The 96499-nt window shown below is 60.3% G+C and carries 90 protein-coding genes and 4 pseudogenes (1 of these 94 cut by a window edge); 55 read left to right on the top strand and 39 right to left on the bottom strand.

Going from position 1 to position 96499, the window contains the following annotated elements; genetic code table 11:
* Nucleotides 1–141: 141 nt before the first annotated feature.
* The 3 genes from cysN to NKH50_RS24075 all read right to left on the bottom strand — a co-directional run bounded on the left by cysN (nucleotide 142) and on the right by NKH50_RS24075 (nucleotide 3344).
* Nucleotides 142–2043: a sulfate adenylyltransferase subunit CysN gene (cysN, locus tag NKH50_RS24085; protein ID WP_352881388.1), complete on the bottom strand. Its 1902-nt coding sequence runs from the start codon at nucleotides 2041–2043 to the stop codon at nucleotides 142–144.
* Nucleotides 2043–2990, bottom strand: a complete 948-nt coding sequence (cysD, locus tag NKH50_RS24080; protein WP_352739470.1) for a sulfate adenylyltransferase subunit CysD — start codon at nucleotides 2988–2990, stop codon at nucleotides 2043–2045. Before cysD ends, cysN begins: the two co-directional genes overlap by 1 nt.
* Nucleotides 2991–3074: 84 nt before the next feature.
* Nucleotides 3075–3344, bottom strand: a complete 270-nt coding sequence (locus NKH50_RS24075; RefSeq protein ID WP_502900509.1) for an inositol monophosphatase family protein — start codon at nucleotides 3342–3344, stop codon at nucleotides 3075–3077.
* A 168-nt stretch (nucleotides 3345–3512) separates the two neighbouring features.
* On the opposite strand from NKH50_RS24075, the gene NKH50_RS24070 reads away from it, so the two are divergent.
* The 11 genes from NKH50_RS24070 to NKH50_RS24020 all read left to right on the top strand — a co-directional run bounded on the left by NKH50_RS24070 (nucleotide 3513) and on the right by NKH50_RS24020 (nucleotide 16080).
* Nucleotides 3513–4919: a polysaccharide biosynthesis/export family protein gene (locus tag NKH50_RS24070; protein WP_352706276.1), complete on the top strand. Its 1407-nt coding sequence runs from the start codon at nucleotides 3513–3515 to the stop codon at nucleotides 4917–4919.
* 420 nt (nucleotides 4920–5339) lie between these two features.
* Nucleotides 5340–6590: a glycosyltransferase family 2 protein gene (locus NKH50_RS24065; protein WP_502906910.1), complete on the top strand. Its 1251-nt coding sequence runs from the start codon at nucleotides 5340–5342 to the stop codon at nucleotides 6588–6590.
* Nucleotides 6587–7558 carry an NAD-dependent epimerase/dehydratase family protein gene (locus NKH50_RS24060; protein ID WP_352706280.1) on the top strand — a complete coding sequence of 324 codons (972 nt, stop codon included), beginning with the start codon at nucleotides 6587–6589 and terminating at the stop codon, nucleotides 7556–7558. The genes NKH50_RS24065 and NKH50_RS24060 overlap by 4 nt, the downstream gene beginning before the upstream one ends.
* Before the next feature lie 80 nt (nucleotides 7559–7638).
* On the top strand, nucleotides 7639–8550 hold the full coding sequence (locus NKH50_RS24055) for a glycosyltransferase (RefSeq protein ID WP_352881381.1): 912 nt from the start codon (nucleotides 7639–7641) through the stop codon (nucleotides 8548–8550).
* Complete coding sequence (locus NKH50_RS24050) at nucleotides 8547–9539, top strand: glycosyltransferase family 2 protein (RefSeq protein ID WP_352706284.1); 993 nt, start codon at nucleotides 8547–8549, stop codon at nucleotides 9537–9539. Before NKH50_RS24055 ends, NKH50_RS24050 begins: the two co-directional genes overlap by 4 nt.
* The gene (locus NKH50_RS24045; RefSeq protein ID WP_352739468.1) at nucleotides 9523–10623 is read left to right on the top strand and encodes a Gfo/Idh/MocA family protein; all 1101 of its coding nucleotides are present in this window, start codon (nucleotides 9523–9525) and stop codon (nucleotides 10621–10623) included. Before NKH50_RS24050 ends, NKH50_RS24045 begins: the two co-directional genes overlap by 17 nt.
* Complete coding sequence (locus tag NKH50_RS24040) at nucleotides 10620–11717, top strand: NAD-dependent epimerase/dehydratase family protein (protein ID WP_352706289.1); 1098 nt, start codon at nucleotides 10620–10622, stop codon at nucleotides 11715–11717. Before NKH50_RS24045 ends, NKH50_RS24040 begins: the two co-directional genes overlap by 4 nt.
* Nucleotides 11714–13276: a glycosyltransferase gene (locus NKH50_RS24035; protein ID WP_352881376.1), complete on the top strand. Its 1563-nt coding sequence runs from the start codon at nucleotides 11714–11716 to the stop codon at nucleotides 13274–13276. The genes NKH50_RS24040 and NKH50_RS24035 overlap by 4 nt, the downstream gene beginning before the upstream one ends.
* Nucleotides 13273–14274 (top strand): polysaccharide deacetylase family protein, encoded by a 1002-nt coding sequence (locus NKH50_RS24030; protein WP_352881373.1) that lies wholly within the window; start codon nucleotides 13273–13275, stop codon nucleotides 14272–14274. Before NKH50_RS24035 ends, NKH50_RS24030 begins: the two co-directional genes overlap by 4 nt.
* A complete protein-coding gene (locus NKH50_RS24025) occupies nucleotides 14267–15145 on the top strand; it encodes a glycosyltransferase family 2 protein (RefSeq protein ID WP_352507984.1) in 879 nt (292 codons plus the stop codon). Before NKH50_RS24030 ends, NKH50_RS24025 begins: the two co-directional genes overlap by 8 nt.
* Nucleotides 15142–16080: a glycosyltransferase gene (locus NKH50_RS24020; protein WP_352881370.1), complete on the top strand. Its 939-nt coding sequence runs from the start codon at nucleotides 15142–15144 to the stop codon at nucleotides 16078–16080. Before NKH50_RS24025 ends, NKH50_RS24020 begins: the two co-directional genes overlap by 4 nt.
* 9 nt (nucleotides 16081–16089) lie before the next feature.
* On the opposite strand, the gene NKH50_RS24015 is transcribed toward NKH50_RS24020, so the two are convergent.
* From NKH50_RS24015 to NKH50_RS24000, 4 genes and pseudogenes are all read right to left on the bottom strand, one after another.
* A complete protein-coding gene (locus tag NKH50_RS24015) occupies nucleotides 16090–17322 on the bottom strand; it encodes an ABC transporter ATP-binding protein (RefSeq protein WP_352881367.1) in 1233 nt (410 codons plus the stop codon).
* Between the two features lie 3 nt (nucleotides 17323–17325).
* Nucleotides 17326–18171, bottom strand: coding sequence for an ABC transporter permease (locus tag NKH50_RS24010; RefSeq protein ID WP_352778840.1), 846 nt, complete (start codon nucleotides 18169–18171; stop codon nucleotides 17326–17328).
* Between the two features lie 1794 nt (nucleotides 18172–19965).
* A pseudogene (locus NKH50_RS29020) lies at nucleotides 19966–20064 on the bottom strand (transposase); the annotation flags it as partial.
* Nucleotides 20065–20182: 118 nt separating this feature from the next.
* A complete protein-coding gene (locus NKH50_RS24000) occupies nucleotides 20183–20872 on the bottom strand; it encodes a phosphatase PAP2 family protein (protein WP_352881364.1) in 690 nt (229 codons plus the stop codon).
* On the opposite strand from NKH50_RS24000, the gene NKH50_RS23995 reads away from it, so the two are divergent.
* Nucleotides 20871–21155, top strand: coding sequence for a hypothetical protein (locus NKH50_RS23995; protein WP_352507989.1), 285 nt, complete (start codon nucleotides 20871–20873; stop codon nucleotides 21153–21155). The genes NKH50_RS24000 and NKH50_RS23995 overlap by 2 nt on opposite strands.
* Before the next feature lie 109 nt (nucleotides 21156–21264).
* Here the strand turns inward: NKH50_RS23995 and NKH50_RS23990 are convergent, their stop codons facing one another.
* From NKH50_RS23990 to NKH50_RS23950, 9 genes and pseudogenes are all read right to left on the bottom strand, one after another.
* Nucleotides 21265–21894 carry a methyltransferase family protein gene (locus NKH50_RS23990; RefSeq protein ID WP_352881361.1) on the bottom strand — a complete coding sequence of 210 codons (630 nt, stop codon included), beginning with the start codon at nucleotides 21892–21894 and terminating at the stop codon, nucleotides 21265–21267.
* Nucleotides 21895–21913: 19 nt separating this feature from the next.
* Nucleotides 21914–22711 carry a sterol desaturase family protein gene (locus NKH50_RS23985; RefSeq protein ID WP_352881358.1) on the bottom strand — a complete coding sequence of 266 codons (798 nt, stop codon included), beginning with the start codon at nucleotides 22709–22711 and terminating at the stop codon, nucleotides 21914–21916.
* Between the two features lie 121 nt (nucleotides 22712–22832).
* Nucleotides 22833–23656: pseudogene (locus tag NKH50_RS23980) on the bottom strand (IS630 family transposase); the annotation flags it as partial.
* Between the two features lie 23 nt (nucleotides 23657–23679).
* Nucleotides 23680–24507, bottom strand: coding sequence for an MBL fold metallo-hydrolase (locus NKH50_RS23975; RefSeq protein WP_352881355.1), 828 nt, complete (start codon nucleotides 24505–24507; stop codon nucleotides 23680–23682).
* Nucleotides 24508–24702: 195 nt separating this feature from the next.
* A complete protein-coding gene (locus tag NKH50_RS23970; protein WP_352507993.1) occupies nucleotides 24703–25209 on the bottom strand; it encodes a prepilin peptidase in 507 nt (168 codons plus the stop codon).
* Nucleotides 25210–25217: 8 nt separating this feature from the next.
* On the bottom strand, nucleotides 25218–25769 hold the full coding sequence (locus tag NKH50_RS23965) for a tetratricopeptide repeat protein (protein ID WP_502906909.1): 552 nt from the start codon (nucleotides 25767–25769) through the stop codon (nucleotides 25218–25220).
* A gap of 54 nt (nucleotides 25770–25823) precedes the next feature.
* Nucleotides 25824–26639 (bottom strand): type II secretion system F family protein, encoded by an 816-nt coding sequence (locus NKH50_RS23960; protein ID WP_352881350.1) that lies wholly within the window; start codon nucleotides 26637–26639, stop codon nucleotides 25824–25826.
* Nucleotides 26640–26786: 147 nt separating this feature from the next.
* Nucleotides 26787–27758, bottom strand: coding sequence for a type II secretion system F family protein (locus NKH50_RS23955; protein WP_352881348.1), 972 nt, complete (start codon nucleotides 27756–27758; stop codon nucleotides 26787–26789).
* The gene (locus NKH50_RS23950) at nucleotides 27758–29140 is read right to left on the bottom strand and encodes a TadA family conjugal transfer-associated ATPase (RefSeq protein ID WP_352881346.1); all 1383 of its coding nucleotides are present in this window, start codon (nucleotides 29138–29140) and stop codon (nucleotides 27758–27760) included. The genes NKH50_RS23955 and NKH50_RS23950 overlap by 1 nt, the downstream gene beginning before the upstream one ends.
* Nucleotides 29141–29680: 540 nt before the next feature.
* On the opposite strand from NKH50_RS23950, the gene NKH50_RS23945 reads away from it, so the two are divergent.
* The 11 genes from NKH50_RS23945 (at nucleotide 29681) to NKH50_RS23895 (ending at nucleotide 38650) form a co-directional block, all read left to right on the top strand.
* Entirely contained in the window at nucleotides 29681–29854 is a 174-nt protein-coding gene (locus tag NKH50_RS23945) for a Flp family type IVb pilin (RefSeq protein ID WP_352507998.1), read from the top strand.
* A gap of 84 nt (nucleotides 29855–29938) precedes the next feature.
* Complete coding sequence (gene cpaB / locus NKH50_RS23940) at nucleotides 29939–30976, top strand: Flp pilus assembly protein CpaB (protein WP_352881344.1); 1038 nt, start codon at nucleotides 29939–29941, stop codon at nucleotides 30974–30976.
* Between the two features lie 55 nt (nucleotides 30977–31031).
* Nucleotides 31032–32477 carry a type II and III secretion system protein family protein gene (locus NKH50_RS23935; protein WP_352881342.1) on the top strand — a complete coding sequence of 482 codons (1446 nt, stop codon included), beginning with the start codon at nucleotides 31032–31034 and terminating at the stop codon, nucleotides 32475–32477.
* Nucleotides 32478–32487: 10 nt separating this feature from the next.
* Nucleotides 32488–32754, top strand: coding sequence for a hypothetical protein (locus tag NKH50_RS23930; RefSeq protein WP_352508001.1), 267 nt, complete (start codon nucleotides 32488–32490; stop codon nucleotides 32752–32754).
* 64 nt (nucleotides 32755–32818) lie between these two features.
* On the top strand, nucleotides 32819–34303 hold the full coding sequence (locus NKH50_RS23925; RefSeq protein WP_352823769.1) for a TadE/TadG family type IV pilus assembly protein: 1485 nt from the start codon (nucleotides 32819–32821) through the stop codon (nucleotides 34301–34303).
* Nucleotides 34303–34836 carry a TadE/TadG family type IV pilus assembly protein gene (locus NKH50_RS23920; protein ID WP_352685437.1) on the top strand — a complete coding sequence of 178 codons (534 nt, stop codon included), beginning with the start codon at nucleotides 34303–34305 and terminating at the stop codon, nucleotides 34834–34836. Before NKH50_RS23925 ends, NKH50_RS23920 begins: the two co-directional genes overlap by 1 nt.
* Nucleotides 34837–34838: 2 nt before the next feature.
* Nucleotides 34839–35474 carry a TadE/TadG family type IV pilus assembly protein gene (locus NKH50_RS23915; RefSeq protein WP_352881340.1) on the top strand — a complete coding sequence of 212 codons (636 nt, stop codon included), beginning with the start codon at nucleotides 34839–34841 and terminating at the stop codon, nucleotides 35472–35474.
* On the top strand, nucleotides 35471–36634 hold the full coding sequence (locus NKH50_RS23910) for a CpaE/TadZ family protein (protein ID WP_352881338.1): 1164 nt from the start codon (nucleotides 35471–35473) through the stop codon (nucleotides 36632–36634). Before NKH50_RS23915 ends, NKH50_RS23910 begins: the two co-directional genes overlap by 4 nt.
* Complete coding sequence (locus tag NKH50_RS23905; RefSeq protein WP_352881336.1) at nucleotides 36618–37208, top strand: L,D-transpeptidase; 591 nt, start codon at nucleotides 36618–36620, stop codon at nucleotides 37206–37208. The genes NKH50_RS23910 and NKH50_RS23905 overlap by 17 nt, the downstream gene beginning before the upstream one ends.
* Nucleotides 37205–37798 carry a hypothetical protein gene (locus tag NKH50_RS23900; protein ID WP_352881334.1) on the top strand — a complete coding sequence of 198 codons (594 nt, stop codon included), beginning with the start codon at nucleotides 37205–37207 and terminating at the stop codon, nucleotides 37796–37798. The genes NKH50_RS23905 and NKH50_RS23900 overlap by 4 nt, the downstream gene beginning before the upstream one ends.
* A 216-nt stretch (nucleotides 37799–38014) precedes the next feature.
* Nucleotides 38015–38650, top strand: a complete 636-nt coding sequence (locus NKH50_RS23895) for a ribbon-helix-helix domain-containing protein (protein ID WP_352881332.1) — start codon at nucleotides 38015–38017, stop codon at nucleotides 38648–38650.
* An 811-nt stretch (nucleotides 38651–39461) separates the two neighbouring features.
* Here the strand turns inward: NKH50_RS23895 and NKH50_RS23890 are convergent.
* The 5 genes from NKH50_RS23890 to NKH50_RS23870 all read right to left on the bottom strand — a co-directional run bounded on the left by NKH50_RS23890 (nucleotide 39462) and on the right by NKH50_RS23870 (nucleotide 45270).
* A complete protein-coding gene (locus NKH50_RS23890) occupies nucleotides 39462–39608 on the bottom strand; it encodes a hypothetical protein (protein WP_352739441.1) in 147 nt (48 codons plus the stop codon).
* Between the two features lie 974 nt (nucleotides 39609–40582).
* Nucleotides 40583–41713, bottom strand: coding sequence for a LacI family DNA-binding transcriptional regulator (locus NKH50_RS23885; RefSeq protein WP_352706336.1), 1131 nt, complete (start codon nucleotides 41711–41713; stop codon nucleotides 40583–40585).
* Nucleotides 41714–41802: 89 nt separating this feature from the next.
* Nucleotides 41803–43332, bottom strand: a complete 1530-nt coding sequence (locus NKH50_RS23880; protein ID WP_352881330.1) for an amino acid ABC transporter permease/ATP-binding protein — start codon at nucleotides 43330–43332, stop codon at nucleotides 41803–41805.
* 76 nt (nucleotides 43333–43408) lie between these two features.
* The gene (locus NKH50_RS23875) at nucleotides 43409–44245 is read right to left on the bottom strand and encodes an ABC transporter substrate-binding protein (RefSeq protein WP_352509064.1); all 837 of its coding nucleotides are present in this window, start codon (nucleotides 44243–44245) and stop codon (nucleotides 43409–43411) included.
* A 134-nt stretch (nucleotides 44246–44379) separates the two neighbouring features.
* Nucleotides 44380–45270 (bottom strand): PfkB family carbohydrate kinase, encoded by an 891-nt coding sequence (locus NKH50_RS23870; protein ID WP_352509063.1) that lies wholly within the window; start codon nucleotides 45268–45270, stop codon nucleotides 44380–44382.
* Nucleotides 45271–45370: 100 nt separating this feature from the next.
* Between NKH50_RS23870 and NKH50_RS23865 the strand changes: the two genes are divergently transcribed.
* From NKH50_RS23865 to NKH50_RS23850, 4 genes are all read left to right on the top strand, one after another.
* Nucleotides 45371–46372, top strand: coding sequence for an SIS domain-containing protein (locus tag NKH50_RS23865; protein WP_352509062.1), 1002 nt, complete (start codon nucleotides 45371–45373; stop codon nucleotides 46370–46372).
* A 63-nt stretch (nucleotides 46373–46435) separates the two neighbouring features.
* A complete protein-coding gene (locus NKH50_RS23860; RefSeq protein ID WP_352706340.1) occupies nucleotides 46436–47563 on the top strand; it encodes an NAD(P)/FAD-dependent oxidoreductase in 1128 nt (375 codons plus the stop codon).
* A 431-nt stretch (nucleotides 47564–47994) separates the two neighbouring features.
* A complete protein-coding gene (locus NKH50_RS23855) occupies nucleotides 47995–48237 on the top strand; it encodes a type II toxin-antitoxin system Phd/YefM family antitoxin (RefSeq protein ID WP_292653697.1) in 243 nt (80 codons plus the stop codon).
* Nucleotides 48218–48673 (top strand): type II toxin-antitoxin system VapC family toxin, encoded by a 456-nt coding sequence (locus tag NKH50_RS23850; protein ID WP_352509059.1) that lies wholly within the window; start codon nucleotides 48218–48220, stop codon nucleotides 48671–48673. Before NKH50_RS23855 ends, NKH50_RS23850 begins: the two co-directional genes overlap by 20 nt.
* Before the next feature lie 712 nt (nucleotides 48674–49385).
* Here NKH50_RS23850 and NKH50_RS23845 read toward each other — a convergent pair.
* The 4 genes from NKH50_RS23845 to NKH50_RS23830 all read right to left on the bottom strand — a co-directional run bounded on the left by NKH50_RS23845 (nucleotide 49386) and on the right by NKH50_RS23830 (nucleotide 51797).
* A complete protein-coding gene (locus NKH50_RS23845; protein WP_352881326.1) occupies nucleotides 49386–49823 on the bottom strand; it encodes a TA system VapC family ribonuclease toxin in 438 nt (145 codons plus the stop codon).
* Entirely contained in the window at nucleotides 49820–50047 is a 228-nt protein-coding gene (locus NKH50_RS23840) for a CopG family transcriptional regulator (protein ID WP_352479447.1), read from the bottom strand. The genes NKH50_RS23845 and NKH50_RS23840 overlap by 4 nt, the downstream gene beginning before the upstream one ends.
* Before the next feature lie 301 nt (nucleotides 50048–50348).
* A complete protein-coding gene (locus NKH50_RS23835; RefSeq protein WP_352706345.1) occupies nucleotides 50349–50942 on the bottom strand; it encodes a DJ-1/PfpI family protein in 594 nt (197 codons plus the stop codon).
* Nucleotides 50943–51095: 153 nt separating this feature from the next.
* Entirely contained in the window at nucleotides 51096–51797 is a 702-nt protein-coding gene (locus tag NKH50_RS23830; protein WP_352706347.1) for a GntR family transcriptional regulator, read from the bottom strand.
* A 188-nt stretch (nucleotides 51798–51985) separates the two neighbouring features.
* Between NKH50_RS23830 and NKH50_RS23825 the strand changes: the two genes are divergently transcribed.
* Genes NKH50_RS23825 through NKH50_RS23815 form a run of 3 tightly spaced genes read left to right on the top strand, consistent with a single transcriptional unit; the run spans nucleotide 51986 to nucleotide 55548 of the window.
* Entirely contained in the window at nucleotides 51986–53212 is a 1227-nt protein-coding gene (locus NKH50_RS23825) for an iron-containing alcohol dehydrogenase (protein WP_352881323.1), read from the top strand.
* Nucleotides 53213–53230: 18 nt separating this feature from the next.
* Nucleotides 53231–54718 carry an NAD-dependent succinate-semialdehyde dehydrogenase gene (locus tag NKH50_RS23820; protein ID WP_352706350.1) on the top strand — a complete coding sequence of 496 codons (1488 nt, stop codon included), beginning with the start codon at nucleotides 53231–53233 and terminating at the stop codon, nucleotides 54716–54718.
* An 8-nt stretch (nucleotides 54719–54726) separates the two neighbouring features.
* On the top strand, nucleotides 54727–55548 hold the full coding sequence (locus NKH50_RS23815; protein ID WP_352706352.1) for an alpha/beta hydrolase: 822 nt from the start codon (nucleotides 54727–54729) through the stop codon (nucleotides 55546–55548).
* Here the strand turns inward: NKH50_RS23815 and NKH50_RS23810 are convergent, their stop codons facing one another.
* The 6 genes from NKH50_RS23810 to NKH50_RS23785 all read right to left on the bottom strand — a co-directional run bounded on the left by NKH50_RS23810 (nucleotide 55549) and on the right by NKH50_RS23785 (nucleotide 62016).
* Nucleotides 55549–56298: a ribonuclease activity regulator RraA gene (locus NKH50_RS23810; protein ID WP_352509053.1), complete on the bottom strand. Its 750-nt coding sequence runs from the start codon at nucleotides 56296–56298 to the stop codon at nucleotides 55549–55551.
* Between the two features lie 22 nt (nucleotides 56299–56320).
* Nucleotides 56321–57484 carry a mandelate racemase/muconate lactonizing enzyme family protein gene (locus NKH50_RS23805; protein ID WP_352509052.1) on the bottom strand — a complete coding sequence of 388 codons (1164 nt, stop codon included), beginning with the start codon at nucleotides 57482–57484 and terminating at the stop codon, nucleotides 56321–56323.
* 33 nt (nucleotides 57485–57517) lie between these two features.
* A complete protein-coding gene (locus NKH50_RS23800) occupies nucleotides 57518–58615 on the bottom strand; it encodes an ABC transporter ATP-binding protein (protein ID WP_352509051.1) in 1098 nt (365 codons plus the stop codon).
* A gap of 10 nt (nucleotides 58616–58625) precedes the next feature.
* Nucleotides 58626–59516, bottom strand: a complete 891-nt coding sequence (locus NKH50_RS23795; RefSeq protein ID WP_352509050.1) for a carbohydrate ABC transporter permease — start codon at nucleotides 59514–59516, stop codon at nucleotides 58626–58628.
* On the bottom strand, nucleotides 59513–60472 hold the full coding sequence (locus tag NKH50_RS23790; protein WP_352480360.1) for a carbohydrate ABC transporter permease: 960 nt from the start codon (nucleotides 60470–60472) through the stop codon (nucleotides 59513–59515). Before NKH50_RS23790 ends, NKH50_RS23795 begins: the two co-directional genes overlap by 4 nt.
* Nucleotides 60473–60537: 65 nt before the next feature.
* Nucleotides 60538–62016: an ABC transporter substrate-binding protein gene (locus NKH50_RS23785; protein ID WP_352881319.1), complete on the bottom strand. Its 1479-nt coding sequence runs from the start codon at nucleotides 62014–62016 to the stop codon at nucleotides 60538–60540.
* A 208-nt stretch (nucleotides 62017–62224) separates the two neighbouring features.
* Between NKH50_RS23785 and NKH50_RS23780 the strand changes: the two genes are divergently transcribed.
* The 14 genes from NKH50_RS23780 (at nucleotide 62225) to NKH50_RS23715 (ending at nucleotide 80120) form a co-directional block, all read left to right on the top strand.
* Nucleotides 62225–62935 (top strand): GntR family transcriptional regulator, encoded by a 711-nt coding sequence (locus tag NKH50_RS23780; protein ID WP_352739431.1) that lies wholly within the window; start codon nucleotides 62225–62227, stop codon nucleotides 62933–62935.
* Nucleotides 62936–62990: 55 nt separating this feature from the next.
* Nucleotides 62991–64157, top strand: coding sequence for a mandelate racemase/muconate lactonizing enzyme family protein (locus NKH50_RS23775; protein ID WP_352706358.1), 1167 nt, complete (start codon nucleotides 62991–62993; stop codon nucleotides 64155–64157).
* Between the two features lie 55 nt (nucleotides 64158–64212).
* Nucleotides 64213–65574, top strand: a complete 1362-nt coding sequence (locus tag NKH50_RS23770) for a mandelate racemase/muconate lactonizing enzyme family protein (protein WP_352778850.1) — start codon at nucleotides 64213–64215, stop codon at nucleotides 65572–65574.
* Nucleotides 65575–65591: 17 nt separating this feature from the next.
* Nucleotides 65592–66791 carry a mandelate racemase/muconate lactonizing enzyme family protein gene (locus NKH50_RS23765; RefSeq protein ID WP_352881316.1) on the top strand — a complete coding sequence of 400 codons (1200 nt, stop codon included), beginning with the start codon at nucleotides 65592–65594 and terminating at the stop codon, nucleotides 66789–66791.
* 476 nt (nucleotides 66792–67267) lie between these two features.
* Nucleotides 67268–68371, top strand: a complete 1104-nt coding sequence (locus tag NKH50_RS23760; protein WP_352881407.1) for an efflux RND transporter periplasmic adaptor subunit — start codon at nucleotides 67268–67270, stop codon at nucleotides 68369–68371.
* On the top strand, nucleotides 68368–71571 hold the full coding sequence (locus NKH50_RS23755; protein WP_352778854.1) for an efflux RND transporter permease subunit: 3204 nt from the start codon (nucleotides 68368–68370) through the stop codon (nucleotides 71569–71571). Before NKH50_RS23760 ends, NKH50_RS23755 begins: the two co-directional genes overlap by 4 nt.
* Before the next feature lie 1379 nt (nucleotides 71572–72950).
* Nucleotides 72951–73562 (top strand): cupin domain-containing protein, encoded by a 612-nt coding sequence (locus tag NKH50_RS23750; protein WP_352480706.1) that lies wholly within the window; start codon nucleotides 72951–72953, stop codon nucleotides 73560–73562.
* A 116-nt stretch (nucleotides 73563–73678) separates the two neighbouring features.
* Nucleotides 73679–74617 (top strand): ABC transporter substrate-binding protein, encoded by a 939-nt coding sequence (locus NKH50_RS23745; protein WP_254819828.1) that lies wholly within the window; start codon nucleotides 73679–73681, stop codon nucleotides 74615–74617.
* A 74-nt stretch (nucleotides 74618–74691) separates the two neighbouring features.
* Nucleotides 74692–75489: an ATP-binding cassette domain-containing protein gene (locus tag NKH50_RS23740; protein ID WP_352881313.1), complete on the top strand. Its 798-nt coding sequence runs from the start codon at nucleotides 74692–74694 to the stop codon at nucleotides 75487–75489.
* Nucleotides 75486–76490, top strand: coding sequence for an ABC transporter permease (locus NKH50_RS23735; protein ID WP_254819827.1), 1005 nt, complete (start codon nucleotides 75486–75488; stop codon nucleotides 76488–76490). Before NKH50_RS23740 ends, NKH50_RS23735 begins: the two co-directional genes overlap by 4 nt.
* A 4-nt stretch (nucleotides 76491–76494) precedes the next feature.
* On the top strand, nucleotides 76495–77583 hold the full coding sequence (locus NKH50_RS23730; protein WP_352881311.1) for a phosphotriesterase family protein: 1089 nt from the start codon (nucleotides 76495–76497) through the stop codon (nucleotides 77581–77583).
* A 27-nt stretch (nucleotides 77584–77610) separates the two neighbouring features.
* Entirely contained in the window at nucleotides 77611–78381 is a 771-nt protein-coding gene (locus tag NKH50_RS23725; RefSeq protein WP_352480709.1) for a glutamine amidotransferase, read from the top strand.
* Between the two features lie 3 nt (nucleotides 78382–78384).
* Nucleotides 78385–79293, top strand: coding sequence for a ribokinase (locus tag NKH50_RS23720; RefSeq protein WP_352881309.1), 909 nt, complete (start codon nucleotides 78385–78387; stop codon nucleotides 79291–79293).
* Nucleotides 79290–80120, top strand: coding sequence for a BtpA/SgcQ family protein (locus NKH50_RS23715; RefSeq protein ID WP_352706378.1), 831 nt, complete (start codon nucleotides 79290–79292; stop codon nucleotides 80118–80120). Before NKH50_RS23720 ends, NKH50_RS23715 begins: the two co-directional genes overlap by 4 nt.
* 14 nt (nucleotides 80121–80134) lie before the next feature.
* Here NKH50_RS23715 and NKH50_RS23710 read toward each other — a convergent pair whose 3' ends face one another.
* Complete coding sequence (locus NKH50_RS23710; RefSeq protein WP_502906905.1) at nucleotides 80135–80425, bottom strand: type II toxin-antitoxin system VapC family toxin; 291 nt, start codon at nucleotides 80423–80425, stop codon at nucleotides 80135–80137.
* 117 nt (nucleotides 80426–80542) lie between these two features.
* Between NKH50_RS23710 and NKH50_RS23705 the strand changes: the two are divergent.
* A pseudogene (locus tag NKH50_RS23705) lies at nucleotides 80543–80629 on the top strand (transposase); the annotation flags it as partial.
* A 35-nt stretch (nucleotides 80630–80664) separates the two neighbouring features.
* Here NKH50_RS23705 and gfa read toward each other — a convergent pair.
* Nucleotides 80665–81234, bottom strand: a complete 570-nt coding sequence (gfa, locus tag NKH50_RS23700; protein WP_352508734.1) for an S-(hydroxymethyl)glutathione synthase — start codon at nucleotides 81232–81234, stop codon at nucleotides 80665–80667.
* Nucleotides 81235–81304: 70 nt separating this feature from the next.
* The gene (locus tag NKH50_RS23695) at nucleotides 81305–82432 is read right to left on the bottom strand and encodes an S-(hydroxymethyl)glutathione dehydrogenase/class III alcohol dehydrogenase (RefSeq protein ID WP_352881307.1); all 1128 of its coding nucleotides are present in this window, start codon (nucleotides 82430–82432) and stop codon (nucleotides 81305–81307) included.
* Nucleotides 82433–82776: 344 nt separating this feature from the next.
* Between NKH50_RS23695 and NKH50_RS23690 the strand changes: the two genes are divergently transcribed.
* From NKH50_RS23690 to NKH50_RS23670, 5 genes are all read left to right on the top strand, one after another.
* Nucleotides 82777–83937, top strand: coding sequence for an ABC transporter substrate-binding protein (locus NKH50_RS23690; RefSeq protein ID WP_502899791.1), 1161 nt, complete (start codon nucleotides 82777–82779; stop codon nucleotides 83935–83937).
* Between the two features lie 21 nt (nucleotides 83938–83958).
* Nucleotides 83959–84930: a YVTN family beta-propeller repeat protein gene (locus tag NKH50_RS23685; RefSeq protein WP_352690147.1), complete on the top strand. Its 972-nt coding sequence runs from the start codon at nucleotides 83959–83961 to the stop codon at nucleotides 84928–84930.
* 98 nt (nucleotides 84931–85028) lie between these two features.
* On the top strand, nucleotides 85029–85817 hold the full coding sequence (locus tag NKH50_RS23680) for a lanthanide ABC transporter ATP-binding protein PedB/LutE (RefSeq protein WP_352690145.1): 789 nt from the start codon (nucleotides 85029–85031) through the stop codon (nucleotides 85815–85817).
* An 11-nt stretch (nucleotides 85818–85828) separates the two neighbouring features.
* Entirely contained in the window at nucleotides 85829–86689 is an 861-nt protein-coding gene (locus NKH50_RS23675; protein WP_352690156.1) for a lanthanide ABC transporter permease protein PedC, read from the top strand.
* Nucleotides 86689–87318: a hypothetical protein gene (locus NKH50_RS23670; protein ID WP_352690143.1), complete on the top strand. Its 630-nt coding sequence runs from the start codon at nucleotides 86689–86691 to the stop codon at nucleotides 87316–87318. Before NKH50_RS23675 ends, NKH50_RS23670 begins: the two co-directional genes overlap by 1 nt.
* Before the next feature lie 27 nt (nucleotides 87319–87345).
* Here NKH50_RS23670 and NKH50_RS23665 read toward each other — a convergent pair whose 3' ends face one another.
* The 4 genes and pseudogenes from NKH50_RS23665 to NKH50_RS23650 all read right to left on the bottom strand — a co-directional run bounded on the left by NKH50_RS23665 (nucleotide 87346) and on the right by NKH50_RS23650 (nucleotide 90626).
* A complete protein-coding gene (locus NKH50_RS23665) occupies nucleotides 87346–87546 on the bottom strand; it encodes a hypothetical protein (RefSeq protein WP_352507759.1) in 201 nt (66 codons plus the stop codon).
* 268 nt (nucleotides 87547–87814) lie between these two features.
* On the bottom strand, nucleotides 87815–88630 hold the full coding sequence (locus tag NKH50_RS23660; RefSeq protein ID WP_352702048.1) for an oxidoreductase: 816 nt from the start codon (nucleotides 88628–88630) through the stop codon (nucleotides 87815–87817).
* A 67-nt stretch (nucleotides 88631–88697) separates the two neighbouring features.
* Nucleotides 88698–90001, bottom strand: a pseudogene (gene fabF / locus NKH50_RS23655) (beta-ketoacyl-ACP synthase II).
* A 46-nt stretch (nucleotides 90002–90047) separates the two neighbouring features.
* Nucleotides 90048–90626, bottom strand: coding sequence for a TetR/AcrR family transcriptional regulator (locus NKH50_RS23650; protein WP_352701438.1), 579 nt, complete (start codon nucleotides 90624–90626; stop codon nucleotides 90048–90050).
* Between the two features lie 80 nt (nucleotides 90627–90706).
* Here NKH50_RS23650 and NKH50_RS23645 point away from each other — a divergent pair, with 80 nt between their 5' ends.
* Nucleotides 90707–91069, top strand: coding sequence for a hypothetical protein (locus NKH50_RS23645; RefSeq protein ID WP_352701439.1), 363 nt, complete (start codon nucleotides 90707–90709; stop codon nucleotides 91067–91069).
* Between the two features lie 128 nt (nucleotides 91070–91197).
* On the opposite strand, the gene NKH50_RS23640 is transcribed toward NKH50_RS23645, so the two are convergent.
* Nucleotides 91198–92157 (bottom strand): LysR family transcriptional regulator, encoded by a 960-nt coding sequence (locus tag NKH50_RS23640; RefSeq protein WP_352881303.1) that lies wholly within the window; start codon nucleotides 92155–92157, stop codon nucleotides 91198–91200.
* Nucleotides 92158–92280: 123 nt separating this feature from the next.
* Between NKH50_RS23640 and NKH50_RS23635 the strand changes: the two genes are divergently transcribed.
* The 4 genes in view from NKH50_RS23635 to fba are tightly spaced (at most 11 nt apart) and all read left to right on the top strand, a layout consistent with a single transcriptional unit that may run on beyond the window.
* Nucleotides 92281–93327, top strand: coding sequence for a class 1 fructose-bisphosphatase (locus NKH50_RS23635; protein WP_352701440.1), 1047 nt, complete (start codon nucleotides 92281–92283; stop codon nucleotides 93325–93327).
* Between the two features lie 5 nt (nucleotides 93328–93332).
* Complete coding sequence (locus tag NKH50_RS23630) at nucleotides 93333–94205, top strand: phosphoribulokinase (RefSeq protein WP_254819812.1); 873 nt, start codon at nucleotides 93333–93335, stop codon at nucleotides 94203–94205.
* 10 nt (nucleotides 94206–94215) lie between these two features.
* Nucleotides 94216–96222, top strand: a complete 2007-nt coding sequence (gene tkt / locus NKH50_RS23625) for a transketolase (protein WP_352881300.1) — start codon at nucleotides 94216–94218, stop codon at nucleotides 96220–96222.
* 11 nt (nucleotides 96223–96233) lie between these two features.
* On the top strand, nucleotides 96234–96499 hold the beginning of the coding sequence (gene fba, locus NKH50_RS23620; RefSeq protein WP_352881298.1) for a class II fructose-bisphosphate aldolase. 814 nt of this gene lie beyond the right edge of the window; 266 of the gene's 1080 nt are visible here — the first part of the coding sequence; the start codon lies at nucleotides 96234–96236; its stop codon lies off the right edge, out of view.

Here is a 96499-nt window from a genome sequence, read left to right as displayed (position 1 = left end):
ATCGCCACCCCGCCTTGGCGGGTGCTGTGGTCATGTCGTCCTGATCTAAATGCTACTGGGCCGGCTTGTAGATCTGGTCGAATATGCCTTCCTACCGAAGTGATGGCGCCGGACGTGTGGCACATGGCTGAAAAGCGCGGTTCATCGGTCGATGTAGCCGTGATGCGCGAGATAGTTGATAACCTGTTCGGCCAGCTCCTCCGACGCGCTCACCCCTGCCGCCAGCACAATTTCCGGCGACTCTGGCTCTTCATAGGGGCTGTCGATGCCAGTGAAATTTTTAAGTCGACCTAGACGCGCGCTCTTGTACAGTCCCTTTGGGTCCCGTTTCTCGGCCACGTGGAGAGGTGTACTCACGAAAATTTCGACATACTCTCCCGCAGCAAATAGCTCTCGGGCCATTTTGCGCTCGGCCCGGAACGGCGATATGAACGACGCCAAGACAATCAAGCCGGCGTCGACCATCAATTTCCCCACCTCACTGGCGCGCCGCAGGTTCTCGACACGGTCAGCATCCGTGAAACCAAGGTCACGGTTGAGGTCGTGGCGAACATTGTCACCGTCGAGAAGATATGTGTGCCGCCCCATTGAGACGAGGCGCTTTTCTACCAGGTTAGCAATCGTTGACTTGCCCGCCCCCGAAAGACCGGTAAACCACAAGATGACCGGTTTCTGACCTTTCAGGCGCGATCGTATGGCTTTGTTTATCTCCACTGCCTGGCAATGAATATTGGATGCCCGACGCAAGGCGAAAACAATCATTCCGGCACCGACCGTCTGGTTTGACAGCCGATCAATCATGATGAAGCCGCCCATAACGCGGTTGGACGAATACGGCTCGAACGCGATCGGCTCCTGCGTCGACAGGTTAAGTGCGCCGATCTCGTTTAGGTGGAGCGTCTTGGCCGCCAATTTTTGAAACGTATTCACGTCGACCTTGTACTTTATCTCCATCACGCTTGCACCCACAGTGCGCGAGCCAATCTTGAGATAATAGGTCCGCCCTGGGATGAGCTCGTCGTCGCTCATCCAGATCACGTGGGCCGAAAACTGATCAGAAACCTCGGGGTGGCTGGCAGCTGCACAAATGATGTCACCACGCGAAACATCAATTTCGTGTTCCAGAACCAAGGTAATCGCTTCGCCAGCCGCCGCCCATTCGTGCTGGCCGTCGTAGGTGATGATCGACTTGACCCTGGACGTACAACCGGACTGTGCGACAACGACTGGATCCCCAACGTTGACCACGCCACATGCGATTGTTCCCGAATAGCCACGGAAGTTCAAATTCGGTCTATTGACCCATTGCACCGGCAACCGGAATGGGCCGGCTGTTTCATCGCGGACCACATCGACGGTTTCGAGGTGCTCGATGAGCGTCGGCCCTTCATACCACGCCAACTTGGCGCTCCGCTCCGCCAGGTTGTCGCCAAAGCGTGCCGACATCGGAATGGAGAGTATCGTTTTGAAGCCAAGGTCCGCGATGAAAGTCTGATAGTCAGCGCCAATCCGATCAAAGGCCTTCTGGGAGTAATCCACCAGGTCGATCTTGTTGATTGCGGCAACGAGGTGCTTGATCCCAAGCAGCGACGCGATGAAAGTATGGCGGCGTGTCTGCGTGAGAACCCCCTTCCGCGCGTCGATGAGAATGACGGCAAGGTCGGCATTCGACGCGCCGGTCGCCATGTTGCGCGTGTATTGCTCATGGCCAGGCGTGTCAGCGACAATGAACTTGCGGCGATGGGTCGAAAAGAATCGATAGGCGACATCGATGGTGATGCCTTGTTCACGCTCCGCTTCCAAACCGTCCACCAGACGCGCGAAATCGATGTCATCTCCAGTTGTTCCGTGCTTACGAGAATCGCGTCTCAGACCCGCGAGCTGATCCTCAAAAAGCAGTTTGGCATCGTAAAGCAGGCGTCCGATCAGTGTCGATTTTCCGTCATCGACACTTCCACACGTCAGGAAGCGAAGCAGGTCCTTGCTTTCATGGCGCTCCAGGTACTGGCTGATCGCTGCGGGGTCTATCGGTATCGCGTTCATCAGAAGTATCCCTCCCGCCTCTTTTTTTCCATCGCCCCTGACTCGTCGTGATCGATTAGACGCCCAGAGCGCTCGGACGTTCGAGCAAACAGCATCTCGTAGACGATCTCCGCAACCGTCGACGCATCCGATTCAATTGCGGCGGTCAGCGGGTAGCAACCCAAAGTGCGAAAGCGCACCATTCTCATTTCCGGTATTTCGCCGGGCTCAAGCGGCAGCCGGTCATCATCGACCATTATCAGCACGTCCTGGCGCCACACGACCGGACGCTTGGCCGCGAAATAGAGCGAAACGACGGGAATGTTTTCCTTCAGGATGTACTGCCAAATGTCGAGCTCGGTCCAATTGGAAAGAGGGAAGACACGGATGGACTCCCCATGACGAATCCGCCCGTTGAAAACATTCCAGAGTTCCGGGCGCTGGGTCTTCGGATCCCAGTTGTGATTTTCCGTTCGAAAGGAAAAGATGCGCTCCTTGGCTCGGCTTTTCTCCTCATCGCGTCGAGCCCCGCCAAACGCTGCGTCGAATTTATACTTGGTCAACGCCTGCTTGAGTGCGTCGGTTTTCATAACGCTTGTGTAAGTGGAAGAGCCGTAAGTGAACGGGTTGATCCCTTCCTTCAAGCCCTGCATGTTGGTATGGACGATCAGATCCATGCCCGCGCACTCGGCAGCATCATCACGGAACTGAATCATCTGCTTGAATTTCCAAGTCGTATCGACGTGAAGTAGCGGAAAGGGCGGGCGCGACGGAAAGTACGCCTTGAGCGCCAAATGCAACATTACCGACGAGTCTTTGCCGATCGAATAGAGCATTACCGGGTTTTGAAATTCCGCCGCAACCTCGCGGAAAATGTGGATTGACTCTGCCTCAAGTCGCTTAAGGTGGGTCAATCTTCCGCTGGAGACGAAGGGGGTTCCATTCGTGGCCACCATATCGTGCAGCATCTCACGCTTTCCCTCTTCACGATCCTCCATCGACAGAGCGAGGCGTGCTTTTCATCCGCGGTGTGCTCGTGGAGCAATCGGGGACTACACCGAGCCTCTGAGCCCAATTTTTCCGACGTAGAATTCTGCTTCGCCGTAAGCGACAAGATTTGCAAAATCGACATCTGATCGTTGGCGCCCCCTTGTTGTAGGTCCCTCGAGATTAAGGACGATGCCACCAGCAACTCGCAGGATTGCGTCGCCAGCCGCCGTGTCCCACTCCATGGTTCTGCCTGGCCGGGGATAGGTGTCCGTCTCACCTGCCGCTACACGCCAGAGCTTCAGCAATGGCCCTGAGGGAACGGCGCTAACCATACGGTCCATTATGTCGATCCCGTCCAACTCTTCCGCCTGTGCGACTTTTGTACCGAGCTTTACGTGGGATACCGGGATACCTGGGATAAATGAGGCATATCGGCGACACTCGCTGTGACCGCGGACACAGTGAACTCGATATTTTCATGACAGGTTGGAGCAGCTGATATGCTGCTCGATCCGCAACTGCTCGATCCATTAAATGCGTTGCGACAAGGGGCTGAATTGGTTGGTTATGTGTATGACTGTCAGCCGTTCGAACACACGAGAGCGCGAATGTTGAATAGATCGGTGCGCTGGCGAGCAGGCAGCTGCGCCGCGCTCACATGCTTGTTACTCTTGTTCGTCTACGCGAACCTGTCGAATGGCCCTGCCCTAGCACAGGAGTACAACGTCGACGAGTACCGTCTGCAGACTGGCGACGTGATCGGCTTCGCGGTCATAGGCTATCCCGAGATGCAAAAGCGAGCTGTGATCGACCAGAGCGGTACAATTGTGTTGCCGGTCTTGGGCCCCCTAAAGGTTCGCCAGAAGACAATAGAGGATGTTCGCAAGGAGGTAATCGAGGTCCTAAAACCGAAGTCCCTTCCGCAACGATCCGCTGACGGCACTGAGAATTGGACCGGGTTCTATCCAGATCAGATTATAGTTGATATTGAGGAATACCGACCGGTCTATATCGACGGGGACATTGCCTCTCCTGGGACTCAGGCCTTCCGACCAGGAATGGCTGTCCGACAAGCTGTGGCTGCGGGCGGCGGCTATAAGCTCGGTCGCGGCGAGGTTGAAAACCCTGAAATGACAGTAGCGGACCTTGGCGGCCGCCTCTACGTTCTGCGCATCAAGTATCAGGAAAGCCAAATCAAGGCTGCTCGAATAGAGGCGCAGCTGAGCGGCGCCAGGGCGATCGAGGTTCCGGAGGCAGAACGTGACCCGAGCCTCGAACCCCGTCGCGACGAAGCTTTGCAGCAGGAACAGAAGCATCTTGAAGCTCTCTATGTGGATCAGGAGAAAGAGCGCGCTTCAATCAAGTTGGCCACGACCAAGGCGGCGGAACGGATGGGCTACCTGAAGGAGCAGCAGAAGGCGGATCAAGCTGGCGCGGCAGCGGATGCGGCTGAACTTGATCGCCTCAAGAAGCTCTTCGAAAAAGGTCTGATCCAGATCACCATGATCAACGATGCTCAACGCGCAGTGCTCTTGTCAGCGACCCGCGCTTTGCAAACCAACGCTGAGATCTCTCGACTTGAACGCGACCAAGGGGAATTGCAGCGCAGCCTTGAGAAGCTTACCGACCAGGGTCGAATTAACCTGTTGGCTGACTTGCAGACTGAAAGCGCGGCGATGATGGAAATGCGCGCTGAGATGGATTCTTTGGCCAAACAAATCGCCTATGTGAGGCAGCTGCGCAGCGACCTTTTGGCCGAAGGGGGCCGCCGGGTTATGATGGGTGTAACCCGTTCCAATGACGGAAAGACAGCGACGATCGAGGCGACCGAAGATACTCTGCTCGCTCCGGGTGACACCATCACAATTACGCTACAGGCCCCACCAGGAGCGGCGATCGCGAACTAACTGATTAAATATTGTTACGGCGTTCATCGTCACACCTCCCCTGCCAAACGGAGGACGAAACCCGCAAGCTGCTGCCGGGCACCTGAAGTGGACGACGGCCCGGGACTTGGTTCCGCCTTTTTACGCGGAGATAGAGCCCACCGCCGTCGCTATGTCGGTTTCAGCTCCTTGGCGCGAATAGTAGTTTCGGCTAATATATGCGTGAACGACCGATCCCAGCAACTCTGTGCCTAGGTTGCGGCGGATAGCAGCAAACGAAGAATGCTGAAAAGCAAAGAGATTCAGTGGTGGACGCCTGCACACACCAAGGAGAAGGGTTTGGATGACACTCCGTCCGTCAATCTCTCGTCAGGTCTTTGCGAACTTCACGCTGCCTGATTGTCTAATTGATATCTCGTCCAAAAATGATTTCTGGCCAATATGGGGGCGATTGCAATTCTCTTCCTTCGGGCGCGACTAGGGATGGCGGATTTGCCGGGCAATTCACAGCACTCTGCCCACACGCTCGTGGCGGTTATCATCCCTGCCTACAACGCAGAGCCATTCATCGAGCGTACCTTGGCGTCCGTGCTCGCCCAAACGCATAAAAATACGGAAATAATAGTCGTTGACGATGGTTCGACCGACGCAACAGCATCGATCGTTCGACGACTGGCTGATGGCGACGGGCGCATCAAATTGCTCCAACAGAAGAATGGTGGCGTCGCGTCGGCGCGGAATGCGGGGGTGCGGGCAAGCAAGGGCATCTTTATAGCGCCTGTAGACGCCGATGATCTCTGGCACCCGACCAAGCTCGAAAAGCAGCTGCGTGTTTTCGCGGCGGCTGGCAATGATCTAGGGCTTGTCTACACACTTTACCGGACGATTGACGCCGATGATATGGTGATCATCACGCCGAAGCAGAGGCACCCAAATGGATGGGTGTTCATGCAGCATCTCGGACAAAATTTCATCGGCAACGGCAGTTCGGTGATGCTTCGGCGCGATGTTCTCTTCGAAATGGGTGGCTACTCCTCGCGACTGCGCGAGAGCGGTGCAGAGGGTTGCGAGGACTTCTTCATCCAACAGAGCATTGCCTCCAAATACCGTTTCGGCGTCGTTGAGGAGCATCTTGTCGGATACCGCCGAACGCCAGGGAATATGTCGGCAGATTTCGTGCGAATGCTCATCTCGCGTCGGATGGTGCTCGAGAGCGTACTTGCCCGCTGCACAGAGGCGGTGAAGCCGGTCCTGCTGGATGCGATCTTCCGCACCGATGTCGAGATTGCCAAGCTTGGGCTGATGACACACCGATTTGCTGCTGTCGCCAGGAACTGCACTAAAATGCTCTGGCGATCACCTGTGCAGTTCGCGAAACTCGTTGCCGCATTTACGGCCATTTTCCTGCGCAAGGCGAAGCGAGCACTTCCCCAACCGGAAAGCGAGGACCGCAGCTCAGGGGAAAACGGCTCGGAGAGCGGAGGAAATTTTTGGAACTACTCTATTCATGAGTTTGCGGATTCCGCCGAGAAAGCCGACTACCGCGTGGTGCTCAGCAATCTTGCTGTAATGGACGAGAAGCTTGGACCAAGCGGAGCCTATTTGACGCGGCTTCCCGAAGGAGGGACGCTTGCAATGCCCAACGAGGACACGAATTCGGACAGCCTATGTCCCCTTCGTGACATGAGATGAAGAAGCTGTTGCTGGCTGGAGGAGCAGGATTCATCGGGTCGCACCTGGTCGACCGGCTTCTCAAAAGAAACGATTTGGACATGCTGGTTGTGGTCGACAGCCTATGGACCGGCAGAGCAGAAAACGTTGGTCATATCCGAGATCAACGCCTAGTGCTGGTCCGCTCCGAGGTGGAGCATTTCAAATCCGATTTCCAATTCGACGAGATCTTTCATCTTGCCTCGCCCGCGTCGCCGCCGGTCTATATGCGGGAGCCCGAGCGTACCGTCTCAGCAAATCTAATTGGCGCTATGCGGCTCTTGAAGCTGCTCAAAAAGGATGGGCGAATCTGCTTTGCGTCGTCCTCGGAGGTTTATGGAAATCCGTTGGTCAACCCGCTGCCCGAGACGTATCGGGGGTCAGTGGACTGTACGGGCCCGCGCTCTTCCTACGACGAAGGCAAGCGCTGCACCGAGGCGCTCCTCTTCGAAAGCAACCGTGTCCGCGGCGTCGATGTGCGGGTTGCCAGGCTCTTTAACGTCTACGGCCCGCGCACCCGAGCCGATGATGGGCGTGCTGTTTCCAACTTTATCGCCAATGCGTTGGCCGGCAAGCCGATCGTCGTCCATGGTGATGGTCTCCAAACCCGCAGCTGGGGTTATGTCGACGATATTGTCGATGGGCTCGAACGGCTGTTCTGGCTGGAGAACTTCAATCATGTGGGAGCAGTCAACGTAGGAAACGACCGGGAAATTTCGGTGCTTGAGATCGCGCAGTATGTTGCAGGCCTCATTCCCGGAACGACCATTGTTCATGGTGAGCCGGCGCCGCAGGATCCGACCAACCGGCGTCCTGACCTGACCCTATGCCGAAGAATCTTGCCGGGGTGGTCGTGCAAAGTGCCCTATGAAGAGGGTCTCGTGCGCACATTGCGCTGGTTTGAGGCCAATGGTGGAATTGCGGAAATGAGGGCAACTCACGCGATCTAGAGCCAGCAATGATCGGCATGATCTGAGATAGGCGGGCGGCATGGACTGCGGAGCGGAAGGTGAATGAGTCAACGGTTCGCGTGACCGTCCTTATTGTCACTTACAATCACGCACGCTACGTGGCGGCTGCGATCGACAGCGCTCTCATGCAAGAGGCCGATTTCGGTGTCGAGATATTGATCAGTGAAGACTTTTCGACCGACGGAACCCGGAAGATTGTCGAGCGATATGTTTCCAACCATCCTGAAAGGCTGTCGGCGATCTATTCCGGCAGTAATGTGAGATCGAACGAAGTCGTCACGAGAGGACTCCGGATGGCGCGTGGGCGCTACGTCTCGATCCTCAATGGCGACGACCTGTGGACATCCACGACCAAGCTCAAAGATCAGGCGGCCCATCTCAACGCGCACCCGGAACTCTCCGCAATATTCCACAATGCAGTCGTGGCGGATGGCGATGAGTTCACATCGACGCGGTGGACGCGGGCGGACCAGAAACCCATCGTGACGCAAAGGGATATCTGGGAAGGCAATCCTTTCGCAACTTGCGCCGGCATGATGCGAACCGCGTGCGTTCGAAATGTGCCGTGGTGGTATGCTGATTTCTTTCCGATAACTGACTGGCCGCTGTATGTGCTTTGCGCAAGGACAGCAGATCTCGCTTTTGTCGACGAGGTAGCAGGTGTCTACCGTCTGTATCCGGGCGGACTCATATCGGCACTGCCAAACCGACCCAAGCTGGATGCAATAGAAGGATTCTACCGGCGCATGGCGCAGGTCATGGACACGCAGGTGGCAAATTCTGCCCGCGGCGGCTGCTCCCGCTACTTTTATGAATGGTCAATGCGGTATCTGGTAGAAGGCGATTTGCCATCGGCCAGATCGTGCTTCCTGCGGAGCCTTCGCAGCGGTGGCATCGGACGTGACGTGGACAAACGCGACATTGTCAGGTTGGGGCTGCACCTGCTGAAGTCCTCGGTGCTCCAGCGATGACGGCGGTCCGTGACTTCGAGTATCGCGATCCGATCTCGCCGTTGCCACGGGAGGCTGCACGCCCGAAATGGTCAGTGATGATCCCCGCCTGTAATTGCGCCTGCTTTCTTGCCGCAACGCTGGAAAGTGTGCTGGCGCAGGACCCCGGCCCGGCTCAAATGCAAATCGAGGTGGTTGACGACTGTTCTTCCGATGATCCGCAAAGAGTCTTGAATGAAATCGGTGGGAACCGCGTTGGCTTTTTCCACCAGCCGCAAAATCTAGGGCATATCGGCAACTTCCATACCTGCCTGGATCGTGCCCAGGGCGAACTCGTACATCTCCTGCACGGCGACGACGCCGTCCGCCCCGGCTTCTACGAATTGCTCGGACGAGGCTTCGATGCGGACCCGAGTACAGGCGCGGCATTCTGCCGGGCGATCTTCATGGATGCCCACGGACAGGAGCTGTCGATCCCGCCTGTAATGCAGTCAAGCCCCGGACGGCTCGAGAATGCGGCGGCTCGACTGGCGTTGGAACAGCACGTCATGACGCCATCAATCGTGGTGCGCCGCGCGGTCTACGAAGAACTCGGCGCCTTCGACCGGCGGCTCAAATGCAGTGAAGACTGGGAGATGTGGGTCCGCATCGCTTCTCAATTTCCTGTCTGGTACGAACCGCAGGCCCTTGCACTTTATCGGATGCACCCCCAATCGAACACAGGGCGCCATATCCGAAGTGCCGAGGACATGGCCTACACGCGAATGGCGATCGATATTTTCAAGAGCTATCTTCCAACCGAGCTTGCGGACGATGTCGCCGCGTCGGCCCGGCGGACCTATGCGCTAAGCGCTCTCGAGACTGCGCGGCGACTGTTCGGCGCCGGCGATTGGGCTGGATGCTTGGCGCAGATGAGCGAAGCGTTCCGCTTCGATCCCTCACTCAAGACAATTGGTCGTATGCTGCGGCTCGTTGCAAGACAGGGAGGCAGGATTGTCCATCCTAGTTGAAACCGCGCAGCGGCCTGCAGGACTCCGGGAAGATGAACCGGTCCGGCTCGTTTTGGCCGGATGTGGAGCTGTCACAAGGCTCTACTATGCGGAAGCGCTTTCACGCCTTCAAAGCAGAGGCCAAGTTGCAGTCGCGGGGATATTCGATCCAGATGCGAAGCAGGCCGCACTCGTTCAGGCGCGACTGCCCTCAGCCAAGGTTGCGGCCAGTTTCGACGGCCTTTTGGCTATGGACGCCGATATTGCGATCATTGCTTCGCCACCTGGATATCACGCTGATCAGTCGACACAAGCGTTGGAAGCCGGGATGCATGTTCTGTGCGAAAAGCCGATGGCCACGAGCAGCTCCGAGGCGGCTCGTATCCTTGCGGCAGCGGCAGCCAACAATCTTCATGTGGCAACAGGGCTCGTCAGAAGGCAGTTCCCTGCGACGCGGTCGATAAAGGCCATGCTGGAGGGCGGAATGATCGGACGGTTACGAAGCGTCAGTTGTTTTGAGGGCGGCTCCTTCCAGTGGCCGGTGGCTTCGATGAGCTATTTCAGCTTCGCGGAGTCCGGTGGTGGTGTGCTTCAGGATATCGGCACGCATTGCCTTGACCTCCTGACCTGGTGGTTTGGAGAGCCCGACGAAATCCACTACGCCGATGACGCAATGGGCGGCGTCGAGGCGAACTGCCTTGTCCGGCTGCGTTTTGGCGGCTTCGACGCGACGGTCAGGTTGAGCCGGGATTGGGCTCGCCCGAATCTGTACCGCCTTGAGGGCGAACGTGGCTCGATTTCCTGGACGGTCAATGAGACCGAGACTGTGGAGGTCGCCTTGAATGGAAGTCGCACGACAGGCTGCGTTTCCTTCACCAATGCCGACGGCCGGTCGCGCGATTTTGTCGATGCATTTTGCGATCAGGTTTCGGGCTTGGTGGATGCGGTCCGAAATGGGGCCCCCCTTTCCGTGCCGGCCAGTGTTGGGCGCAATGTGGTCGATCTGATCGAAGGATGCTATGCTAGACGGAAACTGATGGACATGCCGTGGCTCGGTCCGGAAGAATTGCTCCATGTCGCTGCTTCCGCCGGGACCAGACAATGACCGGCACTGTTGCAGTGCTTGGCGCCAACGGTTTCATAGGTTGCCGCACCGTGGAGTTGCTGCAACTTTCCGGCTGGGCCAATGTGAGGCCGATCGTTCGCAGGCCGGATGCTTTCGCCAGTCTGTCTCGCTTTGCGATTGACGCAATGGTGGCGGATGCGCGTGATATTCAGGCTCTTACCGCTGCCTTTACGGGCTGTCAGTACGTCGTACATGCAGTTGCCGGTGACGCCCGCACGATCGTCGATGCTATCGAGCCCGTCTATCGTGCAGCCACCGCTGCCGGCGTGCTTCGTCTGATCTATCTCAGCAGCGCTTCCGTTCATGGCCAATCGCCCCCGCCCGGGACGGACGAAACGAGCGCGCTGCATGACGATCAGACGATCGAGTACAACAATGCGAAGATTCATGCCGAACGCCGTCTCGGGCAACTGTCACGCGACGGCACGGTGCAGGTAGTGGTGCTGCGGCCCGGAATTGTCTTTGGCCCACGCTCCAGTTGGACCGGTGGTTTTGCCGACGAGCTCATTGACGGTTCCGCCTACCTGGTGGATGGCGGTCGTGGTATCTGCAACAGCGCCTATGTCGACAATGTCATTCACGCGATCAAGCTCGCCATCGAAGTGCCCGAGGCCTCTGGGCGAACCTATCTGATCGGAGACCGGGAAGAGATCAGTTGGGCAGATCTTTGCCGACCGATCGCCGAGGCACTGGGGTTCGACCTGGCCGCGATTTCGGCTTCAGCGCCATTGTCATTTGCTCCGAGATGGAAACAAGGACTGAAGGAAAGCCAAGGATATCGGCGGCTTGTCCGAAGCCTGCCAAGGCCTGTTCGCAGCGGACTGAAGGCAGGCTATGCCGAGTGGCGGAAGGCAGGACGCAATGCGACCGGTGCGACTACGGCCCCAACGGTCATGGTATCGGAGGAGCGTGCACTTTTGCACCAGTGCCAGACGAAACTTCCATGGCGCAAGGCCGAGCGTGAGCTCGGATACCAGCCGGCTGTCAGCTTCGAGGAAGCATGTCGGCGATCTGTCGGCTGGTTGACCTTTGCCGGCTACCCGACCTGCCGAAACGGAGCGGGTGAGAGATGACCACCCGCCCCGCTGCATCCAGCGTTTCAGTTGTCATCACGACCTACAATCATGCGCGGTTCCTTGCCGAAGCGATCGACAGCGTCCGCAACCAGACCGTGAAGCCGGATGAGATCATCATTGTGGACGATGGGTCGTCGGACAATCCCGAAAGTGTTGTTCGTCGATATGACGACGTCCACTACATCCGCCAAAAAAACCAGGGTTTGGCCGCTGCCCGTAACACCGGGATGACGGCAGCGCGCGGCGAATTCATTGCCTTCCTGGATGCCGACGACAGGCTGCGCCCGGTAGCGCTGGCCACCAATCTTGCCTTGTTTCACGACAATCCCGATTGCGCGTTGGTCTACGGTGCTTTCCGCTCCATCGACGAGGCCGGTGCAGTCAGGAATACTGTACCACTGAGGTCGGTGGGCGAGGACCCGTATGCATGCTTCCTGACCGACAACCTGATTGGAATGCATGCGACGGTGCTCTATCGCCGCAGGACATTGGAAGCCGCCGGCGGATTTGACCGGTCACTGCGGGCTTGCGAGGACTACGACGTCTACCTTCGCCTATCTCGGGCGAACAAGGTGGCCTGCATTCCGGAATACCTCGCAGATTACCGTCGGCACGCAACGAATATGTCGAACAGCAATCCGATGATGTTGCGCGCGGCGCTGAAGGTCCTTCGCCGGCAGCGGGACGTCGCGCAGACCAATCCGGATTGGGCGGCCGCCTACCGTCAGGGTGTCGAAAAATGGAAGTGCTATTATACGGACAAGCAACTGGGACAGCTTGGTACAGCGCTTCGGTTCCGCTCTTCACTCGCCGGTCAACTCAGCAGCACTATCGCCGTTTCGCTTGCAGCGCCGTTACAGACCGCTGTGATGCTCCGGCATCGTCTCAGGCGCCGGTCAAGTCGGCACCGCTCGAGCGCCCGGTTCGGTGACCTCGAGCGTACCGTACCCTTCAGCACGGAGTTCGGTTTTGATCGCGGCAAGCCATTGGACCGCCGCTATGTCGAGACTTTCCTCGCGTCCTGTTCGTTGAACATATCCGGAAGGGTCCTGGAGATCGGTGATAACGCCTATACGATGCGTTTCGGAGGCAGTCGGGTTACCGCAAGCGATGTTCTGAACCGTTATAACGGCCACCCGTTGACAACCTTCGTGGGTGATCTGGCGAATAACGACGATCTGCCGTCCGAGACCTTCGATTGTATCGTACTCACCCAGACCCTGCACCTTCTTTTCGATCTACCTGCTGCAGTCGCAACCCTGTGGCGGATCCTGAAGCCGGGAGGCGTTCTCCTGATTACAGTGCCTTGGGTCAGCCCGATTGACAGGGGAGAATGGGGCGAGAGCTGGTTCTGGTCGATAACTCCGGCTGCCCTAAGGCGACTTCTGTCGGACAGGTTCGGGGCGAAGAACGTCGAAGTCAGTCACTATGGAAACGCGTATTCTGCTACGGCCTTCCTCTACGGCCTGGCGGAACATGAGCTGAATTCGGCATTACTTGATGTGCACGACCCCTATTGTCCGGTAATAGTCGCGGCGCGGGCTTTCAGGCGATGAGCGGCGCCGTGACAGCGCGTCAAACTGTCAGCAAATTCCTGCGACGGGGGCGCCTGCTTGCCGGTTTCGGTCGACCTATCGTGCTGATGTATCACCGCATCGCAGAACCGCTCGTCGATCCTTGGGAACTCGCGGTTTCGCCGCAAAATTTCGCACGCCAGATCGAACTTCTTACGAAAGCGCGGGACATTGTTCCCCTGCAATGGCTGGCGCAACGGCTTGGGGAGAGACGGTCACCGAGAAATGCGGTGGCAATCACCTTTGACGACGGCTACGCGGATGTCCTCCAAAACGCGGTGCCGATCATGCGGCGTATGAACTGTCCTGCGACTGTCTTCGTCACCACCCATGCGATCACCGATCCCTCAGTGTTCTGGTGGGACATTCTATCCCGCATCATTTTGGAGATGCCTGCTCTCCCGAACACTCTGGAGATCGAGATCGCTGGCCGAAACTATGACTGGCGCGTTTGGGAGGACGCAATGCCGGCGGACTCCAATAACGCGATCAACCGCACGACGCTCCATTTCAACTTGCACGCACTGCTGAAGCCGTTGAGTGCACACGAACGCGAGAAGGCCCTTGAGCGGCTGGCAAGATGGGCAGGAACCGACGCCAGTCCCCGAGGGCGCGATCGCGCCATGACGCATTCGGAGCTGCGGCAGCTCGCCGACACCGATGGCGTTTCGATCGGCGCCCACACCTGTACGCACCCATCCTTGCCGCTACTGAAACGGGACGAGCTTGAACGCGAGATTTCAGGCAGCCGCCAACAATGCGAGGAGATTACAGGACGGCGGGTGGTGGGATTCGCATACCCGTTTGGAGATTTCGATGGCAGCACCGCCAACGCCGTAAGGTCTGCCGGCATAGACTATGCAGTAACTACCCTGCCGCGTGAAGCTGGGCCTCGCGTCGACCCTTACCGATTGCCGCGCGTTACGGTCGCCGATTGGGGTGAAGTTGACTTTCGGCGCATGGTGCTGTGCCATGGCTGACAATTCAGGCGGACAGCCGCGTGTTACGGCAATTATAGTCGTGTTCAATGGTGAGAGTTATCTCCGGGAAGCTGTTGACAGCATTGTAGGTCAAAGCTTCACCGACTGGGAACTCCTCGTTGTCGACGATGGCTCGACTGACCAGTCGTCCGCCATCATACGCGGTTATGAGCAGCGGCTGCCGGGCAAGGTGCGACTATTGTCTCACCATGACAATGGCAATCACGGTATCAGCGCCTCGCGCAACCGTGGACTGACGGAAGCGCGCGGCGCCTACGTCGCATTTCTCGACGCAGACGATGCATGGCTGCCCGAAAAGCTTTCCGAACAGGTCTCTATTATGGAAAGCGATCCGGCGCTCGGCATGATCTATGGCCGGACTCTGATCTGGCATAGCTGGCAAGAGGCTGCTGACCGCGCGGACTTCTACTACCCGCTCGGCGTCGAACCAGACACCCGATACGAGCCTCCCGTGCTGTTTGAGCTGCTACTTCAGAACGAGGTCCAGACGCCGACAACATGCAATGCCCTGATGCGTTCAAGCTTATTCGCAACGCTTGGGGGGTTCGAGAACAGCTTTCGCCTGATGTTCGAGGACCAGACGTTCTTTGCCAAGGCGCTCGCATTCGCGCCCGCCTACGTGTCCGGCCGGACCTGGGCAAAATACCGCCAGCATTCTGAAAGTTGCTCTGTTGCCTGCTCTGAGGCAGGCACTGACGAGGCCGCGCGTATCACGTTTCTCACATGGCTAAATCGCACAATGGCGGATAAGGGCGCCTCTTTCCGCATTCGTTCAGCAATCTGGAAAGCGCTTGCGCGCGAGCGCCGCAAGGTGATCAAGCGAAGTATCAAAGGATGGCTTCGGCGATGACTTCCCTGCCGCGAGTGACGATCATAACCCCCTTCCTCAATGCGGAGGCAACTCTGGGCGAAGCGATCGCCAGCGTCCAAGCTCAGACAGTTGCGGACTGGGAGCTTTTGCTGGTCGACGATGGCTCGACGGATGACAGTGTCAGGATCGCCAATGATGTTGCAGCAACCGATCCTCGGATCAAGGTGCTGAACAGGCCTCCCGGATCCAAGCGTGGCGCGGCGGCAGCGAGAAACGCCGGAATAGAGGCCGGCAGCGGCGATTTGCTTGCCTTCCTGGATGCAGACGATCTGTACGAACCGCATATGCTCCGGACGGTTCTGGCGGCAGCCGATGCCAACCCGGAAGCCGCAATGATCTTCGGGCCGACGAGATGGTGGTATCCAGACGGTGAGCGCCCCGACTGGATCGAGCCGACGGACGGGCTTGCTGGCCGTTTGCATCAGCCCCCGCGGCTTCTAAGGCGACTTCTGCTGATCCAGAACGGTCACGTTCCGTGTACCTGTTCGGTGCTCTTGCGAAGGAGCGCGATCAGCACGGTCGGCGGCTTTGAGGAGCGCTTCGATCTCTATGAAGACCAAGCTCTGTGGGCGAAGCTATTCCTGCGTCTTCCCGTCTTTGTCACGCCTGTAACTCTGGCACGCTACCGGCAGTATTCCGGTTCGACGTCGGCGGCGGCGGCTGAGCGAGGGGTCTACGACGGCATGGGGAAACACCCTGCCCGCGCTGCATTCCTCGACTGGGTCGCGCAACATTTGCAGGAGAGTGGACTGCGAGGCTTCCACGTCCGATGGACGCTGCGGCTGGCGCGTGCGCCCTACGTCGCGCCGCCGACGATTGGAAGCAGGGCCGACCGGCTTATCCTGAAGATCATGATGTGGACAGCAAAGCAACAGCGCCGGATTCGGCGTAAACTCGTGCGTGCTTCAGTTTGAAAGCAAGCGTCAACGCCTAGTCACCCATCGGTGCGGAAAGCTGACACTGCCGAAGCCGGGTTGGGCGGTAACCGGTCGGTTGTCGAGCAAGCCGGGCATGACATCGAACACGGCGGCGGTCTCGACCTGGTCTTCGACCACTCTGTCGTCCGCCACTAGCGCCACATCAATCCTGTAGCGCCCTGGTCTCAGCATAAGTCTCTCTACATGCACCGTGTAGACTTCGCCCTGACGATCATGCTCGGAGTGCTCCATCGTGTCGAATGACGTCACAGGATCGCCGAGGTCGTCAATAATGGTAATAAGGCATTGTGCAAGTTCGCGCGGCCCATCGACCTGAAGCCGAAAAACCGCCGGCTGCCCCGACGCGACGGGACCCGTTTTGTTGAAAACCTCGATGCCGACGACACGCAGGCGGCCTCGCCCGGTGCGCGTCGTTCGTGTACTCAGATCGGTGCTCGCTCGCGCTTCCAGTGTCTGCAGATAATTCCGGACCAGGTCGCCCGTCGGGCCGTCGGCCAGGATCGTCCCGCCGTCGATAAAAATTGCGCGGTTGCAAAGCCGCTGCAGAACCGACATCTGGTGGCTAGCGATCAGCACTGTGCGGCCCGTTTCGGCGACGCTTTCGGCCTTGGCAATGCATTTCTTCTGGAATGCGGCATCGCCGACGGCCAGTATCTCATCGATCACCAGAATATCGGGATCGACATGCGCGGCAACCGCGAAGGCCAAGCGTAAGTACATGCCGCTTGAGTAACGCTTAACAGGCGTGTCGAGAAACGGCTCGATGCCGGAGAAATCGACGATTTCATCGAGCTTGGATCTGATCTCGGCGCGGCGCATGCCGAGTATCGCTCCGTTGAGATAGATGTTCTCGCGGCCGGTCAGCTCCGCGTGGAACCCCGTGCCGACCTCCAGCAAAGCTCCCAGCCGTCCGCGTATCGTCGCGCGACCGGAAGTCGGCTCCACAATCTGCGCCAATATCTTGAGAATGGTGCTCTTTCCCGCGCCGTTGGGTCCGATCACGGCAAGGACTTCGCCCGCGCGCACCTGGAAGGAGACGTTCCTCAGGGCCCAGAATTGATCGTCTCCACCGTTGCGTCGACCCAAAGCGGACTTCCTGTGAAGGATTCGCCTTGCGCCGCTGGCCAGCGCGTCCCGCAAGGTAGGGAAGCTATTGTTCGCCACCCCCAGTCTGTAGGCCTTGGAGAGATTGGTGGCTTCAATCACTGTGTCGGTCATTGCTCAGATCAGGTCCGGAAAGGCGCGTTCGGACTTTGAGAAAATAGCCAGTCCGGCAACGAGAAGGGCCAGCGAGGAGAGAGTCGATATCGAGATCATGACCCAATCGGCGGGCGTGCCCAATACGCTCCAGCGCATGGCTTCGACTATCCCCACCATAGGGTTCAGGCTGTAGAGCGGCCGCCAAAAGTGCGGCACGAGATTGCCCGGATAGACAACCGGAGTCATGAACAGAACTATCTGAAGGCTGAACGGCACGAGATATCCCACATCGCGAAAGCGGACATTGATCGCAGATAGTGCCACTCCCAGCCCCGTCGCCGACGCAGCCATGACGAGCACGAACAGTGGCAGGAAGATCACCTGCGGTGCCGGCCAGATTCCGAATGCCAGCAGCGCCGCGAACAAAAGAGTGAGGCCGACGATCATATCGGTCAGGCACGTGGCCATAGCGGATATGGGAATGATCAGACGCGGAAAATAGACGCGCTTCACAAGTTCCTGGTTGCCGACAAGGCTGCCCGTCATGCTGCCAACCGCTCGCGAAAAAAAATTCCACGGCACGAGCCCACACAGGACAAACAGCGGGTATGGCGCTCCGTTTGATGAGATGCCCACGAGTCGGCCAAACAAGACGCTGAAGACCGACATGGCAACGAGCGGCTGCAGCATTGCCCAGAGCACACCCAGATAAGTCTGGCGGTATTTGACCTTGAAGTCGCGCCAGGCCAGGAAGAACACAACTTCCCGATATCGCCAAAGTTCGGAAAGGTCGATCAGCCGCCGCTTGCGGGACGGATCGATTACTGTCTCAACAGCTAAAGGTTGCGGGTCTGTCCGTACCGACACTATGATGGCGTCCGCCCTCCCTTGACGGCCCCATTGAGGCCTACATTTCCGCGCAGTGCAATCAGGACTTTCTCCGAAGTCTATTCTCGGGGAACGCTCGAATGCCTGGACTATTTTTCAGCCTCCGCCAGCCGGCTCTGCGAGAATAGCCACCGCGGTGATTCCGGATCAGAAACAGGAGCCCTAAGACCCCTGCGCCGAAACTGCCGAGGCAAAACGCCCAGCGCCACGCGTCGAGCCCAAATGGCTGGAGCGGCGCAAGCCAGCGGGCGATGAAGATGTAGCAGTGGGGGCCAAGGGCGGCGGTGGTGCCGACGAGAAGGATCAGCATGCCACGGCGTCTGGGCGGCAGGATTTCCGTCAGGTAGGAAATGACCAGAGGTGGAAGGCCCCAAGAGCGATGCCCGAATGCCACGCAGCACTGTAAAGGATTGGATGTCTCGGCTAAACGCGGCAAGGAGCGAGACCACAGTGAGGAACAGCAACACGCCAGAGAGCACCAACTTTCGCCCGTAACGATCGGCGACCCATCCCGTGGGCCCCAATGAACATCGAGGACAGTAGCCAGGAGAGTTGCGCCGGATCAACCGGATTGGGTGGCTCGGAGAATACTGCGGAAGGGGCGCTGTCGATGCGATTTCCGCGACATCGAAGCAGAAGGCGTCGGCACAAACGATAAGCACCAGGAGGTGTAATCTCGTCAAGTCAGGCCGAGGTCTGGTGCAGCCCGCCCTGGTCGAACGCACACAAGATCGCTTTGTCATCTCACAACCGGCGCTGTGCGCCGCCACCTCATAGCTCGTCTCGCCCGCTTCAAGGCGTGCCATCGCCCGCTGCCGCAGATCTACCGAATAGGCTTCGCCATCAGTCAAGACCTCCACGGCCGGGACATCGAATTTGATTTGCTCAATCTTGGGAATCTGGATTCAGCCAAAACGCGAACCGCTCTAGCCTAGAAGTCTAGGCTACGTGCGCCTCCGATAGCAGATGACCTCTTCGATAGTGGGTCTCGCGATGTAGCGCTCTCCGCTAGCACCTAATCAATCAAGATCAAGCAGTTGCGTGAGCAACCGCTACCACCAGCCACACTCTGGGTAGACGTCGACGCGCGTCGGAGAGTTTTCGTTAGTCGGCGGTGGCACGCGCCGGCGGGATTGTCTTGATGCGACGCGGGATCTATTTCGCGAGCCAGCCACCGTCAAAGCGTCAAAGGGCAGGATCGCTCCATCACGTACGACGCTGCGCCCGCGCCCAGGTAGGACAAAGTCTATATATTTTAGTTACCGAGCAATCTTCAGCGCGGCCGATGGATAGCCGGAAAGTATCTGTGCGCGCCAAGCATCTTCTTCATTCGGAGCTGCTGTCAGCCTCTTATGAGTGACTCGACGAAACCGGCCCAGCACAATCAGGACAAGACCTCCCAGCAGCCCTGCTATTCCGGCTCCGATTAACATGGTCGGCGTCAGGCCGTCGGCGTGGTGGCGGATGAGGCGCCCAACCCCCGGAATGCGCGCGGAGGGCCACACAAAGAGCAAGCCGCCGATGCCGCCAACAAGCAGTCGGCTGTCCTGCCAAGACAAAAACTTGGCACCCAGCGACCCAGGCCATTCCGACCGCGGCGCCGCAGACAAATTCTACAAACAGCAGTATGCTTGGGACCCCAGGCATGGCTAAGGGAGCTCCACCATAGAATCCTACGTCGCTGGGTCTGCGGACGCTCCGAGTGAGCGCATCGCGCAGAGCCTGTTCCCACAACGCGCCGAGTTGTTGCACGCAAGCATTTCGATATATCCGGAGATCGTAGTGCATGAAGGAGACGAGCCAAATGCCGTCGGCGACTTCGGTGATTCCGAGCCTCTGGCCGGCGAGCACGGTGGAGATGTTGATCTTCTTCTCTTCTTCCTGTGCATGCAGCCGCGCAGATGCCGCCGCAGGGCGGCGCTCCTCCTCACTGTGTCTCGCCGCCGCCACGTCATTGCCAGGCAGCCGAAGGCAAAGGCCCGTGGCCAATTCAGTGGTCCGCGTCCGATGCCACGGCTGATCTCGCAACGCGGTCGGCCTTTCCGCGAGCATAGCTAGGCATCTTGACGGCAATGATGGAGAGAATACCGATGATTGTGCCGGCGATCACATCTATCAAATGATGACCGCCTTCCGGCAGCGTGGCCACAATCATGGCGGCATTCACCAGGGCCAACACGACAAAAAGTGGCCGGATGGTCCGCGCGGCATAGACCACTGCCAATCCAAGTGCCGTGTGGAACGACGGGAACGTGACGAGCCCTGTGCCTTTAGTCACAATTAGATCAAACGGCTCGCCTGATCGCAGCGCCATAAGCACATGATGGTGCCACATTCCGGCATCAGTGGTGAAGTTCGAAAATAGCCCGCGCGCCGGCTTGAAATAGGCATAAGCGCCTTCAGCTGGCGCCAACGCCATCAGTGCGCCCGTGAAGACCGAGGCAACCGCTAGAAGAGCCACAAACTCCAGTGCTCGTTCTCGTTGGTTTCTCACCGCGTGGACTAACAAAACGAGCGGCATTTGAAACGCCAGCACATGATAAGCAAAAACCAGGACGGATGCTGTAGTCGGCTGGTTGGTCGTGGCCAGAAACCACCGCCAGTCGAAACCGAGGCAGGAATCGATAGAAGCTAGAACCGGGTCTGCCAGCGGCCTTGAGGTGGCCGACGCCAGGTACATGAAGACGGTGGTTGAAATGGCGAGCGGTATGAATGCTACTGCGGAAACGACCAGGATTCTCAAGCAGCCACAAAGATGTTTGATTATGCTGGCGATTGGGCTTGTATCAGATCTCAATCTATGGAGGGCAATTGCCGATGCCATCCAAGATGCGCTGAGGACAAGGGCCACCTTGCCTATGTCAACCCAGTTCCTCGGTGAAAAATCGACTGTAGAAAATGGCAACCAAAAAATGTCAATCAGCCCGAAAAGAGCTGTGACCAAGGCAATAGTTACTAAGTGATTTCGAGTTTCAACGTCTCGGTCAGCCAATGAAGCATTCCTAACGCCGCCGTGTAAGATCACCAGGCATGCCCTTACATCTGTACACTGCAGGTCAGCATGGGGCACAGTCACTGCCATCGGCACAATGAGGATAAAGACGGAATGAGCCTTGGCGTGGTCTGCCCATAGGCTTCGTATTCGGGGAACACCGCTCGCAAGACCCTCTCCTCGTTCACGAGCCGCCGATATTGGAAAGCCAGGGCAATCGCGCAGATTGCGACGGTCGCCCATGTCGCGTTGCCGAGAAGAATGCCGAGCAGGACGATCGCTTCGCAGACGTAGAGCGGGTGACGCACGATCTGGTAAGGGCCTGCCGTGACGAGCCGCCTGGCCTGCGCGGTGATGCTGAAGGATCTGCCAAGCCAGAACAGGCACAAGATGCAAAGAGCGAAACCAACTATGGTGGTCAGGTCCGCAACAAACTCGATCTGCGGAGCTGCCTGGATGCGAGGGACCGCGATCAAAGTTGCGGTGGCAAAGCATCCGATGAGCGCAGAGATTCGGGGTTCAACTCCGTGCGCTGTTCCCAGGGGCGGAAGACGCGCCACTGTCATCACAACGACGAGCACGAGAAAGCCGAGAGCGGCGACATCTGCAGTGAGATCGATAATCCACGCCACTGTCCATTCTGCGCGGGCAAGAGCTACCATGAATGTTGCGGCCTTCAAGGTCGCACAGATCGTGAAGTAAAGCGTCATCGCTGCACGCCCGATGAAATCACGTATCTCTGGTGGAGGGAGCTTCATTCATTCTGCCCTTCGGGATCACTGGATAGGCGAGTTGCTCGACGTAAGTTGATGGAATCGGATCATCGACGCCATAGCGCTCCGGGACAGCGTTACCGGGCAGGTACATCGTTCCGAGGAGCGCATCGATCAATGAAAGTTGACCTGCGAAGTTCTTGTCGTATGCGGCGCGCTCGTGAGCGTGGTGCCAATGATGGAACTGGGGTGACGCGATCAACCAGCGAAGCGGGCCGATATTCAGCCTGACGTTGGCGTGCAGCAAAAGCCCGTGGACGTGAAAAATTAGTGCAAACAGGGCGATCGCCGAGCTGCTGAAACCCAACAGATATACAGGCACGAGCGACGCGCTCTTTGTCAGAGCCTGATCAACAGGGTGAACCCTGTGCGCTGCCAACCAGTCCAGTTCTTCAATGCTGTGATGAATCGAATGGAAGCGCCACAAAAAGGGAACGGCATGGAAGGTGCGGTGGGCCAGGTAAAAGCCAACGTCCGCAATGACAATGATCTCTGACACCTGGAGCCAAACAGGTTGCGATGATACTGCGCTGCCGACATAGGCCGGCACCAGCCGCCCCACCGTACTCGTTGCTACCGTGATAGCCGCAATCAGGCCAAGGCTTATCGGGATGCCATTAAACAGCGCATACACGAGATCATTGAAGAAGGCTTTCCTAAATATCTTCTGATGGGGGCGCAGAGCGAACAGGTATTCGATCGGAACGAAGATCAGAACCGCAATTAAGAGCGCTTTGATATTCAGAATGTCCATACGGCGTCCCGCCGGCAAGACGCAATCCAAGCACTTCGCCAATTTGAGCGCAAGCTAATGGTTCTCGGAGATTAGTTGAAAAGGTAATTTGCGCGCCAAACATGTCAGGCTGAGAGCCCGCCTAGTGGATGGAATCTAACGCTTGGTGCCCGCGTTTGACGGCGGCAATGATCTTGTCGGGGTCGGCGATCCAAGAGAAGGGTTTGGGTTGCTGGTTGTGCTCTACGAGGAAGCGGTTGATTGCCGCTTGGAGGTCGACAACGGATTGGAAGACGCCGCGCTTGAGGCGACGTTTCGACAACTTGGCGAAGAAACCCTCGACCGCGTTGAGCCACGAGCACGACGTCGGCGTGAAGTGGAAGGTGAAGCGCTGATGGCGGTCGAGCCAAGCGCGCACCTTGGGGTGCTTGTGGGCGGCGTAGTTGTCGACGACGACGTGGACGGCCTTGCTGGCCGGCATTTGCGCCTCGATGGCGTTGAGGAAGCGGATGAACTCCTGATGGCGATGCCGCTGCATGTTCTTGCCGATAACGGTGCCGTCGAGCACGTTGAGGGCGGCAAACAGGGTGGTCGTGCCATGCCGCTTATAGTCGTGGGTCATGGTGCCGAGCCTTCCCTTCTTCATGGGCAGGCCGGGCTGGTGCGGTCGAGCGCCTGGATCTGGCTCTTCTCGTCGACCGACAGCACGATTGCGTGAGCCGGCGGATCGGCGGATCGACATAGAGGCCGACGACGTCGCGCAGCTTATTGACGAACTGGGGATAGTTGGAGAGCTTGAACTGGCGCCAGCGGTTGGGCTGCAGCCCGTGCGCCTTCCAGATGCGACGCACAGCTTGCGCTGATGCCAGCCGCTTGCGCCATCATGTCGGCGGTCCAGTGCGTCGTCTCGCTCGGCAGATTGACAAGCGTCAGCGCCACCACGCGCTCGGCCACCTCGGGTCCGAGCGCGTGGTCGGCGTCCTCGGCGATTACGGCGGCTGATGATCCTCGAACCAGAATGATGACTGGCGTCGCGAGATAGTTCCCACCGACGGCAAGGGAAAATGCGATGTCATGACGATACGTCCATTGTCCGAGCAAGCCTCCAGGAATGCCCACCGCGTCCGACGTGCCTGGTCAGGGTCCGTGTCGTACCGAAAGCTCCAGTCGGGGTATATGCATTGCATCGGCCAATGCATGAGATCGCCGGAAAACACTGCCCCTACGCCTCGAGATCTCAGGCCGATGGCTACGTGCCCCGGGGTGTGGCCCGGCGTCGGCTCCAGCCACACTTCGCCATCGAGTTCATAATCCATATCGACAAGCACAGCCCGACCAGCCTCGACGATTGGCAGCACATTGTCCTCATAGGTCCGTTCGTCGGCATCGCCGGAGGCGGCCTGTGCGGCCTCGAACTCGCGCCGCGCCATGATGTAGCGGGCGTTCGGGAATGTCGGTATCCAACGCCCGTCCACCAATCGTGTGTTCCAGCCGCAATGGTCGATATGAAGATGGGTGCACAGCACATAGTCGATCTGCTCGGGAGCAACACCTGCATTCGCCAGGCGCGCCAAAAAGGTGCCGTCATTGCGGCGATGCCAATGCCGGAAGTATGCGCACGTCTTGTCGTTGCCGACGCAACTGTCGACCAGAATAGTGTGGTGGCCGGTACGAACCAGAAAACTCTGGATGGGAAGAATAAGCCGGCCGGTTGCCGGCGATATCAATCGGGGCGTGAGCCAATGAAGATGCGGTTCGAGTGCTTCGTCGGTGCAGTCGGGGAACCATTCCGATGGCGTCCGCAGAGGGTCGCACATCTCCAGAATTCTGGTTACCCAGATATTCCCGATTCTCCAATCGTCCATTGATGCGATCCTTCTTCGATCGAGGACGGATCGCTAGATATAACATTTGCGGCAAGATGGCGTCAGACCTTTCTTCCGATAGGAAGACGGAGGCGCTCGCGATGTGGCCGCGCTTACGATCGGGTACCAATCGTTAGATCTTAACCACTAGAACCGTGAGTTGCCATAGATCTGTAGCGCCAGCGTGCAGATAGCAGCGATCGAGATCGGCACGCCGAACGGGACGACGCCTTTGCGGTCCAGATGCTGAACGTAGACGCGGAAGGCCCCTTCGGGCAGCATCAAGGGATTCTTCACGACTAACGCGGTCGCAAGCGCGAAGACCAGCAACAGCACGGAAAACACCAGGAGCCCGCTGCCGCCGATCAGAAACGAAACCACCGCCATCAGTTTGACATCGCCAGCGCCGACCTTGCGCATGGCCCACAACAAGAAAAGCGCCACGAACAGCAGTAGGCCGGCAACCGCGCTCAGGCCCATGTCCCACCACGACCCGCTGAGGATCGACATAACCTGCAGCGAACCCAGCCCAAGACACAAAAGCAGCAGCACGTCACGGTTAGATATTTTTTGGGTCGTGAAGTCGAGCCATGCAATCCTTGCCAGCAAAGGAACCGCTAGCCCCTTCATCAGCAGCGCTCCGGCAAGCAACATGTAGCGCCTTACCGTTCGAGATTCTTCACGCTGGACGACAGGAGTCGCAAATTGTTGGCGACGGTCGGATCGTTGGGAGCCAGTTCGTATGCTTTGAGGAAATTACTGCGCGCGTCCTGCAGCTTGCCGCGCAGCAGATAGGAATAGCCGACATTGTTGTAATATTCGGGCGTTGGCCCAATGAGCCGGAAGGCCTGGCCATAGGCCCTGTCGGCGAGATCGAAGCGGTGGATGCGGTCGCTACAGGCGGCGAGGCCCAGCCATGCGGCACCGTCGTTGGGGGCGAGTTGCGTCGCCTTGTAGAACAGGGCGCCCGCATTGCCATAATTTTCCGAGCGGAACTGGTTCATGGCTTCGGCAACGGCTTGGTCGGAGGCATAGTATTCGACGTCGCTGACCGTCTTCAGTCCGTCGAAGGTATCGCCGAAGGCAGTAAGCTCCACTTTCGCCGGCTCGTTAGTGCGGACGACTCCCGTTGGATCCGTCGCATTCGACTGACATCCGGAAAGCACGACTACCAGCAAACTGGCAGCGGCAACGAGGCACATTGGCCTTTTCATTTTATCCCCCAGGGATCTTTCCGATCCCGTCCCCTGACCAAAGCACATCCCGGTCTAGAAGAAAATGCCCTTCATTCGAATGATCACTGGAAGCATCACAACCATCATCACAACAGGAAAGATGCATAGCCCCAGTGGTATCATCATCTTGACAGGCAAAGCGTTGGCGCGTTCCTCGGCGAAGAGAATTCTTTGTCCCCGCATTTCGTCGCTGTAGACGCGCAAGGCGTCCGTCAAACTGGTGCCGAGCTCTTCGGATTGACGGAACAGCACAGCCAGCGCGCGCGCCTCCTCCAGTCCAACGCGGTCGGATAGTTCGCGCAGGGCCTCGCGCAACGGCTTGCCCGCGCGCAACTGAAGATTCATGATCGCGAGTTGGATACCGAGCCATCTGTGGGTGCCAGCCAGTTCGCTGCCGACACGCTCGACAGCCGCCTCGAGGCTCATGCCGGCATCGGCACAGGTGATCATCATGTCCATGAAATCCGGAAAGCCGCGACGATAAATCTGCTTCTGTCCCTTTTCGAATCGATCGAGAGCAATGCTCGGAATGACGATGCATCCCAGCCCAAGCAGGGCAGAGCCTGCAAAGGTGACAAGACCGGGAAGTCCGGGTGGCAATATCCGCGACAGGAGCGCAAACGTCACGGAAAAGCCAAGACAGACCGCACCAAGGCGCGACAGAGTATAGATCATTGGCGCGCTTGACTGATAGAAGCCGGCGCGAAAGAGCTTTGCGTCCAGCGCGCTGGGCTGGTCGCGTTCTTTTTCGATCGATCTAAAATATGCGTCGACGGGCCGCTGTGCTGAAATCTTGGCCAGTTCTTCCTGGCCCAAAAGCGAGCGGCGGTTAGGAATGCCCTCTGCCATGAGGCTTTGCGCAACCAGCTTCCTCGTCTGCAGCGCCGGCAAGAAGACGAGCGCGCCAACCAGGAAAAACGCTACGGCCGCCAGGAAGACGGCAATGGACACCAGAAGGCTTATATCCTGGGTCACCAACTCTAAAGCTCCGCTCCCTCAAAAATCGAAATTGACCATACGGTACATAATGAAGTCGCCGAGCAGCGCCCAGAACCCGAAAACCAGGAACACTGGCATGATCAAGGGGCTGTCCCACACATCACCGTAGTAGCTGGGGGCCAGGCCCGTGAGGATGGCGAGCATCAAGAGAGGAAACAGGGAAATGATCCACGCGGACATTCGCCCCTCGGCCGAGAGCGCCCTAATCTTCAACCTGAGTTTCTGCCTTTCGCGCAGCACCACTGAGAGATTCGACAGAATTTCGGTAAGATTGCCGCCAGTCTTGGCCTGAATCGACAGCGACACTGACAGCAAATGCAGACCTTCGAAACCGACGCGTTGCGAGAGTTTTCGCACCGCGTTTTCAAGGCTAAGGCCAAAGGTGATCTCGTCGGAAACAATGCCGAATTCGGTGCCCAGCGGATCAGGCATCTCTCGTGCGACAAGGCTTACAGCCACGGAAGTCGGATGACCGGCACGCAGCGAACGCACGATCATCTCAAGGGCATCCGGCAATTGCTTCGCGAATTTCTGGATTCGCCTGGCGCGCGCGCGACGGAGGACCAGAAACGGCAGGACGAATCCGATGAGCAGAAAGATGATCAACGAAACCACGGCGGAGAAGTGCAGCAGGAACGCAAATACCAGGGCCAGAGCCAGTCCACCGAGAGTAAATGTCGCGAGGAACGACAGCGGATTCCCGGTAACGCCGGATTGGGTGTACAGCCTGTTCAGGCCAACAGCATTGAAAAGAAAATCGCCCGAGCTGGTAAGCCCACGTTCTCGCAGCAATCGCTGCAAGGTCTGTTCGGCCGGAGCGTCATCGGCGAGCCGCTTCAGCCGACGGTTGATCGTGCTGACGGTTGAGCGCCGCTTGGAGTAAGTTACATACAGAGCCTCGGCCGCGAGGATGAGGGACGCAGCCGCCAGTACATAGATAAAGTAGAGCAACGTCTGGCCGGTCGGCATTAGAGCGGGACCTGTGGGTTGAACGCGTCCTTGGCGAACTGATGGCCAAGCGTCGCCGCTTCCTGGGCAAAGCGCGGACGAATGCCGGTCGCACGAAATTCCCCAACGATCTGGCCCTCGGCAGTCACATCGCGGCGGACGAAATGGTAAAGTTCCTGAACCTGTACGACATTGCCTTCCATACCGGTGAGTTCTGATATGGAAACAACCCGCCTTCCACCATCGGAAAGCCGTTGCGTCTGCACAATGACGTCGATGGCCGAGGCAATCTGAGCCCGTATTGAATCGTGGCTCATCGGCATGCCAGCCATACCGACCATCTGTTCCAATCGCGATATCGCATCTCGGGGCGTGTTGGCATGAATGGTGGTCATTGAACCTTCATGGCCGGTGTTCATAGCCTGCAGCATGTCGAAGGCTTCCTCGCCGCGCACCTCGCCGACGATGATGCGGTCCGGCCGCATGCGAAGCGCGTTTTTCAGCAATTCGCGCTGGCGAACTTCGCCCTTTCCCTCAACATTGGGCGGACGCGTCTCGAGACGGCCCACATGCGGCTGCTGCAGCTGCAGTTCCGCTGCGTCCTCGATGGTGATCAGGCGCTCCCTGGCTGGGATGTAGCTCGACAAGGCGTTGAGCAGGGTCGTCTTGCCGCTGCCTGTGCCGCCGGAAACGAGGATCGACTTGCGGGCCTGCACGGCAATGCGCAACAGGTCGATCATCGGCTGGCGGATCGAATTAAACGCCATCAGGCCTTCGAGCGAATAGGGATTCTTGGAGAACTTGCGAATCGAGACCAGCGGGCCATCCACCGAGATCGGCCGCACCGCTATGTTGACTCGCGACCCATCTTCCAGCCGCGCATCGACCATTGGCGCCGATTCATCGACGCGCCGGCCGATAGCCGAGACGATCTTGTTGATGACACGTAGGAGATGGGCTTCGTCGCGAAAGCGGATCGCCGTCTCCTCTATGACGCCACGCCGCTCTATGAAGACTCGCTTGTGGGTGTTGATCAGAATATCGGAAATCGAATCATCCTTGAGCAACGGCTCGATCGGACCCAGCCCGAGCATCTCGTCGGCGGTGTCGCTGGTCAATTGGTCAAGTTCGCGGGCGTTAAGCGGCACGTTGCGAGCACGAACGAATTCCCGCACGATGGGGCGGATCTCGTTCAGGATTTCCTCCTTGGACGCACTCTCAAGGGCCGTCAGGTTGAAGCGATCAATCAAGTGGCGGTGGAGCTCGACCTTGAGCGTAAGGAAATCCTCCCCCGGTGATTCGAATTCCGCAGAACGGGAGAGTGCGGGGACTGCCGGCACGATCGGATCGAGCTTCGGCTCGACCCGCGGCTCGCTTGACCCTTTGGTGAACCGGCCCAGCATTTTGCGCTACCCCCTTGGACTCGCCTTCGGGGGTAGTAAACGTTAACCCCGAAGACGGCAGGCACCGAGCACGTTCCCGAACTCAATACTTCTTGCATTTAACATCCAGGTTGAAAAAACATCTCATCTAATCGAACGAGGCGTCCGGCCGCAAATATACAAGGGACTGCCAAAACACCGCCTCGCGTCTTTTTGGCCACGATGGCCCCTTTCGGGCTCCGGCAAGCCCTTGGATATAATGGAATATGCCTATCCGCTAATATCGCCTCGCTTCTGCCATAGAAGCGGCGAAATTGTGAACGGATGGTTAAAAGACAGGCGAAAAGCAGGCAGATTCAATGTCTTGCTGCAGACAGAACCTCGAAACGTTAATACCATTTCAGGCACAGCACAGGTATAAAGAAGTTAAAGAACCGTTAACTTGTTTGACTCTGCTTTTTATCGGCCCCTAGGATTAAGTCGACGGAGGATGCTCAGGTATGCGATTTCATCCTTGGCTCGTCTCGTCAGGGTTTGAACCTCCAAAGGGAGAAATTTGGCATGAAAAAGCTCATGACGATGACCCGGCAGTTTCGCGACGACGAACACGGCGCTGCCATGGTCGAATATACCATCCTGCTCGGCATCATCACTGTCGCAGTGATCGCCACCATCATTCTTGTCGGTGGCTGGGTTGCCGGCCAATGGACGGGGCTTTACGCGCTGTTGCCGTGATCGCTTTAGTCCTACCAACGACGCCGGGGGCTCTCCCGGCGTCGATCCAGGCGATGGGTGAACGGAGTCTGGCGGGGAAAGAAAGTGCGTGCAAATACTGTCATCATGATCGTTCTCGCCGGCGTATTCGGCGTGCTCGCGGTGGTTCTCGCCAATATCTGGCTGACCAGTCAACGCAGTGCTATGGCGAAGACTGACGTGCCGCGCGACACCATCGTGGTCGCGGCCGTATCCTTGAAATTCGGCGACACGCTGTCGGCCGACAAGCTGCGTGAAATCGTATGGCCGGCGGGCGCGGTTCCGGCCGGTGCTTTCAAGACGACAAAAGATCTACTCGCTGGCGAAGGCACAAAGCAGGCGCTGCAGGCGATCGGCGCCAATGAACCCGTTCTTGCCACCAAGATTACCGGTCCCGGCCAGCGCGCCACTCTTTCGGCGGTGCTCGGCGAAGGCATGAAAGCTGTTTCCATCAGAGTCAACGATGTGCTCGGGGTCGCAGGATTCGTTTTCCCAGGTGATCGGGTCGATGTGCTCTTGACCCGCACCGTGCGCAATCCTGGAGGTGCGGACCAGAGTTTCGTCGACGTGCTGTTGCAGAGCATGAAGGTGCTCGCCGTCGACCAGGTCGCTGATGAAAGCACGGACAGTCCGACGGTGGTGAAATCGGTGACTGTCGAGGCTAGCACCAAGGACGCCCAGAAGCTGACGCTGGCCGCCGGTGCCGGCCAGTTGTCGCTCGCGCTTCGCCAGGCAGCCGCCGGCAAGGACGAGATCACCCAACGCATCACGCTTTCCGACCTGACCGGCGAAACGCCGGCCGATGTCGCAGCGAGGCAGGCCGAACTCGCCAGGCAGGCGACGGCCGATGCTGCTGCGGCAGCCGAGCGCAAGCGCGCGGACGACAAGATCAATGGCCTGACTCGGGCCGTCGAACAGGTCGGAAACCGGCTCGACGACTTGAGCAAAGCAAAGCCTGCTCCGGCCGTGACCTCGGCACCCGAAGCGCAAGAGGTCGTTAAGGAAGTGATCAAATATGTGCAGCCGGAGCCGTCAGCCCGTGCGACTATCGGCGTTTTTCGGGGCGTGAAGCTCGAAAAATATGACGTACCGCGACAAAGATAACTCTGGTATGTTGAGATAAAGAGCGTCCGAAGAGCCGCCAAAGGGGGGAATGTAGATGCGAACGGTCCGGGCAACACTGGCAGCCGCCGCGCTGGCCTGTTCGGTGATATTACTGCCGATCGGCCTTGAGGCTACGGCAGCCGATCGCCGTATCGACGTGTCGAACCCCAAGGTCCATCGTGTCTTCCTGCCCATGTCGCAATCGCTGACGATTGAGGTGAATGCCACTCTTGGCGATATCGTCGTCGCCGACGAGAAGATCGCAGATGCCCAGCCGATGACGGACAAGACGCTCTACGTCATTGCCAAGGGGGCCGGTACCACAACCGTCAATCTCTTTTCCGAAGACAAGCGCTCGCTTGGCGTAATCCAGATCGAGGTCGGCGTCGACGTCAACGATATGGCGCAGGCAATTCGGCAGGTAGCGCCCAGATCGCGGATCGATATCGGCTCGGTCAATGGCAAGGTCCGGCTCGGCGGGCATGTGAAAGACGGCGCGACGCTGGCGTCGATCCTGGAAGTGGCCCAGCAATACGGTCCCGACGCGATTATCAATGCCGTTACCGTTGATGACAGCCAGCAAGTGAATCTGGAAGTGCGCGTGCTCGAGGCCAAGCGCAATGCCGGTCGCGACCTTGGTGTGTCGATCAGGAGCACGAACAACAGCGGAACGACCCGAACTGGAACGGGCATTGCCGCCGTCGATGAAGATAACGTGGTGCTCGGACCGGGCGGTCTGCTCACTGGCCTGCTCTCGAACACCAATCCGTTCGCGGCGCTGATCACTCGCGTCATCGACAGCAACATCAAGGTCGATCTGATCATCGAGGCGCTTGAGGCAAAGGGTGTCGTGCGCATGTTGGCCGAGCCCAATCTCACCACGCTTTCCGGCGAGCCGGCCAGCTTCAACGCCGGCGGTGAAGTGCCCATCCGCAGCCTCGACAGCGACGGCCAGATCAACATTGTGTACAAGCAGTTCGGCGTGAATCTGCAGTTCACGCCGATCGTGCTCAACGACGACAAGATCCATATCAAGCTAGCGCCGGAGGTAAGCGACCTGAACGGCTTCACGCCGGCTGGCGACCCGATCTTCACCACCCGCAAGCTGGCGACCGTCGTCGAGTTGCGCGACGGCCAGAGTTTCGCCGTCGGCGGGCTCTTGTCCAGCAAGAATACCAAAATCCAGAGGCAGGTGCCATGGCTGGGCCAAGTGCCGATCGTCGGCGCGCTGTTCCACAATTCAAGCAATCAGAAGGAAGAGACCGAACTGGTCGTCATCGTCACCCCGCATATCGTGCGCCCGGCGAAACCCGGCGAGCAACTGGCGACCCCATTCGACAAGACACGGCCGGCCAACGACCCGGAGTTTTTCGTGCTCGGCCAACTGGAAGTAACCAAGGACATGGTGCGCAAATATGAACTGGGCGAAGGCGTCGTCGGCCCCTATGGCCACATGCTCGACCTGAAATCCAAGGACAAGATGATCTATGTCAAGAAATAGGGTGTTGATCATGCTTTTGTGTGCCAGCGGGTTGGCGGGCTGCGCCGACTATCTAAACCGCTACGACACGGTGACACTGGCCGCAGGCGACACCCAGAAATACAATTCGCTTCTGCAGACGGTCGATCCGCTCAATCCGGCGTCGAAAAAGACCGCCATTGAAGGGGATGGCGCGCGCGCTGCTGCTCTTGCCCAGAGTTATAAGTTTCCACCGCCACCACCGCCGCCGCCGGCCATCACGGTCAATGTCGGGACGCCGAAAGACACGGCGGATTGAACAGAAGGATCAGCGCGTCAGGTAAACAAGGAATCCTGGCGTCAAGGAGCAAAAGAGCAAGGCCATGCTGCGTATTATTCGCGCGTTCTGGCACGATCAGAGGGGAATAGCGCTGATACTGGTCAGCGTCATGCTGCCGGCGATCATCGGATTTTCTCTGCTGGTGATCGACATGAGCCGGCTCAACAATCTGCATAACGATCTGCAGAAGGGTGCTGATGCGTTTGCCCTGGCAGGCGCGGCTGAGCTGGACGGGACGTCGGGCTCTATCAGCCGTGCTGATAGGGCGATCGCTACGCTGGTACGCAATCGATACACCTTCTCGACCGCCGGCCCTCCTCAAACGCTCGCTTCCGCCGGAGTAACACGCCGATATCTTCGCTCATTGCCGGCCACCGACAATCTCCCGATTGTGCCGGCCAATGTGATCACCGACGAGCTGAATGATGCCAAACTTGCCCGTTTTGTTGAAGTCACTGTAGCCCCGGTCGGGTTTGCTGCAATCTTCCCGGCTTCCTTCTTGTCATCCAGCGCCAGCAACAATTTCAATGTCGGCGCAGTCGCTGTGGCGGGCTTCACTTCCGGCGTGTGCGATTTCACGCCGGTTTTTATGTGCAACCCTTACGAGACGGTGAACGGGACGAATGCAGCGGGCGGATTCACACTTGAGCAGGCCGTCTCCAACCCGGCTGTACATCGTCGATTGATCGAACTGAGGAAGGTCGGAAATGGGGCTGCCGCTGGCCCTGGTAACTTCGGCTTCCTCGAACCTCCGGCCGGTGTGGGGAACGGTGCTCAAGCCCTCGCTCAGACGATTGCAACATCAAGGCCGATTGGTTGCTACAGTTCCGCCAACGTTAGCACGAAAACTGGCCAGAACGCCGGCCCAGTGCAAGACGCCTTCAATGTTCGTTTCGGCATTGCATCCAGCGGCAACCATTTCAATAGTGCTGAATACGGTCCAGCCGCGAACGTCCGCAAAGGGGCAATCAAGACCCGAGGAAGCGCAAACCAATGTCCTTCCATGAACCAACTTTCATTCACCCAAGCTGGAACAATGGGCCTTCCACGCGACGCGACCACTCCATACCTCGGCGGCCGAATGGGCGATGGAAATTGGAATTTCTCTGGTTACTGGAGCACCAACTTTGGTTCCGCTGCCTACCCATCTTCATGGAATACGACCAAGCCGACGCGCTATCAGGTCTACCGTTACGAGATATCAGCCGGGTTGGTAGGCATGGCGTCGACTGGTGGAGAGATCGGAACCCCGTCGGCAACTTGCCAACCTCCTGTCACGACGGTTGACCGTCGGTTGATTTACGGTGCGATCCTGAACTGCAATGCACTCCACGCTGCCGGCAGCGATCTGTCCGGCCACAGCACGGATCTGCCGGTGGAAGCTTTTGGAAGCTTTTTACTGACTGAACCGGTTGCGTCGCCATCGGAAGACGCATCCGTGATGGTTGAATTGGTAGACGTTACTGGGGGTGGCGGCCAGGGCACGCTAGACAATTTCCTCCGCGACGAAGCTCAGCTTTACCGGTGATGGCGATGATTGGAATGCTATTGCGTCATCTCGATAGATTTCGATGCGATCAACGCGGTGCAGTGCTCATCGAAATGACGCTGATCACGCCGCTGATGCTGATTTTGGCGGGTGGCGTGTTCGAGTTCGGCAATCTGATTCACGAAAAACTCTTGATGGAGGCCGGACTTTCAGATGCAAGCCGGTTCGCCGCGCGCTGCAACAGCCAATTGTATACGCAAGCCGGGCTTGCGGCGATCAACTGCGCCGACATCGCTGCAAACATCGCTGTGTTCGGCAATGCCGCGGGAACAGGCAGTGCACGCGTCAGCGGCTGGCAGAAATCGAATGTGACGGTGACAATCGCCGCCTCCGGTTCCTGCCATGACGCTGTGGTTGCCGGCGTCGCGCAATATCGATCAACCACCGCGCAGGTCTGTATCGTCAGGGCTGCGGGTACCTTGGCGTACGGCGGGGTCGGCATGCTATCGATCATCGGCATCGGCCCGATCACGTTGAACGGCTCTCACGAGGAGCGGCTGATCCGGTTCTGACCATGTTCAAGCGTTTTGCGGATTCGGACGACGGCGCGGCGATGGTCGAAATGACCATCGTTTCGACGCTGCTGTTTGCCCTTGTCCTCGGTTTCATCGATTTCGGTCACGCCTTCTACCAATGGAACGCTGCTACCAAGGCGGTCCAACTCGGCGCCCGGCTGGCCTCGATTTCAGACCCAATTGCGACGGCCCTTGCAACTGCGGCGCCGACGACGACACCGGGTGCGCCAGTCGTTGCCGCGGCATATGGCCCCTTCGTCTGCAGATATACTGCTGGCACAGGAGCTTGCACCAACGGCGGCACATTCAATGCCGCCAACTTCAGCCGTATCTTCCGCGGGGACACGGCAAACACCAACGATGATGCCTGCCCCCCACTCGCAGCAAATCAACGGCCCGGGATGTGCCACTTCTTTCCGCGCTTGCGCCGCGACAACGTGGTGGTCACCTATAGCGCCACTGGCTTGGGCTATCAGACCCGGCTGGGCGGACCGGTGCCGACAATCACCGTAGGTCTTCAAAACGTGACCTTTCAGTTCTTCTTTCTGCAAGGGCTGATGGGCTTTGCGAACGTCACCATGCCGTCCATGCTAAGCACGGTTACCGGCGAAGACCTGAAGAGCACATCACCATGAACGCCATCAACACCAAGGTTCTCCCAACCAAACGAAAGCAGGTCGCCCTGTTCTCGTCGGATTCACAGTTCAAGCACGACGTGGCGACGCGGCTCGATGCGCTGGCGATTTATGACGTCCGGATTTCCGAAACGGATGACTTTCTCAAAGGCCCGACCCCCGACACGCGGCCGGGCATCGTAATCCTCGACCTTGCCAATGGCGAGTTGCTTGGTAAGCCCGGCATTGTCGAGGGGCGCGCCCTGTGGGCGGCCGTGCCGCTGATTGCGGTTTCCGACGAGCTGACCTCTGAACAGACGCGCATCCTGGTGCGGATGAACGCCTCGGACTGGCTGCACAAACCAGTCGATGCCAAGGAGCTTCTGAATGCGGTCACCTTCCACGACACCGGCAACCAGGGCACCAAGAGCCGCATCACCACCTTTATCGGCGCTAGCGGCGGCGCCGGCGCTACGACGCTCGCTTTGTCAGCGGCGGAGTACCTGGCCTCGAAATCCATCGAACGTGCAGCTTCGACCTGCCTCGTCGACCTCGATTTCCAAAGCGCCAATTGTGGCGCCTATGTCAACCTCTTCAACCAGTTCGACCTTGCCGGCATCATCGGGCAGCCGGAACGACTCGATGTCGAACTGATGGACGTCATCAAGCTCTCGCGCCCGTCAGGCCTGACGCTGTACGCCTTCGAAAGGCCGCAACTGCCATTCGAGCCGCAGGGCGCGGATTTCGTGTTCCGGCTGCTGGACCTTGTCGCCTATCGCTTCGACGACATCGTCATCGACCTGCCCAACATCGAAACTCCCTGGCAGAATCCTGTGCTTTCCACGAGCGACGCGATCTTCATCGTGTTCGAGCTCAACGTCGCGTCGCTGCGGCAGGGCAAGCGGCTCTACAAGAAGATCCGCGATTTGCGCGGCAATTCGGTGAACATCACGCTGGTCGCCAACAAGCACAAGTGCAAATGGTTCGGCAACCATTTTTCGCGCAGCGAACTCGAGAAGATATTCAAGGCACCGCACATCAAATCGGTTGCCCTGGACAATGCGCTGCTGACCGATGCGCTGAACCGAGCCATCATGCCTTCCGAAGTGGACGGGCGGGCACGCTTCAACAGGGATCTGAAGCGGATTTTCAAAGAGAGGCTCGATGACCCTGCCCGGTAGATACCGCTTCCTTCCGCTGCTTGCAGGCGCGTGCATCATGGGCCTGGTATTGGGGGCATCGGCCTGGGACTGCGCCGATGCCCGCTCCGCGCTATCGGACCAGCCGCCGCTGCCAGCCATGGGCCCCAGCCTGCGCAAGTTCGTTGTTTTCCAAACCGCGGAACAGCCGGGCACGATCATTATCCGCAAGCAGGAGAAGGCGCTCTATCTTGTGACCCGAGAGGGTGAGGCGCTGCGCTACCAGATCAGCGTCGGGCGTGACGGATTTGGCTGGACCGGCACCGTTGAAGTGGGGGCGAAAACCGAATGGCCGGAATGGCGCCCACCAAGAGAAATGCGCGCGCGCCAGCCGGAGCTGCCGGATATGGTGCCGGCCGGTCCCTACAATCCGCTCGGCGCACGGGCGCTCTACTTATCCCGAGACGGACACGACACGCTTTATCGCATACACGGCACCAACGACCCTTCAGGCGTTGGCTTCGACGGCACATCGGGATGCTTTCGTCTTACCAACACCGATGTGATCGATCTTTTCAGGCGCGTCTCGGTCGGTGCAAAGGTGGTGGTCCAATGACGATGATTAGCGACCCGGACATGCCGGCGATCGACATTGGGCCGGCGACCCAACCTATAGAGCAAGCTGTCGCTGGGAAACCGAGCAATGCCAGGATGATCGGCGTTGTCGCTGCAGGCGCCTTGCTGATCACAGCCGCAAATCTAACAGCCGCGTTCTATCTCTTCCGCGGCATCAACGATCTGCGCTCTGTCGAAGGGAGGCTGGAACAGCTCGGATCGTTCGAGCAACGGATTGCGGCCCGGCTCGACACCGTCAATAACGGCTTTCAAAGCCGGTTCGAAAAACTGGACAATCAACTGCAGGGTAGCTTCAGCCAGATCAACGGCAGCATTGCCCGGATTGAACAGAACTTACCGCTGGTCCACGACGACGTTTCTAGCGTGGCGGAGCCTCTTGTTGAGACGACCAGCGCCACGGCGGAGCCGCTCAGCGATCTCGATGGTGAAGAAGCGACCGAACACAGTATCGTCGAAGCACCACGCCCGCCCAAAAGGAGGAGCGCAGCACCGGTGCCTCCTGCCCCAAGCTCCTCCTACCGGCGCATAGAGCAGCCTGACGGCAAGGTGTATTATCGCAAGATCGATTAGAGCGGGATACGGGAGCGTAGGGAATGCTTGCCAGACAAGATCGTCCGCCACTTTTGGCGTCGCGCGTGTCGCGACAGACGAATCGACGCTCGAAAGGGAGGCAAGACTTATTCGGTCATTCGGGGGCATGATGTGCTCAGTCGACATCGAGACGGGTCGCAATACGACTCTGAGTTACCTTTTGAAGCCGATCATCAAGGCGTCAGGAGATCATGAGTGAGCGATATCGCCACCTCTCCTCCCACCAATCGTGATCGGCTGCTTCTAACGATCACGAAAGAGGATTTCGGGCTGGAATTCCGGGTGGTCGCGCGTGGCGGCATACGCCGCGGCATCCGTCTGGAAAAGGCTTTTTGGATATCTCTGAAGCAGATGGCTGAAAGTAGGAAATGCACGATCGGCATGCTGATCGAGGAGATCGCCGAAAGTGCGACCAACACTGGTAACCTGACATCGGCGATACGGGTGGCCTGCATAAACAGGCTCGCCGATGAAAACATCGTCCTGCGGAAGCTTGCATCGATCAGGACGATCAATGCCATATTGCTTGCCTGCCCCTCGCCCGCTTTTGCCTTGGCGTCATCGAAGAAGATCCTGACGTTCAATGCTTCGTTCCAGCAATTGGTCAAGCGTCAGTTGCCGATCGGAGCAAACAATGATGCACGACTAAATCTCAAGCTGGCGCTGGATCTTAATGTCGCCGACATCTTTGCCCAACTCGACGCCGGCGAAGTACCGATCGCCAGCGGCTTTGTAATCGGGGCCGGCGAACTTCGGTATCGAGGTCAATTGAATATAGTACGGGCGCCCGTACCCGAACCGGAGTTGCTGATGGCGTTCGTCAACAGTTAGAGCTGCGGCCTCCGGGGAGCGAGGCTCAATCCGGGATGAAGATGCTTCGTGTCATTTAGGGCGAATAGGAACTGTCTGCGAGCCTTCGCTTGGACCCGACCGCTATGGCCAGCACGACGGCCCACGCCGTTTGGCAGGATCGGATTCTACCATCGCCAATCAACCGAATTCATTACAATGAAGGGCGACAACCTCGAAGAGAGAGGGCATGACGACGTACTGGCGCCAGAGAAGGCTTGGCGAGCGTAAAAACGGAATTGGATCCGAACTCGGGTGATCATCGCGCAGATCCGCGTGGAAAAGCTACGCAAGCTGCAAGAAGAAATATCGCAGGATCGAAACACATGTGTTGGCTGCAAAATAGTAAGCTTCCTCGATCCGCGAAGGTAATTGCCGAGGCTGAGCACGCCGAACGTACCGAAAAAACAGCAAGACTGAGATCGCTTCGGATGGCAGCTCAAAGTGACCTGAAGGTTACGTTCGTCGAGGAGCTCGATTGCTCTTTACTTGTCGCGGCACTGACTAGAGGCGAATTATCGGCTGAACCTCCCGACGGCCTGAATGATCGCATTGGCAGGGGCCGAGCAAGGACAGCGGGCAAAAACCAGTATTCCTCCGCGCTCGCCAATTCGGATTAGCGAGTGTTCCCTCGTCCGATGATTCAGAAGGCGATCTTGACACCCGGCTTGCCGCTGACAGTGGAACTGTCTTGAGACCACCTTGCCGCGAATTTCACTGCTGGGCGTGGTCGATTGAGCGTTGAACCCAGACGACATTGCGACATTGCGACGAGAAGTCTGCGTCTTCAAACTCACTCTTCGCCCTCAACGCTTGCCGTGTTGGAATAGCCGAAGCGCTCCTGGATATCCGCTCGCGCATACGGGCTGATCACCATACCGTCGCCGAACAGAAAATCGGCGTAAACTCCAGGTTCGAACTTGACTGCGCCAAACGACAAACGACTCTTTCGATACGAGACCTGAGCCCGTCAACAGCGCAGCCTTGGCAAGTTATTGGCTACCCTGCAGACGGGTCATTGGGCCCATTTCCATCATCGATGCCGCAGCTTTGATGTTCGCCGCACCTTGGGTTCGCACGCCTACAAGTTCGGTCTCCATGCTGTTCTCGATTGGCTGCGGCGAAGCTTTGCGCGCGATGCTCCGTTACAGGAAACGGCTTGAACGCTCCCCGCGCGGCTTGGGGCCGGCTCGCTTGGGCTGTTCTGTCTGGCGACAGCGGCTGTTTCACGCGAATTTTGCAAAAAAATGAACTGGTGCATTTGAAAAAGGATCTCGTGCTGTAGGCACCGCAGCTATATCCCTCGATTGGGTGATTAGCCGCTGGCGGTCTCCCGACTGGAACCCCGAACACTTTGCGAATTGTTGGCGGATCCGACAGGACTCTGAGGCATAGCTAAGATCGCTTTAGCTCGCGCCCGAGCATGTTCCCGTCTTCGATCATCTGCGCGGTCATCCCGCATCTTCTATGACATGGGCTTCAACGGAACCGGCATTGCACAGACGCCCATCGGCGGCCGCGTGCTCGCCAGTCTGGTGCTCAGCGCAAGGACCGGCGGAGCGCCAGCGGTCTTGTCGGCATCGACCGGCGGCTGCATTGCCTCCAGAGCCGTTCCGCTATCTCGGCGCCAGACTTGTACGCGGCGCAATCCGGCGCAAGAGCGACATCGAGATCCGCAATCGGAACCCGGATGTTCTCACCCGTTTTCTTGCGCAGCTTACGCCGAGGCATCGCAAGCAGTAGTAGTCGTGCCCAGCAGTCCGCCTGGGCTGTCATTCAGCCGAGCCGATCCCGATGGCCGATGTTGTTGTAGGCAAGCGAAGAGACATACGACACGTCAATATCCGTGCATGGCCTCAACCTCGGCATAGACGCGCTGCAATTCAGCTCCAGCCAGACCGTCGCGGCCGGAGATCAGACGGCCTCGCGGTTGCGGTGAACCGCAATTGAATTACGCTCCACCAAGCGGGCCGCCAGCACACGGTGCTCGAAAGGCAAACTGGCCTCCCCTAACCTCCTCAAGAGAAGCTCCGCCGCCGCCGCTCCGATCAATTGTGCTGGCTGCGCGATGGCTGTGATGCCGTGGGCCACGAATTGCATCCAGTCGAGATCGTCGAAGCAAAGCAGCGAAAGGTTTCCCGGGATCGCAAGCTTCAGTGCCGATGTCGCCTCCAGAACGCCTGTCGACATCACGCCATCGGCGGTAAACAGGGCGGACGGCGCATTGCGCATTGTCAGCAGGTCGAGTGCCTCCTTGCGGGCCGCCTCGCTAGAATAGATCGCCACGCGGCGGATCAACTGCGGATCCGGTGTAATGCCCGCAGCGCGATGGGCTTCGAGGTAACCCAATAGCCTTTGCCAGCTTGGATGATGATAGCGAATATCAGCGCTGGAGAGATCGGCGTTTGCCACAAACGAGCCAACATCATCGCGTTGGCCCGGTCCGAGCTCCGCCAGAATTCCGATGCGGCTGTGTCCGGCGCCGATCATCGCCGCGATGCTGCTACGCGTTATGGAAACATTGTCGACCACCACTGTATCGGTTTCCAGGCCCGCGACCATGCGGTCAAACTGCACGACGGGACAGCGGGCTGCGACTGCCTCACGAAGATGATCCGGTTCGTCCACGAAAGTCGACGAGACAACTAAACCGTCGACCTGCTTTTCCAGCAGGAGCTGCACCGCCTCTCGCTCGAGTTCGGCATTTTCGTCACTATTCGTGACGATAACCCCGAAGCCGCCACAGCGCGCGACATCCCCTATTCCGCGCAGGACGCTGGCATAGAAGGGGCTTTCGATGTCGCCGACGACAACTCCGATAGTCTGCGTCTTACCGGTGATCAGGCCTTTGGCCAGGCGATTGGGCCGATAGCCCAGCGCAGCTGCCGCGGCGCGCACCTTCTCCTGAACCTCGGGGCTGCTGTAGCCGTACCCACCAAGGACACGCCCGGCCGTGGCGGAACTCACCCCGGCCCGGCGAGCGACCTCTATGATAGTTGCGTTTTTCGACGATCTTTGAGTCACTCGGCAAACCCCGCCGCCCATGCGCGCGTTGTGACGGGGACCTAGCGGCAGTTAAGCCCGCGCCGCAAGGCCGAACACCGAAGCACCCGCCGTTGCGCACACCATTGCAATCACAGCACCTCTGACAGAAAGCGCCGAAGACGTGGACTCTGCGGATTGTCGAAAAGGTCCTCTGGTCGTCCTGCCTCGACTATCCGCCCCTCGTCCATGAATACGACCTGGTTCGCGACTTTGCGAGCGAAGTTCATCTCGTGTGTAACGACCACCATCGTCATCCCGCCCCGCCCGAGGTCGGCCATCAAATTCAGGACACCTTTGACCAATTCCGGATCGAGGGCACTGGTGACTTCGTCGAACAGCATAACCTCAGGTTCGAGGGCCAGGGCGCGCGCGATGGCCACCCGCTGCTGTTGCCCACCCGAGAGATTAGCCGGCCGATGATCTTTGCGCTCCAGCAGTCCGACTTCATTCAGCCTCGCTAAGGCCGCCCCCTCAGCCTCCTCGCGCGACATGCGTTTAACTTTGCGCAGCGCCAGGGTGATGTTGGCGAGGGCGCTGCGGTCGGGAAACAGATTGAACTGCTGGAAAACCATGCCGACGCGCCGCCGGAGTTGGTCAGGGGTCTGTTTGTAGATGCTTTCGCCATCGAGCAGAATGTCACCGGCTCGACACTCTACGAGGCGGTTGAGGCAACGCAGCAAGGTCGACTTGCCCGAGCCGGACGGCCCGATGAGGCAGGTGACGGTCCCGGGCTGCACTTTCAGACTGACGTCATGGAGCACCTGGACGACGCCGTAGGCCATGTCGATATTCTTGACCTCGATGCCGCCGCCCTTGAAGCGTGTGGGCGCCGCTGCAGGCAACGTCGCTGCGCCCGGCACGATCGCTTCGGCAAGCTCGGCGACTTCCTTGAGGCCGCTCTGCACAGCGGTGACACGTTTGCCGACGCGCATGCGAGCGTCGATGTAATTGACGAGGTGGGTTAGCGGCACCGTGATCACGAGATAGAACACGCCGGCCAGCAACAGTGGTGACAGATTGCCGGTCAGCACGGCCTGGTCCTGGCCGACGCGAAACAGTTCGCGTTCGGAGGCGAGCAGGCCAAGGAAATAGACCAGGCTGGAGTCCTTGACGTTACCGATGAACTGGTTGACCAGTGCAGGCAGGACGCGGCGGATGCCTTGCGGGATCACCACCAGGCGCATGCCTTGGCCGTACGTCATACCGAGAGTGCGCGTTGCGTCGATCTGACCACGCTCGACGCTCTGAATACCGGCGCGAAAAATCTCTCCGATGTAGGCGCCGGCAATCAGGCTGAGTGCCAGAATGCCCAGCGGATAAGGCGATGGACCGAACAGATCTCGGCCCAACCGCGCGAAGCCTTGGCCAATAATCAGGATCGTGACAATGGCGGGAAGCCCGCGGAAGATATCGGTGTAGACTCGGGCAAGGAGTTTCAGCGGCCGGTTTTCGGAAATCCCCATGACAGCGAGGACGATACCGATCAGCGTCCCGAAAAACGTCGAGGCAAGGGCCAGGATCAAAGTGTTCTTGAGGCCGACCATCACCATGTTTGGCAGAACTTCTGCCATCGCCTGGAAATCAAGGAAGCTGCGGGCGAAGGTATCGAACCAGCTCATATCAAGTCCATCTATAACTCGGCCGGGCACCGTTGCTCACGGGCCCGGCCGGAAACGAAAATGAATACGCGCGAATTTACTTCTTGGGCAGATATTGATCGGGCATCGGAGTGCCCGGGAACCACTTCTCATGCAGCCGTTTCCAGGTGCCATCGTCCATGGCCTCGCGCAGCGCCTTATTCAGCGCCTCGCGGAAGGCATCGTTGCCTTTCTTGACCACGAACCCGGCCGGCGCATCGAAGGACGGCACGTTCATTGTTATCTTCAGGTTCTTATAGCGCTCCACATACTGCTTGGCCGACTCATAATCAGTGAAATGGCCATCGATCGTCCCGTTATTCAGCGCCGCCACCGCAGTGTTGTTGTCGGGGAATTTGACAATGTCGCCCTTCAGATTCTTCTCGGCATAGATTTCCTGCAGCGTTCCCTGGATCACGCCGATGCGCTTTCCGGCGGTGCTCTCATTGCTCGTCAGTGCCGGATCCGCCGAAATGATCGACAGGTAGCCGGCGAGATAGCCGTCGCCAAAATCCACGGTCTTCTTGCGCTCCGCGGTCGTGCCGATGGCCGCGACAGCGACGTCGAAGCGGCCGTTGGCCACCGACGGCAGCAGCGCCGAGAATTCCTGGCCGGTGAAAACGACCTGTTCCTCCTTGAACCCGAGCCGGCGCGCCACATCACGGAACAGTTCGGCGTCGAAGCCAGTGAAGTTACCGTTGGCGTCGGTGAAGACATAGGGTTTCGCATCGCCCATGGTTCCGACGCTGATCACCGTCGGGTCGATGAGGTTGTAGGGGTTGTCGGCCGCGTTTGCCTGCGTTGACGAGGCCAACGTGCCAAGTCCTGTCAACAGCGCGATCGTCAGCGCCAGACCGGATTTCACCAGTTGGCGCCTGCTCAAATTCGTGTGCATGTCTTCTCCTCTTACGATTGGCCGAACTCGGCCCTGCGATCCCACTCGACGTCTCATTTAAACGCTCTTAGGTGGCGTTTTGGTCAGATAGGTGAGAACGTTATCATTTTCACTAGCATTGTCCATTTCTCGCGTCAATTGCTTCGGAGAATTTCGCTGCTAGACGGTTTCCAGTCTTGAGCGTGCCTAGCTCCGCGAAGGATCTCCGGCGTCATCTTTCCTAACTCGATTGCTGTCGCGTGGCCGATCGCCCCGTAGTACTGGCAGGTAGCGGCCGCCGCCTCCGCGGCATGGCCGAGAATGTCTTGAGGCGCCTCTTCCTTAAGCAGGCCGAATAGCGTTCTGGCGATGAAGGTGTCGCCCGCGCCCAGGGTGTCGACGGGTTCGACCAGCCGCGCCGGGGTGCTGTAGGAGACGGTGTCGCTGTGAAGCACCGCGCCAGCTCGACCTCGAGTCACCAGAACCCATTTTGAACCACATGCAAGCAGTTCGGATACGATTGCAGCCAATTTATCGTCGTTGAGACCGTCGCCCGAGACGGAGGCCAGATAGCAATAGCGCCCAATCTCGCGCCGGTGTCCCGGCTCCCGCCGTGTAGAAAAATCGTAAGATAACAGGGATTTGCTCGATACCGCGGCAACCCACGGGTCTAACCCGCTGGATTGGCCGATGTGGACGGCCTGAAAGCCCGAGAGAAAATCCAGATCTTCTTGCGTTGGCGTGAACATCGAGACGCCGAGGTCGAAGTCCAGGAAAATCCGATCAGCGTTTCGGTGACCTATGAGGCAGTAGGCAGTCGACCCTTCGAGGCGACGCAATCGGGTGACGTCCACGCGTTCCGACGCCAGTGCAGCGCAGATCAGGTCCCCGGCCCGGTCTTTGCCGATCGCTCCAACATAGGCCGACTGCCCGCCGAAGCGGCTCACATAGACCGAGACATTGAGGCAGTTTCCTCCGGGGAACATCTCGCCGCGAGCAAGATAACAATCGACCACGTTATCACCCATCGCGGCAATCTTGACCATTGCATGACTTTCAGTTTAAAGGATATGAGAACGTTCGCACAATCACCACTATCTGTCAATTGTGCCCCCGGCCAAGCTTGTCAACGAGACGAGGAAGCTCATGATTTCCGCCCTGCCCGCCGACGTGGAACGCGCCCTGACCGCTACGACGGGCAAGCGATTTTCGCACCTATTCCTCGTGGCGTGCGGCGGCTCGCTCTCGATCATGATGGCAGGCAAATACTTCGTCGACCGTCACAGCGGCACATTCGCCTGCGACATCTACAACGCGGATGAGTTCGTCTGCCGAGATCCGCGACGGTTGGGACCTGACACGCTCGTTGTCCTTTGCTCGCAGACAGGAACCACCACGGAGACCGTGCGGGCGGCCAATCACGCAAAACACCGAGGCGCAACGACAATCGGTATGACGCTCGACCAAACATCGCCCCTCGCGCGGGCGGTCGACCACCCGGTAGCCTACCAGGCATCCTACACGACGGGCAAAGCAATCGATGCGGCCTACAGCAATTACGGCGTGCTCTATATGTTGCTCGCTGGCCTGATCGATGCTCGGGAGGATGCCAAGCTAACCGCCGACCTGCTGATGAGCCTGAGCCATCTTCAGCCGGCCATCGAACGTGCGCACCGGATCTATGCCGACCGGTTTCGGGCCTTTGCACCCCGTTTCGCGCCGCGCAAGGGGATCTACACACTTGCCAGCGGTGCCAGCTATGGCGCGGCCTATTCCTACGCCATCTGCGTGTTGATGGAGATGCAATGGTACGACTCGCAGGCCATACACGCCAACGAGTTTTTCCATGGCCCCTTTGAGGTGGTGGACAAGGATGCCGGCTTCGTCGTGATGTTGGGCTTGGACGAAACGAGGCGCCTCACGGAACGCGCCCGCGACTTCCTTGTCAAGTACGGCAGCCGGGAAAACACCCTGGTGCTCGATGGAGCGGAACTCGACCTCAGCGGTATGTCCAATCGCATCAAACCCTATCTCGTGCCCTTGGTCTTCTTCGACACTCTGTGGCGTTTTGCCTACGAGCTGGCCGGTCTGCGCGGCCGGCCGATGCTCGAGGGCCGGCGCTACATGAAGAAGCTAACGGACTACTAGTTCCGCCGCGCTCTGCAGCGATCTAACAACTCCAGCCCGTCTTCTGCGAAGAAGGATTTCTCTATGACTGCATTCCCAAAGCCGCGCCATGTCGTTGTTATCGGCGCGGGCATCTTCGGCATCTCTTCCGCGTTGCACCTCGCTCGTCTTGGCGTTGATGTAACCATTGTCAACGACGGCGCGCCCGCCAATGGCGCATCCAGCCGTTCACTTTCCTGGCTGAACTCAGCACGACGTGCGGACACTGCCTACCACCGCCTGAGGCTTGCAGGCATCGACCGTTATCGGACCCTGGCCGCCACAAGGCCGGAAACGGCGGCCTGGCTTCGCTTTGACGGCGGCCTCACCTGGGATGCGGATGACGAGGCGAACCAGATCGCGTCCATCTGCCAGCTGGAGCAGGATATCGGGTATGACGCGCTTCCGCTCGGCCCTGCCGAAGTCGGCGCAGTGGCGCCCGGCGTCAACGCCAGCGCCATCACCCCGCAGGGTGCCATCTTCAATCCTGGCGAAGGATGGGTTGACCTGCCCTGCCTGATCGATCTGCTGCTCAATGAGTTCCGCTCCCGCGGCGGCAAACTCGTGCAGAACGCTGGACGCGTGCGGATAGATGCCACAGATGGTCGCGCGCGTGGCGTCGTCACTGCCGACGGTATGCCGTTAAAGGCGGATGCGGTGGTCCTTGCCGTTGGGCCAGCGACGCCCGCCATGCTCGCGACGGTCGGAGTTCATGTCCCCGACGCCACCCCGATTTCACTTCTCTTGAAAACCAAGCCGATCAAGACCGAGCTCCGTGCCGTGCTGAATACGCCCCGCGTGGCGGTGCGCCCGACGCCGGATGGCGCACTTGTTTTGGATTCGGCGTGGTCGGAGGAAGAAGTCATGGTCAACTCCGACGGAACCTACACCGTGCACGACAAGACCGTCAAAGGACTGCTCGAGGAGGCTAGTGCGGTGCTCGAGGGCAATCCGCGGCTCCAACTCGCTACCTATGCAGTTGGCCCGAAGCCGATCCCCGGCGATGGCGAGCCAGTGCTTGGCTCCGTCGAGACCGTTGCCGGGCTTCACGTCGCCTTTAGCCACAGCGGCGCCACGCTTGGATTGATCGTCGGCGAATTGCTTGCCAAAGAAATCGCCTCAGGCAATCCGCATCCCATGCTTGCAACGTTCCGCCCTAATCGTTTCAACTGAAAGGGCAATTGGGCAAGGCCGAACCCGTCCAGATGGGCCGCGGGCCTGGGGAATCTTGCCCTTACCGAGAGAGGGGTGACAGGATCGCGTGATCAGGTCGTCGTCTTATGGTCAGATGGCCACTCGCGATCCATTGGAGTGCGCTGACCGCGACAAGTTGCAAGCCTCCGCATCTTCGAAAACCAGATAACCGCGCACGATCAGAAGCCCCGTTCCACCAGAACGAACAACTTCACCTTGTTGAGAGACGGCCCGCCTTGCGGTCTGCGAGGGGTCGGCAATGTCCAGGCCTAGTGACTTGACCAAGCATTGACCAAGCGTCAGCATTGCGCCTATTGTTGTGTACAGCGATTGTCGGGCAATCCACACTCAGCTCAACGGCAATGAACACGGCTCGCCGCGAGGGGCCCCGACGTGTACAAGGACAGAAAATGCCCATCACGGTGAAAGTTGGCGAGGCCAAGACGCATCTCTCGGAACTGCTTTCAAGAGTCGAAGCAGGCGAGGAGGTGATTATTTCGCGCGGCAACGATCCCATCGCTAAACTGTCGCGGATTCAACGGCGCAACGATGTCGAAGCCGTGATCGAAGAGATCAGCGCTGCCCGGGCCCGCGCCAAGCCCGTGACGCAGGACGAAATTCGGGCCTGGCGCGATGAAGGGCGCCGCGCTTGATGGCGATCATCGTGTGATGCCTTTCGTTGTCGACCTTTCCATGGCGGCTGCCTGGATTCTTCCTGATGAAGACAGCGAGGCGGCGGCCGCCCTGATGCGACGATTGCCGGGAACAAGGGCGCCTGTCCCTTCTCTGTTCTGGCACGAGGCGCGGAACGTCGTACTGATTGCCGAGCGGTGTGGCCGCATCGCGGCGGGCGAAGCTGCCACCACCATGGCACGGCTGCGCCGATTGCCGCTAGAGGACGCGGGCGGCGGGTCGGACGGCGCGGTGCTGAGCCTAGCGGCTTCGCACGGGCTCAGCGTCTATGACGCCGCCTATCTTGCGCTGGCAATCGAAACCGAGTTGCCCCTGGCCACCCTCGATCGTAAGCTCGCATTTGCCGCGCGCGGCCAGGGAGTCCGAATTCTGGGGCCGCTCGCGAATGGCAACTGACCTCTTCGCTCGACCACCTGCCAATGTTGTTCGACGTGCCAAAGTCTCTCGTTTCCGTGCTGCCCTTGGATCGCCGCAAGTTTCTGGCCGAACTTTGACCGACGACGCCCGCGCCCTGGGAACCTGCCCCATCTGGCTAGGAAGGCATTTTGTGCCCAGAGGCGCTTGACCGCCGGTCGGCCCGGAAAACCGGTTAAAATCCTATTTGCGGAAAGAAACGGGCACAAGCGACCTTGGCAGTTCGATAACGCGCCGATATGCGGGCCAAGGGTGGCTGCAATGCTGGGGGGCCAGATGCTGCTGGCATGCCGCCTCATCACTTCGACGAGGCCGGCGTGGTAAAGCCGACCCATTGGACCATCGGCGACAAAGCAGTCGCGTGGCAGACACAAGCCGCGTCGGGACGATCCACACGTATCCAACTGTCGGCGAGCGCAGCATCGAAACGGCCGGCGCCGGAAAAGCGGCCGGAACAGAAAGAAGCGCGAGCCGGCCAACGACGCTGAGGCGACCTTGGATCGTGGCCGCGGTGTAGAATCCGAGCCGGGCTTTCTGGAGCCCAAGAACAACCGCTTTCGATGAGAGGCGGCATATCGAGACAATCGGGCCTTCGAGCAACGGTCGCGCGTTTGCGCCTGAGCGCAACAGCCTGATGGTGCTGCGCGGCTACGCCTATCTCAACTGCGGGAACAGACACAAAGACCCCGGTGGTCTACCTTGTGGGAATCAGGTGGAGTGCAGACTTCCCGCCCTTCACGGCCGCCGCCGACAGCTTGCGGTCAAAGCTTGCAAGCTGGCCGCCACGCGCCTTGGCGAGCGCGAGAAGATAGGTGTCGGTGACCTGTGCCGAGGTCAGGATTTTCGCTGCATCTATGTTGCCAGAGCCAACCAGGCTCACATCGTCGGGCCAGAAGCTGTGCCCGTGCAGAGTCCGCAACTTGCTAACGATTTGCGCAACGACGGCGGGCGAGCCGGGACAATTGGGATATCTTTGGTTGCCGACGATGCGCAGGACGCCGTTTTCGGTGATGGGACACGTAGCCCATACGGCGTTACCGGTCACTTCGAACCAGCCATGCGCGTCGTCATGGGCGACGTGGCCAGGATCGATCAGCGCGACCAGCACATTGACGTCGAGCAGGAACGTCAAGGCAGTTCGTCTCGCAAGGCGTTGACCGTCTCAAGCGTGACAGGAGGTGCGTCCGGCCGAGGCGACAGAAGAGGAATCCCGTTACGCTCGCCGCCGGCTTGAGGCCGGCGCAGCGAGCGCCGTGCGAGATCGGTGATGACCTCGCCGAGGCTGCGATCCTGCTGCTGGGCGATGGCCTTGGCCGCGACCAGGACATCGTCATCGATCGCAAGTGTGGTTCTCATATCGCCCTCCTTGGTGCGCATCAAACATCACGCATCATATAGAATAGCGACGTCGGATACTCAAGCTGTGCGACTTCCGACAGCGGTGCGACTTCGTAGCGTCGTAAGCAGATGAGTTGTCCGGATTCCCTCATACTTTGACTCCCGACAAAGTTGCGCAGGGCCGAAAGGACCGTTATGGCCGCGCTACCTAAGGGACGTGCCTTCCGGAAGCTTATCAGCTCGGGAGACTATCGGCAGAAGCTACGGAGGCTGCAGCAAGGACCGGCGCACCCCCTTTGAGATGCGTCGGAGCAAAGGTCTACGCGTGGCGGATTTCGGTTCCCAGCACCTTCAGGCATTCGCGGATGAACGCAGCAAGCGCCGTCCAACCTTTTGCCGAAACCATCGTCCCATCCACATATGCCTCCGTTGGAGACAGGTCGATATAGGTTCCGCCCGCAAGCGTCACCTCCGGCTCGCATGCCGCCAGTGCACCGACCTTCTTGCCACGCACGACGCCATCTACCGCGATCAGGATCTGCACGCCGTGGCAGATCGTGAAAATCGGCTTCTTGCTTTCGTGGAAGTGACGCACCATCGCCTGCACGCGCTTGTCCGTGCGGATGTATTCGGGCCCACGACCGCCAGCGCAGTAAACAGCGTGGTATTGCTCCAGCTGCTTCTCGGCGTCGGAGAAGGTCTTGTTGATCAGCGCAGAGTGGCCGAGCTTTTCGGTGTAGGTCTGATCGCCCTCGAAATCGTGCAGCGACGTTTTGATCAGGTCTCCGGCGCTTTTGTCTGGGCACACGACGTGAACAGTGTGGCCCACCGCTTCCATAGCCTGCTGGTAGACGAAGATTTCGTATTCCTCGGTGAATTCACCGGTCAGCATCAGGATCTTTTTGCCTGGCATGGTACTTCCTTTCCTGTGACAACGGGGCCGGCCGAGACCTGTACTCGCCCCGTAGGTTTGAGTTTCTAGAAGGCTGAATCGGGGAAGTAGTCTTCGTTGACACTGGCCTGCGTGATGATCGTCGATGGCGGGTACGGGGACATCGGGGCAATCTCAGTCGAACGCCAACAACAAACGGTCGCGGGAATGCTCGATATGGCGACGCATCGCCTGCTCGGCAGCGGCAGGATCGGCCGTAGCGAAAGCGGCCAGAATGGCTTCATGCTCGTCAAGCGCCTCCTCGGTGACGCGCGAATGGAACATTAGGCGAAATATGTGGAAGTGGGTATGCTGGTGAGCCAGTGTCTCGCGCACCAGTTCGTTGTTGGCGAATTCCATGACCTTGTCATGGAAAATGGCATCCTGGCGGGCGAAGTTGGAATACCGCAGGCGCTCGTCCTTGCCCTCATGGCGCGCCATGACGCCGGCCGATTTCTGAAGTTGTGCGAGCTTTACCTCATCCATGAGCACCGCTGCCTTGGCTGCACCATGAGGCTCTAGCAGCAGGCGAAGCTCGTAGAGTTCGTCGAACCGTCGTTTCGTGATCTGCGGCGCAGCGCGGTAACCGATCAGATGCGTCTTCAGCACCAAGCCTTCGCCCTCGAGCCGGCCGAGCGCCTCGCGGATCGGCGTATGGGAGACGTTGAATTCCTTGACCAGGCTGTCGACCGTGATGCGCGAACCCGGCGCAATCTTTAGCGACATGAGTTGCGCAAAAATCGCTTCGTAGACGTCCTCAACCAGGCTGCTGGAGCGCTGGATACGCCCGCCGCCGAGGTTCGTATCGTCCGCATTGAGTAAGTTAATGGCCTGCATGTTTTGCCTCTTGACACATGGAGTTGCTAACACGATGCTCCGGCCAATGCAATCCTATATCATATACGATTTTATAGAGGATATCATTTGCTGCCGTTACGAGACGAAACAATGGCGCTAGCGGTGGCCCTGCGGGAGCAGCGTGCCGCGCCCGCAGCCTTTCCAGACATCATCATAGGATGCACGGCATGAGCCTTTTCGCTGCCATAAGGCTGCCGCGCGAAATCCTCTTCGGGAAGGGCCAACGCCACGTCATTCCGGTTGTCGCGGCCAGGCTCGGGCGTCGCGCGCTCGTCTGCACCGATGAACGTTTTGCCGCAACGGGCTCGTTCGCAGCGATTGTCGCGGCGCTGCGAGCCGCCGCGATAGATGTGCTGGTGCATGACCGAGTCCTACCCGACGTTCCCCGAGACACGGTTGCCGTCTGCGTCGAGGAGGCGCGGAAGTTCGCGCCCGACATGGTGATCGGCATTGGCGGCGGCAGTTGTCTCGACATGGCCAAATGCGCCGCGTTGCTCATGAGCCACGGCGGTCAGCTCCAGGATTACTACGGCGAGTTCAAGGTGCCCGGTCCAACGCTGCCGTTGATCGCGGTGCCGACGACAGCCGGAACCGGCTCTGAAGTGACCCCGGTTGCCGTGATCTCGGATCCGGATCGCACACTGAAGGTCGGCATCTCCAGCCCTTATCTGATAGCGGCCGCAGCCATATGCGACCCTGAACTGACGATGACATGCCCGCCGGGATTGACGGCGATCGCAGGCGCCGATGCGCTGACGCATGCAATCGAGGCCTTCACCGCCGCCAGGCGCGGAACCGATCCCGGCCTTCCGCAGAAACATGTCTTTGTCGGCAAAACCGCCTTGACCGACCATTTCGCCCTGCTGGCGATCAAGCTGCTTGGCCGAAGCCTTGAAACGGCATACCGCCGGCCCTCTGACGAGGACGCCCGGGCCGACGTGATGATGGGCGCACTTGCAGCCGGCTGCGCGTTCGGAACGGCCGGCACGGCGGCAGCGCACGCCGTACAATATCCGGTCGGCGCGATAACCCACACCGCTCACGGATTGGGTGTCGCCACCATGTTGCCGTATGTCATGAAGTACAACAGAACAGCCACAGCGACCGAGATGGCCGAGATCGCCAGCGCGCTCTGCCTCGATGGAAAAGGCCGGACGCCGGACGAGTTGGCCGACGCGACCATTGGCGAGGTCAGTCGCCTGTTTGGGGCAATCGGGATCACCCCCTCGTTGGCCGAGCTAGGGCTGCCCGCCGACAAGCTCGATTGGACGGCGGAACAAGCGATCGGTATCGAGCGCCTCATCAAGAACAATCCGCGGCCATTCGATTTGAGGTCCATGCGACGCCTGGTCCAGGCCGCCTTTGATGGCGACCTCGCCAGCTGCGCGGTGTAAACAATCGGGAATATCGAGATGAACACGTTTTCACAGGTTCTGTCGGATGATCAGGGCGTCAGCGACTTCCACACAATTTCGCACGGGCTCTATATTGACGGCCAATGGCGGCAGTCCGCGGATGGCAAGGTAATTCCGGTTATCGATCCCTCGACGGAAGCCATCATCGCGGCCGTACCCGATGCGACCTTGGAGGACGCGGCCGCCGCCGTTGACGCCGCTGCCAAGGCAGCCCATGGCTGGCGGACAACGTCGCCGCGAAAGCGCTCCGAGATCCTCCGACGCTGCTTTGAACTGATGACGGAACGATCGGAAGCGCTGGCTACTCTCATCGCATTGGAAAATGGAAAGGCCCTGCGGGATGCCCGAGGCGAGATCGCTTACGCCGCGGAGTTTTTCCGTTGGAATGCCGAGGAGGCGGTTCGCATTACCGGTGAATTCGGTACTGCGCCTTCCGGCACCAACCGCATCGTGGTCGACTACGAACCGATCGGCATCTGCGTCCTGATCACGCCCTGGAATTTTCCTGCCGCAATGGCGACGCGCAAGATCGCGCCGGCACTTGCCGCTGGATGCACGGTGATCCTGAAGCCGGCCAGTGAGACCCCGCTTACCGCCTACGCGCTGGCTGCGCTCTACCAGGACGCAGGCGTTCCACCGGGGGTGGTCAACGTCCTGACAACTTCCAGTCCCGGGCCTTTGACAGCCGCCATGCTGGCCGATCCGCGAGTGCGCAAACTCTCCTTCACCGGCTCGACGGGTGTGGGTCGCGCTCTGCTGGCAGAAGCTGCCAGGCATGTGGTTTCGTGTTCGATGGAGCTCGGAGGCAATGCCCCTTTTATCGTGTTCGACGACGCCGATCTCGAAGCGGCGCTCGATGGCGCAATGGTGGCCAAGATGCGCAACGCCGGCGAGGCCTGCACCGCCGCGAACCGCCTCTACGTGCAATCCGGCATCTACGAAGCCTTTTCGGATGGCCTCGAGAAGCGGATGTCGTCGCTCAAGGTCGGCCCCGGCACTGATCCGGACACGGAATGCGGGCCAATGATTACGAAAAAGGCGGTCGAGAAGATAGACCGCCTTGTCACCGACGCGGTCGCACGCGGCGCGCGGGTCATGTGCGGCGGCTCAGTCCTGCCCGGACGTGGCTTCTTCTACCCTCCGACAGTGCTTCGCGACGTGCCAGGCGACGCAAAGATGGCGCATGAGGAGATATTCGGGCCGGTGGCGCCAATCTCCAGCTTCGAAACCGAGGCCGAGGTCATCGCGCGCGCCAATGACACTGAATATGGGCTTGCTGCCTACATCTACACGCGCGATCTGGCGGGCGGGATGCGGGTGGCCTCCCGGATCGAGGCCGGGATGATTGCTCTCAACCGCGGGCTGATGTCCGATCCGGCTGCCCCCTTCGGCGGCGTCAAGCAGAGCGGGCTCGGCCGCGAGGGAGGGCAGCATCACGGCATTGCGGAATTCATGGAGGCGAAATACCTCGCCATCAGCATGTGAGCAGAAGAATGCAAGGCGACCCCTTTCGCATCCGCGACCACGTCGCGGAATTTGACGAAATCGTGCAGGACTTCGTTGATCGCAGCAAGGCCGCCCGCGCCACTATTGCGATGACCGCGGACGTGGCCTACGGACCGGATCCGACCGAAACCATGGACCTGTTCTTCCCCGCAGGCAAAAGAACGGCCCTGCCAGTGCACGTCTTTGTCCACGGCGGCTACTGGAGAATGTTCTCCAAGCGCGATTATTCATATATGGCGACGACGATTACCCAGGCCGGGGCCATTGCCGTCATCCTTGATTACGCTCTGATGCCCAAGGTCAGAATGGCGAGGATCGTCGACCAGGTGCGCCGCGCCAAGCAGTGGGTCCTGGCCAACATCGCCGATCATGGTGGAAACCCGATGGCCCTGACTGTCAGTGGTCATTCGGCAGGAGCACATCTTGCAACGTTTCTGTTCGAGGGAGAGCATACCCCCTCGAATGTGAGGGCAGCCCTTCTGTTGAGCGGGCTCTATGATTTGAAGCCGCTCCAGGATTCCTTTCTCGCCAACGAGATTGGAATCACCGACGAGGAAGTCGCCATGTTCACACCTCTCGCTTGTCGGCATGATCCTCAAACCAAGACGGCGGTTCTGGTCGGAGCCAATGAGACGCCACCCTTCCATCAGCAAGCCGATCGATTCAAAGCAAGCTTGCTGCGGCAGGGATCGCTAGTAACGTCGCATGTGCTCCCGAACCGCAACCACATGGACAGTGTCAGAGATCTTGGCGTGCCGGGGACTGAGGCTGCCGATTGCCTTGCAAAACTGATCGCCAAGGCCTGCTGACTAACTCGGGTTCTCGGGGCGGTTTGTTTTGCGCCACTCCTCGTACTCCCCGCGGGCATCGTCATGCAACGGATAGTAGCGTTGCAACGGCCCGCCCTCCATGAGCTTCGCTCGCGAGAACTCCTCCCAATCGTGATGCTTCTGTGATTCTTCGATCACCTTCGGGGCCATTACGACGGGAAGCACCACCACGCCGTCGTCGTCGGCGACGATGATGTCGCCGGGGATCACCGTGACACCGCCGCAGGCAATCGGGACGTTGACGGCATTGGGATAGATGCTGGTCTGCACATGATAGTTTGGCGTCCAGCCGCGCAGCCATAGGGGCAGGTCGAGCTTTTCGACATTGGGCCGGTCGCGCATGCATCCGTCGATGACGATACCCGCCCCACCCCTGCCCTTGAAATAGGTCGACATCATATCGCCGAAGACGCCCGAGCTCATGTCGCCGCGCGCGTCGACCACGACCACATCGCCCTCCTGCGCGTGATAGAGCACGTGCCGGTGCAGTTGCGTCTCCGGATCGGCATATTCTCCCTCGGTGAAGAGGTCCGGCCGCTGCGGCAGGAACTGCAGCGTCAACGCCGGCCCGACGATCGATTTCCCGTGGTTTTGCGCCACCGGACCGACCATGTGCGGATTGCGGAAGCCCATGTGGCCAAGCGTGCCGGCCACCGTCGCGGCGCCGATCTCCCTTAGCGCGTCGATCAGGTCTTTAGGCGGCCGCATGATGTCGGAAGTATGCGTCATTGTGGACTCCGATTGAATGGAACTACCAGTTCGTAACAGAACCGTCGCGGCGCCTAAGGTGAGGCGCTTCCCAGAAACGCAGACTTTGCGCCTGGACCGCAACTTCGTTGACCTCGACGCCGAGCCCCGGCAGATCGCCGACCGGGTAATCGGTCCCGTCGAGCCGTGGTTGCACGGGGAAGAAGTCGGAATTGTCGAAGCCCAGCTTCGTTTCGGGCGCCCTGGTCTCGAGCCACGCGAAGTTGGGTACCGCTGCAGCGAGATGCACGGTCGCGGCCGTGCACACTGGACCAAGCGGATTGTGCGGCATCAGGTCCACATAATGCGCCTCGCTCCAGCCAGCGATTTTCATCGCCTCGGTGAGCCCGCCGACATTGCAGACATCGATCCGGTTGAACTGATGGATGCCGCGCTCGATGTAGGGCAGGAACTGCCACTTGCTGGCAAATTCCTCGCCGATGGCAAAGGGGATGTCGGTCATCGTGCGCAGTGATTCATAGGCCTCCGGCGTCTCAGCCCGTATCGGCTCCTCGAGGAAATCAAGCACGCCGCGGCCGAGCTTGTTGCAGAAGCTCGCCGCCTCTGCCACCGACAGCCGATGATGATAGTCGAGACCGAGGACCACGTCGCCGCCCAGCGCCTCGCGCGCCTTGTTCAGCATACTCGCGGTAGCGCCGATGGACTCGCGCGGCTCGAAGATGTCCTTGCTGTTTTGCCCGAAAGGGAAGAAGCGGATTGCCTGCCACCCCTGTGCGCGAAGCTCGCGCGCCCGTTCGATGGCAACATCGCCTTCGGCCTCGTCGCCGGTCGAGGCGAAGGTGGGGATGCGGTCGCGCTGCTTGCCGCCCAGCAGCTCATAGACCGGCACGCCCAGCGCCTTGCCCTTGATGTCGTGAAGGGCGATGTCGATGGCGGAAATCGCCGCCTGAAGGACTCGCCCGCCTTCGAAGTACTGGCTGCGGTAAACCTCCTGCCAGATCCGCCCGATCTGCATCGGGTCGCGGCCGATGAGAAACTCGCGATAGTGCTCGACCGCGCCGGCCACGGCCCTCTCGCGACCGCTCAAGCCGCTCTCGCCCCAGCCGAAGATGCCTTGGTCGGTCTCGATCTTGACGAGCATCTGATTGCGGGTTCCCACCCACACCGGATAGGGCTTGATCGCGGTGATCTTAAGCTTCTCAGTCATCCACGCCCACGTTTCACGCGCATTCGCGCTATCTCAGTTGGCCTTGAGGGCCATTTCAGTTTCGCCGTCGAACAGATGCATCCGCTCCTGGTCGAACTCGAGCCAGATCTGCTCGTCGGGCGCGACGGCAATGTTCGGCGGCACGCTGACGTTGACGATGGCGCCGGACAGGAACGCCTGAACAAAGGTGACGTCGCCGGTCGGCTCCACCGTATAGGCCTTGGCAGGGACGCTGCCTGGTACCGCACTCTTGTGGAGCTTGATCGTCGAGTGACGTGCGCCGAGCACGACTTTCCGGGTCGTCGCTTTCGCCACCTTCTGGGCATTGCGCGCTGAGAGCTCAAGGCGCCAGCCCTCGGCGCCGGTCAACACCGTGTTGCCGTTTGCCATCGAGGCCTCTAGCGGAATAAGGCTCATCGCCGGGCTGCCGATGAAGCTGGCCACGAACATGTTCACCGGATGGGCAAAGACCTGCGCCGGTGAATCGTATTGCTGCAGGTAGCCGCCATTCATCACCGCCATCTTGTCAGCCATGGTCACGGCTTCGAGCTGGTCGTGCGTCACATAGATGATCGTCGCCTTGAGGTCCTGGTGGAAACGCTTGATCTCCGACCGCATCTGCACGCGCAGTTTGGCATCGAGGTTAGACAGTGGCTCGTCCATGAGGAACACGGCGGGGTCGCGAACGAGGGCACGGCCAAGGGCCACACGCTGCTGCTGTCCGCCCGAAAGTTCGCGCGGCTTGCGCTCGAGCAGATGCGTCATGTCGAGCACTCGCGCCGCTTCCTTGACCTTCTTGTCGATCTCGTCCCTGGGGAGTTTGCGCATTTGAAGCGGGAACGCCAGGTTCTTGTAGACCGATTTCTGCGGGTAGAGCGCGTAGTTCTGGAACACCATTGCGATGTCCCGGTCCTTGGGGTCGAGGTCGTTGACCACCCGCTCGCCGATGATGATGTCGCCCGATGAGATCGGGGTCAGCCCGGCGACGAGATTGAGCGTGGTTGTCTTGCCGCAGCCTGAAGGGCCGACGAGCGCAACGAACTCGCCGTCATTGACCGTCAGTGAGACGTGGTTGACAGCTTTGAAGCTGCCATAGCTCTTGACGAGATCTTGGAGGACCACGTGGGCCATCGGCAACTCCCTAGTGCTTGACCGCGCCTTCTGTAAGGGCGCGTACAAAGTATCGTTGCAGGACCAGGAACAGCACCACGACGGGCACGCTCATCATGAAGCTCGCCGCCATCAGGCCCGGAAAGTCCGTCGTATTTTCCGAGAAGAAGCGTTGGATGCCGACCGGCAGCGTCAACTGCTCGTTCTTGGAGAGGAAGGTGTAGGCGTAGATGTACTCGTTCCACGCGCCGATGAAGGAATAGATTGCGGTGGCGATAATCCCCGGCGTCGAGAGCGGCATCACGATCATGATGAAGGCCTGGAACCGTGTGGCGCCATCAATGCGCGCCGCCTGCTCAAGCTGCACCGGGATGTTGTCGTAAAAGCCCTTGAGCAGCCAGATCGCCAGCGGCAGGCCGAAGGTGAGATAGGTGAGGATCAGCGAGCCGTGCGTGTTTATCAGACCGATGGCGCGCATCAGGATGAAGAGTGGCACGAGAAAGATCACCGCCGGGAACATATTGCGCAGCAGCACGGCAAAGAACAGGAAATTCCGGCCGGGGAAACTGAAGCGCGAAAACGCGTAGGCCGCAGGGACAGCCACGATCACCGAAAGAATTGTCGTGACGGTCGACACGAAAAGGCTGTTCCAGAAGAAGCGGAGGAAGTCCTGGCCGACGCTGTTCTGCGGATCGAGCAGTTTCTGGTAGCTGGCGAGGGTAGGTTCGTCCGGCCACCATTGCGGCGGGAATTGTGTCGCCGCGAATCCGGACTTGATCGAGGTGATCAGCATCCAGATCATCGGCAACGCGGTATAAAGCAGCATGAACACGAGGAATATGCGCCCGGCCCACCGCCATCCGTCGACGCGCATGCGGCGACGGGCCTGGGCTCGAGGGGCTGTCTCGGCAATCGTGCTCATGCGCTCCCCTCTTTCCGTTCGTTGCCGCTTAACGCACGGACGTAGAAGTAGCCCAGCGTCATCAGTGTGAGGAACAGGAGCACCGAATAGGCCGATGCCACGCCCCAGCGCTGCCGTCCGAAGGCGAGCTCATAAATATGGGTTATCCAGATATGCGATGCATTCGACGGCCCGCCGCCGGTCATGATCCAGGGGATGATGAAGGAATTGAAGTTGGCCACCGCGAGCAGCAGCATCGTCACCACCGAGACGTTGCGCAAGTGCGGGAAGGTGACGTGCCAAAAGCGCTGCCATGCATTGGCACCGTCGACTTTTGCGGCGCGCAGCAACTGGTCGGGGACTGTCTGCAGGCCGGCCATCATCATGATCATGGCGAACGGAAACTCGCGCCAGATATTGACGACGATCAGGGAGGGCAGCACCGTGCTGACATTGTCGATGAAATTCGGCGGCTGGTCGGCCAATCCGAGGCCAACCAGCACCGCGCCGATGATTCCGAAGTCCGAATGGTAGATCCACTTCCAGATGTAGGAGGCGGCGACGGCACTGATGACCCAAGGGATGATCAGGACAGCGCGCAAGACGCCACGGCCGATGAAGTCGCGGTGGAGCGCCAGCGCTGTGGCAAACCCCAGGACAAAGGAGATGAAAGTTGACCCCAGTGTCCAGATCAGTGTGTTCCAGGTGACTTTCCAGAACACCTGACTGGTGAGGATGGTCGTGTAGTTGTCGAGGCCGATGAAGGTCTTATCGCGGAGCTGCAGGCCAGGCGGTGTCTTAAAGAACGACAGCTCGACCGTATAGTAGATCGGATAGGCGATGACGATGAGCATCACGGCGATCGCCGGGAGCACGTACGCGTAGTCCGCGCGATGCTGCCAGATCTTCCGCAGCGCGCCGGACCTGCCGGGTTGCACTCTTCGGCGAGCCTCGGCCTTGCCGGTTACGATCGTCACTGTGGGGTGCCCTTATTCTTCGGAACGAACCGGCTGGACCATCGACCCAGCCGGTCAGGCTTGCGCTAGAGTCCGCCCATCAGCTCTCTCACCCTCTTGGCTGCGTCGTCCGCTGCCTGGTCGACGGTCATCGCTCCGGTCAGGGCGTTCTGCAGCATGTCCGGGATGATGATGTTCATGATCTCGGGGGCCTGCGGCAGCGCTGGGAACGGGATGCCGTATGGCAGCATCGAGGTCGTGACATCGAGGAACTTGATGTTGTCCAGACGTTCCTTCATCCACTTGGTCTTAAAGCCGTTGAGGTTGCCCGGATTCGAGCCGGCGTACGCCATCTTCAGCGACCATTCAGGGCTCGTCCACATGCAGATGATGGCCTTTGCAGCCGGCTCATCTACCTTGCCGCCCTCGACATATTCGGGCTTCAGGATGTGAATGTTCGAGCCGCCGAACACGACGGCGCGCTTGCCGTCGGGACCGGTCGGGATCAGGCCGTAGCGCATGTTGTCGATGACCGTCTGCGCCTTGTCCTTGTCGGTGCCCGTCGCCTTTTTCTGCAGGTCGAGCATCACGTTATAGTCGGACGGGTGCGAGATCATCATGCCGAGCTGGCCGGCGACGAACAGGGGCTGATTATCGGCCTGCTGGTTGGTGAGTGCCGAAACCGGAACCGACTTGTCGCGAACATACATGTCGTAGGAGGCTTGCAGCGCTGCCTTGCTTTGCGGGCTATCGAGCTGGACCTGCTCATAGGTCGGGTTCGGCGTCGCTTCGTCGAAGACGCCGCCGCCATAGGCCCACAGCTGTGGCATGAAGCGGTACGGCGTATTGCCGGCATTCTTGCGAGCCACGAGGCCATACCCGGCAATGCCGAGCTTGTCGTGGATCTGCTTGGAATACTTGACCACGTCGTCCCACGTTGCCGGCGGCTTGTCCGGATCGAGGCCGGCACGCTTGAAGATGTCGGCGTTCCAGATGAACGCCATCGTCTCGTTGTTGGTCGGAATACCGTAGGTCACGCCCTCCCAGGTCACGGCCTTCATGGCGCCGGGCCAGAAGTCCTCGGTCGTATACCCCACATCCTCGGGCTTGAGCGGCTGCAGATAGCCCTTTGAGGCGAACTCGGTACCACCCAGGATTTGCAGGCGGACCGCCATCGGCGCGGCATTGCCCAGGAGCGCCGTGCGGAACTTGTCGAGAAGGTCGTTATAAGTGAGGGCTTGTTCCTCGAGCTGGATGTTCGGATAGGTCTTGCGGAAGGTCTCGAAGAAATTCTTGTAGTACTGGCGCAGGAGGTCGGGGTCGCCCTCGAACACGCCCTGATACCAGAAAGTCAGTCGCCCCTTGTAATCGAGCGGGGTGACCTTGGCGCAATCGGCGGCCGTGTCAAAATCCTGTGTGCCCGCAATCGAGCGCACATATTCCGGCGACCACTTGCTCAGGTCGACCGGCGGTGCACCCAGCGCCGATGTAGACGTCAGGGATGCGATCAAAGCAGTGGCGACAGTGCCGCGCAGGACGGCACTGCCGAGGGCAATTCTCGTCATAGGTATCCTCCCTGGTTCTCCCATGCCGCCCTAAAGCGGTCCTTGCTCGTTTCGATCGCGAGGATGCTTCTTTCAGATCAGTGTATCCGCTCGATCGCTTGGTACGTTTTCAGATCATGGATTGCCTGTCAACGCGCAGAATCGTACATTGTTTGCGGAAGCCGTGTGTGATATCGGGCAAGGTATGTATTAAAACGGGGAGCCGGCCTTGGCCGAAACAAGCGATTTCAAAGCGATGCCACCGGTGGGGACCGATCCCATCGGAGCCTCGAGCGAGGGCGCCTCGCTTTATGAATTGATCCGGGAAGACATCATCGAGGGACGGCTCGCCCCCAACGAACGGCTTGTCGTCACCGATCTCGCCCGGCGTCACGGCACTTCGACCAATCCTGTGCGCGAAGCCCTGCAACTGTTGCGCGGCGAAGGGTTTGTCACCTTTGTCGCCAACCGCGGGGCGCGCGTCCGACCCATAGATCAGGATTTTGTCCGGGATATCTACGAGATCGGTGTTCTGATCGAGCCAGCCCTGACACGATGGTTTGTGAACATGGCTACCAGCGAGGACATCGCCGAACTCGAACGTCTCCAGGGCCTGATCGAAGAGAACAACTTCGCCGACACATTCAGGCATAGTGAGCTGGATACCGCTTTCCACACCGTGATGTACCAACGGCACTACAACCGCCACGCCGCCGAGCTTTGGTGGAAGCATCGCGAAGTGCTGCGAGCCGTGAGCCGTCGTTTCAATTTCACGCTGGCGCGACGTGCCGCGATCATGCGCGAGCACCGCGAACTCATCGCGCTTGTCAAGGCGGGAGAGGCCGACAAGGCGGCCGAACTCGTTTCCCGCCATGTCGAGGGTTCGGGCAGGCATATTCTGGAACAGATGCGAGCGCGCAACGCGGCTCGGGCCGGATAGAATGTCCAGTCCAAAACCATCGTTAGCTGACTATTTTCAGGCAAAGGTAGTTGAGATGAAAATCACGAGCATTCGGCCGTGGCTGATCAAGTCCGATGCTTCTTACTGGGGAGAGTTCCTGTTCGTCGAAGTGACGACCGACGAGGGAGTGAGTGGCTGGGGAGAGATCACCACCACGACAAGGCTCGCCAACCGCGCTCTCTGCACGATCCTGCGGCAGATCGGCGTCGCCGTGACAGGCGAGGATCCGGCGCGCATCGAGCATCTCTGGCACAAGATCTTCCGCAGCTTCACCTACATGGGAAGCCGCGGCGCCGCCGTCGAATGCGTGAGCGCTATCGACATAGCCCTCTGGGACATCAGGGGCAAAGTCCTCGGCAAGCCGATTTACGAGCTGCTGGGCGGGCCGGTACGCGATGAGATCGCGCTCTACACCCATCCCAACCAGGCCAAATTCACCAGCAAGGAGGCTGTGGTCCGCGAAATTCTAGACATTGTCGAGTCCGGACACACTGCGCTCAAGTTCGATCCCTACCCCCACCAGGGCCGCAGCGCCGATGGCCTGCCCCGCGAACAGCGGGACGGCTACCTCGACGGCAGCATGACCCGCAAGGACGAGCGCGAAGCCGCCGAGCTCACGGCTCTGATCCGCGAAACGGCAGGACCCGATATCGACATTCTCATCGATGCGCATGGCCGCTTCGACGTCCCCACCGCCATTCGCCTCTGTCGGAGTCTCGAAGAGGCCGGCCAGATCGACTGGTTTGAGGAGCCCTGCCCGCCCGAGAGCCTTAACGCCCTCAAGCAGGTGCGTGAGAAGGTCAATACCGCTATCTCATGGGGCGAGCGCGGCCACACGAAATGGGATTTCGTGCCGGTACTTGAGAACAGGCTCGCCGACTACATCATGCCCGACGTTACCTGGACCGGCGGCATTACCGAACTCAAGAAAATTTCTGCGCTGTGCGAAGCCTACTACGTGCCGGTCTCGCCACATGACGCCGCGGGACCAATCAACGTGGTTGCGGGAGCGCAGGTGATGATGACTGTTCCCAACTTCTACAAACTCGAAACGTCGGAGTGGAACCTGGGCAAATACGATCACCTGATCGACAGACCACTCGACATTTCGAACGGCAGCCTCAAGCTGACGTCGAAGCCTGGTCTCGGCATTGAGATGGACCGCGACTACCTGCAGGCCCACGAGATCGAGCTGGGCTAGCAACACTCTGTGCCGGCGCAGGGTGCGGGGCGACAAGCCGAAACGAGGATAAGTCATGGCAAAGACAGCTGGCGCCGACGAAGCGCTCAATCGGGTGAACGCGAACTCCAAGCCATCCCAGCTTCGCATCACCGACATGCGGATAGCCGAAATCGTCGGCGCGCCGTTCACCTCAACCCTGCTCAAGATTTACACCAACCAGGGCATCGTCGGGCTTGGCGAGGTGCGCGACGGCGCCAGCGCCACCTACGCGCTGATGCTGAAGAGCCGGCTGCTTGGCGAGAACCCTTGTGACATCGACCGCCTGTTTCGCCGGATCAAGCAGTTTGGTGGGCACGGCCGGCAAGGCGGCGGCGTCTCGGCGGTCGAAATTGCGTTGTGGGATCTCGCCGGCAAGGCCTACGGCGTGCCCGTCTACCAGATGCTCGGCGGCCGGTTTCGGGAGAAGGTGCGCGTCTATTGCGACACCGACGCTACCGTGCCGAGCGGCACCGAGACCGGCAAGCGCCTCAAGCAGCGCATGGCGCTCGGCTTCACCTTCCTCAAGATGGATCTGGGGCTGATGCAGATCGCGGATGTACCCGGTGCGGTCGTGTCCCCTGCCGGCTCACTTGAAGGGTACCGCGTTCATCCCGGCCGCGGCCCCGTCAAGACCCTTGAGGAGCGACGCGCCCGCAATGCCGCCTACGATTTGCACAACGTCCCCCATCCGTTTACCGGCCTCCACTTTTCCGACAAGGGCCTCGACCTGCTTGAGCAGTACATTGCCGAGGTTCGCGATGTGATCGGCATGGATATTCCGCTCGCCATTGACCATGTCGGCCACATCTCGCTGCAGAACGGAATTCGGCTCGCCAGGCGGATTGAAAAATACGTGCCGGCCTGGCTCGAGGATGTGATCCCATGGCAGTACACCGAGCAGTACCGGCAACTGCAGGCCGCGACCACGGTGCCGATCTGCACGGGCGAGGACATTTACCTCAAGGAGGGTTTCGAACCTTTGCTCAAGACTGGCGGTGTCTCGGTCGTCCACCCGGACCTGCTCACCAGCGGAGGCATCCTCGAGACCAAGAAGACCGGCGACATGGCCCAGGACCACGGCGTCGCGATGGCCATCCATATGGCCGAAAGTCCCATCGCCGCAATGGCGGCGGCACATGTGGCGACCGCGACCGAAAACTTCATGGCGCTCGAATACCACTCTGCCGATGTCGACTGGTGGGACGATATCGTCACCGGCGTTCCCAGGCCGCTCGTGAAGGACGGCTTTGTCACTGTTCCGGACAAACCTGGCCTGGGGATTGACGACGTCGTCGACGAGGTAATCTCGCAGCATCTGCAGCCAGGTGTCACCGGCATCTGGCAGCCCACGGATCACTGGGATAACGAGTATTCCTGGGACCGCACCTGGAGCTGAGGCGAAAAGAACCGAAGATGAAGATCACCGACCTCCGCTGCGCCGTCATCGGCAAACATCCCATCGTCCGCATCGTTACCGACGAGGGCCTCTATGGCCTTGGCGAAGTCGAGTTTACCAAGACCTACCTCAAACCCTGGGTGCTGCATTTCCGCGAGGCGCTGATCGGCGAGGACCCGACCGACGTCGAGCGGGTGATGCTGAAGATCCGCCAACGCGGCTCTTTCAAGCCCTATGGCGCGGCGGTAAGCGCTATCGAGCATGCGCTGTGGGACATAGCCGGCAAGGCCGCAGGCGTGCCGGCCTACAAACTGCTCGGCGGCAAGGTGCGCGACAAGGTGCGCGTCTATAACGGCTCGATCCGCCAAAAGCGAACGGGGGACCGGCCGGAGGATTACGCCGCTGACGTGAAATGGATGATGGAGCAGCCGCAGAACTTCTTCATGATCAAGCAAGGGATCTCGTTCCACTCCAACATGAAGGACACCGTCGAGGGCTTCCATTACGGCGTGACGCAGAAGAAGGCTGGCTATCACGGTGCCATGGATCAGGGCGTGATCAGCGAGCGCGGTTTCAACCACATGCTCGACTGCGTGATCGCGATGAAGGAAGTGATGGGCGACAAGGTCAGCCTGGCGCTCGACTGCGGCCCTGGCTGGATGCTGCCCGATGCGATCAAGTTCGCTCGCGCGGTCGAGAAGTACAATTTGATGTGGCTCGAGGACATGCTGACCGGCGACTATGTGCCGTGGGTCAATCCGCAGGCCTATCGGGAGCTGACCACCTCCACCTCGACGCCAATTCATACCGGCGAGCAGATCTATCTGCGGCACAATTTCAAGGAGCTGATCGAAACTCAGGCGGTGCGCGTCATCGGTCCCGATCCGGCCGATATTGGCGGCATTGCCGAGCTCAAATGGGTCGCCGAGCACGCCTATATGCACTCGATCCTGATGGCACCGCACGGCACCGCGAACGGCCTTCTAGGCCTCGGCGCGCTGATCAATGTCTGCGCCACCCTGCCCGCCAACTACATCGCGTTTGAATACCCGAGCGCCTCCGACCCGTGGTGGGAGGACCTCGTAATCGGCCTGCCGTCGCAGATCGTGAAGGACAGCATGGTGGACCTGCTGGAAGCGCCGGGGCTGGGCCTCGACATCGACGCCGAAGCAGCCAGGAAGTATCTCCGGGAAGAGGATGCGGGCTTCTTCGACTGAACCATGTTCTTGCGCCACCCTGCACCGCGCGGACCGCTTCACGCAGCCTGTCATCCGGAATGACCGTTTCGGGGCCCGATAGCGGAATGGCGGCTTTAACGTTTGAAGACCGATTGCGGACGTTCAGCCCGACGGGACCAAAGTCTGCTCCCAGGTCTAGCCGCTCCCCGTCTCAATGGCATCCCGGATCGCCCGGTGGATCTGCGTCGCCAGTCGCGGGTGGCGGGGCAGCCACAGGGTGGACATTTCAGCCCACATGGAAAATGATCATCTTGCCATGCACAACACTGCAGTGCTCTGATTTCGACGAGTAGCCTGAACGTAGAAGCGGATCAACCGGCCTCCGGGTCCAGCGAGCGGGGACGCAAATGGACACCCTAGAGAATGGGCAATTGCATCGCGACGCGGGCGGGCGAGCCCGTCGATCGGCCGACTGGCTTGCCCGCGCCGCCGTATCGGCGACATTCCTGCTCGGCATGGCTTTCAGCACTGCGTTTGCGCAGGACCAGCAGCTACCCGTGGTGACGGCGGCCAAGCCGGTGGTCCGTGAAATCGTCGAAGACGACGAGTTCGTCGGGCGCTTCGAAGCCGTCGACCAGGTCGCCATCCGTTCGCGCGTCAGCGGCTATCTGGACAAGGTCAGCTTCCACGACGGCGCACTGGTCAACAAGGGAGACCTGCTCTTCACCATCGACCAGCGTCCGTACCAGGCGGCTTATGATGCCGCCAAGTCGCAAGTGAACGTCGCCAAGAGTCTGCTCGAATTCTCCAAGATGCAGCTGGATCGCGCCGACGAACTCGCCAAGACCGGCAATATCTCAACCGCGACGCTCGACGACCGCCGGCGGGAATACCTTTCGGCGCAGGCGCAGATGCAGGGCGCGACAGCTGCGCTGACGACGGCTAGCCTGAACATGGAATTCACCGAGATCAAGGCGCCCTTGTCCGGCCGCATCGACCGCCGGCTGGTGTCGGTCGGCAACCTCGTGCAGCCGGATTCCACCTTGCTGACGACCATCGTTACGCGCGATCCGATTGACTTCTATTTCGACGTCGATGAGCGCCTGTATTTCAGCTACGCCCGCGACGCGAAGGAGCGCGGCGGCAGCATGCAGGAAGGCGCCGGCGGGCTCGAGGTGGTGGTTCGCGTCGCCGACCGCGCGGAGCGGGTATTCAAAGGCAAGCTCGATTTTGCCGAGAACCGGATCGACAACGCGACCGGCACCATGCGGGTGCGTGCAAGGTTTCCCAACACCGACGGCATTCTCCAGCCAGGCATGTTCGGGCGCATCAACGTGCCGGGGTCGCTGCCGCATAGCGGCGTGCTGGTGCCCGACGAGGCGATCGGCGCCGATCAGGATCGCCGCATCGTGTTCCTGGTGGATGAGGCCGGGATGGTGTCGGCGAAGCCCGTGCGCACCGGCCCGCTTCTCGACGGCTACCGGGTGATCCGCGGGGGCCTGACCGGCGACGAGACGATCATCGTCAACGGGCTGATGCACGCCAGGCCCGGCACCAAGGTGAAGGTCGAGATGGTGACGTTGCCGCCCAAGGCCGAGATCGCCGAGTTGCAGCAATGAGGTTCGCACATTTCTTCGTCGACCGTCCGATCTTCGCATCGGTCGTTTCGGTCGTCCTGCTGATCCTCGGCGGGATTGCTTACACCCAGCTGCCGGTCGCGCAATATCCCGAGATCGCGCCGCCGACCATCGTCGTTCGCGCGCAGTATCCGGGCGCCGACGCCGAGACGGTCGCAGCGACGGTGGCAACGCCGATCGAGCAGGAGATCAACGGCGTCGAGGGCATGCTCTACATGTCGTCCTATTCGTCGGGCGACGGGGCGATGGCGCTGACCATCACATTCAAGCTGGGCACCGATCTCGACCAGGCGCAGGTGCTGGTGCAGAACCGCGTGTCGGTCGCCGAGCCGCGGCTGCCCGAAGAAGTCCGACGCCTCGGCATCACCACCACCAAGAGCTCGCCCGACCTGATGATGGTCGTGCACATGCTGTCGCCCGACAATACCTACGACCAGCTCTACGTCTCGAACTACGCCCGCTCGCGGGTGCGCGACATACTGCTCAGACTCGACGGCGTAGGCGACCTCATCATCTTCGGCGAGCGCGAATATTCGCTGCGCATTTGGCTCGATCCGGAAAAACTGTCCGCCCTGGGGATGACCTCGGGCGATGTGGTGCAGGCGCTGCGCGACCAGAACGTCCAGGTGTCGGGTGGCTCGATCGGCGCGCCGCCGACCAGCACCGGCACGGCGTTCCAGTACACGGTCACCACGCAAGGCCGCTTCAACGACGCACGCGACTTCCGATACGTGATCGTCAAATCGGCCGCCGACGGCCGCCTGATCTCGCTGCAGGACGTGGCGCGCATCGAGCTCGGCGCCAAGGATTACGTCACCAACTCCTATCTCAACGGCAAACCGGCGGTGGCGCTCGCCATCTTCCAGCGGCCGGGCACCAATGCGCTCGCCGCAGCCGCGGAGATCCAGGACAAGATGAAGGAGCTTTCCCGCGACTTCCCGAAGGGGCTGAGCTACGACATCGTCTACAATCCGACCGAGTTCGTCGCCGAGTCGATCCAGGAGGTCTACAAGACAATCCTCGAGGCGATGCTGCTGGTCATCATCGTCATTATCGTCTTCCTGCAATCGTGGCGCATGGCGATCGTGCCGATCGTGGCGATCCCCGTGTCGCTGATCGGCACGCTGGCGGTGCTTTACGCCGCCGGCTTCTCGCTCAACATGCTGACGCTGTTCGGCCTCGTTCTGGCGATCGGCATCGTCGTCGACGATGCGATCGTCGTGGTCGAGAACGTCGAGCGCAATATCGCCCGAGGGCTGGCGCCCAATCCGGCGTCGCACCTGACCATGGACGAAGTCGGAACCGCGGTCATCGCGATCTCGCTGGTGCTGATAGCCGTGTTCGTACCGACAGCCTTCATCCCCGGCATTTCTGGGCAGTTTTACCTGCAGTTTGCGATCACCATCGCGGTGTCGACGGCGATCTCGGCATTCAATTCGCTGACGCTTTCGCCGGCGCTGGCCGCACTGCTGTTCAAGCCGCACCACGCCGCGGCGGCGCCGCCGCGCTTTTTCCTGGCGCGGTTCGGACGGGCGCTCGCCGACGGCTTCAATCGCGGCTTCGACAGGGTCGCCCACTGGTATTCGAGCATCATCCGCGTGCTGATCGGCTCGTGGATAACGATCGCCGCCATGCTGGCCGTTTTCGCGGGCCTCATCTACGCCACGGTCTACCTGGTGCAGGCGGTGCCGCGCGGTTTCATTCCGTCGCTTGACCAGGGCTATGCGATCGTCGTCGTCCAGTTGCCGGACGGCGCTTCGCTGTCGAGGACCGATGCGGTCATCCAGCAGGCGTCGCAGATCATCCAGAAAACGCCAGGCGTCGACTACGCAGTCGCCTTCGCCGGCTTCTCCGGCGCGACCTTCACCAACGCCAGCAATGCGGGCGTGATCTTCGCCAGGTTCAAGCCGTTTGACGAGCGACTGAAAGCCGACCAGTCGGCAACCCAGGTCATCGGCAATCTGTTCGGCAGCCTGCAAAGCATCAAGGAAGCCTTCATTATCGCACTGCCGCCGCCGCCGATCCGCGGCGTCGGCAATGCCGGCGGCTTCAAGCTGCAGATCCAGGAGCGCAACAGCGCCGACATGCGACAGGTCCTGGCGCTTGCCTACGAAATCGCCGGCAAGGCCAACAAGACGCCGGGGCTGACGGGCGTGTTTACCACCTTCTCCGCGTCGAGCCCGCAATTCTTCCTGGCGATCGATCGCGACAAGGCGCGCATCCTGAACGTGCCTATCCCCAACATCTTCGAGACGCTGTCGATCAATTTGGGCACCGCCTACGTCAACGACTTCAACGCTTTCGGGCGCGTCTACCAGGTGCGGGCGCAGGCCGACCAGGCGTTCCGCATAGATCGCGCCGACATCTTGAAACTGAAGGTGCGCTCGGCGACCGGCGCGCTGGTTCCGCTCGGCACGTTGGTCGAGATCCGCGACGCCACCGGCCCGGCGTTGGTCCAGCGCTACAACATGTACGTCTCGGTGCCGCTGCAGGGCAACGCCGCGCCCGGCGTTTCCACAGGCGACGCGCTGGCATTGATGGAAGGGATCACGGCAAAGACGCTGCCGGCCGGTACCTCCTATGAATGGACCGAGCTCGCCTATCAGGAGCGCAACACAGGCAATGCCGCTCTCTATATCTTCGGACTTTCGGTGCTGTTCGTGTTCCTGGCGCTGGCGGCGCAATATGAAAGCTTGGTGCTGCCGTTCGCCATTGTGCTGGTGGTGCCGCTCGGCGTGCTCGCGGCGTTGCTCGGCGTGTCGTTCCGAGGGCTGGACAACAACATCCTCGTGCAGATCGGCCTCATCGTGCTAATCGGGCTTGCCGCCAAGAACGCGATCCTGATCGTCGAATTCGCGCGGCAGGCGCAGGAACGCGGGCTGTCGGCCGCCGAGGCTGCCGTCGAAGCCTGCCGGCTCAGGCTGCGGCCGATCCTGATGACCGCCTTCTCGTTCATCCTCGGCGTCGTGCCGCTGATGATCGCAACGGGCCCGGGCGCAGAAATGCGCCAGTCGCTCGGCACCGCGGTATTCTCCGGCATGCTCGGCGTCACCTTCGTCGGCCTTTTCCTGACGCCGGTGTTCTACGTCACGCTCAGGTCGCTGTTTTCGCGGCGCAAGCCCCGTGCCGAGGCCGAGCCTTCGGGGCCGGCAGGGGCGCCAGCGGAGACGGCCGCCGAGTAGGTTACGAATTCGCCGCGTCGGGCAGGGCTTACCACTCCAGAAAATCGGCGCGGCGCGGCAACGGCCACGATCTGCGCGACTTCGGCGTCGAGGTACAGCGGAGACTCTTGCTCGCTCTGAGCCAGCAATCCAGCCCAACAGCCGCATCCAGCGAGACGATGCCGGGCGGCGAGGCCAATGCGATCTTCTATCTGGTCGGCCAGGCGGGGCTTAAGGGCGCAACCGCGACCTCCGGCGTCCTCGCTTGCGGTGTCTGCTTTCAGAACGCGGACAAGCTAATCTCAATGGCCGAGATTGCGGCGCAGAGCAGATGGTCGGCTTTCAAACCCGGAGCGACAAGAGCAGACCTTTGTTCGGCGCAAGTGTCGTCCTGACGTGACGCGACGCGGTCTTCCGTTGCGAGCGCCGCTGGCTGGAGCTGCGTTAAGTCGGTCGGAGGCCAATGGTATTTTCAATGGAACGCTAATATACATGGAAACCCCAACGAGCAGCGCCTGCCAGATACTTGAGGAATGCCATGCGAAGGCTCATCTTCACGGCGATGTGTATCGCTGCCGCAACAGCCGCTAACGCCCATGATTGGTACGAAGACAAGATTGACCCGCAGACCAAATTCAAGTGCTGCGGCGGTTCAGATTGCCGCGCCATACCTCGGTCTTCGGTGCGGTCCAGGGTAGACGGCGGCTACACTTACTTGCCGCATAATTTCACCATCCCACGGGACCGTGTCCAGGAATCCCCGGACGGTCAATACCACATATGCGAAAATAAATATGCTGTAACCAATCAGCTGTATTGGCGTTGCTTCTTCGCACCTCGTGTAGATGTATCTATACTTCTAAAGCATTAATCGGTCGCCGCTTCCGCAATTCACTTCCGCAAGGCGCTAGTCCATTAATTCTGTTGGACTTTCTTCAAAAATTGCCGAAGCTCAAGCGCGCGACTGCCCCAGGGATTTTATGACTACGCCGCGGCTATCTAGAGCCTGCCCGCCCTGGGTGTAACTCTATTGGGCCCGGCCCGGGTGACTTCTGGGCGCGCTCCGCAATTCGGTGACAGTCCAGATTTTATCGTGTCGGCGCGGCCGTGGTTGTGTAGATTGGCTACGTGGCCCGCCTTGCACGCATTGTCGTCCCAAGTCCACTCGCCACGTGACGCAAACGCAGTAACGGCTGGCGATTTCGACCACGATGGACAGGCAAGCGACAGGGGATAACTGGCGCGGGATCATCAGCACGGTTCATGCGGGAGCGGCATTCGCCGGATGCGGCAGCTGCGGCTGAAGTCTCGAATTTGACGCATCAGCACTTGCAAATCGTCGGCCGAGGTCTTTTGCTCGCGCGATAGTTGCCCTTGACCGTTGAATGGTTGGCGAACAGATGAACAAGATCGATCGACGGCGGCCAGAGTCAGAAACGGACGCCACCGTAAATGCCGCGAGACTTGGAACTCGGCTGCGTCTCGCCCGCCAGACACGCGGCATGACGCTGAAGACGCTGGCCGCGGCTGCGAATTGCTCGGAAAGCCTGCTGTCCAAGATCGAGAACGGTAAGGCTTCGCCGTCCCTGCCCATGCTTCACCGTCTGGTCGAGGTTCTCGACACCAACATTGGCTGGATGTTCGAGCAAGTCGACGACGACGAGGCGATCGTATTCCGGGCGGGCGCAAGGCCTTTGATTGCGCTCGACGCGCTACGGCGCGGCGAAGGAATTTCGCTCGAACGCATCATTCCATATTCGCCTGGCCACCTCTTACAATGCAACATCCATCACATCGAGGCGGAGGGCTCGAGCGAAGGTCCGATCCAGCATTCCGGCGAGGAAGTCGGCTATGTGCTCGCCGGGCGGATCGAACTGATCGTCGATGGCAAGAGCCATGCTCTCGCCACGGGCGATGCCTTCGTGTTCAGGTCGGAGCTGCCGCATCATTACCGCAACATCGGCGAGGAACGCGCCAGCATTTTCTGGGTCAATACGCCGGCGACTTTCTGAGCAACGCTCGGCGTTCATTTGGATTGACAAATATTCAAGTCTCTTGAATGCTTGCTTCGTGCCTGTAGCACCAACGGGACCGGCCTAGGTCTGGTCCGCAAGCAAGGGGAACCGAAATGCGTCTGTTCAAACTTCTCGCCGGCTGTGCCGCCGCCGTTGCCATGGGCTCGGCAGCCATGGGCTCGGCGCTTGCCGATACGTTCGCTCTCGTCAACATCAACCAGCAGGCCCTGTTCTTCAACCAGATCAACGAGGGCGCGCAAAAGGCAGCCGACGCCGCCGGCGCCAAGCTGGTCATCTTCAACGCGAATAATGTGCCGAGCGCGCAGAACGACGCGATCGAGAACTACATCACGCAGAAAGTCGACGGCATCATTCTAGTCGCCATCGACGTCAACGGCGTCAAGCCTGCGATCACCGCAGCCAAGGCGGCCGGCATTCCCGTCATAGCCATCGACGCGCAGATCCCCGACGGCGACAATATTTCGTTCATCGGCGTCGACAACACCAAGGCCGGCGAGGACATCGGCAAATTCTACGCCGACTATGTGAAGACCGAGATGGGGGGCAAGGCCAAGATCGGTATCGTCGGCGCACTCAATTCATTCATCCAGAACCAGCGGCTCGACGGCTTCAAGAAGGCGGTGACCGAAAGCGGCCAGGCCGTCACCTTCCTCGACACGGTCGACGGCCAGAACGTTCAGGAGACCGCGTTGAGCGCTTCGGAAAACCTGATGACTGCCAATCCGGACATGAACTCGCTCTATGCAACCGGCGAACCAGCCTTGCTCGGCGCAGTTTCGGCCGTGACCAGCCAGGGCCGCACTGGCGACGTCAAGGTGTTCGGCTGGGATCTGACCAAGCAGGCCGTTCAGGGCATCGACGACGGCTGGGTGGTCGCGGTCGTGCAGCAGGATCCGGCAGGCGAAGGCAAGGCTGCGGTCGAAGCGCTGGGCAAGCTCAAGAAGGGCGAGAAAATCGATCCGATCATCAACATCCCGGTGACGATCGTGACCAAGAAGAATGTCGACCAATACCGCGCGATGTTCAAGTAAACTGCGTTGGCGACCGGGCCGCGGCGCCGTCTGAGGCTGCGCCGCGGATGACTTGCAATCGCGTGGAATCCCAGATGAGCAGTGGCCAGACCTATCGGGTGCGGATGAGCGGCATCTCAAAGCGCTACAACGCCATCCAGACGCTCGATGACGTATCGCTGACGCTGAAGCCGGGCGAGGTGCTGGGGCTGGTCGGCGACAATGGCGCCGGCAAATCGACATTGAGCAAGGTGCTGTCGGGAGCCGTAGTTCCCGACGCCGGCACCATCGAGATCGACGGCAAGCCGGTGATCTTCAACTCGCCGGCGGACGCGCGTGCGGCGCGCGTCGAGATGGTCTACCAGGACCTGTCGCTGTGCGACACGGTCGACGTCGCCGGCAATCTGTTTCTCGGCCGCGAGCCGCGTCGCCGCATCGCAGGTATTTCCTTTCTCGACAAGAAGCGCATGCATGAAGAGACCCGCCAGATGCTCGATCGGCTCGGTATCGTCATTGCCGACACGCGACTCAAGGTCGAAAACCTCTCCGGCGGGCAGCGCCAGTCGATCGCGATCGGCCGTGCCGCCTCGTTCGAGCCGGCCGTGCTGATCATGGACGAGCCGACGGCAGCGCTTGCCGTGGCCGAAGTCGAGGCGGTGCTCGAACTGATCCGTGCGGTCAGTGCGCGCGGTGTCAGCGTCATCCTGATCACCCACCGGCTGCAGGATCTGTTCCTCGTCTGCGACCGCATCCAGGTCATGTACGAGGGGCGCAACGTAGCCGAGCGGCTGATCGGCGAGACCAACATCGAGGACGTGGTCAATCTGATCGTCGGCCGCAAGTTCAATGCGCGTTCCGCCACCAACGGCTACCGCGGTGGAGCGCCGGCATGAGCGACGCGATCCACGCCGCCCAGCCCTCACGAGTGCGCAAGGGCACCTGGCGCGATGCGCTCCTGGCCAATGGCAGTGTCGTCTCGATCGCGCTGTTCTTTCTGGTCGTCTGCATCATCTTCTCGGTTGCGACCGACGCGTTTCTGACATCGCCCAATCTGTTGAACATCCTGCGGCAGTCGGCGCCGCTGCTGATCGTTGCCGCGGCAATGACTTTCGTCATCACCACCGGCGGCATCGATCTTTCGGTCGGCTCCGTGCTGGCGCTGGTGGCGACGCTGTCGGCGACACTTTTGCAGTTTGGCCTGCCGTGGCCAGTCGTTATCCTCGTCATGCTCGCGCTCGGTGCCCTGCTTGGCGCGGTGCAGGGCTACTTCGTCGCCTATGAGGGCATCCCGTCCTTCATCGTCACGCTTGCCGGGCTTTCGGTGATCCGGGGCGTGGCGCTGCTGATCACCGGCGGCTATTCCATCCCGATCGAGCCCGGAAGCGCTTTCACCGTGCTGGGCCGCGCCTGGTTCCTTGGCGTGCCGGTGCCGGCGCTGATCGCGCTGGCGATCCTGGCGATCGCCTATCTCGCCTTCAACGAGACGCCGTTCGGCCGCTATGTCACCGGCATCGGCGCCAACGCCGAGGCGGTGCGGCGTGCCGGCGTCAACACGCGGCAGACGACGCTCTTCGTCTATGTGATTTCCGCCACCGCGGCGGCCCTTGCCGGCATCATCATTGCTGCCCGGCTCGGATCGGGATCTTCAAATGCCGGACAGGGTTTCGAGCTGGAAGTCATCGCCGCCGTCGTGCTCGGCGGCACCAGCCTGTTCGGCGGCCGTGGAACGATCATCGGCACGGTGCTCGGCGCGCTGACCGTCGCCGTCATCGGCAACGGCCTGATCCTGGCGCATCTGTCGCCCTTCCTGACGCCGATCGTCACCGGAACGATCATCCTGATCGCCATCTGGCTGAACTTCCGCCTGTTCCGCGGCGCCGTGCGGAGCCGTTGAGCCGATGAGTGGTCTGTTCGATGACGCAGCGCCCAGGCAGCGGTTGCCAATCGGGGTCGAAACCGGCCAAGTGATGACCGTGCTCGGCCCGGTTCCGGTCGAGGAGATGGGGATAACGCTGATGCACGAGCACATATTGCTCGACGGCGCGCGCAGCTGGAAATGCCCCTGCCATCCCGATGACATGGCGATCGCCGAGCAGCCGGTGAACATCGAGATCATCGGCGAATTGCGCATGAACCCTTACGTCAACCGCGACAATGTCTCGCTCGACGACGCCGACCTGGCGCTGTCGGAACTGCAGCGCTATCGCGCGCTGGGCGGCCACACCGTCGTCGACGCCACCAACATCGGCATCGGCCGTGACCCCGAAAAGCTCGCCCGCATCAGCCGCATGTCCGGCCTCAAGATCGTCATGGGCACCGGTTTCTATCTCGAGCATACCCATCCCGAATGGCTGAAGGCCATGGATGTCGACGCCGTGACCGAGTTCATCGTCAACGATGTCGGCGGCGGCGAGACGCAGCCGCCGATCATGGCCGGGCTGATCGGCGAGGTCGGCGTCAGCAAGGATTTCACCGCCGAGGAACGCAAGTCGCTGCGAGCTTCGGCGCGCGCCTCGCGTATCACCGGCGTGCCGCTGTCGATCCATCTGCCTGGCTGGGAGCGGCTGGCGCACGACGTGCTCGATATCGTCGAGGCCGAGGGCGCCGATCTTCGCCACACGGTGCTCTGCCACATGAACCCGAGCCACGACGATCCCGATTACCAGAAAAGCCTCGCCCGGCGCGGCGCGTTCCTCGAATACGACATGATCGGCATGGACTATTATTATGCCGACCAGGACGCGCAATCGCCCTCCGACGAGGAGAATGCACGCGCCATCGCCGCCCTTGTCGAGGCCGGCTTCGGCGACCGCCTGCTATTGTCGCAGGATGTGTTCCTCAAGATCATGCTGACGCGCTTCGGCGGCTTCGGCTATGGCTATATCCTGAAGCATTTCATACCGCGTCTGAAACGCCACGGCGTCGAGCAGGCGGCCATCGACCGCATGCTGATCGCCAATCCGAAAAGCGTATTCGCGCGGCTCTAAGCGGCCTGGAACTACACGGGAGTTCAAATGTCCAAGAAGAAGATCCTGCTTGCCGGCGAATCCTGGGTGTCGACCGCGACCCACATCAAGGGTTTCGACCAGTTCCCGACTGTCACCTATCACACCGGCGCCGACGAATTGCTGGGCGCGCTCAAGGCGACCGATTTCGACGTCACCTTCATGCCGGCGCATGAGGCGCAGCGTGGCTTTCCTCAGACGATGGAGGCGCTGTCGGCCTATGACGCGGTCGTGCTCTCCGACATTGGCGCCAACACCCTGCTGCTGCATCCCGACACCTGGGTCCACTCCAAGCCGACGCCGAACCGCCTGCGCCTGCTCCGCGATTACGTCAGCGACGGCGGCGGTCTGTTGATGTTCGGCGGTTATTACAGCTTCCAGGGCATCAATGGCGGCGCGCGCTACCGCAAGACGCCGATCGAGGACGTGCTGCCGGTGAACTGCCTGGCCTACGACGACCGCGTCGAGGTTCCCGAAGGCTTTGCCCCGGTGCCGAAACCAGGGTCGACACATCCTATCCTCAGGGGCCTCGGTTCGGACTGGCCGATCCTGCTCGGCTTCAACGAGGTGACACTGAAGGACGATGTGGAAGTTCTGGCCAGCGTATCGTCGGATTATGGTTCGCTGCCGCTGCTTGTCACCGGCCATTACGGCAAGGGCCGCACCGTGGCCTGGACATCCGATGTCGGGCCGCATTGGCTGCCGCCGCAGTTCATCGCCTGGCCAGGCTACAAGACCCTGTTCGAACAGATGCTGGGTTGGGCGACCGGCGAGAGCTGAGCCATGCATGTCCACGTCGTCGGCAATGCCTGCATCGATACCATGTTTCGCGTCGGCCGCCTCCCTGCCGCGGGCGAGACTTTGAATGCCGTGAGCCATGCCGACGGGCTCGGCGGCAAGGGTGCCAACCAGGCGGTCGCAGCAGCGCGGACTGGTGCAGAGGTGACGTTCTGGACGGCGCTCGGCAAGGACCGCGAAGGCACATGGATCAGGAGCCGCCTCAACAGCGAACTGTCAGACCTCGAGGTCAGCGAATTCGAGCTGCCGAGCGACCGCTCGACCATCGTCGTCGATCGAGGCGGCGAGAATTTCATTGTCAGCGGCGTTGCCTGCAGCGACGCGTTCGATCCGGTGGCGCAAACAGCACTTGTCCGCTGGATCGCTCCCGGCGACATCCTCGTCTGCCAGGGAAATTTGCGTGCCGCCGCGACCGATGCCAGCCTCAGAGCAGCAAAGGAAAACGGCGCACGCACCGTTCTCAACGCCAGCCCGATCGATGCGGCATCCGTTCCCGATCTTGGCCTGGCGGAGTTTTTGGTTGTCAACCAATCCGAGGCGAAAACCCTGACCGGCCGGGATGACATGATAGCAGCCGCCGGCGCGCTGGTAGCCAAAGGTGCAGGCACCGTCGTCATCACGCTCGGCGCCGCAGGCTGTCTGGTGCTTGGCCCGGGCCAGGACGAGCCGCTTCGTTTGCCGGCGCCGCAGGTCGAGGCGCTCGACACCAGCGGCGCCGGCGATGTGTTCTGCGGCTGTCTCGCCGGCGGGCTTGCTCGGGGCATGTTGGTTACCTCGGCGCTGGAGCTTGCGCTGGCGGCCGCCGCAATCGCCGTGACACGGCCGGGCACGCTGGCATCCTGTCCTTCCGCCTCCGAGATGGCGGTGCTCATCGATCAAATGGAGCTCTCATGACCCAGATCGGCCAATCCGGCGGCGACGCACTCTTCCACCTTTTCGGCCGCACCAAGGTAGTGATCGGCGTCGTTCACCTGGCGCCCCTGCCCGGCGCGCCGCGCTATGACGGCGAGGCCGTGGAGGTGATCTACCAGCGCGGGCTCGATGACGCTAAAGCCTATCTCGACGGCGGCTGCGACGGCGTCATCGTCGAGAACCATGGCGACATCCCTTTCGCCAAGCCTGACGATATCGGGCCGGAGACGGCGGCCTATATGGCGGTCGTTTCCGACCGCATCCGCCGCGAGCTCGGCAGGCCGGTCGGCATCAACGTGCTGGCCAATGCCGCGATCCCGGCCTTGGCGATCGCCAGCGCTGCCGGCGCCGGTTTCGTCCGCGTCAATCAATGGGCGAACGCCTATGTCGCCAATGAGGGTTTTGTCGAGGGCGAGTCGGGCCGCGCAGCGCGCTATCGCGCCAGGCTGCGCGCCAACGGCATCCGCATCTTCGCCGATGCCCATGTCAAACACGGCGCACATGCCATCGTCGCCGACCGTCCGGTGGAGGAACTGGTCAAGGACCTGGTCTTCTTCGATGCCGATGCCATCATCGCCACCGGCCAGCGCACCGGCCACGCCGCGGATTTGGGCTACATAAGCATGATCAAGCAGGCCGCCGGCCTGCCGACGCTGGTCGGAAGCGGCGTGACGCCGGACAATGCCAACGATATCCTCGCCATTGTCGACGGGGTCATCATCGCCAGCGCGCTGAAGCACGACGGCGTCTGGTGGAACCAGGTCGACTCTGCTCGAGTAAAGGCGTTCATGGGTGGTCTGAAGCGATAGCTCACTTCAACCGCCTAGCCCACCGCTCGGGCCACCTCGGTCAGAGACGACGGACACCCAGGATACTGCGCGAACAGATCGTCGACGGTCAGCAATGTGACGCCTTCCACAATCGATTGAGCAATCAGGATCCGATCGAAGGGGTCCTTGTGGATGGGTGGAAGCCCCTCCACCGCAATGGCATGCTCGCCGGTCATTGGCAGCTCATGATAACCATTGTCTATCAGGCCCATAAAACTTAGTCTAATGGGCCCGATCTTCGAGTGTCTATCTCTCCGCCGATAGGATGGGATCCAATTGCCCATTCCCTCGACCAAAAGCCGTGGCCGATCTTCGCGCTGGGCGCAGGCCAATGGCGCAGTCGAGGCGATTGAAATGGGCAATGCCTGAAAACTGGGGCGTCGAGGCCTACGCTCTCGGCGCCCCGTATCGGCATCACCGCCGTCCTTCACAGGCAAGGCTCCGCGATGACCCACCGTCCGCACCTGCACGTGATCGTGCCGGGCGGCTTCGCCCGGCTCGATCGATGATAGTCGAGCGGCTACTAGGCCGGCAACGCGCCGGATCTCTTGGCCGTCCAGGTGGCGATATAGTCCATCAGGCCAGGATTGAGGCAATCATAAGGTTCTAGCCCGATCGACTTCAGCTGTGACCTTATGCCGTCCATGCGGCTCGGATCGACACCGGATTCAATGATCGACGAGACAAAGGCGGTGAAGCCCGGCGGCGACCAGCCATCCTCCTGGAAGCGTTCCGGATGGATGAAGGACAGCCCCTTGAAAGCGTGGTCGCGCTCGACCGGGCCGTGCATGTGGACGCCGCAGCCGGTGCAGGCATGGCGCAGGATCAGCGCGCCCGGATCGACCACCTTCAGCTTGTCGCCGTTTTCGGTCACCGTCACGTCGTTTGTACCGGCAACCGCCACGACCGAGAACAGCGCGCCTTCCGGCTTCCAGCATTTGGTGCAGCCGCAGGCATGGTTGTGGGCGATCTGGCCCTTGACCTTCACCTTGACCGGGTTGCTGGTGCAGGCGCAGACCAGCGTGCCGCCGGCAAAGTCAGGCTTTTCCCGTGGCAATCCATTGTCGATTTTAGGGTGCAGTTTCTCCGGCATTTTTGTCTCCTCCCGTGTTGAACATGTGCATTTTCGGCCGTTGGCTGGTTAGCCGGCGGCTTTCTCCTCCTCAGTAAACCACGACGCTCCTGATCGACTTGCCTTCATGCATCAGGTCAAAGCCCTTGTTGATGTCCTCGAGCTTCAGCGTGTGGGTGATCATCGGATCGATCTCGATCTTGCCGGCCATGTACCAGTCGACGATCTTCGGCACGTCGGTGCGGCCGCGCGCGCCGCCGAAGGCGGTGCCCATCCAGGTGCGGCCGGTGACCAGCTGGAACGGCCGCGTCGAGATCTCCTGGCCGGCGCCGGCAACGCCGATGATGACCGACTTGCCCCAGCCGCGATGCGACGCTTCAAGCGCCTGGCGCATGACCTTGGTGTTGCCGGTGCAGTCGAAGGTGTAGTCGGCGCCGCCGATCTGGTCGGCGCCGCGCTTGGTCATGTTGACGAGATGGGCCACGATGTCGCCGTCGATCTCCTTCGGATTGACGAAATGCGTCATGCCGAACTTCTCGCCCCATTCTCGTCTGTCGTTGTTCACATCGACGCCGATGATCATGTCGGCGCCGGCAAGGCGCAGGCCCTGGATGACGTTGAGGCCGATGCCGCCGAGGCCGAAGACGATCGCCGTCGCGCCTTGCTCGACCTTGGCCGTGTTGATCACAGCACCGATGCCGGTGGTGACGCCGCAGCCGATGTAGCAGATCTTGTCGAAGGGCGCGTCGGCATCGACCTTGGCCACCGCGATCTCGGGCAGCACGGTGAAGTTGGAAAAGGTCGAGCAGCCCATATAGTGGAACAGCCTGTCCTTGCCGATCGAGAAGCGCGAGGTGCCGTCGGGCATCAGGCCCTGTCCCTGCGTGGCACGGATGGCGGTGCACAGATTGGTCTTGCGCGACAGGCAGGACGGGCACTGCCGGCATTCCGGCGTATAGAGCGGGATGACATGGTCGCCCTTCCTGACCGAGGTGACGCCCTTGCCGACGTCGACGACGATGCCGGCGCCCTCATGGCCGAGGATCGCCGGAAACAGGCCTTCGGGGTCGGCGCCCGACAGCGTGAACTCGTCGGTGTGGCAGATGCCGGTTGCCTTGATCTCGACCAGCACCTCGCCATCGCGAGGACCCTCGAGGTCGACCTCCATGATCTCCAGCGGCTTTCCGGCGGCGACGGCGACAGCGGCGCGCGTTTTCATCAGGCAATCCTCCCAAGACAACCCATAGAGTTTCACATTCGGCATTGCTGCGGATCATCTCGGAGTCGAAGACCGCAACACGCTCATTCACCGCCGTATTCCCACGAAAAGGCATAGGACTAAAGCAGACACGCAAGTCCACTTGCAGGGCTTTGATAAATCTTGTGGGGTCCGCTAAGCTCATTGCGGGCACCTTGAATTCGCGCTGGTCCGGGAACAATCGGACTTTAGTGCAAGAACAGGCAGTTTTATCGATGACGAGCGCGGTGCCAGGCACACTCGCGGCCTTTTTGTACCTATTTTTCCAGACCGCCGACATTGCGGACGTGATGGCCCAGGAAGTGATGGGCAAGCAACCGGTCGCAACCGACAGGCCGGAAAGAAAGATAACCGAAATCAGAATAGGTTATTTGCGGGCCTACGCGCCGCAACTGGCGCTTTCCCTGCTGGACCTGCCGCCACGCGACCAAGGTGTTGCCGGCGCCAATGTGGCGATCGGCGACAACAATACGACAGGAAAGTTCCTCAGCCAGAAATTCAGCCTCGACATAACCGAGATCAAGCCGGACGCCGACGCGGTACAAGCCTTCAACGATCTGATTGCCAAAGGTGACCGCTATGTTGTCGCGGACCTCTCGGCTAGGCAATTGCTGTCGATCGCAGACATCGCCCGCGACAAGGGCGTTCTGGTCTTCAATGTCGGTGCCACCGACGACAGCCTGCGCGAGGAAGACTGCCGCATAAATATTTTCCATATCGCGCCGACGCGAAGCATGCTGGCTGACGCGCTGGCCCAGTATCTCGTGGTAAAGAAATGGCCGAATTGGGTGCTGCTCTACGGTTCGCATGAGCAGGATCATCTCTACGCGGACGCGTTGCGCCGCGCGGCGGCCCGCTTCGGCGGTCAGATCGTCGCCGAGAAGGAGTTCAAAGACACCGGCACGGCGCGCCGCACCGACACCGGCGCCACGCAGATACAGCAGCAGATTTCCGTGTTCACGCAGGATCTGCCGGAGCATGACGTGGTGCTTGTCGCCGATGAGAGCGAGGTGTTCGGAACTTATGTGCCCTACCGCACCTGGACACCGCGGCTGGTCGCCGGCACGGCGGGCCTTGTCGCGTCGTCCTGGCATCCCGCGAGCGAGCAATGGGGCGGCATCCAGATGCAGAGCCGTTTCCTGAGGACGACCGGTCGGCGAATGCTGTCCAAGGACATGTCGGCCTGGACGGCGGTGCGGGTGGTGGGCGAAGCCAGCACGCGGACCAATGGCGACGATCCGAAGAAGATCGGCGACTACATCCGCTCGGACGATTTCTCGGTCGCCGCCTTCAAGGGACAGAAGCTGACCTTCCGCAAGTGGAACCATCAGCTTCGCCAGCCAATCCTGCTCGGCGACACCAAATCCGTCATCTCGACATCGCCACAGGAGGGTTATCTCCACCAAATCTCCGAGCTCGATACGCTCGGTATCGATCAGCCGGAAACGAAATGCGTACTTAAGTAGAACCAATCGGGAGGAATCTTCGTGCAGAGACGAGCTTGCGCACTCGCCATTCTCGCAACCGGCGTCATGGCCAATCCGGCGTGGGCTTACACCGTTTATGTCTCCAACGAGAAAGACAATACGATAACGGTCGTCGACACGGCGACGATGCAAGTGGTGAAGACCGTCGAAGTCGGCCAGAGGCCGCGCGGTATCACCATCTCGCATGACGGCAAGTTCATCTATTTGTGCGCCAGCGATGACGATACGATCGAAATCATCGATAGCGAGACGCTGCAAATTGTGGGCACGCTGCCATCCGGCCCGGATCCCGAACTGTTCGTGCTTTCGCCCGACGGGACCACGCTCTACGTCGCCAACGAGGACGACAATCTCGTCACCGCGATCAACATCGAGAGCAAGCAGGTCATGACCGAGATTCCCGTTGGGGTGGAGCCTGAAGGCATGGCTATCAGTCCCGATGGCAAAACCATGGTCAACACCTCCGAAACCACCAGCATGGCGCATTTTATCGACACCGACAGCCATGAGGTGACCGACAATGTCCTGGTCGACACGCGTCCGCGCTTTGCGCAATTCAAGCCCGACGGATCACAGATCTGGGTCAGCGCCGAAATCGGCGGCACCGTCAGCGTCATCGATAGTCTCAAGCGCGAGGTGGTGAAGAAGATCCAGTTCGCGATTGCGGGACTGCGGCCCGAAACCATCCAGCCGGTGGGCATCGCGATCAGCGCCGACGGCAAGAAAGCCTATGTCGCGCTCGGCCCGGCGAATCATGTCGCCGTCATCAATACCGAAACCTACGAGGTGGAAAAATACATCCTGGTCGGCCAGCGCGTCTGGCATCTCGACTTCACCCCCGATCAGAAGACGCTGATCACCACCAACGGCAATTCCAATGACATCACCTTCATCGACACGGCGACGGACGAGCCGGTTCAATCGGTTACGGTGGGCCAGCAGCCTTGGGGCGTGGCCATATCGCCCCACTAGACCGCAGCAATGATCAGGGAGGCCGACGTGATGAATATTTGCCGCGGGGATGTTGCACGTGCACTAGATAACCAGCGCGCCCCGAAGGAGCCAGCGGCATGCAGCATGTGAGGACAAGCGGAGCTGGAGACGAGGTGGCGGCGCTCGATGTTGCCGGCGTCAGCCATTCCTATGGTCCGAAGCGGGCGCTCAACGATGTCTCATTCTCGATCGCGCCGGGAACTTTCACCGTTCTGCTCGGCCTCAACGGCGCCGGCAAGACAACTTTGTTTTCACTGATCAGCCATCTTTACGGCACCCGCCGCGGATCGATCCGCATCTTCGGCCATGACGTCAGCCGCGCTTCGGGCGAAGCGCTCAGGCGTGTCGGCATCGTGTTCCAGGCACGCACGCTCGACCTCGACCTCAGCGTCCACCAGAACCTCTCCTACCACGCCTCATTGCATGGCATCGGCGGACACCATGCCCGGCAGCGCATTGCCGCGCTGCTGGATACAGTCAACATGCAGGGCCGTCAGCATGACAAGGCACGCAGTCTTTCCGGCGGCCAAATGCGGCGCATCGAGATCGCGCGGGCGCTGCTCCACCGCCCTTCCCTGCTGCTGCTCGACGAGGCGACGGTCGGTCTCGACATCCAGTCGCGTGCGGGCATTCTGGGCACCATCCGCAAGCTCGTCGAAACCGAGGGCATCGGCGTGCTGTGGGCGACGCATCTGATCGATGAGGTCGACGACGGCGACCATGTCGTCGTGCTGCGGCAGGGCGACCTGGTGGCCAAGGGTAAGGTGGCCGACGTCGTTGCGACGAGCGGTGCCAGTTCGATCCGCGACGCCTTTTCCAAGCTCAACCGCATCGAAACAAGCGGCATCGCGGAGATGTCGCCGTGAGCGCTCCCGCAATGCCCGCAAAAGTCGCGACCCTCACGCCGGTGAGTTTCGAACAATTTGGGCTCCGTCACTACCTCATTTGCCTCAAAGGGATCGTCGTGCGGGAGTGCCTGCGCTTCCTGCATCAGCGCGAGCGCTTCATTTCCTCGCTGGTTCGGCCGCTCGTCTGGCTGTTCATCTTTGCCGCCGGATTCCGGCAGGTGCTCGGCGTATCGATCATCCCGCCCTACAAGACCTACGTGCTCTACGAGGTCTACATCACGCCGGGCCTGTGCGGCATGATTCTGCTGTTTTCGGGCATGCAGTCTTCGCTGTCGATGGTCTATGACCGCGAAATGGGCAACATGCGCACCCTGCTGGTCAGCCCCTTCCCGCGTTGGTTTCTACTGATCTCGAAGATGCTCGCCGGTGTCGCCGTGTCGATCGCGCAGGTTTACGCGTTCCTTATCGTTGCCTGGTTCTGGGGCGTCAAGGCGCCGCCGCTTGGCTATCTCACCGTACTGCCTGCGCTGTTCCTGTCAGGCATGATGCTGTGCGCGCTCGGCATGCTTTTGTCCTCGATGATCAAGCAGCTCGAAAACTTCGCTGGCATCATGAACTTCGTCATCTTTCCCGGCTATTTCGCTTCTCCGGCACTCTATCCCTTGTGGCGTATCCAGGAGGCTAGCCCCCTGCTCTACAAGATCTGCCTCGCCAATCCTTTTACTTACGCCGTCGAACTGATCCGCTTCGCCTTCTACGGCCAGGTTGAGTGGCTGTCGCTAGCCGTCGTTGCCAGCTGCACGCTGCTGTTCCTTGCCGCCGCCATCATCGCCTACGACCCTTCGCGCGGCCTGATGACCCGCAAACAGGACACGGGAGGAAATACCTGATGGCACGAATGAGCCTTGTTCGCGGCCTGGCTCTGGTTGCCATGCTCGCGCCGGGCATCAACGCCATGGCGGCGAACCCCGATCCGGACTGGCCCTGCATGCAGCGCAAGGTGCCGCAACTCTCGCTCGGCCAGATCTGGAACGGACGGGACCTTCCTTCAGCGGCGAAGGACTGGTCGAAGGACCCCACCATCTCCGCCCTGATCGAGGAAGTGGCAGCTCGCCGGATGCCGATTGCGGAAGCTCAAAAGAAGATCAGGGATTTCGCGGCTTCCTTGCCGGCAGAACAGCTTGCACCCAAAATGGCGATGCTGGTGCAAGGCATGTTCGATCACCTGGACGCCGAGCGCTCGCAGGTGATTTCGGGCATTTCCCGCTACGCCCACAAGCAGCTCGAAATGGCCGCCGCGTTGCGCAAGGAAGGGTCCGATGTCGATGCGTTGCGGGCCAAGCCGGATGCAGATCCCGAAGAGATCGATCGGCGAACCGAAGAGCTGAAATTCGCAACGCGAATTTTCAATGAACGCGTCCAATCACTGACTTACGTCTGTGAAGTGCCGACGATAATCGAGCAGCGGCTTTATCAATTGTCCAAGGTCGTCTCGGAAGCGCTCGGCGCGAAGAAATAGAACCCCATTCGATCGTCGCGGCGGATATCACGAACCCCGGCCGGGCAGCACGCGCCAGCGCTGCACGAAATAACCGGGATGCGTCTCGATCCACTGAGCGACCAGCGGCTGCGCCTGCATGAACGCGGTCCCGGGATTCATCGCCAGGCCGTCCACCATCTGTTCGCGTTGTTCACAGGTCTGCGGCACAGCCGTCAGGCAGACCATCATAACGAGCGTGTAAAGCATTGCCCCTTGTCCCCATCGAATCCCGAACTCCATGCCGGGAGGTTTCCGTGATACCGACCCGTCTGCAGAGGTCGCACATACAGATCGCTTACGGGTGTGAAAGGACGTGGCCCCCGCTCTTTCGCGCCGCAACATAACATACCGCTAATCTAACGCCAACGACCGCAGGGCGTTCTCCAGAGCAATCGCGTCAGGTTGCGCCGCGCCAATGTGGTGACGATGGTCCAACGTCGATGATTCCGAGCTTCACGGTATTTCGTCGAGGTCATCAAACCGGCAGCCCGAGTTGCTTTCGCAGGCTGTTGTCGAATGCGGATGCGGGGACGAAACGGCGCAGGAAACTGACCTGGCGCGCCATTGTTCCAGCCGCATAGCGCCTCTTCGGAGCGGGATCGGTCGCAGCCGCCAAAACGGTCCTGGCCACCACTTCCGGCGCATCGCCTTTTTCCATCGCTTTGCGCACAGCTGCATTCATGCCGGCGCGCGCAGAGTCATAGATATCAAGCAACTGATCCGGCCTGGCGAGATTTTCTTCAAATGAGGTGCGGGTATAGGCGGGCTCCACCAAGACGACGCGAATACCGAAAGGACGCAGTTCGTGGTCGAGCGATTCGGAATAGCCTTCAACGGCATGCTTGGTCGACGAATAAAGCGCGAAATAGGGAGCTGGGATGAACCCCTGCACCGAGCTCAAATTGACGATTCTGCCCTTGCCTTGACGGCGCATTGTCGGCAGGACCGCTTTGGTTACTCGCATAATGCCAAAGACGTTCACGTCAAACAGCGACTTGGCCTGGGCCATCGAAGACTCCTCCGCGCCACCAAGCAGGCCAACGCCGGCATTGTTGACGAGCAGGTCGATGCGCCCGGTCTCGGCCAGCACGTCCTGTACAAGTTTCGCCACGGACGCGTCATCGGTCACGTCGCCGGTCAGCATGGTAATGCCGTCGGATCGTTCGGCGACTGCGCGACGGCTGGTTCCGAACACGCGAAAACCCGCGTTCTTCAGGGCTTTGGCCGTTGTGTGCCCGATGCCGCTGGATGCCCCGGTCACCAGGGCGACGCCTAGATTGGTCTTGTTCATGGAGGTCACATCCTTCTTCGTGTTTGGACCGGCGGGGGAGAAGCGCGAAAGGTCGGAGCGGAAGGCGTCAATCATGAGCGCCTCCGGTGCTCGCGCCGGCCAGATCATCCGTCCAGCGCCGGAACAGCGCACTGGCATTAACGCCTCCGAAGCCGAAGCCATTGGACATTGCGTAGTCCATCTCCATCGGCCGGGCCTGGTTTGCGACGAAGTCGATCCCGTCGCCGGCCGGATCGGGAGCGCTCAGATTGAGGCTCGGCGGTGCCATCTGATCCCTGAGCGCCAGGATAGCGAAGATAGCTCCGAGCCCGCCAGCGGCTCCGAGCAGGTGTCCGGTCGCCGATTTCGTTGCACTGACAGCTATCGCGAAATCGCGCCCGAACACGCTCTTGATCGCTTCGATCTCACCCAGGTCGCCCACCGGCGTGGAGGTCGCATGGGCATTGAGATGACGAACCTCGCGGGGCGAAATCCCTGCTTGGGCGATTGCGATCTCCATGGCCCGGCGCGCACCGTCGCCGTCCTCGGGACCGGAGGTGACGTGATGAGCATCGGCCGTCGTGCCGTAGCCGACAAGCTCGGCCAGCGGTCTTGCGCCGCGCGCCAGGGCGTGGCTCAATTCTTCGATGACCAGCATGCCGGCTCCTTCGCCATGACGAAGCCGTCCCGCGACTTGTCGAACGGTCGGGAGGCCTCATCCGGACGGTGATTAAAGGAGGTCGAAAGAGAGCGTGCCGCGGCAAACCCACCGAGGCTCACGATATTCATGCATGCTTCCGTCCCGCCGCACACGGCAATATCGGCTTCGTTGGCGCGAATTAGGCGAGCCGCATCGCCGATCGCCTGAATGGCGGCCGCGCACGCCGTCACCGGTGCACCGAGCGGACCTTTGAAGCCATAGCGGATCGAGATGTGGCCTGCCGCGAGGTTCACCAGGAACGACGGCACCGTAAAAGGTGATAGACGGCGGACGCCGCGTCGGTCGACCGTGCGCACCGCCTCGGTTATGGCCGGGAATCCGCCGACGCCCGAGGCGATGATCGTGGCCGTGCGCAAGCGACCTGCTTCCGAGACGGGTGCCCATCTTGCTTGGGCGAGTGCCTCTTGTGCAGCCGCCAGCGCAAAGAGAATGAACCGATCTACCTTGCGCTGATCCTTCGGCGGAAAGACGGCACCCGGATCGAAACCAGCATCCGAATCCTCGTCCAGCGAGGGAACCACCCCTCCGATCTTCGCCGGCAGGTCTCCCACCACATCATCCGGAAGCCTCCGGAGGCCCGAGCGGCCGGCCAGGAGACGCGACCAGGACGCTTCGACATCGGCAGCAAGAGGCGTGACCGCGCCCATGCCTGTTACAACAATCCGTCGCATCTATTTTCCTATCAGTTTGGGTGCGCCGCCGGCGCTACCACGCCGTTCAAGCGCCGGCTGCTTCGCGAACCTGATCGGTCGCCGCATCCAGAAAGGCCTGCGCGAGGTCGGGATCGTTGACGACGCGCGATAACATCAACGCACCGACCATCGTCGAGAGAATGGCCATGGCCTTGCCATCGGAATCCCCGCCACCGGTCCCAGCTATGAAACCGCCGAGGATCTTGAGATGCTCCTTGATCCCGGCTTCGAACGGCGCTTTCACGTCCTTGCCCTGTCTGCCGGCATCCGAACCCAGCGCTACGATCGGGCAGCCGTCCATCTTTTCTCCGCGATGGTCCATGCTGAGGTAGAACGCGATCACCGCGCCAAGCGGATCATCAGGGTTTGCCGCAGTCGCGGCCGACCATCGATGCGAGGCGCTCTCCATCGCCCGCCTGGACGCCTGCGCCGCCAGGTCGTCCTTGGATGCGAACTGCTTATAAAACGCGCCTTGGGTCAGTCCGGCACCCTTCATCAGATCCTTAAGGCCGATACCATCAAACCCGCGCTCCCGAAAAAGGCGGCTTGCCACGTTGATTACGGTTTCGCGGTTTTCCGCGGCCTGGGTACGACTTACGCGCATCGTTAGCTTCCTTTTTGGATTGCATTCGTAATCTATAAATCATATAGAGGTCGAACGCAATCTAAAAAAGGAGATATGAGATGATCCGCAATACCCTGAGCGCATCGCTCCTGGCCGCGCTGTTTCTCGCGACCCCGGCTTTTGCCGAGGAGGCCACCATCGGACGCCCGATCGAGGGCGGCAGCCTGCACGAGGGACACCTTGACATGGTGGTCTACTACGTCCCGGCCGACGGCGACCTCTTGGAGGTCACCGCCACCTTCGCGCCGAAGACCGAGGGCGATCCGCTGCGCGTCGTAATGGGTCTCGCCGACGACGACTCCGTGGCCTTTTCCATGCCGGGTCACCAGGGCTCGCTCTACACGTTCTCAAGGTCCGGGGATGAGGTGACGGTCTCGACCGGGACCGACATGCATCTGCGAGCCGACGCGACAATGCGCTGAGCCGAAGTTCAGACCGCAACCTGCGTGCTGCTGGCCGTTGGCTCTCGCGTCCGCGCGAGTCGCCACACGGTGCCTCGATCACGCCATCTAATAAGTTTGGGGCAAGCGTTTTGCCTGCACCGCGCGCCCTAACTCGCGCGACCTCCAGTGTTCGGTTCCTCGTGCGGATAGAGCTTGCCGAACAGGGGCAGGTACATCGCGCCCTTGCGCATCAGAAAATCGTGGAAGGTCGCCATCGCCGGCGAGATCGCGTGATCGCTGCGCATCACCGAAAACCATTGCCGGCGGATCGGCATGCCGACAACGTCGAGGATAACCAGCCGGCCGGCTTCGGTTTCGGCAGCGATGGTGTGGGCAGAGATGAACGCGATGCCGAGCCCGGCCATCACCGCCTGCTTGATGGTCTCGTTCGAGTCCATCTCGACGCCGAGATCGTCGATGCGGCCGGGCACGTCGCTCAGGAATATTTCCAGTGAGATGCGCGTTCCGGAGCCGGGCTCGCGAATGAGGAAATGCTCCTCGGCGATCCGCTCCTTGGAAATGTCGCGTGCCGACGCCAGCGGGTGGTCGGGTGGTGCGATGATGACCAGCGGGTGATCGCCGAAGACCGAAGCACGCACCGGGACTTCCTTGGCCGGGCGTCCCATCAGCGCGATATCGATGTCGTGGTTCTTCAGACTGTCAATCGTCTCGGCGCGGTTGCCGATGGCAAGGTGCATGTCGATATCGGGATGTTCCTTCATGAAGGCGGCCATCAGCCGCGGCGCGAAATATTTGGCCGTGGAAACGACGCCGAGCCGCAAGCTGCCGGCGCGCACGCCCTTGATCGCATCCATCTTGTCTTCGAGCAGACGAAGCCGCTCCTCGATGGCCTGTGCCGTCTCGACGAAGGCCAGACCTGCGGCAGTGGGACGCATGCCATCCGACGTCCGGTCGAACAAGGCCAGTTGGAACTCCTCCTCCACCTGCCGCAACTGGATCGTCACCGCTGGAGGAGACAGGCCTAACGCCTTGGCCGCGCTGACGATTTTTCCGTGGCTGATGATTGCCTGAACGGTCTTGAATTGCTTAAGCGTGAGGTTTCTCATATGGCATACTAAAATTTTTTTACTGCCGGAGTAAAGTTATTGAATTTTACTTATCCAGCGTCGTTTGTTCTCCTTTCCCAATCCGGCCGACCCCAGGAGAGGCGGCTGGATCGGGAGGTTACGATGCCAGCGGCAACGCTCGACGCTTTTCTGAACTCCTATCTTGGCGAGCCGGACGAACCGCGCTCCGCGGTCGTAGCGACCATCCGTCAGCTGACGCAGGCGGCCACCACGATCCGCAACACCATCAATCAAGGGGTGCTCGGCACGGCCTTTGCCGGAACCCGCGGCGCCAATGCTGACGGCGACATCCAGAAGGATCTCGATGTCTTTGCCGATGACATCTTCCTCGACGCCATGCGCCACGCTCCGGTCGCGCTCTACGCTTCCGAGGAACTGGAGCAGCCGGTGCTGCTCGACAGGCAAGCGGCTCTTGCCATCGCCATCGACCCGCTCGATGGCTCATCCAACATCGACACCAACGTGTCGATCGGAACGGTCTTCTCGCTCCTCCCTGCAATTGGTGCGCCGGATAGGAATCCGGCCGCCTCGTTTTTGCAGGCAGGCGTGAACCAGCTGGGCGCCGGTTTCTTCATCTACGGGCCGCAGTTGGCGCTGGTTCTGTCGCTCGGCAGCGGCACCCATGTCTTCGTTCTCTCGACCCGGCTCGGCACCTTCGTCCAGGCCTACGAGAGCCGGATCATCCCACAGCGAACCCAGGAGTTCGCCATCAATGCCGCCAACTACCGGCATTGGGACGAGGCGGTGCGGCTCTACATCGACGACTGCCTTGAAGGCACCGAAGGCCCACGCGAGAAGGACTTCAACATGCGCTGGATCGCCTCCCTGGTCGCGGACTGCTACCGCATATTGATGCGCGGCGGCGTATTCCTGTATCCGGGCGACAAGCGCAAGACTTACCGCCAGGGGCGACTGCGCCTCGTCTATGAGGCAAACCCGATCGCCTATCTCGTCGAACAGGCGGGCGGTGCCGCCACCGATACGATCACCCGCATCCTCGAAATCGAACCAGAGAACCTTCACCAGCGCGTGCCCATGGTTTTCGGATCGGCGCGCGAAGTCGCGCGCGTCACCCGCTACCACACCGAACCGAGCGCCATCGGCGAACGCGCGCCGCTGTTCAGCCGCCGCGGCCTTTTCAGGGCCTGAACACCATGTCGGCAAAGCACCCCATCATTACCATCACCGGGTCGTCGGGCGCAGGCACCACCTCTGTCAAGCGCATCTTCGAACTGATCTTCCGGCGCGAGAACATCGGGGCCGCCTTCATCGAAGGCGATGCTTTCCATCGCTACGACCGCGCCACGATGAAGGCGAAGGTGGCCGAGGAGGAAAAGGCGGGCAATCCGAACTTCACCCACTTCCATGCCGAGGCCAATGAATTGGCAATCCTAGAAGAGGTATTCGAGGAATATGGCCGCCGGGGAACCGGAAAGACCCGCACCTACATCCATGACGAGGATGAGGAGAAGCAGTACGGCACGCCGCCGGGACATTTCACCGAATGGCGCGAATTTCCGCCGAGCGACCTGCTCTTCTACGAGGGCCTGCATGGCTGCGTCGTCACCGACAAGATCAACCTGGCCAGGCACGCTGACCTTAGGATCGGCGTGGTGCCAGTCATAAATCTGGAATGGATCCAGAAGATCCACCGCGACCGCGCAACGCGCGGCTATTCCACAGAGGCGGTGATGGACGTGATCTTGCGGCGCATGCCGGACTATGTCCGCTACATCGTCCCGCAGTTTTCGCAGACCGCCATCAACTTCCAGCGCGTGCCGATCGTCGACACGTCCAATCCGTTCATCGCACGCTGGATTCCGACGCCCGACGAATCGATGCTGGTCATCCGCTTCGCCAATCCCCGCGGCATCGATTTCCCCTACCTGCTTTCGATGATCCACGACTCGTTCATGTCGCGGCCGAATTCCATAGTGGTGCCCGGCAACAAGCTCGACCTTGCCATGCAGCTGATCCTGACGCCGCTCATCCTGCAATTGATCGAACGCAAGAACCGTGTGTCGTGAGGAGGACGCCATGAACAGCCAGGCAGCAGCATTGAAGCCCGTCGCCGCCGTCTCGGAGCGCAACATGGCGAACGCCATTCGCGCATTGGCGATGGACAGCGTCCAAAAGGCCAATTCCGGTCATCCGGGCATGCCGATGGGCATGGCCGATGTCGCAACGGTGCTGTTCAGCCGCTTCATCAACATCGATCCGTCGGCGCCCAACTGGCCCGATCGCGACCGCTTCGTGCTGTCGGCCGGGCACGGCTCGATGCTGCAATATGCGCTGCATTACCTGCTCGGCTACGAGGACATGCCGATCGAGGAGCTGCAGCGGTTTCGCCAGCTGGGCAGCCGCACCGCCGGACATCCGGAATATGGCCATGCGCTCGGCATCGAGACGACGACCGGTCCGCTTGGACAAGGCATTTCGACCGCGGTCGGCATGGCGCTGGCGGAGCGCATGCTTGCTGCCCGCCACGGCGCCGATCTCGTCGACCATTTCACCTACGTGATCGCCGGCGACGGCTGCCTGCAGGAAGGCATCAGCCACGAGGCGATCGATCTTGCCGGTCACCTGAAGCTTTCGCGGCTGATCGTCTTCTGGGACGACAATGCGATCTCGATCGACGGACCGACTTCGCTGTCGACATCGATGGACCAGCCGGTACGGTTCAAAGCCGCTGGATGGCATGTCCAGTCGGTGAACGGCCACGACATCGAAACCGTTGCGGCGGCAATCGAAGCGGCGCAGCAATCGGACCAACCGTCTCTGATCGCCTGCAGCACGGTGATCGGCAAGGGGGCGCCCCACCTGGGCGGTTCGGAAAAGACGCATGGCGCGCCGCTTGGCGATGCGGAGATCGCCGCGACGCGCGAGAACATCGGCTGGGCCTACGCGCCGTTCGAGGTGCCGGACGATATCCTTTTCGCCTGGCGCGAGATCGCCAGCCGCGGTCAAGCGGTGCGGCGCGCCTGGGAGCAGCGGCTTGCCGCCTCGCCGCAGCGTGGGGCCTTCGAGATCGCGGTCGCCGGCGCCCTGCCCGAGGCGGTCTTCGAAGCGCTCGGTGTTTTCCGCAAGGAGCATGTCGAAAAGGCGACCAAGGTTGCGACGCGAAAAGCCTCGGAAATGGCGCTCGCTGCAATCAACTCCGCAACGGAACTGACCGTCGGCGGCTCCGCCGATCTGACGCATTCGAACCTGACGATCACCAAGGGGATGGATCGCATAGCGCCTAATGACTATGCCGGCCGCTACATTCACTACGGCATCCGTGAGCACGGCATGGCCGCGGCCATGAACGGCATCGCGCTGCATGGCGGCTTCGTGCCTTATGGCGGCACGTTCCTGTGCTTTGCCGACTATGCGCGCGGCGCGATGCGGCTCTCGGCGCTCATGGGCCAGCGCGTCATCTATGTGATGACGCACGATTCCATTGGTCTCGGCGAGGACGGCCCGACCCACCAGCCGGTCGAGCACCTGGCGATGCTGCGGGCGACGCCAAACCTCAACGTCTTCCGTCCGGCCGACATCATCGAAACGGCGGAATGCTGGGAACTGGCACTGAGAAGCGAGAACCGGCCAAGCGTGCTGGTGCTCTCGCGCCAGAACCTGCCGATGCTGCGCCAGGGGCACGGCGACGAGAACCGGTCGAGCCGTGGCGGCTACATCCTGCGCGAGCCAGCCCGGCACCGCGCCGTGACGCTGATCGCCACCGGCTCGGAGGTCGAGATTGCTATTGCCGCCGCCGAACGGCTGGAGACCGAGCACGGCATCGCCGCCGCGGTCGTCTCGATGCCGTGCTGGGAGCTCTTTGAGGAACAGGACGCGGACTACCGCAAGGCCGTCCTCGGCTCGGCGCCGCGCATCGCCATCGAAGCCGCAGCACGGCTCGGCTGGGACCGCTGGATCGGCGACACCGGCGCTTTCGTCGGCATGGCTGGTTTCGGCGCCAGCGCCCCTGCCCCGGATCTCTACCGGCATTTCGACATCACGCCCGAAGCCGTCGCGGCAGCGGCGCTGAAGCTCATCATCTAGGAGGACGACCCATGGCCCGCATCACCCTTCGCCAGCTTCTCGACCATGCCGCCGAGCACGGCTACGGGGTGCCGGCATTCAATATCAACAACATGGAACAGGGCCTCGCCATCATGGAGGCGGCCAGGGCCTGCGACGCGCCGGTCATCATCCAGGCCTCGCGCGGCGCCCGCTCCTATGCCAATGACATCATGCTGGCCAAGATGATGGAGGCTTTGACCGAAATCCATCCGGCCATTCCGCTCTGCATCCATCAGGATCACGGCAACAACGAAGC

This window comes from Mesorhizobium sp. M1027 (assembly GCF_040318745.1).
Taxonomy (GTDB): Bacteria; Pseudomonadota; Alphaproteobacteria; order Rhizobiales; family Rhizobiaceae; genus Mesorhizobium.
This window is presented reverse-complemented; position numbering and strand designations above follow the sequence as displayed.

What these genes read in the sequence shown, in the direction of transcription:
- cysN (WP_352881388.1), bottom strand. Translation starts at nt 2,043, where the DNA reads ATGAACGCGATACCGATAGACCCCGCAGCGATCAGCCAGTACCTGGAG.
- cysD (WP_352739470.1), bottom strand. Translation starts at nt 2,990, where the DNA reads ATGCTGCACGATATGGTGGCCACGAATGGAACCCCCTTCGTCTCCAGC.
- NKH50_RS24075 (WP_502900509.1), bottom strand. Translation starts at nt 3,344, where the DNA reads ATGGTTAGCGCCGTTCCCTCAGGGCCATTGCTGAAGCTCTGGCGTGTA.
- NKH50_RS24070 (WP_352706276.1), top strand. Translation starts at nt 3,513, where the DNA reads ATGCTGCTCGATCCGCAACTGCTCGATCCATTAAATGCGTTGCGACAA.
- NKH50_RS24065 (WP_502906910.1), top strand. Translation starts at nt 5,340, where the DNA reads ATGGGGGCGATTGCAATTCTCTTCCTTCGGGCGCGACTAGGGATGGCG.
- NKH50_RS24060 (WP_352706280.1), top strand. Translation starts at nt 6,587, where the DNA reads ATGAAGAAGCTGTTGCTGGCTGGAGGAGCAGGATTCATCGGGTCGCAC.
- NKH50_RS24050 (WP_352706284.1), top strand. Translation starts at nt 8,547, where the DNA reads ATGACGGCGGTCCGTGACTTCGAGTATCGCGATCCGATCTCGCCGTTG.
- NKH50_RS24040 (WP_352706289.1), top strand. Translation starts at nt 10,620, where the DNA reads ATGACCGGCACTGTTGCAGTGCTTGGCGCCAACGGTTTCATAGGTTGC.
- NKH50_RS24035 (WP_352881376.1), top strand. Translation starts at nt 11,714, where the DNA reads ATGACCACCCGCCCCGCTGCATCCAGCGTTTCAGTTGTCATCACGACC.
- NKH50_RS24030 (WP_352881373.1), top strand. Translation starts at nt 13,273, where the DNA reads ATGAGCGGCGCCGTGACAGCGCGTCAAACTGTCAGCAAATTCCTGCGA.
- NKH50_RS24025 (WP_352507984.1), top strand. Translation starts at nt 14,267, where the DNA reads ATGGCTGACAATTCAGGCGGACAGCCGCGTGTTACGGCAATTATAGTC.
- NKH50_RS24020 (WP_352881370.1), top strand. Translation starts at nt 15,142, where the DNA reads ATGACTTCCCTGCCGCGAGTGACGATCATAACCCCCTTCCTCAATGCG.
- NKH50_RS24015 (WP_352881367.1), bottom strand. Translation starts at nt 17,322, where the DNA reads ATGACCGACACAGTGATTGAAGCCACCAATCTCTCCAAGGCCTACAGA.
- NKH50_RS23995 (WP_352507989.1), top strand. Translation starts at nt 20,871, where the DNA reads ATGAAGACGGTGGTTGAAATGGCGAGCGGTATGAATGCTACTGCGGAA.
- NKH50_RS24000 (WP_352881364.1), bottom strand. Translation starts at nt 20,872, where the DNA reads ATGTACCTGGCGTCGGCCACCTCAAGGCCGCTGGCAGACCCGGTTCTA.
- NKH50_RS23990 (WP_352881361.1), bottom strand. Translation starts at nt 21,894, where the DNA reads ATGACGCTTTACTTCACGATCTGTGCGACCTTGAAGGCCGCAACATTC.
- NKH50_RS23985 (WP_352881358.1), bottom strand. Translation starts at nt 22,711, where the DNA reads ATGGACATTCTGAATATCAAAGCGCTCTTAATTGCGGTTCTGATCTTC.
- NKH50_RS23975 (WP_352881355.1), bottom strand. Translation starts at nt 24,507, where the DNA reads ATGTGCGACCCTCTGCGGACGCCATCGGAATGGTTCCCCGACTGCACC.
- NKH50_RS23970 (WP_352507993.1), bottom strand. Translation starts at nt 25,209, where the DNA reads ATGTTGCTTGCCGGAGCGCTGCTGATGAAGGGGCTAGCGGTTCCTTTG.
- NKH50_RS23965 (WP_502906909.1), bottom strand. Translation starts at nt 25,769, where the DNA reads ATGAAAAGGCCAATGTGCCTCGTTGCCGCTGCCAGTTTGCTGGTAGTC.
- NKH50_RS23960 (WP_352881350.1), bottom strand. Translation starts at nt 26,639, where the DNA reads ATGGCAGAGGGCATTCCTAACCGCCGCTCGCTTTTGGGCCAGGAAGAA.
- NKH50_RS23955 (WP_352881348.1), bottom strand. Translation starts at nt 27,758, where the DNA reads ATGCCGACCGGCCAGACGTTGCTCTACTTTATCTATGTACTGGCGGCT.
- NKH50_RS23950 (WP_352881346.1), bottom strand. Translation starts at nt 29,140, where the DNA reads ATGCTGGGCCGGTTCACCAAAGGGTCAAGCGAGCCGCGGGTCGAGCCG.
- NKH50_RS23945 (WP_352507998.1), top strand. Translation starts at nt 29,681, where the DNA reads ATGAAAAAGCTCATGACGATGACCCGGCAGTTTCGCGACGACGAACAC.
- NKH50_RS23935 (WP_352881342.1), top strand. Translation starts at nt 31,032, where the DNA reads ATGCGAACGGTCCGGGCAACACTGGCAGCCGCCGCGCTGGCCTGTTCG.
- NKH50_RS23930 (WP_352508001.1), top strand. Translation starts at nt 32,488, where the DNA reads ATGCTTTTGTGTGCCAGCGGGTTGGCGGGCTGCGCCGACTATCTAAAC.
- NKH50_RS23925 (WP_352823769.1), top strand. Translation starts at nt 32,819, where the DNA reads ATGCTGCGTATTATTCGCGCGTTCTGGCACGATCAGAGGGGAATAGCG.
- NKH50_RS23920 (WP_352685437.1), top strand. Translation starts at nt 34,303, where the DNA reads ATGGCGATGATTGGAATGCTATTGCGTCATCTCGATAGATTTCGATGC.
- NKH50_RS23915 (WP_352881340.1), top strand. Translation starts at nt 34,839, where the DNA reads ATGTTCAAGCGTTTTGCGGATTCGGACGACGGCGCGGCGATGGTCGAA.
- NKH50_RS23910 (WP_352881338.1), top strand. Translation starts at nt 35,471, where the DNA reads ATGAACGCCATCAACACCAAGGTTCTCCCAACCAAACGAAAGCAGGTC.
- NKH50_RS23905 (WP_352881336.1), top strand. Translation starts at nt 36,618, where the DNA reads ATGACCCTGCCCGGTAGATACCGCTTCCTTCCGCTGCTTGCAGGCGCG.
- NKH50_RS23900 (WP_352881334.1), top strand. Translation starts at nt 37,205, where the DNA reads ATGACGATGATTAGCGACCCGGACATGCCGGCGATCGACATTGGGCCG.
- NKH50_RS23885 (WP_352706336.1), bottom strand. Translation starts at nt 41,713, where the DNA reads ATGGGCGGCGGGGTTTGCCGAGTGACTCAAAGATCGTCGAAAAACGCA.
- NKH50_RS23880 (WP_352881330.1), bottom strand. Translation starts at nt 43,332, where the DNA reads ATGAGCTGGTTCGATACCTTCGCCCGCAGCTTCCTTGATTTCCAGGCG.
- NKH50_RS23875 (WP_352509064.1), bottom strand. Translation starts at nt 44,245, where the DNA reads ATGCACACGAATTTGAGCAGGCGCCAACTGGTGAAATCCGGTCTGGCG.
- NKH50_RS23870 (WP_352509063.1), bottom strand. Translation starts at nt 45,270, where the DNA reads ATGGTCAAGATTGCCGCGATGGGTGATAACGTGGTCGATTGTTATCTT.
- NKH50_RS23865 (WP_352509062.1), top strand. Translation starts at nt 45,371, where the DNA reads ATGATTTCCGCCCTGCCCGCCGACGTGGAACGCGCCCTGACCGCTACG.
- NKH50_RS23860 (WP_352706340.1), top strand. Translation starts at nt 46,436, where the DNA reads ATGACTGCATTCCCAAAGCCGCGCCATGTCGTTGTTATCGGCGCGGGC.
- NKH50_RS23855 (WP_292653697.1), top strand. Translation starts at nt 47,995, where the DNA reads ATGCCCATCACGGTGAAAGTTGGCGAGGCCAAGACGCATCTCTCGGAA.
- NKH50_RS23850 (WP_352509059.1), top strand. Translation starts at nt 48,218, where the DNA reads ATGAAGGGCGCCGCGCTTGATGGCGATCATCGTGTGATGCCTTTCGTT.
- NKH50_RS23840 (WP_352479447.1), bottom strand. Translation starts at nt 50,047, where the DNA reads ATGAGAACCACACTTGCGATCGATGACGATGTCCTGGTCGCGGCCAAG.
- NKH50_RS23835 (WP_352706345.1), bottom strand. Translation starts at nt 50,942, where the DNA reads ATGCCAGGCAAAAAGATCCTGATGCTGACCGGTGAATTCACCGAGGAA.
- NKH50_RS23830 (WP_352706347.1), bottom strand. Translation starts at nt 51,797, where the DNA reads ATGCAGGCCATTAACTTACTCAATGCGGACGATACGAACCTCGGCGGC.
- NKH50_RS23825 (WP_352881323.1), top strand. Translation starts at nt 51,986, where the DNA reads ATGAGCCTTTTCGCTGCCATAAGGCTGCCGCGCGAAATCCTCTTCGGG.
- NKH50_RS23820 (WP_352706350.1), top strand. Translation starts at nt 53,231, where the DNA reads ATGAACACGTTTTCACAGGTTCTGTCGGATGATCAGGGCGTCAGCGAC.
- NKH50_RS23815 (WP_352706352.1), top strand. Translation starts at nt 54,727, where the DNA reads ATGCAAGGCGACCCCTTTCGCATCCGCGACCACGTCGCGGAATTTGAC.
- NKH50_RS23810 (WP_352509053.1), bottom strand. Translation starts at nt 56,298, where the DNA reads ATGACGCATACTTCCGACATCATGCGGCCGCCTAAAGACCTGATCGAC.
- NKH50_RS23805 (WP_352509052.1), bottom strand. Translation starts at nt 57,484, where the DNA reads ATGACTGAGAAGCTTAAGATCACCGCGATCAAGCCCTATCCGGTGTGG.
- NKH50_RS23800 (WP_352509051.1), bottom strand. Translation starts at nt 58,615, where the DNA reads ATGGCCCACGTGGTCCTCCAAGATCTCGTCAAGAGCTATGGCAGCTTC.
- NKH50_RS23795 (WP_352509050.1), bottom strand. Translation starts at nt 59,516, where the DNA reads ATGAGCACGATTGCCGAGACAGCCCCTCGAGCCCAGGCCCGTCGCCGC.
- NKH50_RS23785 (WP_352881319.1), bottom strand. Translation starts at nt 62,016, where the DNA reads ATGACGAGAATTGCCCTCGGCAGTGCCGTCCTGCGCGGCACTGTCGCC.
- NKH50_RS23775 (WP_352706358.1), top strand. Translation starts at nt 62,991, where the DNA reads ATGAAAATCACGAGCATTCGGCCGTGGCTGATCAAGTCCGATGCTTCT.
- NKH50_RS23770 (WP_352778850.1), top strand. Translation starts at nt 64,213, where the DNA reads ATGGCAAAGACAGCTGGCGCCGACGAAGCGCTCAATCGGGTGAACGCG.
- NKH50_RS23765 (WP_352881316.1), top strand. Translation starts at nt 65,592, where the DNA reads ATGAAGATCACCGACCTCCGCTGCGCCGTCATCGGCAAACATCCCATC.
- NKH50_RS23760 (WP_352881407.1), top strand. Translation starts at nt 67,268, where the DNA reads ATGGCTTTCAGCACTGCGTTTGCGCAGGACCAGCAGCTACCCGTGGTG.
- NKH50_RS23755 (WP_352778854.1), top strand. Translation starts at nt 68,368, where the DNA reads ATGAGGTTCGCACATTTCTTCGTCGACCGTCCGATCTTCGCATCGGTC.
- NKH50_RS23750 (WP_352480706.1), top strand. Translation starts at nt 72,951, where the DNA reads ATGAACAAGATCGATCGACGGCGGCCAGAGTCAGAAACGGACGCCACC.
- NKH50_RS23745 (WP_254819828.1), top strand. Translation starts at nt 73,679, where the DNA reads ATGCGTCTGTTCAAACTTCTCGCCGGCTGTGCCGCCGCCGTTGCCATG.
- NKH50_RS23740 (WP_352881313.1), top strand. Translation starts at nt 74,692, where the DNA reads ATGAGCAGTGGCCAGACCTATCGGGTGCGGATGAGCGGCATCTCAAAG.
- NKH50_RS23735 (WP_254819827.1), top strand. Translation starts at nt 75,486, where the DNA reads ATGAGCGACGCGATCCACGCCGCCCAGCCCTCACGAGTGCGCAAGGGC.
- NKH50_RS23730 (WP_352881311.1), top strand. Translation starts at nt 76,495, where the DNA reads ATGAGTGGTCTGTTCGATGACGCAGCGCCCAGGCAGCGGTTGCCAATC.
- NKH50_RS23725 (WP_352480709.1), top strand. Translation starts at nt 77,611, where the DNA reads ATGTCCAAGAAGAAGATCCTGCTTGCCGGCGAATCCTGGGTGTCGACC.
- NKH50_RS23720 (WP_352881309.1), top strand. Translation starts at nt 78,385, where the DNA reads ATGCATGTCCACGTCGTCGGCAATGCCTGCATCGATACCATGTTTCGC.
- NKH50_RS23715 (WP_352706378.1), top strand. Translation starts at nt 79,290, where the DNA reads ATGACCCAGATCGGCCAATCCGGCGGCGACGCACTCTTCCACCTTTTC.
- NKH50_RS23710 (WP_502906905.1), bottom strand. Translation starts at nt 80,425, where the DNA reads ATGGGCAATTGGATCCCATCCTATCGGCGGAGAGATAGACACTCGAAG.
- gfa (WP_352508734.1), bottom strand. Translation starts at nt 81,234, where the DNA reads ATGCCGGAGAAACTGCACCCTAAAATCGACAATGGATTGCCACGGGAA.
- NKH50_RS23695 (WP_352881307.1), bottom strand. Translation starts at nt 82,432, where the DNA reads ATGAAAACGCGCGCCGCTGTCGCCGTCGCCGCCGGAAAGCCGCTGGAG.
- NKH50_RS23690 (WP_502899791.1), top strand. Translation starts at nt 82,777, where the DNA reads ATGGGCAAGCAACCGGTCGCAACCGACAGGCCGGAAAGAAAGATAACC.
- NKH50_RS23680 (WP_352690145.1), top strand. Translation starts at nt 85,029, where the DNA reads ATGCAGCATGTGAGGACAAGCGGAGCTGGAGACGAGGTGGCGGCGCTC.
- NKH50_RS23675 (WP_352690156.1), top strand. Translation starts at nt 85,829, where the DNA reads ATGCCCGCAAAAGTCGCGACCCTCACGCCGGTGAGTTTCGAACAATTT.
- NKH50_RS23670 (WP_352690143.1), top strand. Translation starts at nt 86,689, where the DNA reads ATGGCACGAATGAGCCTTGTTCGCGGCCTGGCTCTGGTTGCCATGCTC.
- NKH50_RS23665 (WP_352507759.1), bottom strand. Translation starts at nt 87,546, where the DNA reads ATGCTTTACACGCTCGTTATGATGGTCTGCCTGACGGCTGTGCCGCAG.
- NKH50_RS23660 (WP_352702048.1), bottom strand. Translation starts at nt 88,630, where the DNA reads ATGAACAAGACCAATCTAGGCGTCGCCCTGGTGACCGGGGCATCCAGC.
- NKH50_RS23650 (WP_352701438.1), bottom strand. Translation starts at nt 90,626, where the DNA reads ATGCGCGTAAGTCGTACCCAGGCCGCGGAAAACCGCGAAACCGTAATC.
- NKH50_RS23645 (WP_352701439.1), top strand. Translation starts at nt 90,707, where the DNA reads ATGATCCGCAATACCCTGAGCGCATCGCTCCTGGCCGCGCTGTTTCTC.
- NKH50_RS23640 (WP_352881303.1), bottom strand. Translation starts at nt 92,157, where the DNA reads ATGAGAAACCTCACGCTTAAGCAATTCAAGACCGTTCAGGCAATCATC.
- NKH50_RS23635 (WP_352701440.1), top strand. Translation starts at nt 92,281, where the DNA reads ATGCCAGCGGCAACGCTCGACGCTTTTCTGAACTCCTATCTTGGCGAG.
- NKH50_RS23630 (WP_254819812.1), top strand. Translation starts at nt 93,333, where the DNA reads ATGTCGGCAAAGCACCCCATCATTACCATCACCGGGTCGTCGGGCGCA.
- tkt (WP_352881300.1), top strand. Translation starts at nt 94,216, where the DNA reads ATGAACAGCCAGGCAGCAGCATTGAAGCCCGTCGCCGCCGTCTCGGAG.